Consider the following 97,775-nt stretch of genomic DNA (forward strand, 5'->3'; position numbering starts at 1 on the left):
CGTGGCGAAGCGGCCACCGTCCAGCGGCACCAGCGGACGCAGATCGGGCGGCAGCACGGGCAGCACGTCCATCACCATCCAGTTGGGCTTGATGCCGGACTTCTTGAACGCTTCCATCACCTTCAGGCGCTTGGCGTTCTTCTTGATCTTCAGCTCGGAGCCGGTCATGTCGTTGCGGATCTTGTCGATCTCAACGTCCAGGTCCATCTCTTCCAGCAGCTTCTTGACGCCTTCGGCGCCCATCAGGGCTTCGAACTCGTCACCGTACTCCAGGCGCTTGGCGTCGTAGTCGTCCTCGGACATGATGCTGAACTTCTTCAGCGGGGTCATGCCGGGGTCGGTCACCACATAGGCTTCAAAGTACAGCACACGCTCGATGTCGCGCAGGGTCATGTCCAGCACCAGGCCCAGACGCGACGGCAGCGACTTCAGGAACCAGATGTGGGCGCACGGCGCGGCCAGCTCGATGTGGCCCATGCGGTCACGACGAACCTTGGTCTGCGTGACTTCCACGCCGCACTTTTCGCAGATGACGCCGCGGTGCTTCAGGCGCTTGTACTTGCCGCACAGGCACTCGTAGTCCTTGATCGGGCCAAAGATCTTGGCGCAGAACAGACCGTCACGCTCGGGCTTGAACGTGCGGTAGTTGATCGTTTCGGGCTTCTTCACCTCACCGAACGACCAGCTGCGGATTTTCTCCGGCGACGCCAGGCCGATCTTGATGGCATCGAAATGCTCATCGGGGGTGAATTGCTTGAAGAGATCCAGCAAGCCTTTCATGGCTTTCTCCTAAATATTCAGTGCACGGTTGGAGATCGAAATTGAAGCGAAGGCATGAAGGGTCCATGGCATGCCAGGCAAGGCGAGAGGGAGGGCCGCATAGCAGCGCTATGCAACCGACCGATCAACGCCGCTTGGCGTGGCATGGGCGCTTCATGCTCAGTTCTTTTCCAATTCGATGTCAATGCCCAGCGAGCGGATTTCCTTGACCAGCACGTTGAACGACTCCGGCATGCCGGCGTCGATCGAATGCTCGCCCTTGACGATGTTCTCGTAGACCTTGGTGCGGCCGTTGACGTCATCGGACTTGACGGTGAGCATTTCTTGCAGCACGTACGAGGCGCCGTAGGCTTCCAGTGCCCACACTTCCATTTCACCGAAGCGCTGACCACCGAACTGCGCCTTACCACCCAGCGGCTGCTGCGTGACCAGACTGTAAGGACCGGTGGAGCGGGCGTGCATCTTGTCATCGACCAAGTGGTGCAGCTTCAGCACGTGCATGTAGCCCACGGTGACCGGACGCTCGAAGGCATCACCCGTGCGCCCATCATGCAGAACAGCCTGCGTGCGGGTGGGCGTGAGGCCCTTGGCCTTGGCGATGTCGGCCGGGTAGGCCAGCTGCAGCATGCCGCGGATCTCTTCTTCCTTGGCACCGTCGAACACCGGCGTGGCAAACGTGGCGCCCTTCGACAGGTTCTCGGCCATCGAGCGCACTTGCTCGTCGGTCAGAGAGTCGATGTCTTCCTTCTTGCCCGACTGGTTGTAGAGCTGGTCCAGGAACTTGCGCAGCTCGGACATGGCGGCTTCGCGCTGCAGCATGTCGCCGATGCGCTGACCAATGCCCTTGCCAGCCCAGCCCAGGTGAACTTCCAGCACCTGACCCACGTTCATCCGCGAAGGCACGCCCAGTGGGTTCAGCACGATGTCACACGGGGTGCCATCGGCCATGTAGGGCATGTCTTCCACCGGCACGATCTTGGAGACCACGCCCTTGTTGCCGTGACGGCCGGCCATCTTGTCGCCAGGCTGCAGACGGCGTTTGACGGCCAGGTGCACCTTGACCATCTTCAGCACGCCCGCGGGCAGCTCGTCGCCCTGGGTCAGCTTCTTGCGCTTTTCTTCAAACGCCAGGTCGAAGCTGTGACGGGTCTGCTCCAGCGAGTTCTTGATGGACTCCAGCTGGTTGGCCAGTTCGCCGTCTTCAGGACGGATGTCGAACCAGTGGAAGCGGTCCACCGAGGACAGGTAGGCGTCATCGAGCGTGGTGCCCTTGGCCAACTTGTTGGGGCCGCCATTGGCCACCTTGCCGATCAGCAGCTTCTTGATCCGGTCGAAGGCGTCGGCCTCCACGATGCGCAGCTGGTCGTTGAGGTCCAGGCGGAAGCGCTTGAGTTCATCGTCGATGATCTGCTGGGCGCGCTTGTCACGCTGGATGCCCTCGCGGGTGAAGACCTGCACGTCGATGACGGTGCCGCTGGTGCCTTGGTCCACACGCAGCGAGGTGTCCTTCACGTCGGACGCCTTCTCGCCGAAGATCGCGCGCAGCAGCTTTTCTTCCGGGGTCAGCGTGGTTTCGCCCTTGGGGGTCACCTTGCCGACCAGCACGTCGCCGGGGCCGACTTCGGCACCGATGTAGACGATGCCCGACTCGTCCAGACGCGCCAGTTGGTGCTCGGACAGGTTCGGGATGTCGCGGGTGATTTCTTCCGAGCCCAGCTTGGTGTCACGGGCCATGACCACCAGCTCTTCGATGTGGATCGAGGTGTAACGGTCTTCAGCCACCACGCGTTCGGAGATCAGGATCGAGTCTTCGAAGTTGTAGCCGTTCCAGGGCATGAAGGCCACGAGCATGTTCTGACCCAGGGCCAGTTCGCCCAGGTCGGTCGAAGCGCCGTCGGCCACCACGTCACCCTTGGCCACGATGTCGCCACGGTTGACGATGGGACGCTGGTGGATGTTGGTGTTCTGGTTGGAACGCTGGTACTTGATCAGGTTGTAGATGTCGACACCGACCTCACCGGCCACGGTCTCGTCATCGTTGACACGGATCACGATGCGGTTGGTGTCGACATAGTCGACGATGCCACCGCGCTTGGCGGTGACCACGGTACCCGAGTCAACGGCCGCCACGCGCTCGACGCCGGTGCCCACGAACGCCTTTTCAGGGCGCAGGGTCGGCACCGCTTGACGTTGCATGTTGGCGCCCATCAGTGCGCGGTTCGCGTCATCGTGCTCCAGGAAGGGCACGAGCGAGGCCGCCACCGACACGATCTGGGTCGGGGCCACGTCCATGTACTGGATGCGCTCGGGGCTGGTCAGCACCGATTCACCATGCTCACGGGCCGACACCAGCTCGTCCGACAGGCGACCGTCGGCGTCCAGCGAGGCGTTGGCCTGGGCGATGATGTACTTGGCTTCTTCGATGGCCGACAGGTAGTCGATCTGGTTCGTGACCTTGCTGTCCACCACGCGACGGTACGGCGTCTCCAGGAAGCCGTACTCGTTGAGCTGGGCGTACAGGGCCAGCGAGTTGATCAGACCGATGTTCGGGCCTTCTGGCGTTTCGATCGGGCACACGCGACCGTAGTGGGTCGGGTGCACGTCGCGCACTTCGAAGCCGGCACGCTCGCGGGTCAGACCGCCCGGGCCCAGGGCCGAGACGCGACGCTTGTGCGTGATCTCGGACAGGGGGTTGGTCTGGTCCATGAACTGCGACAGCTGCGACGCACCGAAGAACTCCTTCAGGGCCGCAGAAATCGGCTTGGAGTTGATCAGATCGTGCGGCATCAGGGCCTCGGTCTCGGCCTGGCCCAGACGCTCCTTCACGGCCTTCTCGATGCGGGCCAGACCGGAACGGTATTGGTTCTCGGCCAGTTCACCCACACAACGCACACGGCGGTTGCCCAGGTGATCGATGTCGTCGACTTCGCCACGGCCATTGCGCAGCTCGACGAGGATCTTGACCACGGCCAGGATGTCGTCGTTGGACAGCGTCATCTTGCCGGTGGCTTCGTCGCGGCCCACACGGGCGTTGAACTTCATGCGGCCCACGCGCGACAGATCGTACGTGTCTTCGGAGTAGAACAGGCGCTGGAACAGGGCCTGGACGGCGTCCTCGGTCGGCGGCTCGCCGGGGCGCATCATGCGGTAGATGGCTACACGGGCAGCCAGCTCATCGGCCGTTTCGTCGGTGGACAGGGTCTGGCTGATGTAGCCGCCTTGGTCCAGCTCGTTGGTGAAGAGGATTTCCAGGTCCTTGATGCCGGCGCTGCGCAGCTTCTTGAGCAGCGTTTCGGTCAGCTCTTCATTGGCCTTGGCGATGATCTCACCCGTGTCCGGGTCGATCTGGTTCTTGGCCAGCACGCGACCCAGCAGGAAGTCTTCGGGCACGCTCAGGTGCGTGGTGCCGGACTGCTCCAGGGCGCGGGTGTGGCGTGCCGTGATGCGCTTGTCCTTCTCGACGACGACGTTGCCGCCCTTGTCGGTGATGTCAAAGCGGGCCACTTCGCCCTTGAAGCGCTCGGGCACGAAGGCCAGCTGGGCGCCGGCGTCCATCAACTTGACATGATCGAACTGGAAGAAGGTTTCCAGGATCTGCTCGTTGTTCATGCCGATGGCCTTCAGCAGGGTCGTCACCGGCATCTTGCGGCGACGGTCCACGCGGAAGTACAGCAGGTCCTTCGGGTCGAATTCGAAGTCGAGCCAGGAGCCACGGTAGGGAATGATGCGGGCGCTGAACAGCAGCTTGCCCGACGAGTGGGTCTTGCCCTTGTCGTGCTCGAAGAACACGCCAGGCGAACGGTGCAGCTGCGACACGATGACGCGCTCGGTACCGTTGATGATGAACGAGCCGTTGTCGGTCATCAGGGGCACTTCGCCCATGTAGACCTCTTGCTCCTTGACCTCTTTGACCACCTTGGACTGGCTGGTGGAGGTTTCGCGGTCGTAAATGATCATCTGCAGGCGGGCGCGCACGGCCGCTGCAAAGGTCAGACCCCGGAGCTGACACTCACGCTCATCGAATGCCGGTTTGGCGATGTTGTATTCGATGAACTTCATCTCCACGAACCCGTTGTGCGAAACAATCGGGAACGCAGACAGGAACGCGGCCTGCAGGCCTTCGGGCTTGCGCTGCTGCGGTGGCACTTCCTTTTGCAGGAATGCCACATAAGACTCCTTCTGCATGGTGAGCAGGTAAGGAACATTCAGCACGCTGCCGCGCTTGGCGAAACTCTTGCGGATTCGCTTGCGTTCGGTGTAGCTGTAGGGGGTTGCTTGCGCCATAAACTCTCCGTTTCGAAGCCTGGGCAGGCTTCGTTTCGAATACGGGCCGTTTCGCGGTCTGGCCGGACCAGGAAAGGCTGTGCGTTCGGCGACTGGCCATTCGGACCCACCGAAGCCTGCAGGGTGCTGCAGACCTCAGAGGGCCCTCGAGGCTTGGTGGTTGGCCACTACCAACCGCTGGCTGACAACCCCCATGCGCCAAACGGACCCCATGAAACCATGCAAGGCGTCCGCATCGGATGAAGGCTCGACCAAACCGGTTCTCCGCAGTCGGATCAGAGAACACTCGAACCGACCATATTAACACATTCTTGTCAACACTGCATAAATACCCATTCAGTGCAGTCAGGGTGGCGCCGACCGCCAGGCCAGCGCCCGCCCTGAGTCCGTCACCAACGCAAAAAAAAGCCGCCCGAAGGCGGCTTTGGTGGTCAGGGCGCCCCCGGCACAAGGCCGGTGACGCCACCGAGGTCGAATTACTTGAGTTCGGCCTTGGCGCCGGCTTCCACCAGCTTCTTGACAGCGGCTTCGGCGTCGGCCTTGGCCACGCCTTCCTTGACGTTCTTGGGAGCGCCGTCGACCAGGTCCTTGGCTTCCTTCAGACCCAGGCCGGTGATTTCGCGCACGGCCTTGATGACGCCAACCTTGTTGGCGCCGGCTTCGGTCAGCACGACGTTGAATTCGGTCTTCTCTTCAGCGGCCGGGGCAGCAGCGCCACCGCCAGCAGCGGGAGCGGCCATGGCGGCAGCAGACACGCCGAACTTCTCTTCGATGGCCTTGACCAGCTCGTTGAGCTCCATCACGGACATGCTGTCCAGGGCGGTCAGGAATGCGTCTTTATCGAATGCCATTTTGGGTTCCTAAATATCGTTGAATTGAATGAATGCGGATGAGCGCGGTTGATCAGGCGGCAGGGGCTTCGGCCTCTGCGGGAGCGGCTGCGCCACCACCCTTTTGTTCGCCGACGGCAGCCAGCACGCGAGCCAGGCCCGAGATCGGCGATTGCAGCAGGCCACAGATCTGGGCCAGCAGCACTTCCTTGCTCGGGATGGAGGCCAGGGACTTGACGCCATTGGCGTCCAGGGCCTTGCCTGCGTAGGCGCCGGCCTTGATGACCAGCTTGTCGTTGGTCTTGGCAAAGTCGGCGATCACCTTGGCAGCAGCCACGGCATCTTCCGAGAAACCATAGATCAACGGGCCGCTCATGCTCTCGGCAGCCACTTCGAAGGACGTACCGGCAACAGCGCGGCGGGCCAGGGTGTTCTTCAGCACGTGAAGATACACACCTTGCTCGCGAGCGTTCTTGCGCAGCTGGTCCAGCTGGGCCACCGTGAGTCCGCGGTACTCGGCCAGTGCAAGCGTCTGTGCCTTGCCCGCCTGGGCAGCCACTTCAGCGATGACGGCTTCTTTTTCGTTGCGATTGAGACTCAAGGTCTACTCCTTCAAACATGCCCATTGACACCACCCCACGGGGGATGACGCCGCCAGGCACACCCTTAATCAGCGACCTTCTGTCTCCGGAACCCGCCCGACAGGACGTCGGGCACATACCAGCACAGCGGGTGCGCCATCTGCGTAGGCCTTGCGATTAAGCAACGCTGCGATACTGCCAACAGGCGTTGCGCCTACGGTCTTGGATGGCCTGCCCCTTTGCAGAGACAGCCCACCAATCTTGTCGGATCACCGCGCCAGACTCGCGCGGGATCCGGCCAGCCTCAGCGCACGCGCTGAAACCGGCAGATTCTTCATCAAGGAGCGATGCTGCCCACGTCCACGCGGACGCCCACACCCATGGTGGACGACACGGCGACCTTGCGCAGGTACACGCCCTTGCTCGAGGCCGGCTTGGACTTGTTCAGAGCGTCCAGCAGCGCGGCCAGGTTGCCCTTGAGCTTGTCGGAGTCGAACGAGCGCAGACCGATGGTGCCGTGGATGATGCCGGCCTTGTCGACACGGAACTGCACCTGACCGGCCTTGGCGTTCTTCACGGCGGTGGCGACGTCGGGGGTGACGGTGCCGACCTTGGGGTTGGGCATCAGGCCACGGGGACCCAGGATCTGGCCCAGGGTACCGACCACACGCATGGTGTCGGGCGAGGCGATGACCACGTCGAAGGGCATGTCGCCAGCCTTCACGCGCTCAGCCAGGTCTTCCATGCCGACGACGTCGGCACCAGCGGCCTTGGCTTCTTCAGCCTTCGCGCCCTGGGCGAACACCGCCACGCGCTTGGTCTTGCCGGTGCCGTTGGGCAGCACGACAGCACCACGAACCACCTGGTCCGACTTCTTGGCGTCCACGCCGAGTTGCACGGCCACGTCGATGGACTCATCGAACTTGGCGGTGGCGCACTCTTTGACCAGGCTCAGGGCCTCGTCGATGGCGTACAGCTTGGTGGTTTCAATCTTGCCCTGGAGGGCCTTTTGCTTTTTGGTCAGCTTGGCCATCTCACACGCCCTCCACGATGATGCCCATCGAACGGGCAGAACCAGCGATCGTGCGCACAGCGGCGTCCAGATCGGCGGCGGTCAGGTCCTTCTGCTTGGTCTTGGCGATTTCTTCCAGCTGGGCGCGGGTCAGCTTGCCGACCTTGTCAGCCTGGGGACGGGCCGAGCCCTTGTCGATCTTGGCAGCCTTCTTCAGCAGCACGGTGGCCGGAGGCGTCTTCAGAACGAAGGTGAAGGACTTGTCTGCGTAGGCGGTGATCACCACGGGCAGAACCAGACCTGGCTCCATCCCTTGAGTCTGGGCGTTGAACGCCTTGCAGAACTCCATGATGTTCAGACCACGCTGACCCAGCGCGGGACCGACGGGAGGCGAAGGGTTCGCCTTGCCGGCCGGGATTTGCAGCTTGACGAAGCCGACAATTTTCTTGGCCATGTTTTCTCCTAGAGCCACGCCGACGGCCTGCCGGTGTGGTCGAGTGCTAACGCCGTACTGTCGCTGCCGGCTGAAATGGCTCAGGCGGCGGGGTCGGGCTCCTCATGCCGCTGGTCTCGTTCGCGGCTGGTGACGGCTGATCTGCTCATGCCCTGGCTCAGCCACGGCACAACCACCCTCAACGGGGGAAAGCCTGCGATTGTATGACGTGGCCTGCCCGCTTGGCAAGTCCCCGCGCGGCGCAGGCAACAAAAAAGGCCCCGGAGGGGCCTTGCGATGCGTCGGGATGCCGACTCAGATCTTCTCGACCTGGTGGAAATCGAGTTCGACCGGCGTGGCGCGTCCGAAGATGGTGACCGACACGCGCAGCTTGGATTTCTCGTAGTTGACGTCTTCGATCGAACCATTGAAGTCGGTGAACGGGCCTTCCTTGACGCGAACGACCTCACCCACTTCCCACTCGACCTTGGGCCGGGGCTTCTCGATGCCTTCCTGCATCTGGTTGACGATCTTCATGACCTCGTCTTCCGAGATGGGGGAAGGACGGTTGCGGGCGCCGCCCACAAAACCGGTCACCTTGGAGGTGTTCTTGACCAGGTGCCAGGTGTCGTCGGACATGACCATCTCGACCAGCACGTAGCCCGGGAAGAAGCGGCGCTCGGTCACGGACTTCTTGCCGTTCTTGACCTCGACGACCTCTTCGGTGGGCACCAGGATGCGGCCGAACTGGTCTTGCATGCCAGCGCGGTCGATGCGCTCACGCAGGTTGCGCTCGACAGCCTTCTCCATGCCCGAATAGGCATGCACCACATACCAGCGCAAGGGTGCGGTGGTGGGGGCGGTTTGGGCGTCGCTCATGGGTTCAACCTCGCTTTGGATTCAGAAAAAATCACTTCCAGCCCAGGATCAGGCTGTAAAGCGCCCATTCCAGCGCCTTGTCGGTGAGCCACAGGAACAGCGCCATCACCACCACGAAGATGAACACGTACAGCGTCATCTGGGTGGCCTCTGGACGGGAAGGCCAGACGACCTTGCGCAGCTCCTTGACGGAGTCTTGCCCAAAGGCAATCAGCTCCTTGCCCTGCGCCGACGTGAGAAAAACGCCCACGGCAGCGGCCATCAACACCAGCAGCGACAGCACGCGCACCCACAGGTCTTGCTGGCCCAGCAGGTAGAAGACGGCCACACCTCCAACCACCAGCAGCCCGGCGGCAGCCAGCTTGGCCTTGTCGGCGCTCGTAGTGACGGTTTCGGCTTGCTGAGTGGACATGGGAATGGGATGTTTGAGGCAGCAAAGCCCGCGAAGCCTGTCAGGCTCTGCGGGCTGCTGTTGATACAGCGTTGACGGTCAACAGGTGGCAGGGGCAGAGGGAATCGAACCCCCAACCTTCGGTTTTGGAGACCGACGCTCTGCCAATTGAGCTATACCCCTGCTGAAACCGGTGACCCGACGATCAGTCGAGGATCTTGGCAACCACGCCGGCGCCGACGGTGCGACCGCCTTCACGGATGGCGAAACGCAGACCTTCTTCCATGGCGATCGGGGCGATCAGCTTGACGGTGATCGACACGTTGTCGCCAGGCATGACCATTTCCTTGTCGGCGGGCAGCTCGATGGAACCGGTCACGTCGGTCGTGCGGAAGTAGAACTGAGGACGGTAGTTGTTGAAGAACGGCGTGTGACGGCCGCCTTCGTCCTTGCTCAGAACGTAGATTTCGCCGGTGAAGTGGGTGTGCGGGGTGATCGAACCCGGCTTGCACAGCACCTGACCGCGCTGAACGTCTTCACGCTTGGTGCCGCGCAGCAGGATGCCCACGTTGTCGCCAGCTTGACCTTGGTCCAGCAGCTTGCGGAACATTTCCACGCCCGTGCAGGTGGTCTTCTGGGTGGCAGCGATACCGACGATTTCGATTTCTTCACCAACCTTGATCACGCCGCGCTCGATACGGCCGGTCACCACGGTGCCGCGACCCGAGATCGAGAACACGTCTTCCACAGGCATCAGGAAGGTGCCGTCCACAGCGCGCTCAGGCGTGGGGATGTAGCTGTCCAGTGCGTCGGCCAGGGCCATGATGGCTTGCTCGCCCAGCTCGCCCGTGTCGCCTTCCAGCGCCAGCTTGGCCGAACCCTTGATGATCGGGGTGTCGTCGCCAGGGAAGTCGTACTTGCTCAAGAGCTCGCGCACTTCCATTTCCACCAGCTCCAGCAGCTCGGCGTCGTCCACCATGTCGGCCTTGTTCAGGAAGACGATGATGTAAGGCACGCCCACCTGGCGGCTCAGCAGGATGTGTTCACGCGTCTGGGGCATCGGGCCGTCAGCGGCCGAGCACACCAGGATGGCGCCGTCCATCTGGGCGGCACCGGTGATCATGTTCTTGACGTAGTCGGCGTGACCAGGGCAGTCCACGTGAGCGTAGTGGCGGTTGGCCGTTTCGTACTCAACGTGGGCGGTGTTGATGGTGATGCCGCGGGCCTTTTCTTCAGGCGCTGCATCGATCTGGTCGTAGGCCTTGGCTTCGCCGCCGAACTTCTTCGACAGAACGGTCGCGATGGCAGCCGTCAGGGTGGTCTTGCCGTGGTCAACGTGACCGATGGTGCCCACGTTGACGTGCGGCTTGGTCCGTTCGAACTTTTCCTTGGACATGATTCTCGCTCCTAGCGATCCTGAAGTGAGCCGATGGATGAAAGAGGTGTGGTGCCCATGGGCAGGATCGAACTGCCGACCTCTCCCTTACCAAGGGAGTGCTCTACCACTGAGCCACATGGGCATCGACACGGGTTTGAACGCACAGCCAGTTGCTGGCGTTCAAACCGGTGCCGACCTGGCGCATGCTGAAGCACGCACCCTGATGCGAAGACCGCGACTCTACCACACGGAATGTGTCAGTTCCTTGAACCTTGGAGCGGGAGACGGGAATCGAACCCGCGTCATTAGCTTGGAAGGCTAAGGTTCTACCATTGAACTACTCCCGCCCGGGAGTGATCCACATTCCAGACGCCTTACAGATGCACCGCGAGTGACGATGCACCATGACCGTCGTCAGGTGTTGCCTGGTGGAGGAGGCTGGATTCGAACCAGCGTAGGCGTAAGCCAACAGATTTACAGTCTGCCCCCTTTAGCCACTCGGGCACCCCTCCAAGGCAAGCCCTAGACTTTAGCACAGCTTTCAAGACCGCCTCAATCCGTTCGCAAAAAACTGTGTGTTTCTTGCACGCCGGTGGAACACCCTCGCCCCTCTTGCGGGGGCGCGGCGTGCATCCCCTTCGTCAGGGAGGGATACTGGCAGGGCGTGCCCGGACCAACGCGTGCCAAGCACTGGCCGGCATGATCTTCATCCATGAGGGAGTGTGACCATGATCAAGTTCATCGGGGCCGCAGGCGTTGCGGCCAGCCTGCTGTTGTCATCGCCGGTGGCATCAGCCCAAAGCGTCGACGGGGTGCGCCTGCGGCCTCTGCTGGGCATAGGCTATGGCTGGGGTGGAGACAATCTTCAAGACGTCACGCTGGTGACTGTTGGCACCAATGTTCGTTATGAAGAGCGTGTGCAAGCGGGATCGGGCATTGATCTGAGAGCTGGCCTGGAGTTGGCGTTCGGCCGCTCGCCCTTCTCGATGCAGATTGCTGTGGCGTACCAGGGTGATGGCGTTGGCGGCCTCGACAATGAGGCCGTGGAGTTTCGGCGGATCCCCGTTGAGCTTGTGGGACATTGGAGGGTGAGCCCACAGTTCCGAATCGGCTTCGGCGTTCGCAAGGCGGCTTACGCCTCGCTGCGCTTCAACGAAGGTGCCTGCACGAAGCTCTTGAGTGATGGCTCTGCTCGATGCAGCGGGGATTTTCGCTTTCGCAGCAACCTTGGCCTGATCTTGGAATCCGAGTATGAGTTGACGCCTAACTGGGGCCTGCGTGCCAGGTATGTGGCCGAGACGTACCAACCAACGCGCGCAAGGTTCGGTGAAGAGTTCGATGTAGACAAGTCGCTGAAGTTTCGCGGCGACCACTTCGGCATCTTGAGCGTGTGGTACCTGCGCTGACCCCTCAGCGGTGACGCAAGGCCGGCGCCTCGATCAGGCGCCATGATGCCCATGCGAGCACGACCGTGAGCACCAGGGCGGCCAGGGCCCCGAGCCAGACCGACCAGGCCAGCAGGCCTGTGGCCACACAGGCCTGGATCACCGGGAAGTGCCAGAGGTAGAGCCCATAAGACAGGTCGTGCCTGGGCTGCAGGGCGGCGACGGGCCGCACCACCAGGGCCAGCCACATCACGGCCGCCGTCAAGCCGATGGGGGCCAGAATGTCCCACACATCGGCCCCCTGGGTGGGATGTCCGTCCCGGGCCGCCACCAGACACAGGATCAGCAGCCCTACCGCACCGACACGGTGTCGCCACCGCAGCAGGGTTTCGCGGTGACACCAGGCCCACGCGCCAGCCAGAAAGTACATCAGTTGCCCCGGCATCTGCTTGGCCAGTTCGTGGCCAACCGGGCGCCCGCCCTGCACGGCCCACTCGGTGAAGCCCACCCACCAGAGGGCCGACAGCAGAAATCCGGCGCCCAGCACCTGGTGCGTGCCCCAGCGTCGGGCGGACCAGGCGATGGCGGGGACCGCCGCGTAGAACATGAGCTCGACCTTGATCGTCCACAACGAGCCGTTGACGACGCCAGGGACGGGGTTGTGGGAGAACACCCCGGGCAGCTGCGGCTGCAGGAAGTTCAGGAAAGACAGGTTGGCCACGAGGTACTGCCACCACATCGGCGCCGACAGGTACTCACGCCAGGACTGCGCGCTCAGGGCCATGCCCATGGCCGCGCACAGCAGCACCACCGCCACATAGGCCGGCACGATGCGGCGCAAACGGCGTGAGGCGTAATCGGCCAGGACGGGGCGCTGCACCCAACTGGCGTAGACGAGGTGGCCGCTCAGGACAAAGAAGATGGGCAAGCCCCAGGCCGTGGGCAGCCAGCCCAGGGTGGCTGCCAAGGCCGGTGCGGCAGACAATTCGACGAGGTGCAAGGCCGCCACCAGGGCGGCCGCCACCAGCCGCAGCACGTCGAAGTTGTTGCCGCGCGCCTTCATGTGGCGGCCCGCCAGGGACGAAGCCCCAGGCCAACCAGGGCCAGGCACGCCGCGCCAGCCAGCGTGGACAGGCCCAGGCGCAGCCAGGGCTCGGCAGGCAGGCTGTGCAGCAGCCAGCCGCCCAGCGCCAGCGGCAGTGCCGCCGACAGCACGATGCGCGGCAAATGCACCTGACGCCACAAGCCGTTGAGTTGCAACAACAAGGCGCACGTGACGCCCACGCCAACCAGGGTGGCCGCCGCCAGACCCATGAGCCCGAAGCCCCAGGCCAGCAACGGCATGGCCAGGGCGTGCAGCCCGCTGCCGCCCAGGTCGCAGAGGAAGGGCAGACGCGTGTCGCCCCGGGCGTGGCAATAGCGGGCCAGCAGGGCGTTCCAGCCGGCGATGACCAATGCCGCCGCATACCAGCCCAGCAGCGGGGCCAGGCGCTCGGTGCCCGTGACCCCCGGAAACAGCAAGGCCACGATGGCCGGCGCCGACAACAACAAGCCCAGGGCCGCCGGCGTGGTGATGACCGTGGTGGCGGCCAGGCCCTGACGCAGCAGGCCCAGGCGCTCGGTGTGCCCGCCGCGGGCCATGAGGCCCAGCACCACCTGACACAGGGCCGTGAGCGCCACGAGGGGCAGGTTGGCCAGCTTGCGCGCCAGGTTCAACAGGGTGATGACCCCCTCGCCCAGGTAGGACGCCACCACCCGCTCCAGCAGGGTGACGCCCTGCCCCAGCAAGGCGCTGCCCAGCAGCGGGGTGACCTGACGGCCCAGTTGGCGCATGGCCTCGCTCGACCAGCGCAGGTGGGCCCAGCGCAGGCCCTGGGCGCGATTCGCCGGCAGCAGCAGCAAGGCGGCGACGCCTGAGCCCGCCACGAAACTCCAGGCCACGGCCTGCTCGGTGGCCTGCGGCCCCATCCAGGCCAGACACGCGACGGCGGGCAGGTTGTAGGCCAGCGAAGCCAGCCCAGGCAGGATGTAGCGCCCCTCGGCATGCAGCGGCACCGACCACCATCCCTGCAAAATGAAGAGCGGCAGACACCACGCCAGGATGCTGAACGCGTCACTGGCCACACGCAGGTGCTCGGCATCAAGGCCGGGGCCGATGCCGTGCATCAATGGCGCACGCGCCAGCACCGTCAACAAGGCGGTGAGCCCGGCGATGCCCAGCAGGCCGAAGGTGATCTGCGCCAGGCGACGGGGCCGCTCGTCGGCCGACAGTTGCTGCCATTGCGCCATGCCCGCCGATGACAGCAGACCGTTGCCCACCATCATGCGCACGGCCTCAGGCAGGAACAGGGCGATCAGGAAAGCGTCGGTGCGGGCACCGGCGCCCCACTGGGCCACCAACAACCATTCGCGGCCCAGGCCGGCCACCAGCCCCGCCACAGTGACCAGGGTCAAGGCCCCGGAAGCGCCCAGCACGGCGGCGTCCTCAGTGCAGGAAGGTAAACAGGCTGCGCCCACCCACCTTGTAGTTGAGGTTGCGGCAGCGCTGGCCCACGGGCTTGGCGCTCAGACCCGCCACGATGGTGTAGGGCTCGACGCGCTTGCTGACGGTGGTGTTGGCCGAAACCACCGCCCCCTCGCCGATGTAGGCGCCCTGGATGAGCATGGCGCGCGAGGTGATCCAGGCCCAGTCTTCGATGGTGATGGGCTCGGAGACCGACCAGAACTCGGGGGCCTGCATGTCGTGGCCACCGCCCACGATCAGCACGTGAGAGGCGATGGTGACGTGGTTGCCGATGGTGAGGCCGGCCCGTGCGTCGATCTGGCAGTGCCAGGCGATGCAGGTGTCATCCCCGATGACGAGGCTTTCCATGCCCAGCACTTCGGTGTTGCGCCAGATGGACGAGCCCTTGCCGATCTTGGCGCCGCCCAGGCGCAACCAGTTGATGCGGATGGTGTGGCTGGGGATCTTGTTGATCACCATGTTGTAGACCTGCTCCCAGACGCGGCGCATGCGGTCGACCAGCGTGGGCCAGTTCTTGCCGTAATCCGGCAGCTTGCGCCCGGGCACCTCGTCGAACATGGTTTCGAACAGGCGGCGGGCCAGCGGGTGGCTGATGCGCTTGCGGATGTCCAGACAACAGATCTGCACCACCGTGTCGTCGGGGCCACGGCCCTGGCTTTCAAACAGGATGTTGTTGGCCAGACACCAGTCGTAGGCGGCCTGCAGCTCGGGCTCGGACACGCCCAGGCGCGCGGCGTAGTCGCCCAGTCGGGCGCGCACGTTGTGGCTGTGGAGGATGCGGTGTTTCATGGCGAGCGTGGCGGTGGGTCGGCGGATGGCGTGTCGGCAGGCTGTCGGGCGTAATGCAGGCTGAGCGCCAGCACCAGCCAGAACAGGGCAATGAGCACCTGCGTGAAGCTGAAGTAGTGGTCAATGAACCCGGTGAAGAGGGCAGCAAGCACCGTGCCCACGGTGGCGATGTGCATGGCGTTGTGGGGCCCGATGTGCTGCAAGCGCAGAGGCAGTCGCACCTCGCGCCACCAGGCCAGGGTGACCATGATGAACAGCACCATGCCGGGCAAGCCCAGCTTGAACCAGTAGTTGAGCCAGAGGTTGGAGACGCCGTAGACGTCTTTTTCGGGTGAGGAGGCGGGCGTTTCAGCACCAAAGCCCAGCCCAAAGGGATGGCGCAGGGCGTTTTCGGGGAAGCGTTTGTACTCTTCCAGGCGGACGCCCGTGCTGACGTCGTTGCTGGAGAACAGCGACATGAAGCGCTGCTGTGCGGGCTCGTAGGCCATGACGAACAGGACGGCCAGCAACACGCCCAGCACCATGCCCCGCCCCGCATAGGGCGCGCGCTTGAGGGCCAGCCAGCCCACCAGCACCGCGATGGCCAGCAGGGCCCCGCGCGAGCCACAAAAGACGATGCCGGCCAGCGCGGTGAGGGCCACGAACCAGCCCAGGGCCCGGCGCCAGCCCTGGTGCGCCACGCCGTAGAACAGGCCGAGCGGCGCGGCCAGCAGCAGCGCCCCCCCGGTGGAGTTGGGGTGCACCCAGGGCGAGGCCATGCGGCCCGGGTCGGCGCCAAAGATGTCGGCGATGGCCGGGATGTTGGCGTACTGCACGGCGGTCAGGAACGGCACCATCAAGCGGGCATCGCGGCCGGCCAGGAAAAAGCCCAGCGACAGGCTGGTGAGCGCCGCAAAGCCCAGCAGCAGGCACAAGACCACCTGCTCTCGCTCTTTGGGCGTGGGCGCGAGGATGGGCAACAGGGCCAGGGGCGAGACATTGAGCAGGTAGCGCACCCAGTTGACGGGCGGGATGCCCTCCCAGGGCACCAGGATGGCGCCCATGACCAGGGGGACCAGCGTCCAGGCCAGGAAGTAAGCGGCCTTGCGTTCGGTGGGCCCCAGGGTGATGCCAGGCAAGCGGCCTGTGAGCCAGCTCCAGGCCACGCCCACCCAGGTGAGCGCCAGCAAGGCCTCGGAGGTGGTGATGCGCACGCCCAGGGTGACGGTCATCCAGGGCAGCACGGGGGCCAGCAGGCAAAACAGCAAGAAGCCCCGCATGGGCTGGGTGACGATGAACAGCAGCGCCGCCAGCGCCACCAGGGCCAGACCCGCCAGCACGGGGCTGGTGAGCACCATGAGGGCAGCAAACACCACGCCCAGACCCACAGGCAGCAGCACGGGGTGGCTCACCGACCACATCAGGCGGCCTCCGCCGAGGGGTGGCGCAGCACGCTGGCATACACCTGCTCGAGCTGTTCGGCCGCGGTGGCCCAGTCGAAGGTGTCACGCACCATCTGGCGCGCCGCCTCGCCCAGGGCGCGGGCCTGCGTTGGCACAGACAGCAGTTGCGTCAGGGCCTGCGCAAAGGCCGGCGCGTCATCGGCGGCCATGGCCTGAACGCCGTGCTGCACCGGCAGGCCCGACAGGCCTTCGCGGGTGGAGACCACCGCCAGACCGGCCGCCATGGCCTCCAGCACCTTGAGCTTGGAGCCCCCCCCGGCCCGCAGCGGCGCCATGAACACCGCGCTGTGGCGCTGCACCTCGGCCAGGTCGGGCACATAACCCCGCCATTCGATGCGTGGGTCGGCAAAACGCTGGGCCCAACTGGCCGGCATGCCGTGGCCACAGATGCAAAAGCGCACATCGGGCGCCTCGGACCACACGCGCGGAGCGATGTCGCTCAGGGCCCATTCGACGGCGTCGACATTGGGCGCGTATTCGTAATTGCCCAGAAAGAGCACACGGCGCGCCTGCGGATCGGGCTGCACACCGGCGAAGGCGCGGGTGTCGACGCCATTGCTGACCACGTGGGTGGGTCGCCCGCCGATGGCCTGCAACTGCTGCGCATCGGCCTGCGTGACGGCGATGATGGCCGTGGCCTGCGACAGCACCTGGCGCTCCCAGCGTCGGGCACGGCGCTGGTCCAGGGCCGCCAGGCCCCGGGCCCATCCCGGCCACTTGCCGTAGGTGGCGGCGCCCAGTTCGGACTCGACGTTGTGTTCGGTCAGCACAAAAGGCTGGCGGTGGCGACGCAGTGCGCCTGCAAAGGGCTCGAAGCCGTAACTGTGCTCGACCTGGACGATGTCCCAGCGCTGTGCGCCGAGCAACTGCTCGAAACGCGCGCTCAGGGCGGGCGCGTGACCGTTGACCGAGGTGAGCAGGGGCAAGCCGGATGTGGCGGCGCGCCAAAGGGTCAGGGGGTGCTTGAGGGGCCGCCTGGGCAAGACGATCAGCTCATGGCACAGGGCACCCAGGACACGCCGGGTGGCTTCGTCGGCGAGCGTCTTGGATTGCACCAGCAGCGTGATGCGGTGGCCGCGCGCGGCCATCTCGCGGATGAGGTGGTACTGCCGCGCCTTGCCACCGCTGGTGACGGGCCAGGGCAGGTAAGGCAAGGTCCAGAGGATGCGCAAGGGGCTCATGCCATCACCAGGATTTGCAAGGCGGTGCTGACGGGCACCCGCCAGCGCCCCTCAGCGGCCTTCAGCCGCTGTTGCTGCCCGGACACGGGCTGGTGCAGCGTGGCCTGAGCACCCGCGGGCGCGGCGATGCGCACCTCGCCGGCCTTCTCGGCCCAGACCATCCACAGACGGGTGCCGTCCGGGCGCTTCCAGCCGATGCTGATCAGGCCTTCGGACGAGGCGCCCTGCACCGCCGGTGGGGTGTCGGGCTCAAGGCGGGGACCGCAAATCGACAGGAAGCGCTTGAGCGCATGGAACACCGGCTTGGGTTCGCCGTTGAGGCGCACCAGGCCGTAATGCTGGTCGCGCGCCGTGGCGCGGCTGTCCAGGTCGGTGAGGGTGAAGAGAAAGATGCGGTCGTAGTCCAGCGCGGCCATCAGGGCCAGGCGCTTGATGGTGAAATCAGCCTGGCCATCTTCGCCCACGATGGGCTGCTCTTCCTTGGGGCCCTGGTAGCTGGACCAGCCCCATTCGGTGGCCCAGATCTGTTTGACACCGGCGGCGCGCAACCACTGGTGGGCTGGCTGCACGCGTTTGACGAAATCTCGTGGATCGGCCTCGGAGCCCTCGGCCCGCGCCGTGTAGGGGTGGTAGGGCACGATGACATCGAGGTTGAACGCACCCAGTCGGCCCAGCTTTTCGATCATCAGGCCACTGCCGTCGCTCATCTCGCTGAAGTAGGCCATGCCGGCCATCGCGATGGGCTTGGTGGGCACGGTGGCACGCAGGGCCTGCACCGAGGTGAGCAGCATGCGCCCGTAGCCTTCGGGGTCGGGCTTGGGCGCCCAAAACCCGATGATGTTGGGCTCGTTCCAGACCTGCCACACATCAACGTGGGGGTAGCGCTTGGCCAGCAAGGTCAGGCGCTGGGCGTACAGGCGCGGGTCGCGCGGCGGGAATTTGTCGAAGTACTGCTCGTAGCGGTCGCCCTTCTCGACGGTGGAGGCGTAACGCGGCGTGCCCATCAGGTAGGCGACGCTTTTGAAGCCCTGGTCGGCCACGAGCTTCATCATGCGGTCGATGGGCTGCAGGTCGAACTGCCCCTCTTTGGGCTCCAGCAGCATCCAGTGCAGGCCCATGCGCACCCACTGCAGATCCAGCTCTTTGAGGACGCGGGCGTGGCGTTCGGCCACCTCTGGCGGGAACCACTGAAACTGGACGTTGACGCCCAGAAAGTCCTTCCAGACGATGGTGCGCGCCGGGCGAAGCACCTGATCGGGCAGGCGCGACCACGGCCAGCTCAGGGCCCAGGCAGGCATGGCCCCCAGCCCACCCAGCCCGGCCGTGGCGGCCACGCTGCGCATCATCCATTGGCGGCGCTTCGGCGCGGGTGGCAAGTGAGTCATGCAGGCCTCCGCAAGGGTTTGGGGGCAGGACGGCCCGCGGCCACACGGGCCTGGCTGAGCCGCTCGAAATGGGATGCGAATTGTTCGCCCACCCGAGCCCACAGGCGGCCTTGGGCCACGGCGGCGGCGGCCTGCGTGCAAGCCTGCAGCCGACCGGGCTCGGTCAGCAAGGTGTGCAAGGCCTGGGCCAGACGGCCCACGTCACCCTGGGGATAGGCCAGGCCGTTGCCCTGGCTGATTTCTTCGGCAAAGGCCCGGGCATCGGACGTGATGACCGCTCGGCCGCAGGCGATGGCCCAGGCCAGCGCGCCACTGGTGCCCCGCATCTGGCCCAGCAGGGAGAGCTTGCGCGACTCGCGATAGGGCAGGACCATCACATGGTGCTGCTGGATGAGGGGCGCGATGCAGGCCGTGTCGACATCGAGTTCCCAGTGCACAAGGGTGCTCAAGCCCTGGGCGGCCACCCGGTCGCGCAGTTCGTCAAGGTAGCTGCGCCCCCCGGCAAACGCGATGTCTGGTGCGGTGCCCCCGGCGATGGTGAGGCTGACCTGGTCGGCCAGCTCGGGGTGTTGGCGCAGCAAGACGCCGATGGCGTCCACCAGGTCCTCGATGCCCTTGCCCTGGTAGATGTAGCCGAAATACAGCAGCTTGATGGGCGACGACGGCGGCAAGGGGGCCGCCGGCAGGGGCAGCACCCCATGGGGGATCACGGTCAGCGACTCGGGCCGCACGCGCATGCGCTTGCACAGCGCCACGCCGCCGGTGCGGGTGAGGGTGACGAGCCCGTCCAGCCGGGCCGCCAGGCGCCGTTCACGCCACAGGGTGTGGGGGTCGACGAGCACCGCCGCCACCTTGGCCAGCCACGCCGGCAACCAGCGCTGCCGATCGAGCGCGCGCCACAAGGCGCTGACCGGGCGCCAGACGATGCGTTCGGGATCGTGCACGGTGACCGACAGGGCCGGGCGGTCGGCCAGTTCGGCCAGGGCCGACATGACGAAGAACTCGCCATCGCGCCCGCCGCCCAACTCGGCGTGCACGACGTCCACCCCGGACCATTGCCGTTCGGCCACCCAGGCCCGCGCGGCGTCCAGCGAGCGCGGCATCACCTGCCCTTGCAAGGGACAGATCACCTCGACCCCCGCAGCGCGCAAGGCCTGCATCCAGTGGGCCGCGTAATCGGCAATGCCTGTACGCTCAGGCGGCAGGGGCGACAACAGGGCCACTCTCACGGGTGCACCTCAACGCTGCAGGAAACGCATGACCTTCTCGGGAACCTCGTAGCGGCGGCGATTGAGGATGATGCCGTCCACACGACGGAAGGCGGTGCGCAACATGCCCAGCGCATTCTCGACCGCCGGCACGAGGCTGGTGCGGGCCTCCACCACCAGCACGATCAGGTCGGCCTCACGCAGGCGCATGAAGGCAGACTGGCTGGCCATCATGTTCGAGCCATTGAGCAAGATGACCTCACCAGGGTGGCGTTGCACCGTGTCGGGATTGACGCGCACCGTCAGGCCCATGGCCTTGAGCTGCAGCACCAGTTGCATGATCAGGAAGCTCACGCCCTCACCCTTGCGCGACGACGCCAACCCCAGGGTGAGGCCCTTGTCGCGAACCTGGTCCATGGGCAGGGTGCCCACCACCCGCAACAGGCTGGCATGGAACTCGTTGTCTTCCTGGCCGGGCTGCACGTCCTTGATGCTGCTCCACAGTGGCACACCAAAACGCGTCTGCATGCGGCCACCATCGTGGATGCGCTGGTCCATCAGGGCGCTGAGGTAGATGGCCAGCAGGCCCACCATGCCGCCGGCAGGCAGGGCCAGCATCAACAGGATCAGGCTCTTGGGGCTGGACCGGCTGGGGCTGAACGAGGCCTGTTGCACCACGGCGATGTTGTTGATGCGGTTGTCGTCCAGGGCCTGGTCGATGCGGGCCTTCTCCAGGCTGTCGAGGTAGAGCAAGCGGCTGCGCTCGGCCACCTGCAGGGCCTGCTCCAGGCGGGCCAGCTCGGGCTCCTGGTTGAGCACCTGTCGACGGGCGGCCCCCAGGGTCTCCAGCTCGCGCTCGTACGACGAGATCATCGAACGCAGCTCTTGCAAACGCAGGGACTTTTCAAGGCGGTTGCGCTCCATCAGCACGCCCAGCTCGTTGGGGCTGCGGCGCTCGGCGCGCTGGGTGTTGCGCTCTTCGGCCTTGAGCTGGGCCTCGACCGCCGCGATGCTCTCGTTGATGGACACCAGGGCCGGCGCGCCCTCTTTGTACACGCGCAGGGCATCGGTGCGCTGGCGTTTGAGCTCGGCCAGCTGTGCGCTCATGGCCAGGTAGGCCGGGCTGAGGCCCACCTCGCGCTCAGAGACCACTTCAGGGCTCATGCGCTTGACGCGGTCGGCGGCGTAGGCCACGCCCTGCTCGATGGCCAGCTTCTCGGCCTGGGCCTCGGCCTGCTGATCGCGCAGGTCGTTGATGCGGCGCGTGAGCGAGGTCAGGCGCTCCTGGGCGCTGATGCCGTCGATCTGGATGAGCCGCGTGCGCATCTGCTCTTTGAGCGACTCGATCTGCTGGTCGGTGTCACGCACCTTGCCATCGTAGAAGGGCACCAGGCTCTTGCGGCCCAGCACCATGGTGCGCTCGTCGGTGTAGGCCTTGATCCAGGTCTGCATGATGCGTTGCGCCACCAGCGGGTCGTCCCAGGTGAAGCTCAACTCCATGACGTTGGAGCCCACGCCGTGCGAGACGCTGAACTTCTTGGCCAGTTTCTTGGCCAGGCGCTCCTCGGGCGACTGCGCCTCGCTGAGGCCCAGCATCACCGTGACGCTGCGCACGCCCTCCAGCATCGACAGCAGCACGCCATTGACCCGGGCCTTGATCACCTGCTTCCAGCCCTGGGGCGGCGGCATGCGCGACAACTCGTCCAGGTACAGGCGGGCCACCTGCATGACCACCGGCTGGCCGGTGAGCATCTTTTCTTCGTCGATGATCGGGTCGCGCTGGGTGGCGTAAGGCGTGTAGGCCTGACGCTCGCCCACGTCCAGCGGCACGGTCACGTTCTCGCGGCCGGCACGCACCAGCAAGCGGGATTCGGAGGTGTAGCTGGGTGGCCAGAAGAACGCCCCGGCGGTGATCAGCAAGGCCGTGACCAGCAGCGCCACCAGGAAGGTGCGCCGGAAGATGTAGTACAGGCGAACGATGTCGCGAAACGAACGGATCTCGATCATGGTGGCGAGGCCTTCCCTTTACTTCACGCGGGTCTCGCCCCAGGTGTAGCCCACACCCAGCGAACGGGAGAACGGCAACAACTGGTTGATGTAGACCTCGACCCCATCGCCGGCGTTGCCCGCGGCCGATTTGGGCACGAACAGGATGTCACCGCGCCGGAAGGGCATGGTGGCCACGCCACCGGCCACGGGCGACAAGAGCTTGCTCATGTCGATGAAGTACAGCTGGTAGCGCTGCTGGGCGTCCAGGCGCAGCAAGGCGATGTGGGTGGGGTCGGCAGCGGGCAGCAGGCCGCCCACGGCGAACAGGCCCTGTTGCAAGGTGGCCACCGCGGTCATCTCGAACGAGGTGGGGTTGCGCACCGCACCGCCAATCACCACGCGGCTGCTGGGCGACGCCGTGATGTTGATGGTGACCCCGGGCTGGCGGAACACCGGGGCCAGGCGCTCGCTGAGTTCGGCTGCGAGCTGATCAGGGGTCTTGCCGGCGGCCTCGACCCGCCCGGCGTGACGGAACGAAAAACTGCCATCGGGCCGCACCACATACAACTGCGTCTGGCTGTCTTCGACCAGGTTGCGGATGTCGAGCGTGGCCTCGGCCGCGTCGCGCGTGATGCGCAGCGTGTCACCTGGCTGGATGCGGGTGGGCTCGGCGGCCATGGCCTCGATGTCTTGCGCGGTGAGGTAGCGCACAGGGCCCGAAGGCTTGAGGTTGCCCATGGGGGTGCAGGCGCCAAGCACCAGACAGCTCAGGAACAGGACAAGACGTTGCATGATGAAGACTTCAGTGAAACCCGGGCCCAGACCCGACCGGCGCAAAGCGACATGGTACGGGCACGGGCCATCAGGTGGGGTGGTCGGTGCGCATGTCTTGCGAGCCTTCGACCACGCGGCGGCGCCATTGCAGGTAGGCCGCCTTCATGCGGCTGCGTCGCGGACGGTAGACCCAGGGCACCCCGAACTTGCTGAAAAAGCGGAACATGCTCTTGAGGTGGGTTTGGCCCGACGTGGACCAGATGCCCGCCTGGCTGTGACGCTGGTGTTCGTGCACCAGTTCAACCTCGGGCACACCCATGACCTGCCAGCCGTGCACCCACATGCGGGCGCACAGGTCCACTTCTTCAAAATAGAGGAAGTAGCCCTCGTCCATGCGCCCCACGGCATCGAAGGCGCTGCGGCGCACCACGAAGCCCGTGCCCATGACCCAGTCGGCCTGGAACGGCGCGCCCATCCAGTTGCGCTTGAGCAGGTGGGTGCTGGAGAGGCGACGCAGCGGCGGCAGCACGCCCAGCGGCGAGCGCCGCGCCAGGATGTCCAGCAAGGAATAAAACCGACGCGCCGAGTACTGCAGGCTGCCATCCGGATTGACCAGCTTGAGTCCGGCCACGCCCAAGTCTGGCGTGCTGGCGAACAGGGCGCGGATCACATCGGCCTTGTTGTGCTGAAAGTAGGTGTCCGGGTTGAGCACCAGCACGAGGGGGGTGTCCAGTGCGGCCACGCCGATGTTGACCCCGGCCCCGAACCCGCCGTTGCGGCCGGACTGGATGAGGCGCACCCCTTCGGGCAAGCGCTGCGCCAGGCGTTCGCCCGAGCCATCCGGCGAGAGGTTGTCCACCACGCAGATGTCTTGCGGCCTGGCAATCTTCTGGGCCAGCAGGGAGGCCACGCAGTTGAGCGTCAAGGCCTCCGTGTTGTAGTTGACGATGGTGACGCCCAGCGCCGGCAGGGCATCGTCTGCGGGGCAGTCGGTGTCTGACTGGGGCATGGGACGTGGGACGATCTAAGGGAATTCCAGTGTACGGCGCGCCTCCCACGCCACATGTGTCAATCCACCCCTTAAAAGCGGGTGCGCGGGGGCGCTATGGCGCCAGATGTGCGAAAAACTGCACAAGAGCGTGACATTTGCCTACAACAGCGACAAGGTGTTTCAGGTGTGAAACAGGTCGTCCTGATGGACCGATGGAATCTGCCAGGACAGCGCGCGCTCACGCGCCTGCAGAAACCGCTGCGCCACGCCGAAATGGCCGCAGCCCATGAAGGGCACCGGGCCGCGCGTGGCCGACAGCGGCGACGGGTGGTTGCTTTGCAGCACCAGCAGACCCTCTGGCGGATGCCCCGAGGCCTGGCGCGCCGCCTGTAACAGGGGCGCCTTGCGGTGGGCGTGGGCCCCCCAGAGCATCACCACACGGGGCCCCGCGTCGGCCACGACGGCCTGGGCCAGTGCATCGGTGAGCGCCTCCCAGCCCCAGCCCGCGTGGCTGCCGGCCCGCCCGGCCTCGACCGTGAGCGACGTGTTGAGCAGCAAGACGCCTTGGCGCGCCCAGGCGACGAGGCTGCCATGGGCAGGGGCCGCCAGCCCCAGGTCACGATGCAATTCTTTGCGGATGTTGCGCAGACTGGGCGGGATGGCCACCCCCTCGCGCACCGAAAAGGCCAAGCCATGGGCCTGACCCGGGCCATGGTACGGGTCTTGGCCCAGGATGAGGACCTGCACCTCGGCGCGGCGCGTGAGGTGCAGCGCATGGAACACCTCGTCCGGGTAGATGAGCGCGCCGGCGGCCCGGGCAGCGTCCACACGGTCGATCAGGGCGCGGCCCACCGCACTGGCACGAAAGGCATCGGTCAGCGGGCGCCAGTCGGCGGGCACCGCGTCGAAGAGCTCGTCGAGCGGGCGAGACAGCGCGGGCGCAGGGGTGTCAGCGAAGAGATCGGGCACGTCAGTGGAAGAGCTGCGCCAGCGCCACGCCCGGCTCAGGCTGGCGCATGAAGGCCTCGCCCACCAGGAAGGCGTGCACGTCGGCATCGCGCAGGCGCTGCACGTCTGCCGGGCCCAGGATGCCGGACTCGGTCACCAGCAGGCGGTCGGCCGGCACCCGGGGCAGCAGGCCCAGCGTGGTGTCCAGCGTGACCTCGAAGGTGCGCAGGTTGCGGTTGTTGATGCCCACCAGCGGCGTTTTGAGCTTGAGGGCACGGTCCAGCTCGTCACCGTCGTGCACCTCGACCAGCACGGCCATGCCGAGCTCGTGCGCCAGGGCTTCGAGGTCGCGCATCTGGGCGTCGTCCAGGCAGGCGGCGATCAGCAGGATGCAGTCGGCGCCCATGGCGCGGGCGTCGTACACCTGGAAGGCGTCGACCATGAAGTCCTTGCGCAGCACCGGCAGGCTGCAGGCCTCGCGGGCTTGCTTGAGGTAGGCCTCGGCGCCCTGGAAGAAGCGCTCGTCCGTCAACACACTCAGGCAGGCGGCGCCGTGCTGGGCGTAGCTGCGCGCGATGTCGGCGGGCACGAAGTGCTCGCGCAGCACGCCCTTGCTGGGGCTGGCCTTCTTGACCTCGGCGATGACGGCGGCCTGGCCGGCAGCGATCTTGGCGCGCAGGGCGCCCGTGAAATCGCGCACATCGCCCAGCTCGCGGTTGCGTTGCTCGGCTTGGGTGCGCACCTCGGCCAGCGAACGGGTTTTCAGCGCCAGCGCGATCTCTTCGTGCTTGACGGCGACGATCTTTTGCAGGATGTCGGACATGGTCGTCTCTTTCGGGGGTCAGCCTTGGGCTGCGGCCAGGCGCTGCGTGGTCTGCACGAATTGCTCCAGCTTCTCGGCGGCCCGGCCCGAGGCCAGGGCCTCGCGGGCGCGTTCGATGCCATCGGCCAGGCTGTGCGCCACGTCGGCGGCATACAGGGCGGCCCCGGCATTGAGCAACACGATGTCGCGGGCGGGGCCGGGCTCATTGGCCAGCACGCGGCGCAGCACGGCCAGCGACATCTCGCGGTTCTGGGCCTTGAGCAAAGAGCCGTCGTGCTCGCCGATGCCGAACTGGCTGGGGTGGATGCGGTACTCGCGCACCTCGCCGTCTTTGAGCTCGGCCACCTGGGTGTCGCCGTTGAGGGTGATTTCATCCAGGCCGTCGCTGCCATGCACGACGAGCACGTGGTTCGAGCCCAGGCGCTGCAGCACGCGCGCCATGATGCCCACCAGATCGGGGTGGAAGACGCCCATGAGCTGGTTGGGCGCGCCCGCCGGGTTGGTCAGCGGCCCCAGGATGTTGAACAGGGTGCGCACGCCAAGTTCTTTGCGCACGGGCGCGGCGTGCTTCATGGCACCGTGGTGGTTGGGCGCGAACATGAAGCCGATGCCCGTCTCGGCCAGGGCCTGGGCCACCTGGGCGGGCTGCAGGTTGATGCCCACGCCCAGGGCTTCGAGCACGTCGGCGCTGCCGGTCGACGACGACACCGAGCGCCCACCGTGTTTGGCCACGCGGGCCCCGGCGGCCGCAGCCACAAACATCGCGGTGGTGCTGATGTTGAAGGTGTGGGCGCCGTCGCCGCCGGTGCCGCACAGGTCGACCATGTGGTGACGGTCATCGACCTGCACCGGCGTGGCGAACTCGCGCATGACCTGGGCGGCTGCCGTGATCTCGCCCACGGTCTCTTTCTTGACGCGCAAGCCCGTGATGAGCGCGGCCATGACCACGCTCGACATCTCGCCGGTCATGATGCGGCGCATCAGGCCCAGCATCTCGTCGTGGAAGATCTCGCGGTGCTCGATGACGCGCTGCAGGGCTTGCTGGTCGGTGATCTGGCTCATGACGGGCGCCTCACATCTTCAGGAAGTTGGCCAGCATGGCGTGGCCGTGCTCGGTCAGGATGGATTCGGGGTGGAACTGCACGCCCTCCAGGGGTGCGAAGTTCGGGTCGGTTTGTGGGCCCTTGTGGCGCACGCCCATGATCTCGCCGTCGTCGGTGGTGGCCGAGATGTGCAGGCACTCGGGCAGCGTGGCGCGCTCGATCGCCAGCGAGTGGTAGCGGATCACGGTGAACTGTTTGGGCAGGCCGGCAAAGACGCCCTGCTCGTCGGTGGTGATGACGCTGGTCTTGCCGTGCATCTGTTCGCGGGCGCGGATCACCTTGCCGCCCAGGGCGGCGCCGATGCTCTGGTGGCCCAGGCACACGCCCAGGATGGGCAACTGGCCGGTGAAGCGCTGCAGCGCGGGCACGCACACACCGGCTTCGGCGGGCGAGCAGGGGCCGGGCGAGAGCACCAGGCGGTCGGGCTTCATGGCGGCGATCTCGTCGAGGGTGACCTCGTCGTTGCGCACCACCTTGACCTCTTCACCCAGCTCGCAGAAGTACTGCACCAGGTTGAAGGTGAAGCTGTCGTAGTTGTCGATCATCAGCAGCATGAACGCGTTCCTCGAAGCAGCCGGGGCACACTGGCGCCCCGTGTCATGACATGGTTGTCGGTTGGCATGACGGTCTGGCTTGGCGTTGTACCAGACGCGCGCCCCTGGCGTGGACCCTTGGTCTGGGCAGCGCCGCAGGGGAGGGAGGCGCGCAGGGTCGTTCAGTCAGGCGATGGCGTCACCGCCACCAACGGTGGCCCCGAAGTGAGCGGGTGGTCGTGACTGAAGCTTGCTGCATGATCACATTCTATGTCAGCCCAGAATGATGTTTCACGCGCCCAGGGCGCCGCCCCTGCCCTGCTGGGCCTGGAAGTGATGCGCTTTGTGTGCGCCCTGTCGGTGCTCTTGTGGCACTACCAGCAGTTTTATGTGGTGGGGCCGGTACACGCCGACATGGTGCACGACCACGGGGGGCAGCCCTGGGCGTCGTGGCTGGCGCCGTTTTATGGCCATGGCTGGCTGGGTGTGCAGGCCTTCTGGGCCTTGTCGGGATTCATCTTTTTCTGGAAGTACGGCCAGGCGGTGGCCGATGGGCGGGTGGCGGCGGGGCGCTTTGCCTGGCTGCGGTTTTCGCGCCTGTACCCCCTGCACCTGCTGACGCTGCTGGCCATGTTGCCGCTGATCGCGTGGTACCGCGCCCAAACCGGCGGGCAAGACTATGTCTACCCTCACAACACGGTAGAGAACTTCATGCTGCAGTTGTTCCTGGCCAGCGACTGGGCCGGACGCAACGAGTGGTCGTTCAACGGGCCGATCTGGAGCATTTCGATCGAGGTGCTGGCTTATGCGGTGTTTTTCGCGCTCAGCCGGCTGGGCTGGGTGCGCCCGTGGCAGATCGGTGTGGTGATCGCCGCCATGGGCGCGGTGTACGCCCTCAAGCTGACGGCGCACCCGCTGGTGCTGTGTCTGTTCTTCTTCTACCTGGGCGGTCTGACGCACGCGGTATGGCACTGGGTGCGTCAGGCGGGCGAACGCTGGCAACTGGCCATGAACGTGGTCGTGGTGGCCGGCCTGGCCGGCAGCACCGCCTTGGCCGCCTGGGGGCTGCTGCGCCCGATGTTCTACTTGGCGGCCCTGGCCCCTTTGGGCATGCTGGCGCTGCTGGCCGTGGTGCACCCGCGCTCCAGCCGCACGGCGGGCTGGCTGAGCACCCTGGGCCACACCACCTACGCCAGCTACCTGTTGCATTTTCCGCTGCAGTTGCTGGTGGCCAACCTCAGCGGGGCCGATCCGTCGCGGCTGCCCCTGCATTCGCCCTGGTGGCTGCTGGGCTACCTGACGCTGACGTTCGGCCTGGCCGCCCTCACCTACCGGTGGATTGAAGCGCCAGCCCAGCGGGCCTTGCGGGGGTGGTCAGACCGAGGTCGGCAGGCGGCCTGAGATCAGCGCCTGCACGGGGCCGTGCGCCGCCAACTGCGCTGCACGCAGCCAGTCGGTGGCCGCGCTCACCTCCAGCGGGCGGGCGTAGAGGAAGCCTTGCAGGGCCTGGCAGCCCGCCTCACGGGCCGACTGGGCGTGCTCAGGGCTCTCCACCCCTTCGGCCACCACGTCGAGCCGCAAGGCCGAGGCCAGGTCACAAATGGCCCGCACCACCGCCACGGCCTCGGCCTCGGGCATCGGGTCCACCAGGCTGCGGTCGATCTTGACGGTCTGCAAGGGCAGGCTGCGCAGCATGTTCAAGGACGAGAACCCGGTGCCAAAGTCGTCCAGCGCCACCGCCACGCCCTGCTCGCGCAACTGGCGGATGTGCACGAGCGCCTGCTCCATGTGGGTGACGGCGGCCGACTCGGTGATCTCCAGCGTGATGGCCGCGGGCGGCACGGCATGCTGCTTCAAGGTGTGGAGCACGCGTGCGGGGAACTGCGCCTCCAGCAACTGCACGGGCGAGACGTTGACGGCCACCGGCACGGGCTGCAAACCCGCCTGGATCCAGGCCGCCTGCTGGCGACAGGCCTGCTCCAGGATCTGCGCCCCCAGGGGCACGATCAAGCCGGTGCGCTCGGCGGCCGGGATGAAATCCAGCGGACTCACGCGGCCGTGCCCAGGGCGGTCCCAGCGCACCAGGGCCTCGAAGCCGGTGAGCCGCCCGGTGGCGGCACACACCTTGGGCTGGTAGACCAGCGAAAACTCGTGGTTGACCAGACCGCTGCGCAGGGCCTGCTCGGCGTCAAAGAACGAGGCCATGTCCTGCTTGATGTGGTCGGCCGCGAACTGCACCGAGGTGCCAGGCATGCGCTTGGCCTCGTGCATGGCGGCGTGCGCGGCCTGCAGCAGGGGCTCAGGGCGGGTGCCAGAGGCCGGGTAGGTGGCCACGCCCATGGAGACGTCGATGTAGAAGTGGTGTGCCCCCACCGGCAGGGGGTCGGCCAGCAGTTGGCGCACGGTCTGGGTCAGGTCGGCGGCGGCGCGCGCGAGGTCGCCACAGGCGGGCGCCACCAGGGCAAACTCGTCTTCGCCCAGGCGCATCACCTCGGCACGGTCGCGCACCGTCTGTTGAAGGCGGTCGGCCAGGGCCACCAACACGGCATCGCCCACCTGGTGTCCATGGGCCTCGTTGACGAACTTGAAGCGGTCCAGGTCCAGCAGCAAGAGCACAAAGCCCGACGAGGGCGGCTCGTCGCAGGCGCTGGACAGGCGCTCCAGCAGGGCCTGGCGGTTGGGCAGGCTGGTCAGCTCGTCATGGCGGCTGCGCCAGGCCAGGGCCTGCGAGGCGACGCGACGCTCGGTCTCGTCGGAGACCACCACCTGCAAGGCCGGCAGCCCATCCCAGTCCACCTGCCAGGCTTTGAAGCGCAGGTACAGAGTGCGTCCGTCGAGCGAGCAGCGCTCGCCATCCCACTCGGCCTGCTCCAGCTCGCCGCTCAGCACGCTGGCGGCCAGCGCCGAGGCGCGGGCACGCTCGGACTCTGGCACGGTGCGCGCCACCCATTCGGCCGAAAACACCTCGGGCGCCGGGCTGCCCTGGTCCATGCCATAGATGTTGCGAAACGCCGGGTTGGCGTAGGTGACCATGCCGCGCCGCACCACCGCCACGCCTTGATGAGAGCGTTCGGTGAGTGCAAAAAAGCGGTCTTTGAGGCGGTTGGCGCGGGTGGTGGAGCGCAGCATCGCGGCGTACAGCAGCGCCAGGGTGAGGCTGAAGCGCAGGACGGCCGCCACCGCCGTCTGGATGGGCACGGCCACCTCGCCCCAGATGGCGAAGGGAAAGTGGTTCAGCCCCAGCAGCAACAGCAACACGCCCACCAGCCGCCCCCCGCCGCCAAAGGGCCACAACCACCAGCACACGATGAGCCCCACCAGGGTGTGCGTGGCCGCAAAGCCGCCCTGGGCCAAACGGCTGTCGATGGCCAGCAAGCCTGCGGCAAAAACCGCCTGCACCGTGAACAGGATGGGGCCACCACGCTCGGGCCACACGCGCCGCGACAGGTGGGCGGCGCCGCCGATCAAGAGTGTGAGGGTGCCGGCCGCCACCAGGGCCAGGCCGGCAAAGCCCACGCCATGGATGAGCGGATCGGGCTGACGCCACGCCCAGTAGGCCACCGGGTTGACGCAATACAGCAGGTGGGCGGCCCCCAGCAGACCGGCGAAGATCAGCGAACGATCTCGGTACCAGACCAACAGCAGGGCGCTGGCCGAAGCCAGCATGACCGCAATGTAAAAAAGATAGGGGTAGAGCACGAAAAACACACACCCACATGGGGCCACGTCAGGTGCTCAGCATCGCCGCGCCGACGGCGGCCGGCAAGGGTGGATTCCCGGCGAGCCCGTGCGTTCTCCACACCAACACCCCCCTGATTCAGAGGGGCGCAGCGGCGGTCAGGGGGTCAGGGGGGTCAGAGCCCCTGTTCAACCAGCTCGGCGGCGCGCACCACGGCGCGGGCCTTGGCCTCGGTTTCTTTCCATTCGAGCTCGGGCACCGAATCGGCCACCACGCCCGCACCGGCCTGCACGTACAGGGTCTGGTCCTTGATGACGCCGGTGCGGATGGCAATCGCCACGTCCATGTCGCCCGCGAAGCTCAGGTAGCCCACGGCGCCGCCGTAGACGCCGCGCTGCACGGGCTCGAGCTCGTCGATGATTTCCATGGCGCGGATCTTGGGCGCGCCGCTGAGCGTGCCCGCCGGGAAGCTGGCGCGCAGCACGTCGAGCGCGCTCATGCCGTCTTTCAGCGTGCCCTCAACGTTGCTGACGATGTGCATGACGTGCGAATAGCGCTCGATGCCGAAGGCCTCGGTCACCTTCACCGAGCCCGTCTTGGCGATGCGCCCGATGTCGTTGCGCGCCAGGTCGATCAGCATGACATGCTCGGCGCGCTCTTTGGGGTCGGCCAGCAGTTCTTGCTCGTGGGCCAGGTCGGCCTCGGGCGTGGTGCCACGCGGGCGGGTGCCCGCGATCGGGCGGATGGTGACAGTCTCGCCGCCGTCGGCGTTTTTCTCCTGGCGCACCAGGATCTCGGGGCTGGAGCCCACGACATGGTGGTCGCCCATGTCGTAGTAGTACATGTAGGGGCTCGGGTTGAGCGAGCGCAGCGCGCGGTACAGCGTCAGCGGCGAGGCCGTGAAGCGCTTTTGCAGGCGCTGGCCGATGACGACCTGCATGCAGTCCCCGGCGGCGATGTATTCCTTGCAGCGCAGCACCGCCGCCTCGAAGTCGGCCTTGGCGAAGTGGCGCTCGACCGGGAAGGACTCGGTGGGCGCCACGGGCGGCACGGGCACGACGGCGTTCAGGCGGGACTGCAGCTCGGCCAGGCGTTCGACCGCGCGCTCGTAGGCACCCGGCTGAGCCGGGTCGGCGTAGACGATGAGGAACAGGCGATCGGCCAGGTTGTCGATGACGGCCAGCTCTTCGCACTGCAGCAGCAGGATGTCGGGCGTACCGATGCCGCCCGGCTTGTGCGTTTTGGCCAGGCGCGGCTCGATGTGGCGCACGGTGTCGTAGCCGAAGTAACCGGCCAGACCACCGCAAAACCGCGGCAGGCCCCGGGGCACCGCCGCCTTGAAGCGCGCCTGATAGGCCTCGATGAAGTCCAGCGGATTGGCCTCGTGGGTTTCGACCACGGCGCCATCGGTGACCACCTCGATGTGGCGGCCGGTGGAGCGCACCAGGGTGCGGGCCGGCAGACCCACGAAGGAGTAGCGCCCGAAGCGCTCGCCACCCACCACGGATTCGAGCAGGAAGCTCAAAGGCTGGCCTTGCGTGAGCTTGAGGTACAGCGACAGCGGGGTGTCGAGGTCGGCCAGGGCCTGGGCGACCAGGGGGATGCGGTTGTGGCCGGCGGCGGCCAGGGAATCGAATTCAGCGCGGGTGATCATGGTGATGGGCCTCCAGCCCGGGGCGGCCTGCGCCGCCGGATGCGTCTCTCAGACCGTCAGGTGGCGCCAGGTGTCACGTTCATTTACACCCTGGTGACCCGCCTGAAGGTGTCGGGGGCTTGGCGCACCGCCTATGATCACGGCACGCGAACCCGTCAGGCACATGGCATCACCGCCAGGGCCAGGCTCCCCGGTCGTGCGCACCTTTGGTCTGTTTGCGAGGGACGAACATGGATTCAGTGTAGCAGGGGCCACCTGCCCGACGCTGCGTGTCATGGCATCGCCCCGAACAAGGGCAAACCCAGGTTGCGAGCGACCTTCGTCGCGTAACAATCCCCGTACCGATCGGCGCTGCGCGCATGGTCGGTGGACGTCACTTCTGGATCGACATGAGCTTTGCATTCTGGACGGGCCGCGTGAGGCTTGCCAGGCCCACCGTGGCCTTGTGGTTGTGCCTGGGACTGGGCATGGGTTTGGGCATGAGCCAGCCGGCGGCGGCCGTGGGCGCAGACGCCGTGGGGGTGAACTACCCCGACAGCCTGCGGGTGGAGGGCGTGACCTTGTCGCTCAATGGCACCGGGGTGGCCTACCGGGCCCTGGTCAAGCTGTACACCGTGGGCCTGTACCTGCCCACCAAAACCAGCAACCCCACCGAGGTGCTGGACATGAGCACGCCCCGCCGCCTGCGCTTCGTGATGCTGCAAGGCATGCGGGTGGACGAGATCGGCAAGGCCATCACCCGGGGGATCGAGCTCAACAGTTCGCGCCCCGAGTTCTTCAAATTGATCCCCTCGATCCGCGCCATGGGTGAGCAGTTCGCCGGCATCCGGCGGCTCAACGCCGGCGACGTGTTCGTCATCGAACACGTGCCCAACCGGGGCACGCTCTTCCTGGTCAACGGCGAGCCCGCCGGGCTGCCCATCACCGAGCCCTTGTTCTACCCCGCCGTGCTGCGCACGTGGATCGGGCCCAAACCCGTGACCCAGGACCTCAAGATCGCCTTGCTGGATCAGCAGCCCGTGGGCGTGCTTGACGCCCTGGAGTGAGTCAAGGGCGTCAAAGGCGTCAAGGGCGCAGCCAGCGCGACCAGTCCACCGTGTCCAGCCGGGCCACGTGGGCCAGCGCGGGCACCTCGGTGATGTCGTGGCCGTGGTTGTAGCCGTAGGTCACCAGCAGCACCTCGCACCCGGCGGCGCGCGCCGCCTGCGCATCGTTGCTGGAATCGCCCACCATCAGGGTGTGTGAGGGCGCCACGCCCAGCGCCTCACAGGTCTTGAGCAAGGGCAGCGGGTCGGGCTTTTTGCGCTCGAAGGCATCACCACCAAACACGTGCGCAAAGTGCCCGCGCAGGCCCTTGGCCGCCAGCAACTGCTCGGCGAAGGCGGTGGGCTTGTTGGTGAGGCAGGCCAGCGGCACCCCCAGGGCGCGCAGCCGCTGCAGCCCCTCGGGCACACCGGGGAAAACATCGGCGTGCTGACCGTTGTGCCGCTCGTAGTGCTGCTTGTAATGCGCCCAGGCCTCAGGCACGGCAGCGACGGCCTCCGGCGCATCGTCGGGCAGGCCCCAGGCATGGGCCAGGCTGCGCCGCAAGAGGTCGTCGGTGCCCTTGCCCACGACGTGGGCGACGAAGTCGCGGTCCACCCGCGCTTGTTCGATGGCGTGGCAGCCCATGTCGGCCAGGGTGTGCTGAAGCACCACGACGAAATCACCCAGGGTGTCGACCATGGTGCCGTCGAGGTCGATGATGGCGGCGTGAAATTCAGGCATGTCACGATTGTGACCGATACCCAAAAAAGAACGGCCGACCGGGTCACCCCGATCGGCCAGACGCAGGCCGAAGCCTGCCGTGCTGTGAATTGTCCTTCCTGAATTTTTAATGCGTTGATGCCTGCCTGTTTCGCTGGATCTTTGGTTGCATGAGCGACGCACAGCTTCGTCTCTCAATGCAGTCACTATAGGTGCCGGACGGGCGTGGGCGCCTCCCTCTGAAGGGGGGCCAGCGGGCCTGATCATGTAAGCAAACGCAAGCGAGGGGCAGGCCGGTCGTCTGATCCAGATCAAACAGCACCAGGCCGCTGGCGCATCGCAACAGGTCTGTGGCGCTGTGCGGCTGGGCTGGCGTGGGCAAGGTCGACACAGTGCACTCCACGCACCGGCGCCCATCGGCCCCGGGCATTCTCTGGAGACCTGAAGTGAACACCCTTGCCAACGCGTCCGACTGGTCGGACAAACGCTACCTCTGGCTGCTCAGCCCAGCCATTCCCCTCATCGGGCTGGTCAGCCTGGTGGCCTTCCAGCAAACCGGGCACAGCCTGTGGCTGGCGCTCTTTCCTGTCGTTGTGCACGCCCTCATCCCGGTGCTGGACTGGCTGTTCGGGGAGGACTTCAGCAACCCGCCGGAGTCGGTGGTGGCCCAGCTGGACGGCGACTTCTTCTACCGCGCCCTGTTGTGGCTGTTCATCCCCTTCCAGTTTGCCGGCACCATCATGGGCGCCTGGCTGGCGGCCACGCACGATCTGGCCTGGTACGAGATGATCGGCCTGGTCATGGGCGTGGGTGGCTTCAATGGCATCGGCATTGCCACGGCGCATGAGCTGGGTCACAAAAAGGAATCGCTGGACCGCTGGCTGGGCAAGCTGACGCTGGCGCCCTCGGCCTACGGTCACTTCTATGTGGAGCACAACCGCGGCCACCACAAGCGCGTGGCCACGCCGGAAGATCCGGCCAGCTCACGCCTGGGCGAGGGCTTCTGGCGCTTCCTGCCGCGCACCGTCATGGGCAGCCTGCGCTCGGCCTGGGCGCTGGAGCGTGAGCGCCTGAACCGCCAGGGCAAGTCGGTCTGGAGCCTGTCGAACGACAACCTGCAGGCCTGGGCCATGACCCTGGTGCTCTTTGGCGGGCTGGTGGCCTGGCTGGGCCCGGTCGTGCTGCCCTTCCTGATCCTGCAGGCGGTCTACGGCGCCTCGCTGCTGGAGGTGGTGAACTATGTGGAGCACTACGGCCTGCTGCGCCAGAAGCTGCCCGATGGCCGCTACCAGCGCTGCGAACCCGAGCACTCGTGGAACAGCAACCACATCGTGGGCAACATCCTGCTGTACCACCTGCAACGCCACTCGGATCACCACGCGCACCCCACCCGCCGCTACCAGGCCCTGCGGCACTTTGACGATGCGCCGCAGCTGCCCTCGGGCTATGCGCTGATGATCACCGTGGCCTACTTCCCGCCGCTGTGGTTTGCGCTGATGAACCAGCGCGTGGTGCAGCACTACAAGGGTGACCTGAGCCGCGCCAACATCCACCCGGCCGCCCGCGCCAAGATCATGGCCAAGTACGGCCGCCCCGGCGCGCAATGAACGACAGCAGCACTGTGAGTGACACCATGAACAACACCCCTTCAGCGGCGGCGGGCACCGCCCAATGGCAATGCGGCAGCTGCAGCTTCATCTATGACGAAGCCCAGGGCTGGCCCGCCGAGGGCATCGCCCCCGGCACCCCCTGGGCGCAGGTGCCTCAAGACTGGCGCTGTCCGGACTGCTCGTCCTCCAAGGACGACTTCATGGCGCTGGACTGAGCGCCAGGCCGCTCAGGTCTGAAGGCCTGAGCGGTGTTCCCCCCATGACAAAGGGCGCCTGAGGCGCCCTTGGTGCTGGTGACGATCCGGTGTGGCTCAGCGCAGGCTGGTGCGGGCCATGGCCTGCTCACCGGCCAGGTTCAAGCTGGCGGTGGATGCGCCACCACCGACGGCGCTCAACAAGGGGCCCGTGCACTTGCCGAACACGTAATCGGCCTCGTTCACGCTGCGGGTTTCCAGCCAGTAGCGCCAGGTGCTCTTGGGCCAGATGGCGAAGTTGATGCCATCGGCGGTCTGGTACCAGCTCTTGCAACCCGAGCTCCACACGGTGCCCTTGAGTGCCTGCGTCATCTCGCCCAGGAAGCGGGTCATGGCCTCAGGCTTCACATCGATGTAATCGGCGCCCTTTTGCTTGACCAGCTCGATGCACTGGATGATGTAGTCCACCTGCGCTTCGATCATGAAGATGATGGAGTTGTGGCCCAGACCGGTGTGCGGGCCCACCAGTTGGTACATGTTGGGGTAGTTGGCCGTGGTGATGCCGTAGTACGAGGTGGGGCTGACCTTCCAGTCTTCCTGCACCGTGTGGCCATTGCGACCGCGCAGCTCGAAGTTCTTCATGTAGATGCGCGGGTCGACGATGAAGCCCGTGCCCAGGATCACGCAATCCAGCTTGCGCTCTTTGCCGTCCTTGGTGACGATGCCGTCTTCGGTGAAGTGCGAGATGGCATCGGTCACCAACTCCACATTCTGGCGATTGAAGGTGGGGTACCACTTGTTGGAAATCAGGATGCGCTTGCAGCCCAGGGTGTAGTCGGGCGTGAGCTTCTTGACCAGGGCCGGGTCTTTCACCTGGTAGCTGATGAACTTCTTGAGCAGGCCTTCGCCGATGCGGGCCATCCAGGGGTTGAGGATGGGCCACAGGCGCGATTCGTTCGTCCAGTAGCAGCGCCAGCGGTGCAGGGTCTGCGTGAAGGGCAAGGCCTTGAACATGGCCTTGCTGAAGGCCGAGTACTTGCGCTCATCACGCGGGATGACCCACGCCGGTGTGCGCTGGAACACGTGCATCTGCCCCACCTTGGGCGCGATCTCGGGCACGTACTGGATGGCCGAGCCACCGGTGCCGATCGAGGCCACCTTCTTGCCGGCCAGGTCGTAGGCGTGGTCCCACTCGGCCGAGTGCATGACCTTGCCCTTGAAGTTCTCCAGGCCCTTGATCTCGGGCATGGCCGGCACGTGCAGCGGGCCGGAGGCCAGCACCCAGTGGCGGGCGATGATGGTCTCGCCGCCCTGGGTCTTGACCACCCACTTGCCAATGCCTTCGTTGAAGACGGCGCTGACGACTTCCTGGTTTAAGAGCGTCTTCTCGCGCAGCTTGTACTTCTTGACGGTGTCGAGGATGTACTGCTGGATCTCGTGCCAGGGGGCGTAGCGCTTGGTCCAGTCCGATTTGGTTTCGAACGAGAACGAGTACATGTGCGACTGCACGTCGCAGGCGGCGCCGGGGTAGTGGTTGTCACGCCAGGCACCGCCCACTTCGCCCTTCTTCTCCAGAATGACGAAATCGTTGATGCCACGCTTTTGCAACTGGATGGCCATGGCCAGACCACCAAAGCCGGCGCCGGCGATGGCCACTTCCACATGGCGAACATTCTGGGTGGGGGGGTTGGTGGGGCTCATGGACACCTCGCGGGCTGTGTGGATGGAATGGTGTTCATGGTGCCCATGGCGGTGGCGCACGGCCATGCTAGATTCGACACACAATTGATCGTTTCGGCCAACTTGGGGGCTAACCCGCCCCTTCAGACGCCAACTAATTGACAAATATCAAATGAGCACGCGTTCGGTCTTGGGCTTGATCTACCTGGTGCAGGGGCTCAAGCAACTGGGTGAGCAGCCTGAACCGGTGCTGGCTCGCCATGGCCTGAGCCTGGACAAGCTGGACCCCAGCACCCGCATCGAGCGCAGCCGAGAGCTGCGCATCTACGCCGACCTGGCCGAATCCGTGCGCGACCCGCTGACGGGCCTGCGCCTGGGCGGCTTCTATGGTCTGGCCGGCTACGGCCCGCTGGTGATGCTGCTGATGACCTGCGCCACGGCCTACGAGGCCATCCAGACCGGCATCCGCTACCAACGCCTCACCTACCTGTTCGGCACGCTGCGCTTCGAGCCGGGCGACAAGCTCAGCGCCCTGGTGCTCAGCCCCATGGGCATGGACCCCCGCGCGTTCCGCTTCCGGGTGGACGGGGAAGTCTCGGGCACCTACAAGATGGTGCGCGACATGCAGGTGGGCCTGGGGCTGGACATCCACGCCGAGCGCATCGACATCCCCTACCCCCGCCCGCCCGAAGCCCTGGAGTACGAGCGCTACTTTGGCTGCCCGGTGCGCTTTGGCGAACACGAAGCCCGCTTCTGGATCCGCAACGAGCACCTGCAGCTCAAGCTGCCCTCGGCCGACCCGAACGCGCACGCCATGTACCGCAGCATGTGCGATCAGCAGCTCGTGGCCCAGGAGGCCAGCAGCGAAACCCTCAAAGACCGGGTGCTGACCCACCTGGGCTTGTTCAGCGGCAGCTACCCCGGTGCCGAGGAGGTGGCCAAGGCGCTGGGCCTGTCAGAGCGCTCGCTGCGCCGTCAGCTGGGCGAAGAAGGCGCCAACTTCCGCGACCTGCTGGCCGAGGCCCGCTACGCCAAGGCCCGCCACTTGCTCAAGCACACCGCCCTGCCCATCGACGCCATCGCCGAGCAGCTGGGCTATGCCGAATCGGCCGCCTTCATCCACGCCTTTCGCCGCTGGGCGGGCGCCACCCCGGGCGAGTACCGTGGGCGCTGAGATCGCTCCACCCTGATACCCCCCAGAGTAGATGCCACCTGTTCGAGGGGCGGGGGCTGGCGAGCGCTAAGGGCGTTACCTAAGATCTCGCACACCACTCAAGGAGATCCGTTCATGCTGTCCCGCTCGTCCCTGCGCGCCCTGGCGCTGTCCGCCGGCCTGTCCCTGCTGGCCTCGGCCCACGCCGCCACGATGGACTTCGATGGCCTGGACATGAGCCTGGCGGGCACCTCGCCCATCCTCGGCCTCGGGTCGGTGTACCAGGAAGACGGCTTCAGCCTGACCACCCGGGGCGGTGTGTCTTTCAACATGTCGGGCGGGCGCATGTTTGCCGTGACGCCGAACAGCCCGTACTGGACGGGCACGCCTGGCCTGTTCTCGGACATCGGCTCGGCCGCCTATGGCTCGGCCTTCCTGCTGACCAAGGACGATGGTGGTCTGTTCGACCTGGTGAGCATGGACGCGGCCTCGTTCTGGACCGTGGCCAGCGGGCGCTATTTCTCGGTGTACGGCCGCACCTCGTCCAACACGACCGTGGTCAAGTCCCTGTACCTGGACACCAGCGTGAACACGCTGGAAACCATCACCTTCGGGGCCGAGTTCAGCAACCTGACCTCGGTGATCTTCAGCTCGGTATACGCCCAGGTGGACAACATCAACCTGCGCTACGCTGGCGAGCCCATGCCGGCCGTTCCTGAAGCCGACGCGCTGTGGATGTCACTGGCAGGCCTCGCCGTGTTGGGCCCTGTGTTGACACGCCGGCGCACTGCCGCCTGAACCTGGCCGGCGGGCCGTCTGGGGCAAGAACGGCGCCAACAGGGTATAAACGCCCTCTTTGCCCCTGTATTGCGACCTGCATGAGCCATTGCGCCATCGACTTCGGCACCTCCAACTCCGCCATCGCCATCCCCAAGCAAGACGCCAGCGGCATGCGGCTCGTGCCGCTGGAGGGCGAGCACCTGACCATGCCCACGGCGGTGTTCTACGCCACCGACCGTGACGACCAGCCGCCCGGCATCACGCCCGGCCCGTCGGTGCACGACGCCTTGCCCCGCTGCCATGGACGTGCCGCCGTGCAGGCCTACATCGACGGCTACGAAGGGCGCCTGATGCGCTCCATGAAGAGCGTGCTGGGCACGGCCCTGGCCGGCCAGACCACCGAGGTGGGACAGGGCCATGGCGTGAAGTACCTCGACATCATCAGCGCCTACCTGCGCCACCTGCGCAGCAAGGCCGAAGCCGCCGGCGGGCAGGCGCTGACCCAGGTGGTGATGGGCCGCCCCGTGTTCTTTGTGGACGACGACCCCGAGCGCGACGCGGCCGCCCAGGCCTCGCTGGAGGCCGCCGCCCGCGAGGTGGGCTTCACGGACGTGGCCTTTCAGTACGAGCCGATCGCGGCCGCCTTCGACCACGAGCAGCAGGTGCGTGCCGAACAAACGGTGCTGGTGGCCGACATCGGCGGTGGCACCTCTGACTTCTCGGTGGTGCGCGTGGGCCCGGATCGTGCGCAGCGCCTGGACCGGCGTGACGACATCCTCGCCAACCACGGCGTGCACGTGGCGGGCACCGACTTTGACCGTCACGTGTCCGTGCGCAGCATCATGCCCACCATGGGCCTGGGCGCCTTCGGGCCCAGTATCGGCGGGCAAGCGCCCCGGCCCGTGCCCAGCCGCGTGTACTTCGACCTGGCCACCTGGCACCTGATCAACACCGTGTACCAGCCCGCCCGCGTGGCCGAGCTGCGTGCCATGGCCGACTTCTACGGCGAGCCCGTGCACCACACGCGCCTGATGCGCGTCATCACGCAACGCCTGGGGCATGCCCTGCTGGGCGAGGCCGAAGGGGCCAAGATCGCCACCGCCGAGGGCCAAGGCACCACGCTGGCGCTCGACCTGATCGAGCGGGGGCTCTCGGTGTCCTTGCAGGCGGCCGAGGCCGAACAGGCCCTGACGCACGACCTGCAACGCATCGTGACCTGTGCCCACGAAACCGTGGCCATGGCCGGGCTGCGCACCGATCAGATCGATGCCCTGTACTTCACGGGTGGCTCCACCGGCCTGAAGGCCTTGACCGACCGCCTGCAGGCGGCCTTTCCGGCGGCACAGGCCGTGCGCGGCGACCGGCTGGCCTCGGTGGCCACCGGTCTGGGCTTGCATGCCGCGCGCTTGTTTGCCTGATCAGGCCTGACGACGGCGTGCTTTGCTGTCACACGCGCCGCAGCCGCTCCAGCGCCTGCTCCAGCGTGGTCGCTGACTTGGCAAAGCAAAAGCGAATCACCCCCTCATCACGCCCATCGGGGTAAAACGCCGACAGGGGGATGGCCGCCACGCCGTGCTCGCGCGTGAGGCGCGCCACAAAGGACTGGTCGCCCTCATCGCTCACGGCCGCATAGCGCACGCACTGAAAGTACGTGCCCTGGCACGGCAAGAGCTCAAAGCGCGTGCCCGCCAGGGCCTGCCGAAAAATATCGCGCTTGCCCTGGTAGAGGGCCAGCAATTGCTCGTACCACCCCGGGCGGGCCATGAACCGCGCCAGCGCCACCTGCGAGGGCGTGTGCACCGTGAACACATTGAACTGGTGCACCTTGCGGAACTCGGCCATCAGCTCGCGCGGGGCCAGGGCGTAACCAACCTTCCAGCCCGTGACGTGGTAGGTCTTGCCAAAACTGGACACCACCACGGCGCGCTCGGCCAGGGCGGGGTGACGCAGCACGCTTTCGTGGCGCAGGCCATCGAACACCATGTGCTCGTACACCTCATCGGACAGCAGCACGATGCGGGTGTCTTTCACCAGCGCGGCCAGGGCCGCCATGTCATCGGCCGTCCAGACCGCCCCCGTGGGGTTGTGCGGGCTGTTGAGGATGATCATGCGTGTGCGTGGCGTGATCAGGCGCGCCACCTGCGCCCAATCGGGCCGGTAGACGGGCGCGGGCAGGTCGGCCGGCACCAGGTGCCCACCTTGCAAGGCCACCGAAGGGCCATAACTGTCGTACACCGGGGCAAAGGCGATCACCTCGTCGCCCGGGTGCACCAGCGCCGCGATGGCGGTGAACAGGGCCTGCGTGGCCCCGGCCGTCACGGTGATCTCATCACCAGGATCGTAAGCCGCGCCATACAAGCCCTGCACCTTTTGGGCAATGGCCTCGCGCAACAGGGGCATGCCCGTCATGGGCGCGTACTGGTTGTGACCCTCGCGCGCGGCCTCGCCCAGCAGGGCCAGCAGCTCGGCGGGCGCGTCAAAATCAGGAAAGCCTTGCGACAGGTTGATGGCGCCGTGCTGCTGCGCCAGCGCCGACATCACCGTGAAGATGGTGGTGCCGACCTGGGGCAGGCGAGAGGTGACGGACAGGGGGGTGGTTGGCATCGTGTCGCCAGCATAGCGGGCCCGATGCCTGGGCTTGTAAGGAAGCGTTGCGTCGCGGCGCGGCGCGCCCCCGGATGCTCAGTAACCGCGCTCTGCCAGTTCGGCAAGCACATCCCGGTACACCTGCACGCGGCTGAAGCGGAAGGCACTGTTGTCTTCGCTGCCGCAGCTGCCCCGGCCCAGGTTGATGCCTGGCACCACATAGTCGCTGAAGGCCATGTGATAGAAGCCCGGGTGGGGCTTGCGCGCATCCAGCGTCACGCCCTCAAAGGGCCGCGCCACCACGGGGGTGCGCCCGCCCTGTCCATTGGAGCCATAGGTGGTGAAGGCCTGCGACTCCACGGAGATGTTGCCATCGTTGGGGCCCTCCACGCTGTTGAGGTAACGCCAGATGAACGCGTGCTGTCGATGGCAGGGATGCTGGATGTCGTTGATGCGGATGCTGAAGCTCTGGTACAGGATGGGGTGCGCCGGATCTTCAGGAAATCGATAACGTTCGTTGAAGCTGGGCGGGCAGGCTCTGTGGGCAGAAGGATGGCACCGCATGTCGGTGGACACGGTCATGTAGTGCCGCGTGAGGGCGCGGATCGACTCATCACCATCGAAGATGAGCTTGCGGTCAGAGCGCCAACTGGCCCAGGCGCTGTAGGTGGCCAGCAGGCGGCTGCGACACGCCGAAGTCAAACACCAACTAGTGAGCTTGAGCACCAGATCCGCCTGCGCGGTGCCCTTGTTGGCGCCCGCCAGGCTGGTCCAGCTCACGATGTGCCGGTACAGCGGTAAACCGCTGAACGCCTGCGTGGTGGCCACCATCATGTAGCGCGAGTCGGGACAGCCCTGCGAGTGGCAGATGAGGTTGAACTTCAGCCCCTTGCGACAGTCGCCTTCGGTGGCAAAGCCGTGCCGGGCACGCTTGTCAGGCTGACTGCAGTAGTGCACCGTGGCATGCTCCAGGCCATCCACCACCTGGCCCGACCCGCTGTCGCACAAGAGCTGCCGCAAGGTCACCCCCGCGCATTTGCGGTTGAGCAGCCTGCCGCGATCCTCGTGGGATGCGAAGGGCACCTTGTCGGGCTGATACACCGCCACCCCTTCAGCCTCCAGCATCTGTTTGACACCGAAGACGTCGTAGTTGCCATGGGCATCAACGCGATCACCCCTGAACGAGGTGGTGGTGTCATTGCCCCAGGGGTGAGACAGCAGCACGGGCCAGTGCGTGACCACACTGCGGGTACCGGCGGGCTGCAAGGGGCCGGTGTACGCGGGTGCGGAGGCTGTGGCCGCTGATCCGTGGTGCGAGCCCAGGGCGCCTGCGATCACGATCAGCCACCAGGCCGCGCCCGAGCTCCACCGCGCCCACCTCGTCCAGCGGCTTGCGCATGGGTAGGGTGTGATGGTGCTCATGGTTCACTGTCCGATCTGATCGGCGGGGGTGCGGTCCAGCACATCCACGAGGTCGGCAAACACCTTGGTGACCGGAATCAACTGGTCCTTGGCCACCTTGTCGAGGGTGTCGTCTTCGTCATAGAGGTAGATGGGCGCGGCGATCAGGCTGGCCGTGGGCAACCCGGCCACGCAGGTGAACGAAGCGTCGGTGGGCAGGCCGAAGGTCTTGCACAACAAGCCGGCCTTCAGCGTGGCGCTGCGACGCAAATCGTTCTTGATGATGGATTGCTTGAGTTGCCGGCGCACACCGTAGGAGAAGTTGTTCATGATGCCCATGAGCTCAGGCTGATCACGCATCTCCAGCTGGCCGTTCTTGATGACCCCCTGGCGTGCGATGTGCTCCAGGGTGATGCCGGCCACCAGCTTGTAGGGTGTGGCCTGCCGGGTGACGTACTTGTCCGCGAAGGCCTGATGCACCTGATAGCCCGTGAAGTGGCTGTCCATGGTGGCGAACAGCATGGTCTTCTCTCGTTCGGCGGCAGGCTTGGAGGCGGCGATCTGCAACTGGGCCAGCAAGGCACCCACGCCGCTGGCGTCCTCCACGGCCCCAGCCGACACGGAATCATGGTGGGAGGTCATCAAGATCGTTTCGTGGCCGCGGCCGGGCAACACCCCGACCACCGCGCGCGCTTCAACCTCGGTGCGCGAGCCTTCGAGCACCAGGTTGGCCTGGGCGCCCTTGCCCGCCTTGCGCAACTGTTCGCGCAACAACTGGCCATCCGACTTGGTGACCCAAACCCCCGGGATGGTCATCTGGCTGCGCCGGTAGTACTCGTTGTGATAGCGGTTGCTGTCGTAGTAGTCAGAGAGCACCCCGACAAATCCGGCCGCGCCGGCTTCTTGCAGGCGCTTGACCACACGCGACAAGTTGGTCAGGTAGGGGTTGGCCGCGAAGATGGACGGCTCCAGCAGGGTCAGCTTGGGGTCCCACAGGAAATCAACAAAGGGCAGGAACGCCACGGTGGAGACCTCGAACTTCAAGTCAAACACGACGATCTTGCCTTTGACATCACGGGCGCGAATGGCCCAGGCGTTTCCGTCGCCCACGTCCACGATGGGGGCCTGCAAACCACCTGGCCCGGTGGAGAATACCGAGGGCTGATCTGGCGTGACGAACGAATAATTGACCGGGAAGCTGTCGATGGGTCGGCCATTCACGGAAAATGAAGATTTATCGGCTTGCCATAACCAGCTTGTGGCCTTTTCATAACGAACATCCTGCAGCCCCAATGCCTCGAACTGGCATTTGACATACGCTGCCGCTTTTTCGCCGCCGGGGGTGCCGGTCAGCCGCTTGCCGATCTTGGTCAGGTCTTCAATCCAGCTGAATATGCGATCCTGAGAGGGCATGCCCTGGGCTTCAGGGCGCACATCCCTCGGACAGGGTACCGCCGCATCCTGGGCTTTGGCGTTGGACGCCTGAAATGCTGCAGCCAGCAAAAAGACCACGCCCGTGGCCAGTTTGGCACTTCTCTTCATACATCGGTCTCCTCAGTGGTGTCCGGTATTTATTCAACCGGATTCAGCACTGATTCTTCTCAAGCAAGACCGACTGCTGTCATTCGCTTTTCGCCAAGGTCATGTTCATTTCTCGCCAAACGAAAACGCGTAGAACCAAGCCATACCAAAGGACGATAGGGTTAGTGCTAACCGACCGTCGAATGGCGTCAGAATTCAGCGTAAACCCCAATGAAAACCCCTAAAACAAGGGGGTAACGTACGCTCCAACAAGTCTCGATTCGCGATGGAAGTCACAAACAGAGGAGCGTTCCGCGATGCGACCCCCAGAGGCTGTTGAACCCACGGTACCCGTGAGTTATGTGCTCTTGATTTTGCAACTGGCCAACGAGAAAGGCTTATCGACCGACGACATCCTGGCCCAGGCCCATATTCCCAAAGAGCACCTGGATCGGCCAGAGGCGCGATTTTCTCTGATCAATGGCTATGCCGTCATTTGTCGTTATGTGATGGACCGCTGCAAATCACCTGGACTGGGTTACGAGTTCGGACTCAGGTCCACCATCACGACCCACGGTATTCTGGGTTACGGCTTGATGAGTCAATCGACGCTCAGAGAAGTCATATCTTTTGGTTCACGATATGGCACCAGGCTTCGCATGCCGGCCTGGGATATTCAAATATTGGAGGAAGGCGAGCACGTGGTGCTCAGGGGCACCGAGAATGTCCCCCATGGTCCCATGCGCTGCTTTTCGTCGCAGCAATTGATCATCAGTTGTTATGCCGTGTTGCGCGATCTATTTCCACAGGTCTGCTCGGACACCAGGCTGCATTTTGACTTTCAAGAGCCGGACTACCACCAGCACTATGCAGCGCATTTGCCAGAATGCATATTCTCAAGCCAGTTCAACGAAATCAGAATACCGGCCAGTTACCTGGATTTGCCACTGAGAACGGCAGACAAGGCGGCCGCCAACTTCGCCCGCCAGGCCTGCGAACAGGAGTTGGCCCTGTTTGGCGACAACGACCGCGATGTCATGCGGCAGGTTCGCGCCCTGCTGAGGCTGGGCCCTCAGGGCTATCCCAGCCTGGAGCAGGTGGCCGAAAGCTTGTGCGTGTCCGCCCGCACGCTCAACAGGCAACTGCAAGCACGCGACAGTTGTTTTCGACACCTGCTCAATGAAGCCCGGCGACGAGATGCGTGCATCCTGCTGCAGGATCCGCGGCTGGACCTGACCGATGTGGCCGTCCGCTTGGGCTACAGCACTTTGACCAACTTCAATCGGGCGTTCAGGGAATGGGAAGGATGCACCCCCGGCACGTTCAGGGCGGCGCAGAGAACTCGAGGACCACTGACCCCGTCCACTTGACCTGGCACAAGCTTTGCTCACTTCGCCCTTGACGGAGTAGAAGCGTTCAGCCTGGTGCACCGAACGGTGCCGCCGCCCCTCACAGGGCGGCCGCCAGGTGGGGAATTGCTCCATGGTCAGGCCCGATGCACACACACCGTGCGCGCGGGCCGCATTGGGTTGTTCCTCCACAGAAAGTGCGCCTCATGAACTCCACCTTCTTCCGTCTTGCATTCCGTCGCCGGGCATTGATTGCGGTCGCCGCGCTGCTCGGTGGTGTGCACACCACCCCCAGCCTGGCCCAGCCGCTGGAAAAGCTCACCTTCCTCACCAGCTGGTACGCCCAGGCCGAGCACGGCGGCTTCTACCAGGCGGTGGCCACCGGCCTGTACAAGCAGGCGGGGCTGGACGTCACCATCAAGATGGGCGGCCCACAGGTCAACGGCATGCAGTTGCTGGCGGCCGGTGCCGCCGACCTGATCATCGGTTATGACTTCCAGGTGCTCTCGGGCATCGAACGCGGCGTACCCACCGTCACCGTGGCGGCCAGCTTCCAGAAAGACCTGCAGGGCATGCTGACGCACGCCGATGTGAAGTCGCTGGCCGACGTCAAGAGCAAGACCATCCTGGTGGCCAACAACAACCGCACCAGCTGGTGGCCCTGGTTGAAGGCCAAGTACGACCTGAGCGACGCCCAGGCCCGGCCCTACACCTTCAACCTGCAGCCCTTCTTTGCCGACACCAATGTGGTGCAGCAGGCTTACCCGTCGTCCGAGCCCTTCCAGGCACAGCAAAAGGGCGTGCCCACCAAGTTCTTCTTGTTTGCCGATGACGGCTACCCGCCCTACGGCACCAGCATCGTCACCACGCAGGCGCTGCTGAAGGCCAAGCCGGACGTGGTCAAGCGGTTTGTGGAGGCGTCGATGAAGGGCTGGGTGAGCTACCTGAAAGACCCCGCACCGGGCAATGTGCTCATCAAGAAAGACAACCCCAACATGACGGACGCCCAGATCGCCTTCGGCATCAGCCAGCTGAAAGCCTTGAAGGTGCTCGACAGCGGTGACGCCGCCACCCAAGGTGTGGGCACCATGACCGAAGCCCGCTGGAAGGCCACGCGCGATTACATGGTCAAGGAAGGGCTGTTGAAGGCCGACACCCCGTGGCAGCAGGCCTTCACGCTGGACATCGTCAAGCAGATCAAGGTGATGCCCTGATCAGCGGCCCGGCTGCTCGAAGGTGCTGACGGCGCGCAGCAGCTCGTCAGCCTGCCCTCGCAGGCTGGACGAGGCTGCCGCCATCTGCTCCACCAGCGCGGCGTTTTGCTGGGTGGTGCGGTCCATGTCGGTGACGGCGGCGTTGACGTGCCCCACGCCATCGGCCTGCTCGTGGCTGGCCGCGCTGATTTCACCGACGATCTGATTGACGCGCTGGATGCTGTCGACCACGTCGGTCATGGTGCGCCCGGCCTGGTCCACCAGGGTGCTGCCGGCCTCCACCTTCTCCACGCTGGCGCTGATCAGGCCCTTGATGGCCTTGGCGGCCTCGGCCGAGCGACTGGCCAGGCTGCGCACCTCCGAGGCCACCACGGCAAAGCCACGGCCTTGTTCGCCCGCCCGGGCGGCTTCCACGGCCGCATTGAGGGCCAGGATGTTGGTCTGGAAGGCGATGCCATCGATGGTGCCTATGATGTCGCTGATGCGCTTCGATGACTCGTGGATGTCGTGCATGGTGCTGACCACCTGGGCCATGACCTGCCCCCCCTCGCGGGCCACGGTGCTGGCCTGATCGGCCAGTTGATTCGCGGTCTGGGCGTTCTCGGCGTTCTGTCGCACGGTCTGGCTGAGCTGGTCCATGGACGCGGCGGTTTCCTGCAAAGCGCTGGCCTGCTGTTCGGTGCGAGACGACAGGTCCATGTTGCCCTGGGCGATCTCCTTGCCCGCGACGGCCACACCGTCGGCGTTGCGCTGCACCACCTCAAACACCTGCGCGATGCGGGCGATGAACTGGTTGAAGCTGCGGGCGATGACGGCCAGCTCGTCATGGCCACCATGGTCGTCCAGCCGGGCCCGCAGGTCCGCCTGTGCACCCGCCAGCCCCTGCATCGTGAGGCTGAGCTGCCGCAAAGGACGCATCAGGTGACGCACCAGCCACACCATGGCACCGGCCGCCAGGGCGCAGGCCAGCAAGGCCACCGCCACCGACCAGGCCAAGGCCTCGCGCGCCTGGGCCATGGCGGCGCTGACGGGGTACGACACCCGAACGCTCCACGCCGGCACACCGTCAGCCACCTGCACGGGCCTGAACAGGTGCACCCACCCTTGCTCGTCCTCGTACTGGTACGGTTGGCCCTGGGCGATGTGGCTCAGGGCTTGCGGCGGCAGGTCATCGGCCTGGCGGGCCAGGCGTTCGGGCTCGTGCACGGCCACGTACAGGCCGCCGGCCGACAGCAAGGCCACACGCGATTCGGGCATGGGCTGCAGGCGAGACAAGCGTGCCGACAAGTCCATCAGCGGCAGATCGGACCCGGCCATGCCCACGAAGCGCCCCTCCACCATCACCGGCACGGCGATGGTGGCCATGAGCACGTCCTTGCCGGCCACCGGGTAGAGGTAGGGCTCGATGAGCGCGGGCTTGCCCGTGCGGCGGGGAATGTCGTACCAGTCGTTGGCCCCGGGCTTCTCATAGTCCAGCAAGGGTTCGACGGCGATGGCGCCACTGCCCCGGTTCCAATAGGCGATGTAGCGGCCGGTGGCGTCGTAGGCCGGCGAGTGGTTGACGTACTCGGCGTCCAGACCATCCAGGGCATTGGGCTCCCAGATGGAGTAGGTGCCAATGAACTCGGTGTTGTCTTGCAGGACCTGCCGGGACATGTCGTCGAGCTGGTCTCGGCTGGGTGGCCGCCCCGCTTGTTTCATGCCCTGCAAGGTGGCGGCGTAAGCCCGAACGGTGCTGAAGCTGCTTCCGAGCTCACCAGCGACCGACACGGCCACCTCGTTGGCCGCCAGATCGGCCTGCTTCGCGGCATCGTCACGGGCCATGCCGCTCATCTGCCAGCCGATCACCGAACTGACCGTGCCCACGCACAAGACACACAGGACGGTGGCCGCCAGGGTCAGCTTGGCCGTGAGTGACCAGGCGCTGAAACGGGTGACAGAAAGGCCGGCAGGCGAAACAGCAAAGGTGGACATGGCGAGGCAAAAACAACGGACAACGATCAGGTATCGGCCCCGAAGGGTGAAACTGAAGCCCCGAAGCGGCGCACGCGGGAGGCTGGTCCGGCATTCGTGGCATGCTGCGTTCTGTGACCTCACGCATCCCTGTCCCCTCTTTGGTGCCTGGCGGGCGCTCACGCGCCTGGGGCCTGCTGTGGCTGCTGGCATTGGCCGGTTGCGCACACGAACCGTCGGCGTCGGTGCCCCCTTCCCAGTCCGCAGACAGCGGCCTGACGCAGGCGGCCGAGGCCCCCGCGCCGCCAGCCTCGCCTGAAACCTCACCGCCCCTGAGCACCGAGGCCCGATTTGCGCAATGGCTGAGCGGTTTTCGCCTGGCCGCCGAACGGGCAGGCATCCGCGAGGCCACGCTGTCCAGCGCGCTGGACACGGCACAGCTGCAAAGCCGCATCATCCGCAACGACCGCAACCAGGGTGAATACGTGCGCCCGGTGTGGGCTTACCTCGACAGCGCCGCCTCACCACTGCGGGTGCGCATCGGTCGCGCCCGGCTCGCCGACACGGCGCCTTCGGCACCGGCCGCGCAGGCGGCGCAGGCCCGGCATGGGGTGCCCGCCTCGGTGCTGGTGGCCATCTGGGGCATCGAAACCAGCTTTGGCAGCCACCTGGGCGATGTGCGCGTGATCGACGCCCTGGCCACCCTGGCCTTTGACGGCCGCCGAGAAGCCTGGGCGCGACAAGAACTGATGGCGGCCTTGCGCATCATCGACCAGGGCGACATCGACGCCGAACACATGATCGGCTCGTGGGCGGGCGCCATGGGGCAGACCCAGTTCATGCCCTCCACCTTCCTGGCGCACGCGGTGGACGCCGATGGCGACGGCCGCCGAGACCTCTGGGGCAGCCTGGACGATGTCATGGGCTCCACAGCCAACTACCTGCAGCATTCGGGGTGGGTGGCCGGTGAGCCGTGCCTGACCGAGGTGCGCCTGCCCTCGGGCTTTGACCCGGCCCTGGCCGAGTCCGACATCCGGCGCGATGCCAGCGCCTGGGCCCAGGCCGGTGTTCGGCCGGTGGACAACACCGCGCCCACCGCCGCGTTGCCCGCCATGCACGACGCCAGCATCTTGCTGCCAGCGGGCTTGCAGGGCCCCGCCTTCATGGTGGGGCGCAACTTCCGCGCCGTGCTGCACTACAACAGGGCCAACAGCTACGCGCTGGCCGTGTGCCTGCTGGCGCAACAGATCGACGGCGGCCCTGGCGTGCAGGCCCCCTGGCCACGCGACCAGCGCCTGCTGACCCGCAGCGAGGTCATGACCCTGCAATCGCAGCTCAATGCCCTGGGGTTTGACGCGGGCGAAGCCGATGGCGTGGCCGGGCCGGCCACCCGCAAGGCACTGCGGGCCTGGCAGCGTCAGCAGGGGCTGCCGGCCGATGGTTTCGTGAATGCCGAGGTGCTGGGGCGATTGACCGCTTCCAACGAGGCTCCAGCCCCCTGATGTCCTGCGACGGACCGTGGGCGGCCATGGTCCGGAAAACCCGCTATGGCGCCAGCGACTGAAAAAACGTCGCCGTGACCTCATCCGCCGGAAAGAAGGTCTCGATGCGCAACTCGTCGGTGGTCACGTCTTGCGCCGTGCCGAAGGTGCTCAGCAGGCTGAAGACGCGCAAGGTGAGGTCACCAAGCGCCATTTCCACGTTGACCGTGGGCGTGAGCGGCGCCACCGCGCCACCCTGGGGCTTGGAGGCCTTGCCCAGACCCGCCATGGCCACCAGATCCTGGTGCAGTGCGCGCAAGGCCTCGTCCATCGGGGCGGCCACCATCTCGCGTTGCAGGCGCTCCAGCATGTGCGGCGCCACCTGCTCCCAGTTGCGCACCAGCGGGCGCAAGCCCTGGGGATGGAAGCTCAAGCGCAGCACATTCTGCCGACCGCTGGGGTCCACGCGCTGCCACACCTCGTCCGGCGGGCCCAACACGGCCATGAGGCGTTCAGCGGCCTGGTTGCGCAGCAGCGTGTTCCATTGCCGATCCAGCACGATGGCGGGATACGGCTCGTGGTGCTTCAAGGTGAGCTCCAGAGCACGGCGCACGCTGGCCATGTCGTCATCACTGAGCGTGCGATGCTCGAACACCGGCGCAAAGCCGCCCGCGTGCAACAAGAGGTTGCGTTCGCGCAGGGGCAGGTCCAACGCTTGAGCCAGGTCCAGCAACAACGCTCGGCTGGGCCGTGCACGACCCGACTCGACGAAGCTCAGGTGTCGCTGCGACACGCCGGCGGCCAGGGCCAACTCCAACTGCGGCAAGCGCCGCAACTGTCGCCAAGCCTTGAGCAGCGAAGGCAAGGACGCCTCTGCCCGGGATGGCGGCACGGTCGGGAGTTCGGGCGCAGTCAGCATGAGCCCATTCTGGCGCAGCCACATCATGCCGTCGATGACCTGGCAGGTAATTGATGACCGGCTCGACCGTGCCTAGATTGGATGGCGTGCTCAACCCGGGGCCGACACCGTCCCGCTGAAAGGACCGTCATGAACCTGCGTCAACTCATCATCGCGGCCGCATTGCTGGCCTTCACCGCCTTCTCTCTGGTTGTCGTCGGCGAGGTGGGCTACATCGGCCTCTGGCAGGCCGGCCTGGCGTCCAAGGCCACGCTGCAAATCCTGCTGGACCTGTGCATCGCCTGTGGGCTGGGCGGCTTGTGGCTGCTCGGTGATGCCCAACGGCGGGGCGTGACCCCCTGGCCATGGCTGCTGGCCGTGCTCACCCTGGGCTCCATCGGCTTGCTGGCCTACCTGTTCATGCGCGAACGCGATGCCACGCCTGAAGCCGCACCCCATGCAACCCCATGATCTGTTCACCGAGCCCACCATGCGCCACCTCGTCACCACCTGCCTGCTGATCGTGGGCCTCATCCACCTCATGCCCCTGGCGGGCGTGCTTGGGGCCGAGCGCCTGGCCGGGCTCTATGGCTTGCCTGCCCGCCTGCTGGAGGACCCCAACCTGGTCATCCTGATGCGCCATCGGGCGGTGCTGTTCGGGCTGTTGGGTGGCTTCCTGCTGCTGGCGGCGTTTCGGCCAAACTTGCAGGCCATCGCCTTGGTGATGGGGTTCGCCAGCGTGCTGTCCTTTCTGGGGCTGGCATGGAGTGCTGGGCCTCACAACGCGGCGATCGGTCGCGTGGTCACCGCCGACCTGATCGCGCTGCTGGCCCTGATCGTGGGTGGCGGAGCGCGGCTGCTGCGTTGAGTGAGGCCTAAAATCCGGCCCCTTTGACACGCATTGCCACGCCCCACACGGGGCGGCCCCACGGGCACCATGAACATCACCGTCAGCGAAGAACTCAAGGCCTACATCGACCCACTGACCCCCGACGAGCACGAGGCGCTGGAGCGCAGCCTGCTCGCCGAAGGCTGCCGGGATGCTTTGGTGCTGTGGGGCGAGCTGCTGATCGACGGGCACAACCGGTATGGCATCTGCCAGAAACACGGTATTCCGTTTCAGACGGTGCAGCATCCGCACTTCAAGTCGATGGACGACGTGCACCTGTGGATGATCGACCAGCACCTGGGTCGGCGCAGCGTGTCGGACTTCCAGCGGGGTGTGCTGGCCCTGCGCAAGCGCGAGATCCTGGCGCAGCGCAAGGCGCAGCAGGCGGAGGCCCGTTCAGGCGAGGCGGCAGGGGCCTCAACACCTGACACGACGTCGGACACCCCGGACACGCCCACCACCGAGGCCCCGGCCCTGAAGAGCCGCGCCGACATCGCACGCGCCGCACGCCTGAGTGCCAACCAGGTGGTGATGATCGAGAAGATCCAGACCCAGGCGGTGCCGGAGCTGGTCGAGGCCGTGAAGCAAGGCACCATCAGCCTCAATGCGGCGGCGGCCGTGGCCTCGCTGCCCGCCGACGAGCAGAAGGCCGCAGCCGTGGCGGGCAAGGACGAACTCAAACAGGCGGCCAAGCGGGTGCGCGAGGTGAAGCGCAAAGCCAGCCCCACGGCCGACGCCGCGCCGCACGATGAGGCCTCAGCGGCCGCCAAGGCCACCGATGCGGTGGATGAGCTGCAGACCCTGCGCCAGCGGGTGGCCGAGCTGACCGCCGAGAACGAGCATCTGCGTGCCCAACTGGCCCTGCTGCGGGCCACGGCCTGATGATCGCGCCGGGAACCCTCGGCGCTCAGAGCGCCATCAACCCTTGAGTTGAGCCCGCATGGCGTCGATGACGGCCTTGTAATCGGGCTGGCCGAAGATGGCCGAGCCGGCCACGAAGGTGTCGGCGCCGGCATCGGCCACGCGGCGGATGTTGTCCACCTTGATGCCGCCGTCCACCTCCAGGCGGATGTCACGCCCCGAAGCGTCGATGATCTTGCGCACCTGCTCGCACTTGCGCAGCGTGCTGTCGATGAAGCTCTGGCCCCCGAAGCCGGGGTTCACGCTCATCAGCAGCACCACGTCGACCTTGTCGAGCACCCACTCCAGCACGTCCACCGGGGTGGCGGGGTTGAACACCAGGCCGGCCTGGATGCCTTCGGCCTTGATGAGTTGCAGGGTGCGGTCCACGTGGGTAGAAGCGTCGGGATGGAAGGTGACGATGTCGGCGCCCGATTTGGCAAAGGCCGTGGCCAGCGCGTCCACCGGTTGCACCATCAGGTGCACGTCGATGGGCACCTTCGTGCCGTCTGCCTTGACCGAATGCTTGCGCAGGGCCTGGCACACCATGGGCCCGAAGGTCAGGTTGGGCACGTAATGGTTGTCCATCACGTCGAAGTGGATCCAGTCGGCGCCAGCGTCGATCACGTGGCGCACCTCTTCGCCCAAACGGGCAAAGTCGGCCGAGAGGATGCTGGGGGCGATGCGGAAGGTGCGCGACATGATGAGGGGGGCGGTGGACCGCGCCAAGTTCAAGCAGAACGCCATTGTAGGAAAAGGCGCAGGGTGAGCCAGCAGGCTGCGCCGCAAATGCCTAGAATGCGCCGCATGAGCCTTGCCAAATTCAGCTGCTCGGTGCAGCCCCGCTACCTGGAGGAGCAGAGCAACCCTGCTGCCCACGAATACGCCTTCGCGTACACGGTCACCATCGTGAACGCGGGCGATGTGGCGGCGCAGTTGATCGGGCGGCGCTGGCTGATCACCGACGCCACCGGCAAGGAAGAAGAGGTGCGGGGCCTGGGGGTGGTGGGCCAACAACCGTTCCTGAGGCCGGGCGAGCGCTTCGAGTACACCAGCTGGACGCGCCTGGACACCCCTCACGGCGTCATGGAAGGCACGTATTACTGCATGACCGAAGACGCCCGCGCGTTCGAGGCGCCCATCGACGCCTTTGTGCTGGGCCGCGCCCAGTCGCTGCATTGACCCATGGGCATCGTCTCGACCTTGATGGCGCCCCTGACGCGCCAGACGTGGTGGCCGCGCCCGGGCAACGGCTTTGAGCTGGAGCCCTTCCTGGACGCCGCTGAGCGTTGCGACTGCTCGGTGGAGCGCCATGTCTGGCTGATCCGCCTGATCGACTGGATACGCCGGGGTGAACCCCTGACGGGCACGCGCCTGGTGCTGCGGCAACTGGAGCAGGATCCGGCCCGCCGTGCGCGCGTGGTGGGCCTGCTGGCCCGCTTCTGGCAGGACGTGGACGTGGCCGCCCTGCTGGCCGATTACGGCTTCTCGCCGCGCACCTCGTTCCTCAACGAGCTGGGCGAGCGCCTGCGGCGGCGCATGATCCCCCTGAGCCCGGAGACGCATGACCTGGGCATGCTGTTTCACCTGCTGTTTGACCACCCGGACGACCTGCTGTGGCTGCAGCGCCTGGACGAGGACACCCTGGCCAGCCTGGGCGCGCTGTGGACCGAGGTGATGGCACTGGCCTATGCGCTCGAAGAAGGCCAGGAGCGCCGCCGCCTGCCCCTGACATGGCGCGGCCCCTTCTTTGACGGCATGTTCTACCTGGCCACGCAGATCCGGGCGGCGGGGTTCTCCACCCAGTTTCGCTCGCGCATGGGGGTGCGGCTGGATGCCGACTTCGAGGTGGAGTTGCTGGCGGCCGAGCGCCGCTCGCACGACGAAAGCGTGCGTCAGGCCTTTCGACAGCTGGGTCACGTGACCGAGCGCGTGCACGACATGGCCCTGGCCCATGTCGAAGCCGGTGGCACGCCGGGCAAGTGGCCGGCGGCCATGCTGCAGGAGGCGCAGTACCTGCGGCTGCTGCTGGACCGCTGCGCCGAGGGGGCCCGGGGCCTGCACGGCCACCTGGAAGAGCACGGCATCTCGGTCGATCTGGTGTTCCAGATCGACCAGTTGTGCGAACGCTGCCGACGCCTGGAGATGTTGCTGGACGTCGTGCTGGCGCCCAAGCCGGGTGGCGCCATCCGCCACCTGCTGATCGAGCTGGTGACCGTGGGCGTGGCCCGGCGCAGCGTGCGCGCCCTGTTCAGGCAACACACCTCGCAACTGGCCCGCAAGGTGGCCGAACGCAGCGCCGCATCAGGCGAGCACTACATCACCCGCGACTGGCCAGAGTACCGTCGCATGCTGCGCAGCGCGGCCGGCGGTGGCGCGGTGATGGCGGCCACCACCTTCATCAAGTTCGGCATCGGGGCCTTGGCGGCCTCACCGTTCTGGCTGGGCATGGCCGCCGGACTGAACTACGCCCTGAGCTTCGTGGCCGTGCAGCTGCTGCACTTCACGGTGGCCACCAAACAGCCCGCCATGACGGCGCCGGCCATGGCCGCCAAACTGGCCGACGTGCAGGCCGATGAGGCGGTGGAGGGCTTTGTGGACGAGGTGGCCAACCTGATGCGCTCTCAGGTGGCGGGCATCGTGGGCAACATGGTGGCCGTGGCACCCCTGGTGCTGGGCGTGCAGTGGCTGGCGTGGTGGCTGGGGGGCGCGCCGGTGGTCGATCAGGAAACGGCCCGCCATGTGCTTGAGAAGATGACCTTGCTGGGCCCCACGCTGTTTTACGCGGCGTTCACCGGCGTGCTGCTGTTCTCATCGAGCATGATCGCCGGCTGGGCCGAAAACGCCTTCGTGCTGCACCAGATGGACAGCGCCATGCAGTGGAACCCGCGCATACGGGCCTGGCTGGGCGTGGCCCGCACGGCCAAGTGGGCCCGCTGGTGGCGCCAGAACATCTCGGGGCTGGCCGCCAACGTGTCGCTGGGCTTCATGCTGGGCGTGGTGCCCGTGATCGCCAGCTTCCTGGCCTTGCCCCTGGACGTGCGCCACGTGACCCTGTCCACCGGACAGGTGGCCGCCGCGCTGGGGGCCTTGGGCACCGACGTGCTGCGCGAGCCGGGCTTTTGGTGGTGCGTCGTGGCCCTGCCCCTGACGGGCATGCTCAACGTGGGCGTGAGCTTCGTGATGGCGCTGCGCGTGGCCATCCGGTCACGGGGCGTCAAGGTCAAGGACCGCGCGCGCCTGAACGCCGCCATCTGGACGCGCGTGCGGCGTCATCCCTTGAGCTTCTTCTTGCCCCCCTCGGGGGCAGGCGCGGCGGCCGAGGCATCGACACCGGCCTTGCCCTCGCCCTCGGCCGACGACGCCCCGCCTTCCGACAAATCCTGATCGTCCAGCCCAGGCTCGCCCCGGCGGCGGCCGGAAAACATGGTCCACCAGACCAGGAACAACAAGACGGCCAGGGCCGCCAAGGCTTCAAGCACAATCAACCACATGATGCTCTCTGGTGTAGATGGACAACCCGCCCGACGGGCCGCCGGCTGGCTGGCCCTCGCCTTGATTGTAGGCAGCCTGGCCGGTTGCGGCAGTTGGCTGCACCTGCCCCGCGCGCCTGAAGCGCCTCGGGCCCGGCCTGCGCCCACGGCGCCACCCACCGGGCCCCTGGCCGACGGCAGCGTGCAGCGCACCAAATCGCGCTGGGTGCCCGCGCAGTGGGCCGACCTGCCGGGCTGGCAGACCGACCCCGTGAGCGACTGGTGGCCCGCCCTGCACCGGGGGTGTGCCCGCCCGGCCCACCCCGACTGGACGGCCTTGTGCACCGAGGTGCGGCGGCTGGGGCCGCAATGGGGGGCCCAGATGGGCGACGATCTGCTGCGCCAGTGGGTGCAGTCGCAGTTGAGCCCGTGGCGGGTTGAAGGGCCGGATGGCCAGGTGCAAGGCCTGCTGACCGGTTATTTCGAGCCCCTGCTGGAAGGGCGACGCCAGCCCACCGGGCGGTTTGTGCACCCGCTGTACCGCGCCCCGGCCGACCTGGCCACCCGCCGCCCGCACTACACCCGGGCCGAACTGGAACAGTTGCCCCAGGCCCGCGCCGACCTGCAAGGGCGCGAGCTGGTCTACCTGGCCGACCCGCTGGACGTGCTGCTGATCCAGGTGCAGGGCTCTGGCCGCGTGATCCTGGCCGATGAGCCCGATGCCCAGGGCCAGCCCACCGTGGTGCGCATGGCCTTTGCCGGTCACAACGATCAGCCTTATGCCTCGGTGGCCCGGTGGCTGGTGGACCAGGGCGCCTTCACGCTGGACCAGGCCTCCTGGCAGGCCATCCGGGCGTGGGCCGAGCGCAACCCTGCCCGGGTGCCCGAAATGATGCGGGCCAACCCACGGGTGGTGTATTTCAAGGAAGAGGTGCTGCGCGACCCGAACGTGGGCCCTGCCGGCGCACAAGGGGTGCCGTTGACCCCGGGACGCTCGATCGCCGTGGACCGCGACAGCATCCCCCTGGGCACCCCCGTGTGGATGGACAGCACCCTGCCCCAGAACTGGAGCAGCCTGCCGCTGCCGGTCAAGTACCTGCGACGGCTGGTGATGGCGCAAGACACGGGCGGGGCCATCCTGGGCGCCGTGCGGGCCGATTTTTTCTGGGGCTGGGGCGATGAGGCCCTGGGCGCTGCCGGCAAGACCAAGCAGCCGCTGGCCCTGTGGGCCTTGTGGCCGCAGGGACGCACCCCCGACCGCCTGGCGCGCTGATCAGCCGGGCAGGAAGTTCAGCACCTGCCGGGCAAACTGGCCGACATCGATGGGCTTGGCGATGTAGCCATCGCAGCCCGCCGCGCGCATCTTCTGCTCGTCGCCTTTCATGGCGTAGGCCGTGAAGGCCACCACCGGCAGGGCCTGCCACCGCTCATCGGCCTTGAGTTCGCTCACGAAGCTCAGGCCGTCCACCCCGGGCAGCTGAATGTCCAGCAGCACCAGGTCCGGCGCATGGTGGTGCAGCACCAGCCTGGCCGAGGGCACGTCATGGGCGCCGTGCACGTCACATCCGGCCGCTTCCAGCAGAAAGCTGGCCAGCTCCAGGTTCATCGCGTTGTCGTCCACGATCAACACCCGCGTGGACATCGGCTGGGGCGACGGGCTCATGTCAGGCTCCTGGTGTCACCGTGCCCCACGCGCCAGCGGCGCAGGCTGTCCAGCAAGGCGTCCAGCGGCCCCTGCCCCTTGTCGAGGAGGGCGGCCGCCGACTGGCTCAGCTGCGCCACCTCCGCAGGCGACAGGATCATCGCCGTCCAGATGAACACGGGCACCTCGTGGCGGCCCCACCGGGCGTTCAGGGCTTCGATGAACTGGAAGCCGTCCAGCCCCGGCATCATCAGGTCGAGCACGATCGCATCGACGGCCTCACCGGGCGCGTCCCCCAGGAGCGCCAGGCCGGCCTGGCCGCTGTGCGCACGCAGGGTGTTCACGCCCAGGCCGGCCAGGGTGGCGGCCATCAGGTCCAGCGCCAAGGGGTCGTCGTCCACCACCAGCACCTGGGCAGGCCGTGGCCGCCCGCCCCGCAACAAACCTGCGCGCTTCAGGCCGGCGGCGATCTGCTCAGCCTGCAGCGGCTTGGCCAGCACATCGTCCACCCGGTAGCCCGCAGCCGACTGCGCGGGCGCGCTCAAGGTGAGGGCCACCACCGGCGTGCGGGCATTGGGCGCATGGCCGCGGATGCCTTGCAATGGCTCGAAAGGCTGCCCCCCCGGCAGGTGAAGCTCCAGGGCGATGGCGTCGTAATCGGTGCGCGAGGCCGCCTGCACGGCCGCATGGTGGTCAGCGACCAGGTCCACGGCAAAGCCGTGCGGCTGCAAGCCGTCACGCCAGGCCTCGGCCACCTCGGGTCGGGGCTGCACGGTCAGCAGGCGCAGCGGCGCGACCGGCGTACCCTGCGGCCGCACACCCTCCTCGACCGGGCCATCGGCCAGCACGCCTTCAAAGTCGGGCACCACCCGGGGCAAGACCAGGTGGAACACACTGCCTTGGCCCTGCACGCTGCGCACCCCCACGTCGCCCCCCTGGGCCCGCACGATGCGGCGGGTGAGGGCCAGGCCCAGGCCTGTGCCCTGGTGACGTTTGACCAGCGTGCTGTCCAGTTGCTGGAAGGCGGTGAACAGGCGCGGCAGATCGGCCTCGGCGATGCCCACACCGGTGTCATGCACTTCGATGCGCACATGGTCCGGCCCTTCAGGCAACGCCAGCACACGCACCTCTCCGCCCGCAGGCGTGAACTTGATGGCGTTGGACACGTAGTTGTAGACCACCTGCTTGAGCCGGGACACGTCCAGGCTCACCGCGTCCACCTCTGGGGCCACCCGCCACTGCAGCGTGACGGCCTGCCGATCGGCCATGGGCTGCATCACCCGCATGAGGTCCTGCATCTGCTCCGACAGGGAACAGGGCTCGGAGTGAAAGCTCATCTTGCCGGCCTCGACCTTGGACAGGTCGAGCACGTCGTTGATCAGGGTGAGCAGGTGGCGCCCACTGCTGGCGATGTGGCCTAAAAACGTGTGGTGCTTGGGCGAATCGTGCGGCACCGCACCGCTGTGCAGCAGGTCTGCAAAGCCGATGATGGCATTGAGCGGGGTGCGCAACTCGTGCGACATGTTGGCCAGGAACTCGCTCTTGAGTCGGTTGGCCTCTTCCATTTGCTGCATCTGGGCCTCCAGCCACACGCCCTTGGCCCGCATGGCCTCGGCCTGACGCTGCTGGCTGAGGTCGCGAGAGATGGTGGAGGCGCCCACGACGTGCCCCTGGGCATCCAGGATGGGCGAGCTGGTGACCGCCACGTCCACCAGACGACCATCGCGGTGCAGCCGCACGGTTTCGAACGGGGGGACTTTCAGCCCACGGGCCAGCCGGTCGATGATGCCGCGCTCCTCCTCAACACGGCTCTCGGGCATCAGCATGGCCACGTTGCGGCCCAAGGCCTCGTCGGCCGTGTAGCCAAACAGCACCTCGGCGCCGTGGTTCCAGCTGGTGATGACGCCCTCAAGGGTCTTGCCGATGATGGCGTCCTGGGACGAGGCCACGATGGCGGCCAGGCGCCCGGCCTGGGCCTGAGCCTCTCGCAGGCCCGAGAGGTCTCTGAACACCATGACAAAGCCGCCAGGGCCTTCGTCGCCCGGGTCCATGGGCCGGATGGGCGCGACCTGAAGGTCGATGTCGCGCACGCCCCCCGGGGCGCGCACCTGCAAGCGATGCGAGCCGGTCGGCGGCGCTGGGGCCTCGGCCTGCACCGCCGCGATCAGCGACGACCAGGTGGCCGGCGGCACCAAGGGCGCCACCACCTCCAGCGGCTGGCCCATGGCCTGTGCCGCAGACAGCCCGAACAAGGCTTCGGCCGTGGCGTTGAGGTCGGTGACACGGCCCGCGTCGTCCACCGCCAGGTAACCCGCCTCGACACTGGACAAAGACAGGAGCAGCGCCTGCTGGGCACCGGCCAGCCGATCTTGCGCCTGCCGGCGCTGAACCACCTCGACCTTCAAGGCGGCGATGGCGTCTTCCAGCTGGCGTGCGCTCGGGATCTTGAGGGCCGCCGGCATCAGCCGCCACGCGGCCACGGCCGTGGCCAGCGATACCAGGGCGGTCAGCCACTTGATGGCGGTTTCCAGCTCGTAGGCGGGCTGCCAGATGGTCCACACACCCATGACGTGGGTGAGGCCACACGCCGCGATGAACATGGAAAACAACCACGCGATGCCGTTGAACTGCGCGTGGGGCCGGCGCCTGACGAAGGCCACCAGCGTGATGGGGATGGAGAAATACGACGCCGCGATCAGCGCATCGGCCGACACCATGGCCCACAAAAGCCCCGGATCCCAGGTGAAACAATACCCATGGGGCAGGTAGCCCTGCCTCCCCAGCAGATTGGTGATCCAGTCCATGGTCTTGTCAGCCGACCGGCGTTGTTGTCACGCCAGTCTGATGACAAGCTTGATGTGTGTCAACCGAAGGATCGCGCCGGTGTCATTCAGTAGGTCTTGTAAGGCAGGAACTTGCCCGACATGACGATGTTCACGCGGTCACCCGCCGGATTGGCCTCGCGCTGCAGGTCCATCTTGAAGTCGATGGCGCTCATGATGCCGTCGCCAAACTCTTCATGGATGAGCGCCTTGAAGGTGGTGCCGTACACATTGATCAGCTCGTAGAAACGGTAGATCAGCGGGTCGGTGGGCACGGCCGTGGGCAGCGAGCCCTTGTAAGGCACTTCCTGCAGCCACAGCTTGGCCTCGTCGGGCAGGCCGAAGATCTCGGCCACGGTGGCAGCCTGCTCGGCCGTGAAGGCCATCTGCCCCAGGCACGCGGCGGTCACCCATTCCTTGCTCAGGCCCACCTTGGGGGCCACGTCGGCCCACTTCAGGCCCTTCTTGACCTTGGCTTCGATGATCAGGTCGGTCACGTCTTCGCGGTTCATGTTGCGCTCCTTCAAAAAACTCACTTGAATTGACGGTCCGATTCGGCGATCGGCACGTCGTTGATCGAGGCTTCGCGGCGGGCCATCAGGCCGCGCTCATCGAAGGTCCAGTTCTCGTTGCCGTACGCCCGCCACCACTGGCCGGCATCGTCGTGGTACTCGTACTCGAAGCACACCGAGATGCGGTTGCCGTGGAAGGCAAACAAGCGCTTCTTGAGTCGGTACTCATGCTCTTTGGCCCACTTGCGCGTCAAGAAGGCCTTGATGGCTTCGCGCCCGGTGAAGAACTCGCTGCGGTTGCGCCACCACGAGTCCTCGGTGTAGGCCGCCGCACAGCGCTCGGGGTCTTTGCTGTTCCAGGCGTCTTCGGCCATCTGCACCTTCAGGCGGGCCGTTTCTTCGGTGAACGGGGGCAGCGGGGGACGGCTCACGGTGGGCACTCCTTTCAAGAGGGGCGCGGCTTCTCTGGCCAGCGTTTCATTCATGTCTGTCTCCTCGGCAGGCAATGGCTGCAGTTCAGGCCACCGCCATCACGGACACCGCCGCAGGTGCCAGGCCTGCGGCCAGACCTGGGCGCACCTCGGGCGGCTCCACCGGCGCACGCCCGTGGCTGAGCTGCTTGGAGCGGTCCACCAGAAAATCCACCAGGTGGTTGCGCAAGGGGTAGAACTGCGGGTCGTGGTGCAGGCCCGCGCGCGTGCGGTCACGCGGCAGGGTGTTGACCACGATCTCGGCCACACGGGCTTGCGGGCCGTTGCTCATCAGCAAGATCTTGTCGGCCAGCAAAATGGCCTCGTCCACATCGTGCGTGATCATGAACACCGTCTGCTGGGTCTCGGCGCAGATGCGCAGCAGCTCGTCCTGGATGGTGCCGCGCGTCAGCGCATCGAGCGCACCGAAGGGCTCGTCGAGCAACAGCATCTTGGGCTCGATGGCAAAGGCGCGCGCAATGCCCACCCGTTGTTTCATGCCGCCCGACAGTTGCGAGGGCTTCTTGTCGATGGCGTGGCTCAGGCCCACCAGCTGCACGTACTTCTCGACATGGGCACGCAACTCGGCCTTGCTCTTGTCGGGCCACTTCGAGCGCACGGCAAACGCGATGTTCTGCCGCACCGTGAGCCAGGGCATCAATGCGTGGCCCTGGAAGACCACACCGCGCTCCAGGCCGGGGGCCGACACCTCGCGCCCGTCCATGAACACATGCCCTTGAGACGCTCTTTCGAGCCCGGCCAGGGTGTTGAGGATGGTGGTCTTGCCGCAGCCCGAATGGCCGATGATGCAGACGAACTCACCGCGCTTGATCTCGAAGTTGACCTGATCGAACACGGCCTCGGTGGCGCCAGGGTAGGTCTTGGCCAGGCCTTGCACCTGCAGGTAGGCTCGGGAAGGGTCAGTCGACATAGGTCACCGCCTTTTGCAGTCGTCCAAAGCTCAGGTCGAGCACCATGCCCACCAGACCGATCATGAGGATGGCGAACATCACGTTGGGCAGCGAGAGGTTGTTCCACTCGTTCCACACGAAGTAGCCGATGCCCGTGCCCCCCACCAGCATCTCGGCGGCCACGATCACCAGCCACGCGATGCCCATGCTGATGCGCATGCCCGTGAGGATGGTGGGCGCCGCCGCCGGCAGGATCACCTCAAAGGCCGTGCGCCAGCGCGAGACCTCCAGCGTGCGGGCCACGTTGAGCCAGTCCTTGCGCACGCTGGCCACCCCGAAGGCGGTGTTGATCAGCATGGGCCAGATCGAGCAGATGAAGATCACGAAGATGCCCGAGGTGGTCGAATCCTTGATGGTGTAGAGCGCCAGGGGCATCCAGGCCAGCGGCGAGATCGGCTTGAGCACCTGGATGAAGGGGTCGAGCGCCCGGTAGATCAGGGGCGACATGCCGATCACGAAGCCCAGGGGAATGGCCACGGCCATGGCGATCAGGTAGCCCACCGCCACGCGGCCCAGCGAATACGCCAGCTGGATGCCGATGCCCTTGTCGTTGGGCCCGTTGTCGTAAAAGGGGTCGGTGATGTGGCCCCACACCACCGAGCCCATCTGCGCCAGCGTGGGAAAGCCCGACCCTGCACCGCCGCCTTCGGCCAGCGGGTCCTTGCCCATCAGCTGCAGGTACTCGATCTGCTCGGGCGTGAGGTTGGCCGCAGGCGAGGCCTTGGGCAGGGTGGCCAGGTGCCAGATGGCCAGGATCAGGCCCAGGATCAACAGCGACAGCACGCTGGCCTTGACCTGGTCTGACCGCCACCATGTCGTGGATGTGCTGCTCATGACCGACCTCAGGTGCGCTTGACCGCAAAGCTGTTGACGTAGGCTTCAGGCTTGGCCGGATCGAAGGCCTTGCCCATCACCTTGAAGCCGGGGTAGGCGCCTTCGGGTGCGGTTTCGCCCAACTGCTTCATGTACTTCTTGGCGTCGGTCAGCAAGAACACCTGCTCGGCGATCTGCTTGTAGTTCACATCGCCCTTCACATAGCCCCAACGCTTCATCTGAGTGAGCATCCACACCGCCATCGACTGCCAGGGGATGGGGTTGAAGTCGGCGCGGTCGGGCACGTTCTTCACGTTGCCCAGGCCATCGGCAAAGCGGCCCGTGAGCACCTGTTTGACCACCGCCTCGGGCTGGTTGAGGTACTGCGTGGGCGAGATGACCTTGGCGATCAGCTCGCGGTTCTTGGGCTGGCGGGCCATGGCCGCGGCCGTCAGCACGGCGCGGAACAGGGCGGCGAAGGTGTTGGGGTTCTGCTCGATGAACTCGCCGCTGGTGCCGAAGGCGCAGCAGGGGTGGCCATCCCACAGGTCTTTGGTGAGGATGTGGATGAAGCCGATTTCTTCATACACCGCACGCTGGTTGAACGGGTCGGGGCCGAGGTAGCCGTCGATGTTGCCGGCGCGCAGGTTGGCCACCATCTCGGGCGGCGGCACCACGCGGATCTGGATGTCGCGGTCCGGGTCCAGGCCCGCTTCGGCCACGTAGTAACGCAGCAGGAAGTTGTGCATGGAGTACTCGAAGGGCACCGCGAACTTGAAGCCCTTCCACATCTTGGGGTCGCGCTTGTCCTTGTGCTTGTTGGCCAGGGTGATGGCCTGCCCGTTCGTGTTCTGGATGGTGGCCACGTGCATGGGCTTGGGATTGGAGCCCAGCCCCATGCTGATGGCCAGCGGCATCGGCGACAGGAAGTGCGTGGCGTCGTACTCCTTGTTGATCATCTTGTCGCGGATGAGGGCCCAACCAGCCGTCTTGACCACGCTCACGTTCAAGCCCTGCTTCTTGTAGAAGCCCAGGGGGTGGGCCATGATCAAGGGCGTGGCGCAGGTGATGGGGATGAAGCCGATCTTGAGGTCTTTTTTCTCCAGCGGGGCGGCTTCTTGCGCCATGGCCTCCAGCGTGGTGAGGGGCATCACGCTGGAGATGGCCGCCATGGCCGTGCCCTTGCCCACCGCACGCAAGAAGCGACGGCGCTGGTCGTCTTGCGGGAACAAGGCCTTCATCATGCTGGCCTGGATGAACTCCCGGGCGTAGGTCTGGAAGTCTTCGGTCTCGCTGCGACGCTGCAGTTCTTGCGTGGCCTGCTCACGCGCCACGGCCGCGTTGTGCTCTTCCGGGCTGTGGTCTTGTCCGCATGCGCATTGCAGGCGCAGGGGGCGGTCGGCGTCGAAGGGATCGAAGTAACGTGACATGCGGGACTCCTGGTGCGCACCCTCGGGTGCAGGTCAGCGATGGGTTCACTGTAGGAATCCGCGCCTGTCGGCGCCATCACGAATCAGGTGATTTGTTTGTAGGGCTGGCACTACAGGGGGTGGCCGGGCAGCTCAGTCCAGCCAGGCCACCTGCACGGGCTCGCCATCCACGGCGGCCAGAACCCGAAACTGCTTGGGCGAGATCAATGCGCTGCCCGACGGTGCGCCATTGAGGTAGACCGCCTGCTGGAGCCGGTAGTCGCCGGGCTCCATCTCTTTGGGCACCGTCATGTTGAATGCGGTCTGGTAAGTGCCGGCCTCTCCCTGATTGGGTTGGCGCTTGCCCTTGAACCACTCCGTGCCGTACTTGTCGACGATGGCCACCTCGTGTTCGATCTTGACCGGCCCGCCGCTGCGCCCGGGCACCACGGTCAGGTCGGAGGTCACGTCCAGCGCCGCCTGCTTGCGCACCCTCCCGTCGGGCGACAGTTGCGTGCTGAAGGCTGTGACCATCGGCGCTGGCGGCAACTGCTTGTTGGCCTTGACGTACCCGGCCTTTACCTCCTGCTCGGTCTGGACGCGCTGTGCGGTGTAGGACTTGGCAAACTGGCAGCCCACATAAGCCGCCGCTGCGCACACCAATGCGGCCCGCACACGGTTGTTGCCATCGGCCACGGCGCCACACAGCAAGGAGGCCCCCATGGTCTCGAAGAAGCACTGCGGTGCCCCGGAGGCCTGAGGCCCCTGCCCGCCCGGTGTGGCACAACTGCTGAGCACGCCGACGCTCAGCACCACGCTGCAAAGCCTCAGGGTGCGAAACGACATGGCATCACGATTCATCATGGGTAGCTCCTGTGAGATGGACATTCAAGGGCGCAAGCGCCTCACCAAGGCCTGCCGCCGGCTCAAAAAATAGGCGCGGTCGCACCCCTCATCCAGCGCCTGGCCGGTGGCCTGGATGGCGCGCCCCAGGTCACCGTCACGCTCGTGACGGCGCACCGCCGCTCTCAGGGCATCACAGGGGTCGGCCACCGCCTGCGCCACACGCGCGGGCGAGGATCGAGCAGGCGGCTTGCTGACGGGGCGGGCGGGTGGTGCCGACGCATCGGGCACACGCGTCGAGGGCCCCAGGCCCAGATCCACGCTGGGCGGGGCGGGCAGTGGTGCGGTGGTGGATGGCAGGACCACGCTGGAGACCTGGGGCACGGGGGCCTCCGCCGCCGCAGTGGGCGGGGGCTGGTCGATGGCGGGCTTGCGGGTCAAGAAGGTGGTGAGCACAAAGGGCAGCGTCAGGGCCAGCGCGCCCATGCCGGCCCATCGGCGCCAGCCCGAGGGCAGGCGCCCGACCGGTTGGGGCGCAGGCGGATCAGGCGAAGGGGCGGCCAGCACCGATTCCAGCGCAGCACGCAGGCACTGCGCGCTGTCATGGCGTTGCGCAGGGTCTTTGGAGAGCACCTTCGTCAGCTGGCTCATGAGCGCCGCCGGGGGCTGCTGGCCGGACAGCACCAAGGGCGGCGGCGTGGCACGCACCTGCTGCTCCAGGATGTCGTATTCGGTGCTGCCCCGAAAGGGCACGTGGCCGGACAAGAGTTCGTACAACAGGATGCCGATGGCGTACAGGTCGGTGCGCTCATCCACCAGGTGCGGCGTGGTGATCTGCTCCGGGGCCATGTAGGCCACGGTGCCCAGTGCGTAGCCGGTGCGCGTCAGTGAGGTGGCTTGCTGCACGCGGGCAATGCCGAAGTCCATCAGCTTGAGGGCGCCTTGCGGGGTGACGATGGCGTTGCCGGGCTTGATGTCACGGTGCACGATGCCCGCCGCATGCGCCACCTCCAGGCCCCGGAGGGCCTGAATCACCAGCCCGACGGCCATCGGCCAGGGCAAGGCGCCCTCCTGCCGAAGCTTCACGTCGAGCGGGGTGCCCGCGACGTACTCCATTTCTATCCAGAAAAGGCCATCCTCCTGGAGCACCCGATGCACAGCGACGATGTTGGGATGGCTCAGGCGCGCCAGGGCACGGGCCTCAAGCATGAACCGCTCTGGCAGCCCGTCTTGTTGAGCCATGTCGGGGCGCATCACCTTGATGGCCACCTCGCGCTCCAGCACGCGGTCGGTGCCCCGCCAGACGGTGCCCATCGCCCCCTGACCCAGCGGTGTGACGTTGGCGTAATGTCTGCCCAGCGTGTCCAACACCGTCATCGTGTGGTCCCGTCAGTCAACGCTGGTCTGGGGCGACAGCAAGTCCATGCCGTATTTGATGGGAATGGCAAAGCTCAAGCGACTGTTGCCGGCAAAGAAGATGCCTGCCGCACGCCCTTGGCGATCAAACATGGGGCCACCGCTGTTGCCCTGCCCGGTGGCGTTGATGTCCAGTTGATAGGCGTCGCCCACCGTGCTGACGTAGGCTTCGGACTGCCCGTCCTTGCGATCTTGTGTGCCGCGAATCACCCGGCTGACCACCCCCGGGCTGACGGTCACCGAGGGCACGTCGGTGATGGTGGCCTTGCGATTGAAGGGATCCTGAGACGCCGTCTGCAGATACACCTCTGGCGCCGCCGCCGGGTACCCCATGACGACCACATCCTGCCCCTCTTTGAGGGAGGCCACCTCGTTCGGTGCGGGCAGATCCACCGCCACCAGCTTGCTGGGCGTGTCGATCTTGATCAAGGCCACATCGTGGGCATCGGAGACCTTGACCAACCTCGCCGGATGCCGGTCTTTGGACCGGGAGAAGACCACGTCCAGCACCTGCAACTGCCCCACGGCGCCGCCCCGAATGCCCGATCCGGAGCCCCCGCCGAGCGACGTGCTGCGCGCCGGCACCCATTGCCCCACGGCGCTGCGCAGTTGCGGCGTGACCGAGCCCAGCACGTGTTTTTCACCGCCGCTCAGAACCAGCAGACAAGGGCAACTGAGGATCTCGGGCATGTCGGTCTGCCACGATGCCGCCACGTGGCGGTTGGTGAGGATGAAGCCATCGGGCGACACCACGAACCCGGAGCCCGTGTGCGTGGAGCCGATGGCGCGCCCCTTGGCGGCGTTGAGCGTGAGCTTGGGCTCCACCGAGCCATCGCGGTGCTGGATGTAGACAGGCAAGGTCATGGCCTGCCCGTCTTTCAGGGTGATGCGTTCATGCTCGTGGAAGATCGTCTGGTTGGTGGCCTTGTGCACCAGCTTCCAGCTGACCTCGATCTTGACCGTGGCCGGCCCATACTGGCTGGCCACGCGTTCGGCCAGTGATTCGTGGGTGGGCATGCCTGCCGCCGTTGGCGGCAGGGCGTTGGCCGCGCCCTCGGGACCGGCAGAGGGCCGAACGTACAGGCCGGCCATCACGCCCACCGCGATCAAGGCGGTCATCAAGGCCACTGGCACCCAGCGTGGTCTGGACTTGTCCGTTGGCGGCATCGGCGTTGCCGCCGTGCCACCGCCTTCCGTGCGGCGGTTGCTGGCGGCCGTGACGGCAGGCATGGGGATGGTCTGGTCCACGCTGATCACGCGCGTGGGCGCTGCAGCCCGGATGACGCGCGTGGCCTTGGGCTGCTCGGGTGGGACGGGATCAAAGGCCAAGGTCAGCCGTGGCCCACCTTCGCCGAGGCTGATGACGTCTCCGTGCTGAAGCGTCGCCACACCCGACACCCGCGTGCCGTTGAGAAACAGGCCGTTGCTGCTGCCCTGGTCGGTCAGCGTGACCGGATCGGCGCCCGCCTTGAGGTGGATGAGCGCGTGCCGACGACTCACGACATCGTGGTTGTCGCTGAACTTGATGTGCGCACCCAGCTCACGCCCGATGACGATCGGCTCTTGCCGGTCGGCCGGGAATACGAACTCTTGGACCTGCGCCTGCCCGTCCATGACGTGGACGGTGAGCCGTTGGAGTGTCATGCCCTGTATCCCTGATGCTTGAACGCCTTGGTGCATTAGAGAAGTGGACGCGGCGTGACGCATCTATCAATTGATAGATGCCTGGTGGCGCCCCCTGGTTCGAGGGAATGAAAACGGCCAGCGCGCCGCCGCCTGATCCGCCCGGCCCATTGATCCACCGGGCCAGGATGGCTACACTGGATTTCACCAAATCAGGCATCGGGGTGGGCAGGCGCTGCACGGGTCATGACCCCATCCCCCGCGGGATGAGAACACATGGGACACGCACTCAGGGAAGTGCTGGACATGCTGCCCACGCCACTGTGGCTGCTGCAGGGTGATGGTCGCATCGAGTTTGCAAGCTCGGCGGCCCGCGCACTGGCGGCCCAGGATCAGGGCTGGCTTCATGTCCACCACCAGCAGGACCATCAGCAGGTGTGGCGCGTGGGGCACATGCCTGCACATGAATGGCAGCGTTTGCTGGCCGCGGCAGAGCCCGCCCGCCGACTGGTCTGGGCGCACCGGGGCGAACGCCCGGTGATCGGCACCGTGCAGCTGACGCCCTTGGACAGCGCGTCCGCCTGCCGCCAATGGTGGCCGCTGGCGCGTTGGGTCTTTGCGCTGGAGTTGCCTCACCCCTGGACGGACGAGCAACTGGCGCACCTCGTGAACCGTTATGCGCTGACCCTGGCGCAGCGCAACACCTTGAAGCTGCTGGTGGAGGGACGCAGCGTCGACGACATCGCCACCACCTTGCAGGTGAAGGTGGGCACCGTCCGCAGCCACCTGCACGAGTTGCTGTCCAAGACGGGATGCACCCGGCAGCTCGACCTGGTGCTGCTGGCCTTGGGCCGGTGAGCCCTCACCAGGCCGTCACACCATCAGCACCTGCTGTTTGACGGCGTACAGCGCCAGCTCCACATCGTTGCGCACCCCGGTTTTTTCAAGGATGCGGGCGCGGTAGGTGGACACGGTGTTGGGCGACAGATTGAGCGCCTGCGCGATCTGGCTGACGCTGCGCCCTTCAGCGAGCAGGCGAAACACCTGGTGCTCGCGCTGCGACAAGGCCTCGTGGGGTGGTCGCTCGGCCACCTCGCTGATGGAGGTGGCCAGCAGCTCGGCCACCGTGGGCGTGAGGTAGGCGCCACCGGCAGCCACCTTGCGGATGGCCGCCACCATGTCGTCGGGGTCGGCGCTCTTGTTGAGGTAGGCCTGCGCCCCTGCGCGCAGACAGCGCACCGCAAACTGCCGATCGGGATAGGTGCTGAGCATCACCACGCCCAGGCGTGGGTACTCGGCCTTGATCTGCTTGAGCACATCCAGCCCGTCTCGGCCTGGCAGGGCGATGTCCAGCAAGACCACGTCCAGCCCCTCGTCCATGCGGGTGCGGATCGCGCGCAGGGCCTCGGCCCCATCGGCGGCCTCGTCCACCACCTCGATGCCCTCGGCATCCCCCAGCACCTGACGCAGGCCCTGGCGCACGATGACGTGGTCGTCGACCAGCAAGACGCGGATGCTCGTGCTCATGTGGTTGCCTCCCGGTAACCGAAGCGAGGCCGCTGGGACGGTGCCGACGCGGGCGCCCGCAGGGGCATGCTGAGGATGACCTGGGTGCCCAGCCCGGGCTCGCTGCTGATCTGCACCCAGCCCCCGAAGTGCCCGGCACGCTCGCGCATGCCCATGACACCAAAGGCATCGTGGGACTCGAAGGCGCTGGGCGGGGCGCCCTTGCCGTTGTCCTTGACGAGCAGGGTCAGCTCGGCCGGTGTGGCCCGGATGCGGATGCACACCTGGGTGGCCTGGGCGTGGCGCGCCACGTTGCTGAGCATTTCCTGGAAGATGCGGAACACGGCGGTGGCCAGCGGCCCGTCCGGCGAGGGCAGGCCACCGGGCACGTCGATGCTGACCTCGCAGGGCAGCTCGCTGCTGTCGATGAAGTCCTGCACCTGCCATTCCAGCGTGGCCCACAGGCCCTGGTGGTCGAGGATGGAGGGGCGCAGGTCGGTGATGATGCGCCCGACGTTGGTCACCGCGTTGTCGATCAGGCCGCGCATGTTCTGGCACTTGCAGCGCAGCTCGGGCTGGCCGTCCAGGCGCTTTTCAAGCCAGCTGAGGTCCATCTTCATGCCCACCAGCAGGCTGCCCAGCTCGTCATGGATCTCGCGGGCGATGCGGGTGCGCTCGCCCTCGCGCACGCGCTCGATGTGGGCCTGCAGCTCACGCAACTGATTGACGGCCTGCGTCAGCGCCTGGGTGCGCTCGGTGACCCGCCGCTCCAGGGTTTCGTTGGACTGGCGCAGCAACTGCTCTTGCCGTTTGCGCTCGCTGATGTCCACGAAGGTGACGACCGCACCCAGCACCTGCCCGCCGTCCAGGATGGGGTAGGAGGTGTACTCCACCGGGAAGGCGGTGCCGTCCTTGCGCCACAGCACGTCGCTGTCGATGCGGCAGGCCACCCCGGCCCGGAAGGCGTGGAAGATGGGGCAGTGCTCGACCGGGTAATGCGCACCGTCGGGGTGGGTGTGGTGCGTGAGGTCGTGCATGTTGCGGCCCAGCACCTCGTGCAGCTCGTAGCCCAGCATGCGGGCGGCCGCCGGGTTGATGAAGCTGCACAGGCCCTCGGTGTCGACGCCGTAAATGCCTTCGCCGGTGCTGTCCAGCAGCAGGCGCAGGCGGTCGCGCCAGACCGCCGCGACCCGCTCATCGGAGGGGGGCAGCGGGACAGGGTCGACGAACGCCGCGCGGGCACTGATGGGCAGGTGGTCCATGCCGGCGGGTGGCAGCAAGAGCCGTGCCGGGTGCCGCCCGCCAGCGAGCCGTCAAGCCCCAAAGGCCGCGCGCAAGGCCTCGGCGGCCGCCTGGTGGGCCTGGGCGGCCTCGGGAACAAACCGGCCCATGTTGATGAAGTCGTGCAGCACGCCGGGCCACTCGCGCACCGTGACGGGCACGCCGGCCGCCCTCAGGCGCTCGGCGTACTGGTGGCCCTCGTCGGTCAGGGCATCACACTGGGCCAGCCCGATCCAGGCCGGCGCCACCCCTCGGTGGTCATCGGCATGCAGGGGCTCGCGATGCCAGCGCTGGGCGGGCCGCTCGCCACGGGCCTGCTGTTCAAACCAGCGCATCAGGGCCTCGGTGAGCAGGGTGCCTTGCGAGTAGCGCCGGAAGGACTCGGTGACCCCGCCCAGCTGCACCGAGGGGTAAAACAGCAGTTGCAGGGCCAGGGGGATGCCTTCATTGCGGGCGTGCAGCGCCAGCACCGATGCCAGGGTGCCGCCAGCGCTGTCGCCACCCACGGCCAGGCGACGGGTGTCCAGCCCCAGCGTGCCGCCGTGTTCGTGCAGCCAAGCCAGGGCGGCCATGCCGTCGTGCAGCCCGGCGGGGTATTTGTGCTCGGGCGCCAGACGGTAGTCGATGGCCACCACGGCCGCACCGCTGTGGTGCGCGATGTCTCGGCACATGGCCTCACAGGTGTCGATGCCGCCCACGACAAACCCGCCGCCGTGCAGGTACAGCAACACGGGCTGGCCCGGGGCGGTGGTGTCGGCCCAGAGGCGGGCAGGCACGTCGCCGGCCGGCCCCGGGATCCGGAAGTCTTCCACCCGGGCCAGGTCCCTGAGGGGCAAGCTCATCGAGCCCACACCCAGGCGGTACGACAGGCGGGCCTGTTCGGGCGGCAACTGGTGCAGGGGCGGAAAGCCCGCGCGCTGGATGCCGTCCATCAGGGCACGTGTGGCGGTGGTGAAGGGGTGTTCGTCGGGTTGCTGAGGTGCGGTCATGGGCAATCAGAGGGTTCAGGGCAGACTGACACGGATTTCCAGCACCTCCTGGGCGCTGTGGTCGATCTGCCGGGTGGACCAGGTGCCGGCCTGCTGGCGCTGCACCTGCTCGCCCCGGCGGGCCACCACGGTCCATTCTCCCAGAGGCACGGTGACCGTGCTGAGCACCTCGGTGCGCCGGCTCTGTCCGTCGGGCTCGTAGGCGCCACCGCCCGCCATGGTGAGGTCGCCGGCAGGCACCGGCCGCCGGGCACTGGCCTCCAGCTCGACCGTGACGGGGCCGCGCCCGCCCGGCCAGCGCGGGCGCACGGTCAGCCCCTCGCCCAGGTCCACCCAGTGCGTCTGGGTCACGGCCCAGGCCTGGGGGTTGGTACCAGGGGTGGCGCCGGGGGTGGCGCCAGGCACCACCCCGCCTTGCCAGGCCAGCTGCCAGGTGTTCACCGGCACGCTGCGCCCCATGAACACGCGGGCCTGCCCGCCGTTGAGCACCATCACCGACTGCACCTGGTCGTGCTGGCGACGGCCCGTCTGCACCGTGAGGCCCTGCGCCACCTGCGCCGCCACCTGGCGCTGCTCGGCCTGGGCCGAGACCCGCCAGCTGACCAGCAGGTTGGCGGCTGGCGCCTGCGCCCAGCTGGGCGATGCCAGCAGGGCGGCAGCCAGGGGCAGGGCCAGGCCACCCAGGCTTGGCCGCAGGCAAACACCTTGACACATCAGCATGTGTGGTCTCCGATCGTGACGTGCATCACGGTGCAAGCGTCAGAAATGCGGGGTGTGCAGGGGCGCATTTCCACCGCTCGAAAATTTTCCCATCGGCGATGCTCAAGTCCACGGCCAACAGGGTCGATAAGCGTTCAATCTGCCACAACGTGCGGCCCTCGGGTTGGCGTTTGTGGATCAGACCCACCTGGTTCCTTTCGAGATGGAGGCTGGCAATCATGCAGCTCGATGCACTGTTCAAGCAACCGCAGGCCCTTCCGGCCATTCCCAAGATCGTCCATGAGCTGATTGACAGCTTCAACAACCAGGACGTGTCGATTGATGAAATCGCCAAGAAACTGGCCGCAGACCCGGTGCTTTCCGCCCGGTTGCTGCGCCTGGCCAACTCGGCGTACTACCATGTCTCACGCACCGTGGGCACGGTCAATGACGCGCTGTCCATGCTGGGCTTTGTCACCGTGCGCACGCTGGTGATCAGCTCGGGCCTGACCGGCGGCTACAAGTCCATGCCGGGCATGGACCTTCAGAAGTTCTGGCGTTACAGCATGCACACGGCCGCCGTGGCAGGCTGGGTGGCCAAACAGGCTGGGGTCAACCGCGATCAGGCGTTCACGGTGGGACTGATGCATGCCATCGGTGAGCTGGTGATGCACGCCGGCATGCCCGAGCAGATGCTGCAGATCGACAAGATGGCCTCGCCCATGGACGCCCGCCGCATTGACATCGAGCGCACCTCGTTTGGCTACACCTTCGCCAACGTGGGCGCCGAGCTGGCCAAGCAGTGGCGCTTTCCCACGGCGTTCGTCGACGCCATCGCCAACTTCCCCGAGCCGCTGACCACGGAGCCCTTGAATCAGGTGGCCGCCTGCATCCACCTGGCGGCCTGGCGTGCCCGTGCCGAGCACAATGGCCTGAACCAGGACGAAATGGCCGCCACGGTGCCTGGCGATGTGTGCAAGGCCCTGGGCCTGAGCCCCGAGACCTTCCTGACCGAGATGCCCCCCCTGGCCGAACTGTGTGAGGGCCTGGAGGCGTTGCTGAGCTGAGCCTAGGCAACCCAGCGGCCCCGGCCCTGGCGATCAGATCGCCAACGGGTCCACGTCCACCGCCCAGCGGAGCAGTCCGTTGCGGCGGTGTTCTTGCGCCTGGGCCAGCCACACGGGCTGCAGGTGCTGCAACAGACGCTGCAGTGCCAGGCGGTGGGCTGACTCGATCAGGGCCTGGGCCCGCTCGATGTTGGCCACCCGCTGCACCGGCGTGGGCACGGGCGGGTACAGCGCCAGGGGCGATGCCTCTCCCGTGGACGCCAGGTGGTCTTGCGCCGCCTGCAAGGCCGCTTGCAAAAAGCCCTGCGCCGCCGCCTGGGTCTTGCCCTCGGCGCGCAGCATGGCCAGGCTGGCGTGAGGCGGCAAGCCGGCCATGGCCCGCTCCTTGAGCTGCTGCGCGGCAAACCCGGCGTAGTCGTACTGCCTCAGGCTCTGGTACAGGGCGTGGGTGGGGTGCCAGGTCTGCAGCCACATCTCGCTGTGGCCCGCCACCTGTGCGTCTCGGCCAGCCCGCCCCGCCGCCTGCATCAGCAAGGCGAACTGGCGCTCGGCCGCGCGAAAGTCGCTGGCAAAGAGCGCGGCATCGGGGTTGACCGCCGCCACCAGCGTGATGCGCCGGAAGTCATGGCCCTTGGCCACCATTTGCGTGCCCACCAGCACGTCCACCTCGCCGGCGTGCACGCTGGCCAGTTGCGCCTCCAGCGCCCCCTTGTGGCGCGTCACGTCAGCATCGATGCGGCCAATGCGGGCCCCGGGCAGGGCCTCGGCGAGTTGCTCCTCCAGGCGCTCGGTGCCCCGGCCCACGGGCGCGATGTCCTGATTGCCGCAATCAGGGCAGGCACGCGGCACCCGCTCGGTGTAGCCGCAGTGGTGGCACCGAAGGGTGCGGTCGGCCTTGTGAAAGACGCGCCAGGCGCTGCAGTGCGGGCAGCCGCTCTTCCAGCCGCAATCGCCACAATGCAGCACCGGGGCGTAACCCCGTCGGTTGAGCAGCACCAGGCTTTGTTCGCCACGCTCGATGCGTTCGGTGATGGCGGCCAGCAACGGGCTGGCCAGGGGCGGGGCGGACTCGCCCCGGGGGGGCTTGGGCTCACGCGACAAGTCCAGCACACGCACGGCGGGCATCTGTCCGTCGCCCACGCGCGCGGGCATGGCCAGCAGACCGTAGCGTCCAGCGCCGCCCTCGGCCACGGGCAGCGCGTTGTGCCAGGTCTCCAGGCTGGGGGTGGCCGAGCCCAGCAGCACCGGCACCTGGCGCTGCCGGCCACGGTAGACGGCCAGGTCGCGGGCAGAGTAGCGCGCCCCATCCTGTTGCTTATAGCTGGGGTCATGCTCTTCGTCGACCACGATCAGGCCCAGGCGCGGCAGGGGCGTGAAGATGGCCAGCCGCGTGCCCAGCACGATGTCGGCATGCCCCAGGTGGGCCATCAACCAACCCTGCAGGCGCTGTGCGGGCGTCAGGCCACTGTGCAACGACACGATGCGCCGCCCCGCAAAGCGCGCCGCGACACGGGCTTCCAGCTGTGGCGTGAGGTTGATTTCGGGCACCATCATCAGCACCTGGCCACCGGCTTGCAGCACCCGCTCGGTCTGGCGCAGGTACACCTCTGTCTTGCCGCTGCCGGTGCTGCCCCAGAGCAAATGGGGTTGCGCAGGGCCGTCGGCCAGGCGGTCCAGGGCTTGCGCCTGCTGGGGGGTCAACGATGGCGAGGATGGCGGGGACGCGGCCTCGGGGTCGAGGCCCTCGCCCGACGCCAGACGTTTGTGCAAACGCTTGAGACGCCGCTGCCACTGCGTGGCATCGAGCTCTCTGAGCTCGGGTGGCAGCACCATCAGGGCCATTTCGCCCAGGCTGCGCTGGTAGTACTGGGCCGCAAACGCCACCAGGGCACGCCAGTCATCGGGCAAGGGCGGCAGATCGGCCAGCACCTCTGCCACGGGTTTGAGCTCGCCCGCGTAGGCGGCCCCGTCGTCTGCTGGTGCGGCCAGGGCCCACACCATGCCGGTGACGGTGCGGCGGCCCAGGGGCACCCGCACCAGGCTGCCTGGCGAAAGAGGTTGAGGGCTGAGGTAGTCCAGCGGGGCCCACAGACCGCTGTGCTGGGGGGCCTCGACGACCACCCCGACGCGGTGCTGGGGCGGGTCGGTGGGGTTCATGCGTGTCGGTGAAATTCTGACAGAGCCATGAACTGTTGATGACAAGTGCTTGATTCTGGCGGGGTTCCCCCTTATCCCCGGTGGCTGTGGACAACTTTGTGGGAAAGCCTTGCAAATGCGCGCTAAATGCTTGTCAGACCGGGGTTTGCCTTGGATTGCCTCAAGATGAGGCAATCGTTTTACACCTATATGAATCAAGCACTTAGCGCGTTCGCCGTTCGCATATGGCATAACACAGCCCTTGCCCCAGCGCGGTGCACCCGCTCGAACAAAAATGGGGATAAGCGCAACAGTCACCGCCTGATGCAAGGGTAATCCCTAGTTGCCGCTTGTCTGACACGGCTTGTCAGCGTTCGTGAACTGCGTCACGCCTGGCCGGCTCACCGCGGCATCCATGACCGCCCCCATGGCCAGATGGCCAGACCGTGGATCAAGGCTTTAGCCTCGACAATGCAATGCGTGGCTGCAGATGTGCTCGCTAAGTGCTTGATTCATTTGGGCACAAGTTTGGCAACCAAGCTGTGGATAACTTTGTGGGCAAACCTGGGGCATCGCGCGATGCGCCCATCAGCCCACGGGTTTTCACGCACTTGGCGCACATCGACAAGAAAACGAAATTTCCTTGTCAATCAATGACTTGCGCCATTTTCTCGGGCTGTGGCCATGGGGATGAATTCATGCACAGGCTCCGGCGCCCGCTTGCCCTGTTTTGGGGATAAGTGAGCTTCTGCTATCACAAACTTCGGCGCGTTCACGCACTTTCGCACCCGATTTTTGTGCTACGCATCAAAGAACTTTCGAACGACCGTACGAAAATGCCTGCCGCTTGCGTCAGCCGCCGTCAGAAACAGGTATGCTAGTCAAGCGCCCCCAGCAGGTCGCCACCTGCCGGGTGCATTCGTTCAACCCATCATCATTTTGAGAGAGACACGATGAGCTTCTCCATCGAATCCAAACTCGGCGACCTGCTCGACAACGAAGCCACCAAGGCCATCCTGGAAAAGCACATGCCCGGCATTTCCACCCACCCCCAGATCGGCATGGGCAAAGGTTTCGCCCTGTCGATGGTGGCCAAGTTCTCGGGTGGCCTGATCACCGACGAGATGCTGCAAAAGGTCAACGCCGACCTGGCCGCCCTGGGCTGATTCAGCCCTGTGGCCTGCGCCGCATGAGCCTCCCGCCCGGGAGGCTTTTTTCATGGCCCTGCGCAGGCGCCGGCCTCACCAGTTCTCGGTGGGCAGACTGCACTCGGCGGCACCGGGGTACACGTCGCAACGCAGGCGCTTGAGGATCTTCAAGCCACGCTTGTCATAAAAACCCTTGTTGGCCATCTCGATGCGTCCGTCGCGCATCAACTGCACATAACGCTGCGCATCGGCTGGGCTGGGGTCCATCCACAAGGCCGCCGGGATCGCGGCATCGGCCTGCCGCGTCAGCTGCAAGACCTGGTCAAAGCGGCTCAACCACACCTCGCGCGACTTCTGCCCGTAGCCGGCGGGGAAGCGGTCAGGACGAAACACCATCTGGTACGTGAGGATGGTCAGGGGAAAGCGGTGCACCGCCCCCTTGGTGCCCAGGCCCTTGTTGAGCTCCAGCGGTTTGTACGCCAGCGAAGGCGCCATGATCACGTCCACATTGCCGTTGTTGAACATGGTGCCGAAGTTGGTGACGTCCACGGCCACAGGACGGGCCCCCACCTGGCTGATCAGCTCGGCCTGCGCCTTGTCGTGGTCGAACGCCGCCACGCGCTTGCCAGAGGCCGCCTCCAGGTTGGAGATGGCGCGATCATTGACGAACGCATAAGCCGCCCCCATGGGCACAATGCCCCCCACCTCGTGCCCGCCCTGCACCATCAGGTGCGCGGCCTTGGGCGAGGCATAGGTCTGGATGGCGCGGCGCACCACCTCTTCGCTGGCGGCCATGTCCAGTCGGCCGTCCTTGACGATCGTGGAGGCGCCCACCGAGTCCAGCGCGGCGGTCAGGGGATTGAAGGCGCGCGTGCGCAGGGCCGTGGCCATCACCGCATCACACTGCCCCGTGCGGTAGTCTTCCACCGCCACACGCTCATCGATGTAGACCTTGAGCTCCAGATCGGCGCCGTGTCGCTGCATCTCGAGCGCGTAATCTTTGGCCGTGTTGAAGGCATCGCCGTTGGCGCCGAGGATGTCGAAGACACACACCTTCTGCTTGGCCTGCACCCCGGCACCCGAAAGCGCCAGCACCGCAGCCACCAGCACAGGTTGAAACATTTGACGCATTTGAACTCCTTTGATCGCACCCGCACCACCCAAGGTGGGCAAGCACCCACGCGTTGGGTGAGCGCCATTTTGCGCGGGATGAAAACAACTCGCCGTGACGCGATACGTTAAATTTGGGTCGGTAAATGGGTTTACCCACCCCCTTGTTTGGAGGGGAGCCCCCCGAGGCCTGCGGAATATGCCACGCCATACTGGCAATCACCCTAGGGCGCGCCGGCGTCGCTTCCCTTAGCCTGATATCCTGCTTGAATGCTACAGCGGGTGCGAGGTGCACCAGCCGCATTCTTTGTTCACCCGTCACGAGAGATTGCGAGGAAATCATGAAACACATTGCACGCAAGTCCCTGATCGCTTCAGCCCTGCTGCTGGCTTTCGGCGCTGCCCAAGCTGAAGTCCAAACCTTTTTCATCGGTGAAGAGTTCGATGGCCTGACCGCCACCGGCTCCGGCACCCTGACCCTGTCGAGCAACCTGATCGCCGCCATGAACGTCGGTCAGATCGCGTTCGAAGAGTTTGGTGGCGCCACCGCCAACATCACCCGCGATGCATCGGGCGCCTACACCTCGCTGGCCGTGTCGGCCGAAGGCACCTCGCTGACCATCGACACCGCCACCCGCGACGTGATCGGCCTGACCACCACCGGTGGCGCCACCCTGACGGCCACCGCCATCAATGGCGTGTCCTCGGGCGGCTTCCTGACCATCTCCGACATCGCCTTCAACGTGCCCACCAAGACCGTGTTCGCCACGGTGATCGGTGGCAACGGCGTGGGCACCGTGAGCAACGTGGCCCTGTGGCAGGCCGCCAGCCTGACCGGTGGCACCACCGTGGAAGGCCCTGGCATCTACGAAAACTCGATCACGGGTCTGAGCATCACCACCCAAGGTTTCGACCTGTTCAAGCAGGCCCTGGGCCTGCAGTTCCTGGGCCTGGCCGCCCTGGGTTCGGTGGAAGACTACGGTTCGGTGAACTCGACCATCATCGCCACGGCCGTGCCTGAGCCCAGCACCTACGCCCTGATGGGCCTGGGTCTGGTCGGTCTGGGTCTGGTGGCCCGCCGCCGTCAAGCCGCCTGATCACGGCTGAGCGGTCTCGCACCTGAAGAACCCGGCCTCGTGCCGGGTTTTTTCATGGGGGGCTGGCCGGCAAGGGCCGCCACCATCCTTCGTCATCGCCCCAGCGCACCCAGGCTCGCTGGCCATCGTCGTGCCAGGCGATGGTCGTGTGCCGCTGGCCACCTCGGCTGGCCGGCAGGCTGGACAGCACGATGTCACACCGCGTGCCTTCGCAGCGCCCCAGGCTCAGCTCGTGGTCGAGCCAGCTCAGCGCATCGTCGGGCTGGTGCAGCAGCAGGTCATGCAAGGTCAAGCCCGGCTGCAGGCCCCGCGGCCAGCGGCCTCGGCGTGGCCGCAGGTACACCCGCCATGGCCCCGCCCCCAGCAACACGCGACCGTCGTCATGGCCGTCGGCATCCAGGCCCTGGAGGCACCAGACCTCGTCGGCCTGCCAGGCCGTGCCCGGCTCACGCACCCACACCTGGCTGCGATCGGAATGGGTGTCGATCTCGATGCAACGCTCGGGCTGGTCGAAGAGCAACCATCCCGCGTCCGACTGCAGGCTGGGTGGCTGAAAATCCACGCGAGGCAGCCAGTGGGCCACCTCGCCCTCCGGGTGGGCGTCCAGGTGGCACACCCCCCAACACGCCTGCTGCTCGGTCAGCGCGGCCAGCTGCATGGGCGCCAGATCGCACAGGGGCACGGCAGGCACCCCCCGCTCGGCAGGCTCTTGCATCCACTGTGCAAACCAGGGCCCGGCTTGCAGGCGCACCACCGTGGGCCGCTGGGCGGAGACGGTCGAGCCCGCCTCGTCATCAGGAAGCACTTGCAGGCGCCGCCAGACGCCCGCCAGATCGGAGCGGAAGGATGAGCTTGCCGGGTTCATGCGCATGCGTCGGCCCCCCCGTGGAGCCAGACCCAGGCCACATTGTGACGCGTGCGTGGCCGACACGCCACCGTGATCCCCCCACAGCGCACGGTCAGCGCACGGTCAGCGCCCCGTGCACGCCGTCAAGGAGCCTCACGCGGGCAAGAGGCCATCGGCCCGCAGCAAGGCCTCCAGGCACTGTTGCTGCACGCCGTAGAAGGACTTGAGGTCGTGGATCTGGGCCGCCACCTCGCCCAGGTCCCGGGCCTGGGGGCGCTTCACCGCCAGGATCATCTTGTTCTTGTTGGTGTGCTCCAGCGAGATGAACTCGAACACCTGGGTGTCGTAGCCGGCGGCCTCCAGCAAGAGCGCACGCAAGCCATCGGTCAGCATCTCGGCCTCTTGGGCCTGGTGGATGCCATGCTTGAGCAATGGCCGCAAGGGATGCGGGCTGAGCAGTTGAGGCCTCACCTCCTTGTGGCAGCACGGCGAGCACAGGATGATCTGAGCCCCGGCCCGGATGCCCAGGTGGATGGCGTGGTCGGTGGCGGTGTCGCAGGCGTGCAGCGCGATCATCACGTCCAGCGCCTCGGGGTGGTAGTGGCGCACGTCACCCTGTTCGTAGGCCATGCCCTGCAGATGCAAGGTGTCGATCACGCGCTGGCACAGCTGCACCAGCTCGTCACGCAGTTCCACCCCGGTCACGCGGGCCTGGCGCTGCAGGGTGTGCGTCAGCCAGTCGTGCACGGCAAACGTCAGGTAGCCCTTGCCCGACCCAAAATCCACCACATGGATGGCCGGCTGCTGGGCCAGGGCCGAGCGCTCCAGCGCGGCGCCCAGCACCTCGATGAACTTGTTGATCTGCTTCCACTTGCGCGACATGGCCGGGATGAGCTGGCCCTGGGCATCGGTGACGCCCAGCTCGCGCAGAAACGGCCGAGACAGCGCCAGCAGTCGGTGCTTCTCGCGGTTGTGCTGCACGGGGGCCGCCGTCGGCTGGGCCGGTGTGGCGGCACGGCGTCCCACACGCAGGCTGGCTTTGCCTTTTTTGCTCACCGCCAGTTGAACCTCTTCGGTGGGCGTGAACAGGTGGGCGTTGCGGAAGGCGCCGGTACACAAGCAATCGGCCAGGGCGCTGATGGCCTCGGCCTCGGGCAGGTTCTTGGTGATGTCCTTGGTGGGAAATCGGTAGACCAGGCTGAGGTGCGGCTGCCCCTTGAGCACCACCGGGCGCACCATCAGGCGCTGCAAGGACGTGCCCAGCGCATCGATGTCGGGCCGCCCCCCCTGGTAAGCCACCAGCAGCACCTGTTCACACTGGCCCTGCGACAGCGCAGCGCCCAAGCGCTGAAGAAAGCGCGCCACAGAGGGGTCGGATGGCCCGTCGGCCGGCGCTGCGGTGGCCATGACCGGCGCGGTCACGCTCACGCCTGGCGAGGCGCTTTGGGACGGCGCGCTGCCCCGGAGCGGTCACCCGAACGATCACCTGGGCGATCGCCACGGGGGCGGTCGGTTCGGCCGCGCGGGTCTTGGCCGCCGGGACGGCCTGGACGGCCGTGGCGGGCCGGACGCTGGTCGCCACGGGCGGCGTCTTCCTGCGCCTCGGCACGTGCCTGGGCCAGGGTGGCGGCCAGTTGCTCGGCCGACACGCCCTTGAGCGCGCAGAAGTTGGCCTCGGTGAGGGTGGTGCGCTCGAAGTCGCGCAAAAGGCTGGCGCGCTCACGGCGGCCCTTGAGCTCTTCCTCGCGGCGGGCGTCACGCAACTGACGGCGACGCTTGAGCTCATCGGCCGCCACCTGGCGGTGTTCGTCGCTGAGTTCGCCGGCGGGCTGTCCGTCCAGGTCAAAACGGTGGGTGGCCTTGCTCACGGCGATCAGGTAGGAGGTGGCCCCGGTGTGGCGACGCAAAAACGCCGACAAGGCCTGCTTGCTGAACTCGCCGGGCGCGCGCTCCTGGATGTCGGCCTGGATGCGCAGCTTCAGCGGCTTGGGCTGGCCGGCAAACAGGGCCGGAAACAAGGCGGCCAGACGGGCGCCGGTTTCTGCGGGCGAGGCACCGGCGGTCGCCGCGGCAGGCGCGGTCTGGTCGGGGGTCGCAGGCTCGGTATCGGCGGTCACGACGGGCGTGGTCTCGGGCGTGGACATGGTGTCGGCTGAAATGTGCATAAACCTCGATTGTGAACCCAGTCGCGGTGGCACCGGCCCTGGGCGGACGCTGGACTCAGCCCGGCATCATCCCAGGCGCCGCGCCAGCAAGGCCCCGGCGTAACGATCAGGCAGAGGCACCCGCACATGCAGCGGGCTGCCCGGCGCGGCGGTGATGGGCTCGCCGTCCAGGTTGCGCATGGCGTCCAGCACGATCTCGATGTTGCCCGAGGGGTGGATGACCTCCAGGCGGTCGCCCACATCGAAGCGGTTCTTGACCACCACCTCGGCCCAGCCGGCCTCGATGCCCTTGACCTCGCCGACGAACTGGCTGCGCTGGAAGGTGGAGTGGCCGGTGATGTAGTTTTGATAGTCCTGCGAGGGACGGCGCTCCAGCAGGCCGCCGGTGTAGCCCCGGTTGGCCATTCCTTCGAGCTGCAGCAGCAGGTCGGGGTTGAAGGGGCGGCCGGCCTGCGCATCGTCGATGGCCTGGCGGTACACCTGGGCCACGCGCGCCACGTAATAAAGCGACTTGGTGCGGCCTTCCACCTTCAGTGAATCAACCCCGATCTTGACCAGGCGCTCGACGTGCTCGACGGCGCGCAGGTCTTTCGAGTTCATGATGTAGGTGCCGTGCTCGTCTTCCATGATGGGCATGAGCTCGCCCGGGCGACCGGCTTCCTCGATCAGGTAGACCTCGTCGGCGGCCGGGTGGCGCTGGCCGTCGCCGCAGGCCGAAAACGACTTCTCGGCCGCTTCCTGCTCTTGCGCGAAGTTGAAATCCCCCTCCAGCTTGATGGGGATGACCTCGCCCGTGTCGCTGGCCTGGGTGCCCGCGTGGGTTTTGTACTCCCAGCGGCAGGCATTGGTGCAGGTGCCCTGGTTGGGATCACGCCGGTTGAAGTAGCCCGACAGCAGGCAGCGGCCCGAATACGCGATGCACAGCGCCCCGTGCACGAACACCTCCAGCTCCATGTCGGGGCATTCCTGGCGGATGCGCTCGATCTCGTCCAGGCTCAGCTCACGCGAGAGGATGATGCGCTCCACCCCCAGCTTCTGCCAGAACTTGACGGTGGCGAAGTTGGTGGTGTTGGCCTGCACCGAGAGGTGGATGGGCACGTGCGGCCAGTTGCCGAACTCCATCTGCTCGCGCACCATCATGATCAGGCCCGGGTCGGCCATGATGATGCCGTCAGGCCGCATGTGGACGATGGGCTCGATGTCGCGCAGGTAGGTGCGGATCTTGTCGTTGTGCGCGATCAGGTTGCTGGTGAGGTAGAACTTCTTGCCCCGCTGGTGGGCTTCTTCGATGCCCTGCTGGATTTGCTCCAGGCGGAAATCGTTGTTGCGCGCGCGCAGGGAGTAGCGCGGCTGGCCGGCATAGACGGCGTCGGCGCCAAAGTCATAGGCGGCGCGCATTTTGTCGAGCGATCCGGCAGGAAGAAGCAATTCGGTGGTTCTGGGCATGACCCGGATTGTGCCTTGCGGGCACTGTGTGTTCTACTGAATTCCGGCTGCAGCATCGGGCCTTGAACGTGTGACGGCGTTCGCATCCAGCCCTGGGGACTGATGGCCAGGGTGACGTGTTGGTCTTGACCCACCTGCCTGACGGAGCCCCCAGATGGCGAATCTGCTCGATTCACCTGCCTTGCCTGCCCGCGGTCTGCCCCCTCAGGCCACCGCACAACCCGCGCTGGCCCGCGGCCACACGGTGCGGCGCATGCTGTGGTGGCTGGCGCTGCTGTGTGTCTTGCCCGGGGCCACCGTGGGCGCCAGCCTGATCTGGATGGACGCCCAGCGTCGACAGGCCGAGGCCGAACAGACCGCCCTGACGGCCGCGCGGGCCATGGCCTCCACCCTGGACCGCGACCTGGCCTCCATCGTGGCCACCCTGAACGTGCTGGCCACCGAGCCCACGTTGCGGCAGGGTGATCTGGCGGCGTTTCAGCAGCGCGCTGCCGAAACCCTGGTGCACCAGAACATCACCAACTACGTGCTGATTGACCGCCACTTCCAGCAGCGTGTCAACACCTTGCGCCCCTGGGGCACGCCGCTGCCCACGGTGGCCGGCCCCCCCGAACTGCGGCACATCACCGAAGCTGGCGAGGTGGTGCTCAGCGACCTGTTCATCGGCCCCGTCACGGGCCAGCCCATCGTGGGCCTGGGGGTGCCGGTGTACGTGGCCGGCGAGGTGGCCTACAGCCTGAACGTGGGCATCGAGCCCGAGCGCCTGAGCCAGATCCTGCAAGGTGCCAGGCTGCCGGATCATTGGGTGGGCGCCATCATCGACCGGCAAGGCAGGGTGGTGGCCCGCACGCGCCTCAACGAGCGTTACGTGGGGCGTCAGGCCACCGCCGACCTGATGCACGCCCTGCGCCAGCACCCACAGGGCACCGTGAAGACCCACACCCTGGAGGGCATCCCGTCGCTGGGGGCTTTCAGGCGCCTGGAGCAATTTGGCTGGACGGTGGCCATCGGCATCCCGCTGGAAGAACTGCAGGCGCCCTGGCGCGAATCACTCAGCGCCTTGCTGCTGTCCAATGCTTTGCTGGTGGGGCTGGCGTGGGTGGTGGCGTGGCAAGTGGCGCGGCGGCGCTTTGTGCTGCCCATGGAGGCGCTGATGCAGCGGATGCAGCGCCTGGCGTGCCGACAGCATCCGGGCGCCCGGTGCACCGCCGACGGCACGGCCGAGTTGCAGGCCCTGGAGGCGGGCTTTGACGAGCTGTGTGACCGACTGGCCCTGCACGAATCCGAAGGCCAGGCCATGATCCGCCGTCTGAGCGACACGCTGGAGCACATGGGCGATGGCTTCATGGCGCTGGACCATGCCGGGCACGTCGTGCACCTCAACACCCAGGCCGTGCGCTTGCTGGGGCGCCCCCTCGAAGGCCTGCAAGGACATCTCTTGCACGAGGTGTTCGGCGGGCGTGAAGGGCAGCCGCTGGCACAGGCCTGCCAGCAGGCCCAGGCCCTGCAGCAATCCAACTCGCTGCTGCTGCCGCTGATGGACGCCCAACGGTGGCTGGAGGTGGACCTGCACCCCGCCGAATGGGGCGTGGCCGTGTACTTTCGGGACGTCAGCGAGGCACAGCGCCTTCGCGAAGCCCAGGCGGCCAAGCTGGTGGCCGAGTCGGCCAACCGCGCCAAGACCGAGTTCCTCTCTCGCATGAGCCATGAGCTGCGCACGCCGCTGAACGCGGTGCTGGGCTTCGCCCAGTTGCTGCGCATGGACGCGGCCCAGTTATCCGACCGGCATGCCGGCATGGTGGCCCACATCGAAGACGCCGGGCAGCACCTGCTGGCCATGATCTCGGACGTGCTGGACCTCTCGCGCATCGAATCGGGCACCTTGTCGGTGCAGCCCGCCACGATCGATGCCCTGGAGGTGGGCCAGCGCTGTGTGGCCATGCTGGGCGGCCTGGCGGAGCGCAAACAAGTGCAGGTGCGCACCGAGGTGCTGACCACGACCGGCACCCGCGTGCTGGCCGACCCGACCCGACTTCAGCAGGTCTTGCTCAACCTGCTGAGCAATGGGGTCAAGTACAACCGCCCGGGCGGCAGCGTGACGCTGCGGATGGAGTCGATGAGCTCGGGGCCCCTGCGCATCACCGTGCAAGACGACGGCCCCGGACTGTCACCGGAGCAGGCGGCGCACCTCTTCGAGCCCTTCAACCGGCTGGGACAAGAGCATGGCAGCGAGGCGGGCACCGGCATTGGCCTGGTGATCACCCAACGCATCGTGGGCCTGATGGGCGGCACGCTGCAGGCCGCCTGTCTGGAGGGCCAGGGGTGCGCCTTCTGGTTTGAGCTGCCCACCGAGGCCCAGGATCAGACGGACCTGGCCACGAGCAGGCCGTCTTCCCAGCACGCCACGCCAGACCGCACCAGCTCCTGAGCCACGCTGCTGGCCAGGGCCTCCGGCGCCAGCGCCCCCGAGGCGCTCAGGGCGTGCAGGCCCGGGCTGTCGTGCAGACAGGCGCCCATGATGTCCGTGATGGCCGCCCGATCCAGCCGCTGAACCTCCAGCAGCTTGAAGGCCAGCAGCACCTTCAGGGCATGGTGCACATGGCGTTGCGGATCATCCTGCAGCCAGCGCAGGCGCGAGCGGGCGGCCTGCAGCGCGGCCGTCACGGCGCCATCGGCTTCGAAAAACGGCGCGCCATGCCCCGGGATCACCGCCCGGGGCTGCAACGACTCGATCAGTGCCAGCGTGCCGGCTTGCGCCTCAAAGCCGGGGATGCCGGCCAATTCGGGAAAGATGACCCCGAAACCATGGCGCCACAAGGCGTCGGCCGACACCAGGATGCCCTGCCGCTCACACCACAGCATCACCATGGCGTGGTCATGGCCCGGCGCAGGCAACACGCGCCAGTCCTCGCCGCCCAGGCTCAGGGTGTCGCCCGGATGGATGAGCGCATCGTAGGTGAAGCGTGGGCACTGCTGGCTGGTGCGCCGGTAACTCAGGCCGTCCTCGTCCCAGGTGTCCACCAAGCCGCTCTCGCCCGGTGGGATCCAGGTGCGCACCTCGTGGCGGGCCTGCAGCAAGGCGTTGCCACCGGCGTGGTCCGAGTGCAGGTGGGTGTTGACGATGCGGCGCAAGGGCTGCCCGTCCAGGGCCTGGTCAATGAGGCGCAGGGTGTGGTCACCATGGGTGACATAAGAGGTGTCGACCACGGCCGGCTCGTCGCCGAGGAACACGATGTTGTTCGACGAGAGCCAACCGCGCTCCAGCACCACCAGGGATTCAGGCCACTTCATGTCCTGATGGTAACGACCACGGAGACTAAGCCAGTGATCTGACCGGATTTACCAAGGTTTATTGCGCCACTGGCCCAGGCCGAACGGCCTGACGATCCACAGTGCGATCTTGCGGGTGCCCACGGGCCGTGGCCCCCGACCGCTTTCTGACCCCCCCACGCAGAGAGTTCCACGATGCACACATCAGACACGACGGCCCGTCCTGCGCAGCAGCGCACAGGCCACACGCGACCGGCTCGACTGGCCGACTTCTTTCGCTACCATGGGCTGTGGGCCCCGGGTGTGCGCCTGTTCAGGCGCCTGCACTTTCGGGCCAAGGCGCTGATCCTGTCGGCCATGTTCATCATCCCCATCGTGCTGCTGTCGTGGCAGTACTTCGGGGACAAGCAGGCCATGATCGACTTCACCAGGGGTGAGCGCCTGGGCGTCGAGGCCCTGCACGCCTACATCGCCGTGCAGCAGGCGCTGGTGGAAATACAGGCCACGGAGGCGGCCGCAGCCCACGGGCTGCCGGGCGCCCAGGCGCGCCTGACCCAATTGCGCGCCGGCATGCAGGCCAGCCTGGCGCACCTGGCGGGGCAGGCACGCCAGCACGGTGATCCGATGGCGCTGACCCCGGTGGTCGATGAGCTGTCGCGACGCTGGCAGAACGCCAGCACGACCCGCGACCCGGCCCTGCAAGCAGCCATGCATGCGGCCCTGCAAGCCGTGCTGGATCAGATCGGCGACGCCTCGGGCCTGGTGCTGGACCCGGACCTGGACAGCTTCTACCTGATGAAAACGCTGGTGTTCAGCCTGCCAGCAGCCATGAACGACCTGGGGTACCTGTGGAGCGCCGGCGCGGTGGCGGCGGCCAGCGGGCCCGCACCCGCCGAACGACAGCGCGAATGGCAGGTGGCCGAGGCACAGTACAACGCGGCATGGCGCGAGGTGAAACATGCCTACACCCGGGCCATCAAAGGCAACACCGCCTTGCAGACCCAACTGGACGACGCGCCCCTGGGCGGCGGCGAATCGCTGTATGTCAGCGGGCGCGGCGCCATCCTGGGCACGGCGCCCGTGTCGCTCGACGCTTACGTCGCCCAGGGCCAGGCCGCCGTCCAGGAGGTCGTGGCCCTGTACCAGCGCACCCTGCCCTTGCTGGACGACCTGCTGGCCCAGCGCGAAAGCCGGCTGCAGCAGGCCATGGTGGGCACCGCCTCGGTGCTGGTGATCAGCCTGCTGGTGGCCTGGTACCTCTTCCTGTCGTTCCGCAAGGTGCTGGAAGGCGGACTCAACGAGGTGGCGTTTCACATCGACGCGATGCGCGACGGCGACCTCACCACCGAACCCAGGGCCTGGGGTGGCGACGAGGCGGCCCGCCTGATGATCACCCTCAAGGACATGCAGGCCGCCCTGAAACGGGTGGTCAGCGAGGTGCGCGGCGCGGCCGACACCATCGTGCACGCCAGCCAGGAGATCGCCGCCGGCTCGACCGACCTGTCCAACCGCACGGCCCAGTCGGCCGGGCGCCTGCAGCAGTCCGCATCGGCCATGGAAACCGTGTCGGCCACCGTCGAGCAAACAGCGCAATCGGCGGCACAGGCCTCGATGCTGGCCGACACCAATGCGCAGGCCGCCAGCAGCGGCGGCCAGATCATCAGCTCGGTGATCGAAACCATGAGCGAGATTCAAGGCGCCTCGCGCCAGATCAACGACATCGTGGGCACCATCGACGGCATCGCCTTTCAGACGAACATCCTGGCGCTCAACGCGGCCGTGGAGGCCGCCCGCGCCGGCGAACAAGGCCGGGGATTTGCCGTGGTGGCCAGCGAGGTGCGGGCCCTGGCGCAGCGCACCTCCACGGCCGCGCGCGAGGTCAAGCGCCTCATCGGCACCAGCGTGGACAAGGTCGACGCCGGTGGCGCCGTGGTGCGCCAGGCCGGCGAGTCCATGCAGGCCATCGTGGCCCATGCGCAGCAGGTCAACGCCCTGCTGGCCGAGATCGCCTCGGGCGCACGCGACCAGGCCACCGGCGTGCAGCAAACGGCACAGGCGGTGCAGGCGCTGGATGGCGCCACACAGCAAAACGCGGCGCTGGTGGAACAAACTGCCGCGGCCGCCGCCTCACTGCGCGAACAGGCCCAGCGCCTGGCGCAGGGGGTGGCGGTGTTCAAGCTGGCCTGAGCCAGCGACGGGGGTCAGCCACAGGCCATGGCGCGGGCCAGGCGCAGGCGCTCGGGGCGGGGCCCGCGTGCCGAGCCTGAGGAGGCGGCCGTTCCCGCCGTGCGCCGGGGTGCCGAGACCACCCGCTCCGTCAGGGCCGTCGCTTTCGCCACCCAGGCCTGGTAGCCCAGGCTGTCGGGCGCGAAGTACGGCAAGCCCCGCGCCACGAAAGCGTCCAGATCACGTTGCAGGGCGGGGTCGGCCACCTCAGCGGCCCACAACGTCAGTTGGTGCAGGGCCTGCACACGCTCGGCGGTGGTGGCCGACAGGAGTTGCCCACGCAGGTGGGCGCCATCAGGCTGGGTCATGGCGGTCTTTCAGTGGAGGAACGGTGGTCGACACAGGGCCACCTCGCCGGTCTTTCGGCGACAAACCCCGGTCCTTGAGGGCAAAAGTCACGCAAGCGTCACGCAACCTTCACGCGCTTCGCAACCACAAGGTCACACGGGTGCCCACGCCCAATTCGCTGTCCACCACCATGCGTCCACCCATCAGCTCCATCAACTCCTTGACGATGCTCACGCCCAGGCCGGTACCCGGGATGTTGCCGGACTTGTCTGCGCGGAAGAACCGCTCGCCACTGCTCAGCCGCTGCACATGCTCTGCGCTCAGGCCCATGCCGTGGTCTTCGATCACGACGCCATGCCATGACACGCCCTCGTCGTCGGTGTTGTGCAGCAGCCGCACAGACACCTCGCCGCCCTGAGGCGAGTACTTGTACGCGTTCGACAGGATGTTGAGCACGGCCTGCTGCAGCTTGTGCCGGTCGGCCCGCACGGGGCTGGGCTGCGCCGCCTCCTGCCAGGCCGGTGCCGCTCGGCCAGGCGCTGGCTTGAAGTCCTGCACCACGGCCGCCACCACGTCGTCAAGGACCAGTGGCTCGATGCGGAAGTCCTGACCCCGGCGGGCCTCGATGCGGGCCAGGTCCAGCAGCTCGTTGAGGATGCTGACCATGGACTGGCTGTGCCGATGGATGCGCCCCAGCAGGTCCTGGCGCTGTTCGGCCGGCATGTCTCGCTTGAGCATCAGCTCGGTGAACCCGAAGATGCTGACCATGGGCGTGCGCAGTTCATGGGCGGCCATGGACAGGAACTCCGACTTCATGTCGTCGAGCTGGCGCTGGCGCGTGACATCGCCCACAAAGAGCACGCGGCTCACACCACCGTGCGCACTGCACTGCCCGGTCAGCGACAGCGTGCGCGCACCGTCACCCTGCAGCCGCACCTGCACGGCTTCGCCCTGCGATTCATTGGCAAACACCGATGCCAGCCCCGGGAAGGCCGATGCATCCTGCAGGCGTTGGGCCAGCAGGGCCGACAGGGCCGTGACCTCGCAGCCCTGGACCTCGGCCTCCTGCAAACCGGTGAGCCGCAAGAAAGCCTGGTTGACGAAACGCACACGGCCGGCACGGTCAAAGGTCACCAGACCATCCTGGCTGAGACGGAACAAGGCGCCCAGCTGTTCGTTCTGGTCGGCCAGCTGCGCCTCATGGGCATGCAACTCGGCCACCTGGTGCTCCAGCAAGATCATCTGCTGGCACAGCACCATCGACGCTTCATTGAGCGAATCCACCAACTCGACAAATTCTGCAGGGCCAGACTCACGCGGCAAGAGCCGGCCTTTGGCGTCCACCATCTCCCGGGCGAAGGCCCGTGCACGGGTCAGGCCCCGCATCGGCCGGCGCAACAGCATCCACAACAAGCACACGCACAACAAGATGGCCATCACCGCCACCACCGCCGTGTTGCGCCAGATGCGTGCGCGCTCGTGTTGCAGCCCTCGGGTGTCGTGCACCACCTGCACCCAGCCCACCCGCTCACCGGCCATCACGGGGTGCCAGGCCTCGATCCAGTCGTCGTGGGGGCGCAGCGCTGGCAGGGCGGCGTCTTGTTCGGCCGGTGCTTGCACCTCGGCCGACAAGCGATGGTCATAGATCACTCGGGGGGCCTCGTCCGCCGCACGCACCACCTGCGCCAGCGGTTCTCCACGGCGGCCCAGCACCCGCACCGCACGGACATCGGCCAGCTCGGCCGAGCGCAGGGCCAGCTCTTCCAGGCCATCCAGGCTGTCTGTCAGGATCAGGTTGGCACTGCTGATGGCCACGGTACGGGCCAGCGCAGCCACCTGTTTTTCGGTGGACTGCTGACCCAACAGGGTTTGCTCATGGGCCGTGTACCCCCCCAGCAGGCCCAGGGCCAGCAAGAGCAGGGCCGACATCATGGCCATCAACTGCTGGGACAAATGACGTGGCCACCAGGCAAGCGTTTGAAGGCGGTCCAGCGCGCTCATGGCTTGCACATCTGCGGTTCACTGCGCGTAGCGCTCCAGGCGCAGTCGCCTCAAGGGCTCGTAGTCGCGGGCCTGGTCGGCCAGCACGGGCTGCGGCATGGGGATGGCCTTGAAGCTGGCCTGCAGCTCGGGCTGCTGGGCCAGCGCCAGCCAGGCTTGCTGCAGGCGCGTGCGCAACGCGTCGGGCACGCGGGGGTGCACACTCAGCGGGTGCGGGGCAGCCCCGGGGGTTTCCATGAGCACGCGCAGGCCCGCCTGCACCTCTGCCGGTTCACGCGCCAGGGTGGCGCGCAGGCCACCGGTGGCGGTGCTCAGGCCCGCCAGGGTGTGCCGGTAGGCGTTGGTGTGCGTGCGGGCGTACACCGGTGTGATCCGGATGCGTTCGACCTCGACCAACTGGGCCCGGGTCAGCAGCGACGCCCCGAAAGCGTTGGGCGCCGGAAACGCCAGGGTGTGTCCGTCCAGCTCACGCGCGGCCCGGATGGGTGAATCCTGGCGCACCACCACGATGCCGGTCAGCAATTCGGCATCGCGCAACAGCGGCACATAGCCCTGGGCATCCCAGGCCCTGAGCTGGTGAAAGGGGTTCAGGTAAGCCACGTCTGGCGTCCCCGCCAGCACCTCGGCTTCAAAGCCGGGGATGTCGCGGGCCTGACGCAACACGAACTGCACCCCCACGCGCTCGCTCAACTGGGTGAGGATCGGGCCCCAGGTGCGCGCGATGTCGGCGGCCGGAAACTGCGGCACCACCGACACGGTGAGCACGGTGGGCGCCGGTGGCTGTCCCTGGGCCCATGCAGGCACCGTGAACGCCATCAAGGCCGTCATGAGTGCCACCAGACACCTGCGGCGCCGTGCGAGCACCGGCACCTGAGAAAAACCTGTGGATTGCATACCGCCCTCCGGGGTTGTCTATCCGGATTGTCGGCAGTCAAGTGAAAGAAATGAACAATCAGCAAAAGCACAGGCCCGTCAAAGACGGGCCTGTCGGGCATTAATTGACGGAAATGCCAGAGGGATGCCGATCAACTGTGGCGGATCAGGTGATCGAAGGCGCTCAAGGCCGCCGTGGCGCCCGCACCGGCCGCGATCACGATCTGCTTGTAAGGCACGTTGGTGCAGTCACCCGCAGCGAACACGCCCGGCACATTGGTGTGGCCCTTGGAATCGATCAGGATCTCGCCAAACTTGCTCAGCTCCACCGTGCCCTTGAGCCACTCGGTGTTGGGCACCAGGCCGATCTGCACGAACACGCCTTCCAGCGCCACGGTGTGCTCTTCGTTGCTGGTGCGGTCCTTGAACTTCAGGCCGTTCACCTTGCCCTCGGCCCCGGTGATCTCGGTCGTCTGCGCGTTGGTGTGGATGGTCACGTTGGGCAGGCTCTTGAGCTTCTTGACCAGCACGGCATCGGCCTTGAGCTGGTCGGCAAACTCCACCACCGTCACGTGCTTGACCACCCCGGCCAGGTCGATGGCGGCCTCCACGCCCGAGTTGCCGCCGCCGATCACCGCCACGTCCTTGCCCTTGAACAGCGGGCCATCGCAGTGCGGGCAGTAGGCCACGCCCTTGTTCTTGTACTCGGCCTCGCCGGGCACGTTCACGTTGCGCCAGCGTGCACCGGTGGAGATGATCACGGTCTTGGCCTTGAGCGTGCCGCCGTTGTCCATCTTCACCTGGATGAGGCCACCGGGCTGCTCGGCCGGGATGATGGCCGCCGCCTTCTGCAGGTTCATGATGTCCACATCGTAGGCGCGGGCGTGGGCTTCCAGGGCCGCCGCCAGCTTGGGGCCGTCGGTCTCCAGGATGGAGATGTAGTTCTCGATGCCCAGCGTGTCGTTGACCTGACCACCAAAGCGCTCGGCCGCGATGCCGGTGCGGATGCCCTTGCGGGCGGCGTACACGCCCGCGGCGGCGCCTGCGGGGCCACCGCCCACGATCAGCACGTCGTAAGCCGCCTTGGCGTCGATCTTGGCCGCTTCTTTGGCGGCCGAGTTGGTGTCGAGCTTGGCCACGATCTCGGCCACGGTCATCTTGCCCGAGGCGAACACCTGCCCGTTCAAGAACACCATGGGCACGGCCATGATCTCGCGCCGCTCCACCTCGTCCTGGAAGGCGCCGCCCTCGATCACGGTCGTCTTGATCTTGGGGTTGAGGATGGCCATGAGCGACAGGGCCTGCACCACGTCCGGGCAGTTGTGGCAGCTCAGGGACATGAAGACCTCGAAGTTGAAGTCGCCATCCAGCGCGCGGATGTTGTCCAGCGTTTCGGCTTCTTCCTTCGGGGGGTGGCCGCCCGTCCACAACAGGGCCAGCACCAGCGAGGTGAACTCGTGGCCCAGGGGCAGGCCGGCAAAGCGCAGCGAGGTGTTGGCGCCCACGCGCTGCAGCGTGAACGAGGGCTTGCGGGCGTCCTGCCCGTCGGTCTTCAAGGTGATCTTGTCGGCGCGCAGGCTTTGAATCGTCTGCAGCAGCTCGAGCATCTCGCGCGAGTTCTCGGAGTCACTCAGGGATGCGACGATCTCGAAGGGTTGTTGCACGCGCTCCAGGTAGGCAGCGAGTTGGGCTTTGAGGGTGTCGTCCAGCATGTCGGGCATCCTTTTTTTGATGAGTGTGTGAATGACTTCGGGAACCGGCCTCCTCGTGTGTCAACGCGTTGAGGAGGCCAAGGTCAGCCCCCGCACCGCCTTGTGGGCGGTGACGGCAGGCAGTTTCAACGATGTGGTGAGGGCAGACCTCAACACAGGTCAAAGAAGGCTTAGATCTTGCCGACCAGGTCCAGCGAAGGAGCCAGGGTCTTGGCGCCTTCCTTCCACTTGGCCGGGCAGACCTGGCCAGGGTTGGCGGCGGTGAACTGGGCAGCCTTCAGCTTGCGCAGGGTTTCCGACACGTCGCGGGCGATCTCGTTGCTGTGGATTTCAGCGGTCTTGATCTGACCTTCGGGGTTGATGATGAAGGTGCCGCGCAGCGACAGGCCTTCTTCGGGGATGTGCACGCCAAACGCGTTGGTCAGTTGGTGGGTGGGGTCACCGACCAGGGGGAACTTGGCCTTGCCCACGGCGGGCGAGGTTTCGTGCCACACCTTGTGCGAGAAGTGGGTGTCGGTGGTGACGATGTACACCTCGGCACCAGCGGCCTGGAAGGCAGCGTAGTTGTCGGCGGCGTCTTCGATTTCGGTGGGGCAGTTGAAGGTGAAGGCGGCCGGCATGAAGATCAGCACGGACCACTTGCCCTTCAGGCTTTCGTCGGAAACGGTGATGAACTCGCCCTTGTCGCCACGGTTGACGAAGGCTTGGGTCTTGAACGGCTGAACTTGCGTGTTGATCAAAGACATTCGGGTTTCCTCTAGGGGTTGGTTGACAACAGCCTTGAATGGTAGGGGATCTGTTCCCATATGGCGAATTGATTGGCCTTATGTGACAGATTGTCTACGCCTATCGGTGCTGATGGTCTTGTCGGATCAATTCCTACACGCCGTGTAGCCCCGAACCGACCGGCCTTACAGCCGAACGCCTATCAAGGAAATTGGCCGGTGTTTGCACAATGAATCCATCGACAACACGAACCCGACACCCCGAAGGAGCCCAGCATGAACAACGACCAAATCCTGCAAGAAATCCGCGAAGTCAACCTGTCGTACCTGATGCTGGCCCAGAGCCTGATCCGCAGCGACCGCGAACAAGCCCTGTTCCGCCTGGGCCTGTCTGAGCAAGCCGCCGAACGCCTGGCCTCCTTGAGCCCGGCCCAGGTGGTGAAGGTGGCCTCCAGCAACACCCTGCTGTGCCGCATGCGCATGGACGACGACCTGGTCTGGGGCCTGCTGACCAACCACGGCAAGGGCGCCGCCAGCGACAGCGTCAGCCGCCTGCATGCCTCGATCCTGATGGCCGGCCGCCATCAAGAAGCCGCCTGAATCCGGCTCACCAGACACCATCCCCTCATTTCGGAGACACCACCATGCGCACCAAGAGCCTCCTGACCGAAGCCAAGCAGATCGAGCGCGCCGTCACGCTCATCACCCTGGGAGCACGCCTGCAGGTGCTGGAATCCGAGACTGACATGTCCTACGAGCGCCTGCTGCGCCTGTACAAGGAAGTGGCCGGCAAGTCGCCCTCCAAAGGCCAGCTGCCCTTCTCGACCGACTGGTTCATGACCTGGCAGCCCAACATCCACGCCA

At 66.5% G+C, this 97,775-nt stretch carries 84 protein-coding genes and 4 tRNA genes (1 of these 88 cut by a window edge); 25 read left to right on the forward strand and 63 right to left on the reverse strand.

All coding sequences use genetic code 11. The annotated features are described in order from the left end of the window. From rpoC to WNB94_RS16065, 13 genes are all read right to left on the reverse strand, one after another. Positions 1–780 carry the beginning of a DNA-directed RNA polymerase subunit beta' gene (gene rpoC / locus WNB94_RS16005; protein ID WP_341391375.1) on the reverse strand. It extends 3,465 nt beyond the left edge of the window, so the window shows 780 of its 4,245 coding nt (coding positions 1–780); the start codon lies at positions 778–780; the stop codon falls past the left edge of the window. A gap of 159 nt (positions 781–939) precedes the next feature. Next, positions 940–5,064 (reverse strand): DNA-directed RNA polymerase subunit beta, encoded by a 4,125-nt coding sequence (gene rpoB, locus WNB94_RS16010; protein ID WP_341391376.1) that lies wholly within the window; start codon positions 5,062–5,064, stop codon positions 940–942. Between the two features lie 476 nt (positions 5,065–5,540). Then, entirely contained in the window at positions 5,541–5,915 is a 375-nt protein-coding gene (gene rplL, locus WNB94_RS16015; RefSeq protein ID WP_341391377.1) for a 50S ribosomal protein L7/L12, read from the reverse strand. Positions 5,916–5,967: 52 nt separating this feature from the next. Then, on the reverse strand, positions 5,968–6,495 hold the full coding sequence (rplJ, locus tag WNB94_RS16020) for a 50S ribosomal protein L10 (RefSeq protein WP_341391378.1): 528 nt from the start codon (positions 6,493–6,495) through the stop codon (positions 5,968–5,970). 317 nt (positions 6,496–6,812) lie between these two features. Further along, positions 6,813–7,508, reverse strand: coding sequence for a 50S ribosomal protein L1 (rplA, locus tag WNB94_RS16025; protein ID WP_341391379.1), 696 nt, complete (start codon positions 7,506–7,508; stop codon positions 6,813–6,815). 1 nt (position 7,509) lies between these two features. After that, entirely contained in the window at positions 7,510–7,941 is a 432-nt protein-coding gene (gene rplK, locus WNB94_RS16030) for a 50S ribosomal protein L11 (protein ID WP_341391380.1), read from the reverse strand. Positions 7,942–8,235: 294 nt separating this feature from the next. Further along, on the reverse strand, positions 8,236–8,799 hold the full coding sequence (gene nusG / locus WNB94_RS16035; RefSeq protein WP_341391381.1) for a transcription termination/antitermination protein NusG: 564 nt from the start codon (positions 8,797–8,799) through the stop codon (positions 8,236–8,238). A gap of 31 nt (positions 8,800–8,830) precedes the next feature. After that, positions 8,831–9,211 carry a preprotein translocase subunit SecE gene (secE, locus tag WNB94_RS16040; protein WP_341391382.1) on the reverse strand — a complete coding sequence of 127 codons (381 nt, stop codon included), beginning with the start codon at positions 9,209–9,211 and terminating at the stop codon, positions 8,831–8,833. An 86-nt stretch (positions 9,212–9,297) separates the two neighbouring features. Continuing rightward, a tRNA-Trp gene (locus WNB94_RS16045) sits at positions 9,298–9,373 on the reverse strand. A 22-nt stretch (positions 9,374–9,395) separates the two neighbouring features. After that, complete coding sequence (tuf, locus tag WNB94_RS16050) at positions 9,396–10,586, reverse strand: elongation factor Tu (protein WP_341391368.1); 1,191 nt, start codon at positions 10,584–10,586, stop codon at positions 9,396–9,398. 49 nt (positions 10,587–10,635) lie between these two features. Next, a tRNA-Thr gene (locus WNB94_RS16055) sits at positions 10,636–10,710 on the reverse strand. 131 nt (positions 10,711–10,841) lie between these two features. Beyond that, positions 10,842–10,915 (reverse strand) — tRNA-Gly (locus WNB94_RS16060). Positions 10,916–10,994: 79 nt separating this feature from the next. After that, positions 10,995–11,080: transfer RNA gene (locus WNB94_RS16065), tRNA-Tyr, on the reverse strand. A gap of 216 nt (positions 11,081–11,296) precedes the next feature. Between WNB94_RS16065 and WNB94_RS16070 the strand changes: the two genes are divergently transcribed. Beyond that, positions 11,297–11,974 (forward strand): outer membrane beta-barrel protein, encoded by a 678-nt coding sequence (locus WNB94_RS16070; protein WP_341391383.1) that lies wholly within the window; start codon positions 11,297–11,299, stop codon positions 11,972–11,974. A 4-nt stretch (positions 11,975–11,978) separates the two neighbouring features. On the opposite strand, the gene WNB94_RS16075 is transcribed toward WNB94_RS16070, so the two are convergent. From WNB94_RS16075 to WNB94_RS16140, 14 genes are all read right to left on the reverse strand, one after another. Next, positions 11,979–13,016 (reverse strand): acyltransferase family protein, encoded by a 1,038-nt coding sequence (locus WNB94_RS16075; protein ID WP_341391384.1) that lies wholly within the window; start codon positions 13,014–13,016, stop codon positions 11,979–11,981. Continuing rightward, entirely contained in the window at positions 13,013–14,428 is a 1,416-nt protein-coding gene (murJ, locus tag WNB94_RS16080) for a murein biosynthesis integral membrane protein MurJ (protein WP_341391385.1), read from the reverse strand. The genes WNB94_RS16075 and murJ overlap by 4 nt, the downstream gene beginning before the upstream one ends. 10 nt (positions 14,429–14,438) lie before the next feature. Further along, positions 14,439–15,266 carry an acyltransferase gene (locus tag WNB94_RS16085; protein WP_341391386.1) on the reverse strand — a complete coding sequence of 276 codons (828 nt, stop codon included), beginning with the start codon at positions 15,264–15,266 and terminating at the stop codon, positions 14,439–14,441. Continuing rightward, a complete protein-coding gene (locus WNB94_RS16090; RefSeq protein ID WP_341391387.1) occupies positions 15,263–16,666 on the reverse strand; it encodes an O-antigen ligase family protein in 1,404 nt (467 codons plus the stop codon). The genes WNB94_RS16085 and WNB94_RS16090 overlap by 4 nt, the downstream gene beginning before the upstream one ends. Beyond that, positions 16,666–17,889: a glycosyltransferase family 4 protein gene (locus WNB94_RS16095; RefSeq protein WP_341391388.1), complete on the reverse strand. Its 1,224-nt coding sequence runs from the start codon at positions 17,887–17,889 to the stop codon at positions 16,666–16,668. The genes WNB94_RS16090 and WNB94_RS16095 overlap by 1 nt, the downstream gene beginning before the upstream one ends. Beyond that, entirely contained in the window at positions 17,886–19,274 is a 1,389-nt protein-coding gene (locus WNB94_RS16100; RefSeq protein WP_341391389.1) for a beta-galactosidase, read from the reverse strand. The genes WNB94_RS16095 and WNB94_RS16100 overlap by 4 nt, the downstream gene beginning before the upstream one ends. Further along, a complete protein-coding gene (locus WNB94_RS16105) occupies positions 19,271–20,503 on the reverse strand; it encodes a glycosyltransferase (RefSeq protein WP_341391390.1) in 1,233 nt (410 codons plus the stop codon). The genes WNB94_RS16100 and WNB94_RS16105 overlap by 4 nt, the downstream gene beginning before the upstream one ends. A gap of 9 nt (positions 20,504–20,512) precedes the next feature. Further along, positions 20,513–22,489 (reverse strand): exopolysaccharide transport family protein, encoded by a 1,977-nt coding sequence (locus tag WNB94_RS16110; RefSeq protein WP_341391391.1) that lies wholly within the window; start codon positions 22,487–22,489, stop codon positions 20,513–20,515. Between the two features lie 18 nt (positions 22,490–22,507). Next, positions 22,508–23,263: a polysaccharide biosynthesis/export family protein gene (locus tag WNB94_RS16115; RefSeq protein ID WP_341391392.1), complete on the reverse strand. Its 756-nt coding sequence runs from the start codon at positions 23,261–23,263 to the stop codon at positions 22,508–22,510. A gap of 70 nt (positions 23,264–23,333) precedes the next feature. Further along, positions 23,334–24,254, reverse strand: a complete 921-nt coding sequence (locus WNB94_RS16120; protein WP_341391393.1) for a glycosyltransferase family 2 protein — start codon at positions 24,252–24,254, stop codon at positions 23,334–23,336. A 162-nt stretch (positions 24,255–24,416) separates the two neighbouring features. Continuing rightward, positions 24,417–25,205 (reverse strand): uracil-DNA glycosylase, encoded by a 789-nt coding sequence (locus WNB94_RS16125; RefSeq protein ID WP_445819095.1) that lies wholly within the window; start codon positions 25,203–25,205, stop codon positions 24,417–24,419. Between the two features lies 1 nt (position 25,206). Beyond that, on the reverse strand, positions 25,207–26,007 hold the full coding sequence (gene trpC / locus WNB94_RS16130) for an indole-3-glycerol phosphate synthase TrpC (RefSeq protein ID WP_341391394.1): 801 nt from the start codon (positions 26,005–26,007) through the stop codon (positions 25,207–25,209). Positions 26,008–26,025: 18 nt separating this feature from the next. Further along, positions 26,026–27,069: an anthranilate phosphoribosyltransferase gene (gene trpD, locus WNB94_RS16135; protein ID WP_341391395.1), complete on the reverse strand. Its 1,044-nt coding sequence runs from the start codon at positions 27,067–27,069 to the stop codon at positions 26,026–26,028. Between the two features lie 10 nt (positions 27,070–27,079). Continuing rightward, positions 27,080–27,664 carry an aminodeoxychorismate/anthranilate synthase component II gene (locus WNB94_RS16140; protein ID WP_341391396.1) on the reverse strand — a complete coding sequence of 195 codons (585 nt, stop codon included), beginning with the start codon at positions 27,662–27,664 and terminating at the stop codon, positions 27,080–27,082. Between the two features lie 249 nt (positions 27,665–27,913). Here WNB94_RS16140 and WNB94_RS16145 point away from each other — a divergent pair, with 249 nt between their 5' ends. Then, positions 27,914–29,044 carry an acyltransferase family protein gene (locus WNB94_RS16145; protein ID WP_341391397.1) on the forward strand — a complete coding sequence of 377 codons (1,131 nt, stop codon included), beginning with the start codon at positions 27,914–27,916 and terminating at the stop codon, positions 29,042–29,044. Here the strand turns inward: WNB94_RS16145 and WNB94_RS16150 are convergent. After that, positions 29,018–31,309 carry a putative bifunctional diguanylate cyclase/phosphodiesterase gene (locus WNB94_RS16150; RefSeq protein WP_341391398.1) on the reverse strand — a complete coding sequence of 764 codons (2,292 nt, stop codon included), beginning with the start codon at positions 31,307–31,309 and terminating at the stop codon, positions 29,018–29,020. The genes WNB94_RS16145 and WNB94_RS16150 overlap by 27 nt on opposite strands. A 188-nt stretch (positions 31,310–31,497) precedes the next feature. Continuing rightward, entirely contained in the window at positions 31,498–32,976 is a 1,479-nt protein-coding gene (gene trpE, locus WNB94_RS16155; RefSeq protein WP_341391399.1) for an anthranilate synthase component I, read from the reverse strand. Between the two features lie 389 nt (positions 32,977–33,365). On the opposite strand from trpE, the gene WNB94_RS16160 reads away from it, so the two are divergent. Then, positions 33,366–34,022 carry a chalcone isomerase family protein gene (locus WNB94_RS16160; RefSeq protein ID WP_341391400.1) on the forward strand — a complete coding sequence of 219 codons (657 nt, stop codon included), beginning with the start codon at positions 33,366–33,368 and terminating at the stop codon, positions 34,020–34,022. Between the two features lie 19 nt (positions 34,023–34,041). Here the strand turns inward: WNB94_RS16160 and gph are convergent, their stop codons facing one another. Then, entirely contained in the window at positions 34,042–34,743 is a 702-nt protein-coding gene (gene gph, locus WNB94_RS16165) for a phosphoglycolate phosphatase (protein ID WP_341391401.1), read from the reverse strand. A 425-nt stretch (positions 34,744–35,168) separates the two neighbouring features. On the opposite strand from gph, the gene WNB94_RS16170 reads away from it, so the two are divergent. Both WNB94_RS16170 and WNB94_RS16175 read left to right on the forward strand, forming a co-directional pair. Continuing rightward, positions 35,169–36,329 carry an alkane 1-monooxygenase gene (locus WNB94_RS16170; RefSeq protein ID WP_341391402.1) on the forward strand — a complete coding sequence of 387 codons (1,161 nt, stop codon included), beginning with the start codon at positions 35,169–35,171 and terminating at the stop codon, positions 36,327–36,329. A gap of 26 nt (positions 36,330–36,355) precedes the next feature. After that, positions 36,356–36,547 (forward strand): rubredoxin, encoded by a 192-nt coding sequence (locus tag WNB94_RS16175; protein WP_341391403.1) that lies wholly within the window; start codon positions 36,356–36,358, stop codon positions 36,545–36,547. A gap of 96 nt (positions 36,548–36,643) precedes the next feature. Here the strand turns inward: WNB94_RS16175 and WNB94_RS16180 are convergent, their stop codons facing one another. Continuing rightward, positions 36,644–38,227, reverse strand: a complete 1,584-nt coding sequence (locus WNB94_RS16180) for a flavin-containing monooxygenase (RefSeq protein WP_341391404.1) — start codon at positions 38,225–38,227, stop codon at positions 36,644–36,646. Positions 38,228–38,378: 151 nt separating this feature from the next. Here WNB94_RS16180 and WNB94_RS16185 point away from each other — a divergent pair, with 151 nt between their 5' ends. The 3 genes from WNB94_RS16185 (at position 38,379) to WNB94_RS16195 (ending at position 41,557) form a co-directional block, all read left to right on the forward strand. Next, complete coding sequence (locus WNB94_RS16185; protein ID WP_341391405.1) at positions 38,379–39,380, forward strand: AraC family transcriptional regulator; 1,002 nt, start codon at positions 38,379–38,381, stop codon at positions 39,378–39,380. A gap of 114 nt (positions 39,381–39,494) precedes the next feature. Then, on the forward strand, positions 39,495–40,157 hold the full coding sequence (locus tag WNB94_RS16190) for a hypothetical protein (RefSeq protein WP_341391406.1): 663 nt from the start codon (positions 39,495–39,497) through the stop codon (positions 40,155–40,157). Positions 40,158–40,237: 80 nt separating this feature from the next. After that, positions 40,238–41,557, forward strand: a complete 1,320-nt coding sequence (locus WNB94_RS16195; RefSeq protein WP_341391407.1) for an Hsp70 family protein — start codon at positions 40,238–40,240, stop codon at positions 41,555–41,557. A 28-nt stretch (positions 41,558–41,585) separates the two neighbouring features. Here the strand turns inward: WNB94_RS16195 and WNB94_RS16200 are convergent, their stop codons facing one another. The 3 genes from WNB94_RS16200 to WNB94_RS16210 form a co-directional block, all read right to left on the reverse strand. After that, positions 41,586–42,743 carry a methionine aminotransferase gene (locus WNB94_RS16200; RefSeq protein ID WP_341391408.1) on the reverse strand — a complete coding sequence of 386 codons (1,158 nt, stop codon included), beginning with the start codon at positions 42,741–42,743 and terminating at the stop codon, positions 41,586–41,588. A gap of 78 nt (positions 42,744–42,821) precedes the next feature. Next, complete coding sequence (locus WNB94_RS16205; RefSeq protein WP_341391409.1) at positions 42,822–44,147, reverse strand: hypothetical protein; 1,326 nt, start codon at positions 44,145–44,147, stop codon at positions 42,822–42,824. Between the two features lie 3 nt (positions 44,148–44,150). Then, a complete protein-coding gene (locus WNB94_RS16210; RefSeq protein WP_341391410.1) occupies positions 44,151–45,668 on the reverse strand; it encodes a M28 family peptidase in 1,518 nt (505 codons plus the stop codon). Positions 45,669–46,000: 332 nt separating this feature from the next. Between WNB94_RS16210 and WNB94_RS16215 the strand changes: the two genes are divergently transcribed. Together WNB94_RS16215 and WNB94_RS16220 are read left to right on the forward strand one after the other, a co-directional pair. Then, positions 46,001–47,017 (forward strand): AraC family transcriptional regulator, encoded by a 1,017-nt coding sequence (locus tag WNB94_RS16215; protein ID WP_341391411.1) that lies wholly within the window; start codon positions 46,001–46,003, stop codon positions 47,015–47,017. Between the two features lie 185 nt (positions 47,018–47,202). Then, a complete protein-coding gene (locus WNB94_RS16220) occupies positions 47,203–48,210 on the forward strand; it encodes an ABC transporter substrate-binding protein (RefSeq protein WP_341391412.1) in 1,008 nt (335 codons plus the stop codon). On the opposite strand, the gene WNB94_RS16225 is transcribed toward WNB94_RS16220, so the two are convergent. Beyond that, entirely contained in the window at positions 48,211–50,184 is a 1,974-nt protein-coding gene (locus tag WNB94_RS16225; protein WP_341391413.1) for a methyl-accepting chemotaxis protein, read from the reverse strand. Positions 50,185–50,285: 101 nt separating this feature from the next. Between WNB94_RS16225 and WNB94_RS16230 the strand changes: the two genes are divergently transcribed. Further along, on the forward strand, positions 50,286–51,665 hold the full coding sequence (locus WNB94_RS16230; protein ID WP_341391414.1) for a lytic murein transglycosylase: 1,380 nt from the start codon (positions 50,286–50,288) through the stop codon (positions 51,663–51,665). A 43-nt stretch (positions 51,666–51,708) separates the two neighbouring features. Here WNB94_RS16230 and WNB94_RS16235 read toward each other — a convergent pair whose 3' ends face one another. After that, positions 51,709–52,563, reverse strand: coding sequence for a helix-turn-helix domain-containing protein (locus WNB94_RS16235; RefSeq protein ID WP_341391415.1), 855 nt, complete (start codon positions 52,561–52,563; stop codon positions 51,709–51,711). Positions 52,564–52,692: 129 nt separating this feature from the next. On the opposite strand from WNB94_RS16235, the gene WNB94_RS16240 reads away from it, so the two are divergent. The 3 genes from WNB94_RS16240 (at position 52,693) to WNB94_RS16250 (ending at position 54,313) form a co-directional block, all read left to right on the forward strand. Then, complete coding sequence (locus WNB94_RS16240) at positions 52,693–53,013, forward strand: hypothetical protein (protein ID WP_341391416.1); 321 nt, start codon at positions 52,693–52,695, stop codon at positions 53,011–53,013. Beyond that, positions 53,000–53,410 (forward strand): phosphopantetheine adenylyltransferase, encoded by a 411-nt coding sequence (locus WNB94_RS16245; RefSeq protein ID WP_341391417.1) that lies wholly within the window; start codon positions 53,000–53,002, stop codon positions 53,408–53,410. The genes WNB94_RS16240 and WNB94_RS16245 overlap by 14 nt, the downstream gene beginning before the upstream one ends. Before the next feature lie 69 nt (positions 53,411–53,479). Next, complete coding sequence (locus tag WNB94_RS16250; RefSeq protein WP_341391418.1) at positions 53,480–54,313, forward strand: ParB N-terminal domain-containing protein; 834 nt, start codon at positions 53,480–53,482, stop codon at positions 54,311–54,313. Between the two features lie 36 nt (positions 54,314–54,349). Here WNB94_RS16250 and rpe read toward each other — a convergent pair whose 3' ends face one another. Then, positions 54,350–55,033: a ribulose-phosphate 3-epimerase gene (rpe, locus tag WNB94_RS16255; RefSeq protein ID WP_341391419.1), complete on the reverse strand. Its 684-nt coding sequence runs from the start codon at positions 55,031–55,033 to the stop codon at positions 54,350–54,352. A 105-nt stretch (positions 55,034–55,138) separates the two neighbouring features. Here rpe and apaG point away from each other — a divergent pair, with 105 nt between their 5' ends. From apaG to mltA, 3 genes are all read left to right on the forward strand, one after another. Then, positions 55,139–55,513, forward strand: a complete 375-nt coding sequence (gene apaG, locus WNB94_RS16260) for a Co2+/Mg2+ efflux facilitator ApaG/CorD (RefSeq protein WP_341391420.1) — start codon at positions 55,139–55,141, stop codon at positions 55,511–55,513. Between the two features lie 3 nt (positions 55,514–55,516). Further along, positions 55,517–57,718 (forward strand): transporter-like protein TlpB, encoded by a 2,202-nt coding sequence (gene tlpB / locus WNB94_RS16265; protein ID WP_341391421.1) that lies wholly within the window; start codon positions 55,517–55,519, stop codon positions 57,716–57,718. A gap of 105 nt (positions 57,719–57,823) precedes the next feature. Next, positions 57,824–59,077, forward strand: coding sequence for a murein transglycosylase A (gene mltA, locus WNB94_RS16270; protein ID WP_341391422.1), 1,254 nt, complete (start codon positions 57,824–57,826; stop codon positions 59,075–59,077). Here mltA and WNB94_RS16275 read toward each other — a convergent pair whose 3' ends face one another. From WNB94_RS16275 to WNB94_RS16320, 10 genes are all read right to left on the reverse strand, one after another. Continuing rightward, positions 59,078–59,467, reverse strand: coding sequence for a response regulator (locus WNB94_RS16275; protein ID WP_341391423.1), 390 nt, complete (start codon positions 59,465–59,467; stop codon positions 59,078–59,080). Next, positions 59,464–62,250: a PAS domain S-box protein gene (locus WNB94_RS16280; RefSeq protein WP_341391424.1), complete on the reverse strand. Its 2,787-nt coding sequence runs from the start codon at positions 62,248–62,250 to the stop codon at positions 59,464–59,466. The genes WNB94_RS16275 and WNB94_RS16280 overlap by 4 nt, the downstream gene beginning before the upstream one ends. An 86-nt stretch (positions 62,251–62,336) precedes the next feature. Beyond that, positions 62,337–62,780 (reverse strand): cyanase, encoded by a 444-nt coding sequence (cynS, locus tag WNB94_RS16285; RefSeq protein WP_341391425.1) that lies wholly within the window; start codon positions 62,778–62,780, stop codon positions 62,337–62,339. Positions 62,781–62,800: 20 nt separating this feature from the next. After that, positions 62,801–63,265, reverse strand: a complete 465-nt coding sequence (locus WNB94_RS16290) for a nuclear transport factor 2 family protein (RefSeq protein ID WP_341391426.1) — start codon at positions 63,263–63,265, stop codon at positions 62,801–62,803. A 31-nt stretch (positions 63,266–63,296) separates the two neighbouring features. Further along, complete coding sequence (locus tag WNB94_RS16295; RefSeq protein WP_341391427.1) at positions 63,297–64,181, reverse strand: ABC transporter ATP-binding protein; 885 nt, start codon at positions 64,179–64,181, stop codon at positions 63,297–63,299. Continuing rightward, positions 64,171–65,055, reverse strand: a complete 885-nt coding sequence (gene ntrB, locus WNB94_RS16300; protein ID WP_341391428.1) for a nitrate ABC transporter permease — start codon at positions 65,053–65,055, stop codon at positions 64,171–64,173. The genes WNB94_RS16295 and ntrB overlap by 11 nt, the downstream gene beginning before the upstream one ends. An 8-nt stretch (positions 65,056–65,063) precedes the next feature. Beyond that, the gene (locus tag WNB94_RS16305; protein WP_341391429.1) at positions 65,064–66,464 is read right to left on the reverse strand and encodes a CmpA/NrtA family ABC transporter substrate-binding protein; all 1,401 of its coding nucleotides are present in this window, start codon (positions 66,462–66,464) and stop codon (positions 65,064–65,066) included. 132 nt (positions 66,465–66,596) lie between these two features. Continuing rightward, on the reverse strand, positions 66,597–67,307 hold the full coding sequence (locus tag WNB94_RS16310; protein ID WP_341391430.1) for a hypothetical protein: 711 nt from the start codon (positions 67,305–67,307) through the stop codon (positions 66,597–66,599). Between the two features lie 24 nt (positions 67,308–67,331). Then, on the reverse strand, positions 67,332–68,663 hold the full coding sequence (locus WNB94_RS16315) for a serine/threonine-protein kinase (RefSeq protein WP_341391431.1): 1,332 nt from the start codon (positions 68,661–68,663) through the stop codon (positions 67,332–67,334). Between the two features lie 12 nt (positions 68,664–68,675). Then, positions 68,676–70,346: a trypsin-like peptidase domain-containing protein gene (locus WNB94_RS16320; RefSeq protein WP_341391432.1), complete on the reverse strand. Its 1,671-nt coding sequence runs from the start codon at positions 70,344–70,346 to the stop codon at positions 68,676–68,678. A 255-nt stretch (positions 70,347–70,601) separates the two neighbouring features. On the opposite strand from WNB94_RS16320, the gene WNB94_RS16325 reads away from it, so the two are divergent. Beyond that, positions 70,602–71,183: a helix-turn-helix transcriptional regulator gene (locus WNB94_RS16325; RefSeq protein WP_341391433.1), complete on the forward strand. Its 582-nt coding sequence runs from the start codon at positions 70,602–70,604 to the stop codon at positions 71,181–71,183. A 15-nt stretch (positions 71,184–71,198) separates the two neighbouring features. On the opposite strand, the gene WNB94_RS16330 is transcribed toward WNB94_RS16325, so the two are convergent. From WNB94_RS16330 to WNB94_RS16345, 4 genes are read right to left on the reverse strand one after another with little or no spacing between them, the layout of a single operon-like run. Next, the gene (locus WNB94_RS16330) at positions 71,199–71,852 is read right to left on the reverse strand and encodes a response regulator (RefSeq protein WP_341391434.1); all 654 of its coding nucleotides are present in this window, start codon (positions 71,850–71,852) and stop codon (positions 71,199–71,201) included. Beyond that, the gene (locus WNB94_RS16335; RefSeq protein WP_341391435.1) at positions 71,849–73,111 is read right to left on the reverse strand and encodes a PAS domain-containing sensor histidine kinase; all 1,263 of its coding nucleotides are present in this window, start codon (positions 73,109–73,111) and stop codon (positions 71,849–71,851) included. Before WNB94_RS16335 ends, WNB94_RS16330 begins: the two co-directional genes overlap by 4 nt. 33 nt (positions 73,112–73,144) lie before the next feature. Further along, the gene (locus WNB94_RS16340; protein ID WP_341391436.1) at positions 73,145–74,101 is read right to left on the reverse strand and encodes an alpha/beta hydrolase; all 957 of its coding nucleotides are present in this window, start codon (positions 74,099–74,101) and stop codon (positions 73,145–73,147) included. Positions 74,102–74,116: 15 nt separating this feature from the next. Beyond that, the gene (locus tag WNB94_RS16345; protein WP_341391437.1) at positions 74,117–74,821 is read right to left on the reverse strand and encodes a hypothetical protein; all 705 of its coding nucleotides are present in this window, start codon (positions 74,819–74,821) and stop codon (positions 74,117–74,119) included. A gap of 218 nt (positions 74,822–75,039) precedes the next feature. On the opposite strand from WNB94_RS16345, the gene WNB94_RS16350 reads away from it, so the two are divergent. After that, complete coding sequence (locus WNB94_RS16350; protein WP_341391438.1) at positions 75,040–75,867, forward strand: HDOD domain-containing protein; 828 nt, start codon at positions 75,040–75,042, stop codon at positions 75,865–75,867. Positions 75,868–75,900: 33 nt separating this feature from the next. Here the strand turns inward: WNB94_RS16350 and priA are convergent, their stop codons facing one another. Then, a complete protein-coding gene (gene priA / locus WNB94_RS16355; RefSeq protein ID WP_341391439.1) occupies positions 75,901–78,024 on the reverse strand; it encodes a replication restart helicase PriA in 2,124 nt (707 codons plus the stop codon). A 932-nt stretch (positions 78,025–78,956) separates the two neighbouring features. Between priA and WNB94_RS16360 the strand changes: the two genes are divergently transcribed. Then, positions 78,957–79,169 (forward strand): hypothetical protein, encoded by a 213-nt coding sequence (locus tag WNB94_RS16360; protein WP_341391440.1) that lies wholly within the window; start codon positions 78,957–78,959, stop codon positions 79,167–79,169. Between the two features lie 75 nt (positions 79,170–79,244). Here WNB94_RS16360 and WNB94_RS16365 read toward each other — a convergent pair whose 3' ends face one another. Further along, positions 79,245–80,282: a putative solute-binding protein gene (locus WNB94_RS16365; RefSeq protein WP_341391441.1), complete on the reverse strand. Its 1,038-nt coding sequence runs from the start codon at positions 80,280–80,282 to the stop codon at positions 79,245–79,247. 320 nt (positions 80,283–80,602) lie between these two features. Here WNB94_RS16365 and WNB94_RS16370 point away from each other — a divergent pair, with 320 nt between their 5' ends. Continuing rightward, positions 80,603–81,358, forward strand: coding sequence for a PEP-CTERM sorting domain-containing protein (locus WNB94_RS16370; protein WP_341391442.1), 756 nt, complete (start codon positions 80,603–80,605; stop codon positions 81,356–81,358). A gap of 52 nt (positions 81,359–81,410) precedes the next feature. Here WNB94_RS16370 and WNB94_RS16375 read toward each other — a convergent pair whose 3' ends face one another. From WNB94_RS16375 to trhP, 4 genes are all read right to left on the reverse strand, one after another. Then, positions 81,411–82,223, reverse strand: a complete 813-nt coding sequence (locus WNB94_RS16375) for a hypothetical protein (RefSeq protein ID WP_341391443.1) — start codon at positions 82,221–82,223, stop codon at positions 81,411–81,413. A 135-nt stretch (positions 82,224–82,358) separates the two neighbouring features. After that, complete coding sequence (locus tag WNB94_RS16380; RefSeq protein ID WP_341391444.1) at positions 82,359–83,627, reverse strand: class I SAM-dependent methyltransferase; 1,269 nt, start codon at positions 83,625–83,627, stop codon at positions 82,359–82,361. A 2-nt stretch (positions 83,628–83,629) separates the two neighbouring features. Further along, positions 83,630–84,349: a ProQ/FINO family protein gene (locus tag WNB94_RS16385; RefSeq protein ID WP_341391445.1), complete on the reverse strand. Its 720-nt coding sequence runs from the start codon at positions 84,347–84,349 to the stop codon at positions 83,630–83,632. An 87-nt stretch (positions 84,350–84,436) separates the two neighbouring features. Further along, positions 84,437–85,816 carry a prephenate-dependent tRNA uridine(34) hydroxylase TrhP gene (gene trhP, locus WNB94_RS16390; protein ID WP_341391446.1) on the reverse strand — a complete coding sequence of 460 codons (1,380 nt, stop codon included), beginning with the start codon at positions 85,814–85,816 and terminating at the stop codon, positions 84,437–84,439. A gap of 154 nt (positions 85,817–85,970) precedes the next feature. Between trhP and WNB94_RS16395 the strand changes: the two genes are divergently transcribed. Next, entirely contained in the window at positions 85,971–88,244 is a 2,274-nt protein-coding gene (locus tag WNB94_RS16395; RefSeq protein ID WP_341391447.1) for a sensor histidine kinase, read from the forward strand. On the opposite strand, the gene WNB94_RS16400 is transcribed toward WNB94_RS16395, so the two are convergent. Further along, on the reverse strand, positions 88,178–89,107 hold the full coding sequence (locus WNB94_RS16400; protein WP_341391448.1) for an MBL fold metallo-hydrolase: 930 nt from the start codon (positions 89,105–89,107) through the stop codon (positions 88,178–88,180). The two genes, WNB94_RS16395 and WNB94_RS16400, sit on opposite strands and share 67 nt — an antisense overlap. 174 nt (positions 89,108–89,281) lie before the next feature. Between WNB94_RS16400 and WNB94_RS16405 the strand changes: the two genes are divergently transcribed. After that, entirely contained in the window at positions 89,282–91,273 is a 1,992-nt protein-coding gene (locus WNB94_RS16405; RefSeq protein WP_341391449.1) for a methyl-accepting chemotaxis protein, read from the forward strand. A gap of 14 nt (positions 91,274–91,287) precedes the next feature. Here the strand turns inward: WNB94_RS16405 and WNB94_RS16410 are convergent, their stop codons facing one another. From WNB94_RS16410 to ahpC, 5 genes are all read right to left on the reverse strand, one after another. Next, on the reverse strand, positions 91,288–91,620 hold the full coding sequence (locus WNB94_RS16410) for a hypothetical protein (protein ID WP_341391450.1): 333 nt from the start codon (positions 91,618–91,620) through the stop codon (positions 91,288–91,290). A 109-nt stretch (positions 91,621–91,729) separates the two neighbouring features. After that, the gene (locus tag WNB94_RS16415; RefSeq protein WP_341391451.1) at positions 91,730–93,601 is read right to left on the reverse strand and encodes a sensor histidine kinase; all 1,872 of its coding nucleotides are present in this window, start codon (positions 93,599–93,601) and stop codon (positions 91,730–91,732) included. A gap of 18 nt (positions 93,602–93,619) precedes the next feature. Next, complete coding sequence (locus WNB94_RS16420) at positions 93,620–94,429, reverse strand: phosphate/phosphite/phosphonate ABC transporter substrate-binding protein (protein ID WP_341391452.1); 810 nt, start codon at positions 94,427–94,429, stop codon at positions 93,620–93,622. 197 nt (positions 94,430–94,626) lie between these two features. Then, a complete protein-coding gene (ahpF, locus tag WNB94_RS16425) occupies positions 94,627–96,186 on the reverse strand; it encodes an alkyl hydroperoxide reductase subunit F (RefSeq protein WP_341391453.1) in 1,560 nt (519 codons plus the stop codon). A 170-nt stretch (positions 96,187–96,356) separates the two neighbouring features. Beyond that, on the reverse strand, positions 96,357–96,932 hold the full coding sequence (gene ahpC, locus WNB94_RS16430; protein ID WP_341391454.1) for an alkyl hydroperoxide reductase subunit C: 576 nt from the start codon (positions 96,930–96,932) through the stop codon (positions 96,357–96,359). A gap of 255 nt (positions 96,933–97,187) precedes the next feature. On the opposite strand from ahpC, the gene flhD reads away from it, so the two are divergent. After that, positions 97,188–97,511, forward strand: coding sequence for a flagellar transcriptional regulator FlhD (flhD, locus tag WNB94_RS16435; RefSeq protein ID WP_341391455.1), 324 nt, complete (start codon positions 97,188–97,190; stop codon positions 97,509–97,511). A 44-nt stretch (positions 97,512–97,555) separates the two neighbouring features. Continuing rightward, positions 97,556–97,775 (forward strand): FlhC family transcriptional regulator (locus tag WNB94_RS16440; RefSeq protein WP_341390581.1); only part of this gene is annotated, 220 nt, incomplete at its 3' end.

Source organism: Aquabacterium sp. A3 (genome assembly GCF_038069945.1).
In the GTDB taxonomy this organism is placed as follows: Bacteria; Pseudomonadota; Gammaproteobacteria; order Burkholderiales; family Burkholderiaceae_C; genus Aquabacterium.

Excerpts from the sequence above, each read along its gene's own strand:
- rpoB (WP_341391376.1), bottom strand. The coding sequence starts at position 5,064 with ATGGCGCAAGCAACCCCCTACAGCTACACCGAACGCAAGCGAATCCGC.
- rplL (WP_341391377.1), bottom strand. The coding sequence starts at position 5,915 with ATGGCATTCGATAAAGACGCATTCCTGACCGCCCTGGACAGCATGTCC.
- rplA (WP_341391379.1), bottom strand. The coding sequence starts at position 7,508 with ATGGCCAAGCTGACCAAAAAGCAAAAGGCCCTCCAGGGCAAGATTGAA.
- rplK (WP_341391380.1), bottom strand. The coding sequence starts at position 7,941 with ATGGCCAAGAAAATTGTCGGCTTCGTCAAGCTGCAAATCCCGGCCGGC.
- nusG (WP_341391381.1), bottom strand. The coding sequence starts at position 8,799 with ATGAGCGACGCCCAAACCGCCCCCACCACCGCACCCTTGCGCTGGTAT.
- secE (WP_341391382.1), bottom strand. The coding sequence starts at position 9,211 with ATGTCCACTCAGCAAGCCGAAACCGTCACTACGAGCGCCGACAAGGCC.
- tuf (WP_341391368.1), bottom strand. The coding sequence starts at position 10,586 with ATGTCCAAGGAAAAGTTCGAACGGACCAAGCCGCACGTCAACGTGGGC.
- WNB94_RS16070 (WP_341391383.1), top strand. The coding sequence starts at position 11,297 with ATGATCAAGTTCATCGGGGCCGCAGGCGTTGCGGCCAGCCTGCTGTTG.
- WNB94_RS16075 (WP_341391384.1), bottom strand. The coding sequence starts at position 13,016 with ATGAAGGCGCGCGGCAACAACTTCGACGTGCTGCGGCTGGTGGCGGCC.
- WNB94_RS16085 (WP_341391386.1), bottom strand. The coding sequence starts at position 15,266 with ATGAAACACCGCATCCTCCACAGCCACAACGTGCGCGCCCGACTGGGC.
- WNB94_RS16090 (WP_341391387.1), bottom strand. The coding sequence starts at position 16,666 with ATGTGGTCGGTGAGCCACCCCGTGCTGCTGCCTGTGGGTCTGGGCGTG.
- WNB94_RS16095 (WP_341391388.1), bottom strand. The coding sequence starts at position 17,889 with ATGAGCCCCTTGCGCATCCTCTGGACCTTGCCTTACCTGCCCTGGCCC.
- WNB94_RS16100 (WP_341391389.1), bottom strand. The coding sequence starts at position 19,274 with ATGACTCACTTGCCACCCGCGCCGAAGCGCCGCCAATGGATGATGCGC.
- WNB94_RS16110 (WP_341391391.1), bottom strand. The coding sequence starts at position 22,489 with ATGATCGAGATCCGTTCGTTTCGCGACATCGTTCGCCTGTACTACATC.
- WNB94_RS16115 (WP_341391392.1), bottom strand. The coding sequence starts at position 23,263 with ATGCAACGTCTTGTCCTGTTCCTGAGCTGTCTGGTGCTTGGCGCCTGC.
- WNB94_RS16120 (WP_341391393.1), bottom strand. The coding sequence starts at position 24,254 with ATGCCCCAGTCAGACACCGACTGCCCCGCAGACGATGCCCTGCCGGCG.
- trpC (WP_341391394.1), bottom strand. The coding sequence starts at position 26,007 with ATGTCCGACATCCTGCAAAAGATCGTCGCCGTCAAGCACGAAGAGATC.
- trpD (WP_341391395.1), bottom strand. The coding sequence starts at position 27,069 with ATGAGCCAGATCACCGACCAGCAAGCCCTGCAGCGCGTCATCGAGCAC.
- WNB94_RS16140 (WP_341391396.1), bottom strand. The coding sequence starts at position 27,664 with ATGCTGCTGATGATCGACAACTACGACAGCTTCACCTTCAACCTGGTG.
- WNB94_RS16145 (WP_341391397.1), top strand. The coding sequence starts at position 27,914 with ATGTCAGCCCAGAATGATGTTTCACGCGCCCAGGGCGCCGCCCCTGCC.
- WNB94_RS16150 (WP_341391398.1), bottom strand. The coding sequence starts at position 31,309 with ATGCTGGCTTCGGCCAGCGCCCTGCTGTTGGTCTGGTACCGAGATCGT.
- trpE (WP_341391399.1), bottom strand. The coding sequence starts at position 32,976 with ATGATCACCCGCGCTGAATTCGATTCCCTGGCCGCCGCCGGCCACAAC.
- WNB94_RS16160 (WP_341391400.1), top strand. The coding sequence starts at position 33,366 with ATGAGCTTTGCATTCTGGACGGGCCGCGTGAGGCTTGCCAGGCCCACC.
- gph (WP_341391401.1), bottom strand. The coding sequence starts at position 34,743 with ATGCCTGAATTTCACGCCGCCATCATCGACCTCGACGGCACCATGGTC.
- WNB94_RS16175 (WP_341391403.1), top strand. The coding sequence starts at position 36,356 with ATGAACAACACCCCTTCAGCGGCGGCGGGCACCGCCCAATGGCAATGC.
- WNB94_RS16180 (WP_341391404.1), bottom strand. The coding sequence starts at position 38,227 with ATGAGCCCCACCAACCCCCCCACCCAGAATGTTCGCCATGTGGAAGTG.
- WNB94_RS16185 (WP_341391405.1), top strand. The coding sequence starts at position 38,379 with ATGAGCACGCGTTCGGTCTTGGGCTTGATCTACCTGGTGCAGGGGCTC.
- WNB94_RS16190 (WP_341391406.1), top strand. The coding sequence starts at position 39,495 with ATGCTGTCCCGCTCGTCCCTGCGCGCCCTGGCGCTGTCCGCCGGCCTG.
- WNB94_RS16195 (WP_341391407.1), top strand. The coding sequence starts at position 40,238 with ATGAGCCATTGCGCCATCGACTTCGGCACCTCCAACTCCGCCATCGCC.
- WNB94_RS16200 (WP_341391408.1), bottom strand. The coding sequence starts at position 42,743 with ATGCCAACCACCCCCCTGTCCGTCACCTCTCGCCTGCCCCAGGTCGGC.
- WNB94_RS16205 (WP_341391409.1), bottom strand. The coding sequence starts at position 44,147 with ATGAGCACCATCACACCCTACCCATGCGCAAGCCGCTGGACGAGGTGG.
- WNB94_RS16210 (WP_341391410.1), bottom strand. The coding sequence starts at position 45,668 with ATGAAGAGAAGTGCCAAACTGGCCACGGGCGTGGTCTTTTTGCTGGCT.
- WNB94_RS16220 (WP_341391412.1), top strand. The coding sequence starts at position 47,203 with ATGAACTCCACCTTCTTCCGTCTTGCATTCCGTCGCCGGGCATTGATT.
- WNB94_RS16225 (WP_341391413.1), bottom strand. The coding sequence starts at position 50,184 with ATGTCCACCTTTGCTGTTTCGCCTGCCGGCCTTTCTGTCACCCGTTTC.
- WNB94_RS16230 (WP_341391414.1), top strand. The coding sequence starts at position 50,286 with ATGCTGCGTTCTGTGACCTCACGCATCCCTGTCCCCTCTTTGGTGCCT.
- WNB94_RS16235 (WP_341391415.1), bottom strand. The coding sequence starts at position 52,563 with ATGCTGACTGCGCCCGAACTCCCGACCGTGCCGCCATCCCGGGCAGAG.
- WNB94_RS16240 (WP_341391416.1), top strand. The coding sequence starts at position 52,693 with ATGAACCTGCGTCAACTCATCATCGCGGCCGCATTGCTGGCCTTCACC.
- WNB94_RS16245 (WP_341391417.1), top strand. The coding sequence starts at position 53,000 with ATGCAACCCCATGATCTGTTCACCGAGCCCACCATGCGCCACCTCGTC.
- WNB94_RS16250 (WP_341391418.1), top strand. The coding sequence starts at position 53,480 with ATGAACATCACCGTCAGCGAAGAACTCAAGGCCTACATCGACCCACTG.
- rpe (WP_341391419.1), bottom strand. The coding sequence starts at position 55,033 with ATGTCGCGCACCTTCCGCATCGCCCCCAGCATCCTCTCGGCCGACTTT.
- apaG (WP_341391420.1), top strand. The coding sequence starts at position 55,139 with ATGAGCCTTGCCAAATTCAGCTGCTCGGTGCAGCCCCGCTACCTGGAG.
- tlpB (WP_341391421.1), top strand. The coding sequence starts at position 55,517 with ATGGGCATCGTCTCGACCTTGATGGCGCCCCTGACGCGCCAGACGTGG.
- mltA (WP_341391422.1), top strand. The coding sequence starts at position 57,824 with ATGATGCTCTCTGGTGTAGATGGACAACCCGCCCGACGGGCCGCCGGC.
- WNB94_RS16275 (WP_341391423.1), bottom strand. The coding sequence starts at position 59,467 with ATGAGCCCGTCGCCCCAGCCGATGTCCACGCGGGTGTTGATCGTGGAC.
- WNB94_RS16280 (WP_341391424.1), bottom strand. The coding sequence starts at position 62,250 with ATGGACTGGATCACCAATCTGCTGGGGAGGCAGGGCTACCTGCCCCAT.
- cynS (WP_341391425.1), bottom strand. The coding sequence starts at position 62,780 with ATGAACCGCGAAGACGTGACCGACCTGATCATCGAAGCCAAGGTCAAG.
- WNB94_RS16290 (WP_341391426.1), bottom strand. The coding sequence starts at position 63,265 with ATGAATGAAACGCTGGCCAGAGAAGCCGCGCCCCTCTTGAAAGGAGTG.
- WNB94_RS16295 (WP_341391427.1), bottom strand. The coding sequence starts at position 64,181 with ATGTCGACTGACCCTTCCCGAGCCTACCTGCAGGTGCAAGGCCTGGCC.
- ntrB (WP_341391428.1), bottom strand. The coding sequence starts at position 65,055 with ATGAGCAGCACATCCACGACATGGTGGCGGTCAGACCAGGTCAAGGCC.
- WNB94_RS16305 (WP_341391429.1), bottom strand. The coding sequence starts at position 66,464 with ATGTCACGTTACTTCGATCCCTTCGACGCCGACCGCCCCCTGCGCCTG.
- WNB94_RS16310 (WP_341391430.1), bottom strand. The coding sequence starts at position 67,307 with ATGATGAATCGTGATGCCATGTCGTTTCGCACCCTGAGGCTTTGCAGC.
- WNB94_RS16315 (WP_341391431.1), bottom strand. The coding sequence starts at position 68,663 with ATGACGGTGTTGGACACGCTGGGCAGACATTACGCCAACGTCACACCG.
- WNB94_RS16320 (WP_341391432.1), bottom strand. The coding sequence starts at position 70,346 with ATGACACTCCAACGGCTCACCGTCCACGTCATGGACGGGCAGGCGCAG.
- WNB94_RS16325 (WP_341391433.1), top strand. The coding sequence starts at position 70,602 with ATGGGACACGCACTCAGGGAAGTGCTGGACATGCTGCCCACGCCACTG.
- WNB94_RS16330 (WP_341391434.1), bottom strand. The coding sequence starts at position 71,852 with ATGAGCACGAGCATCCGCGTCTTGCTGGTCGACGACCACGTCATCGTG.
- WNB94_RS16340 (WP_341391436.1), bottom strand. The coding sequence starts at position 74,101 with ATGACCGCACCTCAGCAACCCGACGAACACCCCTTCACCACCGCCACA.
- WNB94_RS16345 (WP_341391437.1), bottom strand. The coding sequence starts at position 74,821 with ATGCTGATGTGTCAAGGTGTTTGCCTGCGGCCAAGCCTGGGTGGCCTG.
- WNB94_RS16350 (WP_341391438.1), top strand. The coding sequence starts at position 75,040 with ATGCAGCTCGATGCACTGTTCAAGCAACCGCAGGCCCTTCCGGCCATT.
- priA (WP_341391439.1), bottom strand. The coding sequence starts at position 78,024 with ATGAACCCCACCGACCCGCCCCAGCACCGCGTCGGGGTGGTCGTCGAG.
- WNB94_RS16360 (WP_341391440.1), top strand. The coding sequence starts at position 78,957 with ATGAGCTTCTCCATCGAATCCAAACTCGGCGACCTGCTCGACAACGAA.
- WNB94_RS16365 (WP_341391441.1), bottom strand. The coding sequence starts at position 80,282 with ATGCGTCAAATGTTTCAACCTGTGCTGGTGGCTGCGGTGCTGGCGCTT.
- WNB94_RS16370 (WP_341391442.1), top strand. The coding sequence starts at position 80,603 with ATGAAACACATTGCACGCAAGTCCCTGATCGCTTCAGCCCTGCTGCTG.
- WNB94_RS16375 (WP_341391443.1), bottom strand. The coding sequence starts at position 82,223 with ATGAACCCGGCAAGCTCATCCTTCCGCTCCGATCTGGCGGGCGTCTGG.
- WNB94_RS16385 (WP_341391445.1), bottom strand. The coding sequence starts at position 84,349 with ATGTCCACGCCCGAGACCACGCCCGTCGTGACCGCCGATACCGAGCCT.
- trhP (WP_341391446.1), bottom strand. The coding sequence starts at position 85,816 with ATGCCCAGAACCACCGAATTGCTTCTTCCTGCCGGATCGCTCGACAAA.
- WNB94_RS16395 (WP_341391447.1), top strand. The coding sequence starts at position 85,971 with ATGGCGAATCTGCTCGATTCACCTGCCTTGCCTGCCCGCGGTCTGCCC.
- WNB94_RS16400 (WP_341391448.1), bottom strand. The coding sequence starts at position 89,107 with ATGAAGTGGCCTGAATCCCTGGTGGTGCTGGAGCGCGGTTGGCTCTCG.
- WNB94_RS16405 (WP_341391449.1), top strand. The coding sequence starts at position 89,282 with ATGCACACATCAGACACGACGGCCCGTCCTGCGCAGCAGCGCACAGGC.
- WNB94_RS16410 (WP_341391450.1), bottom strand. The coding sequence starts at position 91,620 with ATGACCCAGCCTGATGGCGCCCACCTGCGTGGGCAACTCCTGTCGGCC.
- WNB94_RS16415 (WP_341391451.1), bottom strand. The coding sequence starts at position 93,601 with ATGAGCGCGCTGGACCGCCTTCAAACGCTTGCCTGGTGGCCACGTCAT.
- WNB94_RS16420 (WP_341391452.1), bottom strand. The coding sequence starts at position 94,429 with ATGACGGCCTTGATGGCGTTCACGGTGCCTGCATGGGCCCAGGGACAG.
- ahpF (WP_341391453.1), bottom strand. The coding sequence starts at position 96,186 with ATGCTGGACGACACCCTCAAAGCCCAACTCGCTGCCTACCTGGAGCGC.
- ahpC (WP_341391454.1), bottom strand. The coding sequence starts at position 96,932 with ATGTCTTTGATCAACACGCAAGTTCAGCCGTTCAAGACCCAAGCCTTC.
- flhD (WP_341391455.1), top strand. The coding sequence starts at position 97,188 with ATGAACAACGACCAAATCCTGCAAGAAATCCGCGAAGTCAACCTGTCG.